The organism is Nocardioides ganghwensis, from assembly GCF_014779655.1.
Classification (GTDB): Bacteria; Actinomycetota; Actinomycetes; order Propionibacteriales; family Nocardioidaceae; genus Nocardioides; species Nocardioides ganghwensis.
This window is the reverse complement of record NZ_JACXYX010000006.1, coordinates 113578-226762: the sequence shown is the minus strand read 5'-3', so window position 1 is coordinate 226762 and position 113185 is coordinate 113578. Positions and strand designations below refer to the sequence as shown.

The following is a 113185-nucleotide window of genomic DNA, read 5'->3' as shown; positions in this document are numbered from 1 at the left end:
GGGTCCACCAGCGGGCCTCCTCGATCTCGGCGCCGTCGACGTCGATGTCCGTGGTGAGGGCCCGGCCGGTGAAGCCGAGCATCAGGCTCGACGGGAGCGGCCACGGCTGGCTGCCGAAGTAGCGGACCTCGCCGACGCGTACGCCGACCTCCTCGTCGACCTCGCGGCGCACGGCGTCCTCGAGGGTCTCCCCCGGCTCGCAGAACCCCGCGAGCGTGGACCAGCGGCCGACCGGCCACGCCGTGTTGCGACCCAGCAGGATCGCCTCGTCGTCGCCCTCGCCGTGGGTGATCGCCATGATCACCGCCGGGTCCGTGCGCGGGAACTGGGCACGGTCGCACTGGGTGCACCGCAGCTCGTGGCCGGCGGCGCGGCTGACGAGGGTGCCGCCGCAGCGCGGGCAGAAGCGGGTGGCGTGGTGCCACTCCGCCAGCCCGATGGCGTGCATCAGCAGCGGCGCCTGGTGCGGGGCGTGCTCCGCGAGCACCGACAGGACCGAGCGCAGCGGTACCCACTCCTCGGGGGCGCCCGCCGTATCCCGGGGGGCCACGATGACGGCGAGGTGCACGACGTCGTCCGCCTCGCCGAGCAGGACGAGCGTCCCGTCGGGCGCGCGGTCCGGGCCGACCCACTCGACGGCGCCGTCGACCGGCCGCAGCCGGTTGCCGGCCACCACCAGCACCCGGGTCGCCGGGTCGGCCATGCAGGCGGCCAGCCACGCGTCGTCGGTGCGCCGCAGGCCCATCCGGTTGTGGGCGTGGGCGGAGAGGGCGACGTGCGGGAGGGGGCGCTCGGTGCTCACGACCCGCAACGCTAGCCGGTAGCGTCGCCCCACGTGAGCACGCACATCGGCGCCCAGTCCGGCGACATCGCCCCCACCGTCCTGCTGCCCGGCGACCCGCTCCGGGCGAAGTGGATCGCGGAGAGCTTCCTCTCCGACGCCCGCTGCTACAGCGAGGTCCGCGGGATGTACGGCTTCACCGGCACCTGGAACGGACAGCCCGTCTCCGTGCAGGGCTCCGGCATGGGCCAGCCGTCGATGGCGATCTACGTCAACGAGCTCTTCACCGACTACGACGTGCAGTCGGTCGTGCGGGTCGGCTCGTGCGGCGCGGTCACCGAGGCGGTCGGTGTGCGCGACGTCATCATCGCCTCGGGCGCGTGCACGGACTCCTCGATGAACCGGATCACCTTCCACGGCATCGACTACGCGCCTGTCGCCGACTTCGGCCTCCTGCGCGGCGCAGTCGAGGCTGCCGAGGCGCGGGAGGGCGGCTCGCCGTTCCACGTCGGGCTGATCTTCTCGAGCGACTCGTTCTACCCCTCCCGCCCCGAGCTGCTGGGCGAGATGGTGAAGTACGGCGTGCTCGCCGTGGAGATGGAGGCGAGCGCGCTCTACACCCTCGCCGCGAAGCACGGCCGGCGAGCGCTCGCGATCTGCACGGTGTCCGACCACATCGTCACGGGCCAGGAGACGACCTCGCAGGAGCGCGAGCAGACCTTCGGCGAGATGGTCGAGATCGCGCTCGCTGCCGCGCTGGGCTGACCTGCCCGTGCTGGCGGGCGGTGCGTGACGCTGATTCTGAGCGCTCGGAAGATGTCTCACTCACCGCTCGCCCGCATGGCGCCGTACGACGCGCCCGCCGGGGGTGCGGGAGCCACCCTCGCGGCGTACGGAACGTGGCTGGGGCACCCCTCGGCGGGGCAGGACGAGGGCGGTCAGACCTCGGCGAGCAGCCGTTCGAGCTCGGCGCGGCCCGGGAGGTCGGGCGGCTCGACGGTGCGGCCGGTGCGGACGTAGTGGAACGCCGCGCGTACGTGCTCGAGGGGCGTGCCGGTGAGCTCGGACCAGGCGAGGCGGTAGAGGGCGAGCTGGAGCGGGTCGGCCGTCTCGTGGCGGCTGGTCTTCCAGTCGACCACGAGGAAGCCGTCGCCCACGGAGCCCGGCTCGGCGTAGACCGCGTCGATGCGGCCGCGGACGACCTGGCCGGCGAGCACCAGCGCGAAGGGGGCCTCGACCGCGTGGGGGGCACGGTCGCCGAAGGGGCCGTCCTCGAACCGCTTGACCACCTCGCCGAGGTCGGCCTCGTCGTCGATGCCCGCGTCGGCACGCCCCGGGAGCTCGTCGGGCTCGATCAGGGCCTGCTGGCCGAACCGGTGCTCGACCCAGGCGTGGAACGCGGTGCCGAAGCGGGCGGCCGGCGCGGGCGGCCTCGGCATGGGCCTGGCGAGCTCGGCGGCGAACCCGTCGGGGTCGTCGCGCAGCCGGGCCAGCGACGTGACGGACAGGCTGCTGGGCAGCGGGAGGTCGAGGGTGGTGGCGCGCTCGGCGCGGGCCTCGGCGAGGAGCTGGGCCAGGTCGTCGTCCCACTCGGCCACCCGGGCCGCCTCGACCACGTCGAGCCCGTCGTCGGGAGCGGTGGGGTCGACGGAGCGTACGAGGTCGGCCGCCGCCAGACGGCGGCGCGCCTCCTCGCCGGTTCCGGGCACCGGCCACGGGCGCGAGGTGTCGACGTCGTCGTTGGGGTTGGGCGACCTGGGCGGCGGCTTCTCGAGCCACCGCTCGACCGGGCGGCCCCAGTCGTCGAGCTGGTCGCGCACCACCTGCTGGTAGGCAGACGGTCCGAAGGGCGTGGAGCGCTGGCCCCAGACGTAGGAGGTCACGCTGAGGTGGTCCGCCGCCCGGGTGAAGGCGACGTAGCCGAGCCGGAGCTCCTCCTCGGCGTCGTGGGCCTTGGTCGCGGCGCGGTAGGCGTCGAGCGCCGCCTTGTCGTGACCGGCGAGCTGCGGCTGGTCGGCCCGGTCGCCGCGCAGCGGTGCGGGCAGCACCGCCGGCGAGGACGTCCACAGGGTGCGGGAGCGGTTGCTCGGGAACCGGGTCTCCCCCACGCCCACGCAGAAGACCGATGACCACTCGAGGCCCTTGGCGCGGTGGACGGTGAGCAGCTTGACCGAGTCGGCGGCGGTGGGGGTGGCCACGTCGAGGCCGTTGCCCTGGTCGTCCTCGGCGGTGAGGTAGGCCAGCAGCGCGGGGAGGGTGACGTCGCCGTCGACCGACTGGAACTCCGCGACCGCCTTCACGAAGAGGTCGAGGTTGTCGCGGCGTGCGGCCGCGGCCGGCGAGGTCGCCGAGGCGAGCTCGACGTCGACGCCGGTGGTGTCGATGATGCGACGCACCACGTCGAGGAGCGGGTCGCCCACGTGGGCGCGCAGGCGGCGCAGCTCGGCCGCGAGCAGGCCGAACCGGTCGAGCGCCTCGGGCGAGTAGGCCGCCTCACCCGGCGACTCGACTGCGTCGCTGAGCGCCGGCAGCTCGGAGGCGTCGATGCCGTCGGCGATCTGGAGGAGCTGCTCGGCGATCGACGCGGTCTCCTTGCGGCCGCGCACGCCCGCGATCTCCGCCGCGCGCTCGGCCAGCAGGCGCAGGTCGCGCGGGCCGATCGCCCACCGCGGACCGGTCAGCAGGGTCAGCATGGAGGAGTTGGCCGTCACGTCGTGCATCAGCGTCAGGGTCGCCACCACCTCGGCGACCTCGGGCAGCCGGATCAGTCCCGACAGGCCGACGATCTCGACGGGGACCCCGGCGGCGGTGAGCGCGTCGTAGACCTCCTCGGCCTGCGCGTTGTCGCGGCTCAGGACCCCGATCTCGGACCACGCGGTCCCGGCCTCGTGGACCCGCTGCACCTCGGTCGCCAGCCACGCCAGCTCGTCGGCCGAGCGCTCGAACACGTGGGCCTCCACGTGCCCGTCGGCCGCCCCGTCGGCGGCGCGCAGGCGGGCCACCTTGTCGCCGTAGGCGGCGAGCAGGGGCTCGGCGAGCCGGTTGGCGACGTCGAGGATGTGGCGGTCGGAGCGACGGTTGACCGTGAGCGGCAGCCGCCCCGGCTCGCCCTCGGCGGCCGGGAAGGTGTCGGCGAAGTTGAGGATGTTGGACACCGACGCCCCGCGCCAGCCGTAGATCGCCTGGTTGGGGTCGCCGACGGCCATCACCGGGTGGCCGAGCCCGTGGTCGGCGTCCGGGCCGGAGAAGAGTCGCGCGAGCATCGTGGCCTGCGCGACGGAGGTGTCCTGGTACTCGTCCAGGAGGACCACCTTGAAGCGCGCCCGCTCGAGCTCGCCGACCTCGGGCTGGTCCTCCACGAGCCGGGCCGCGAGCGCGATCTGGTCGCCGAAGTCCATCAGGCCCAGGTCGGCCTTGAGGCGCCGGTAGCCGGTGACGAGCTGCAGCAGCTCGGCGCGCCGGTCGATCGCGTTGATCGCCTTGGCCGGCGGCTCGAGGTAGGTCTTGCGGGCCTTGCCGGCCTGCTCCTCGGCGAGGGCCCGCTCGAAGCCACGACGGGCGTCCTCGTCCACGCGCCGCACGTCGTCGGCGTCGACGAGGTGCTCGCTCATCGCGCCTTCGAGGGCGAGGAGGTTCTGGATCGCGGTCGCCGGGTGGTCGGTGAGCAGCTCGATCTGGCCGGTGAACCGCTCGATGACCCGGGCGCCGAGCTGGTAGCGCGAGGCGTCGGAGACGACGCGGGTGTCGGGCTCGTGGCCGATCCGCAGGCCGTGGTCGGTGAGGAGGTTGGCGGCGTAGGCGTGGTAGGTGGCGACGGTGGGCTCGAGCACGTCCTCGCCCTCGGCGACGACCGAGCGGTCGAGCAGCCCGGCCGCGCCCAGCGCCGCGGTGACGCGCTGGCGGAGCTCGGCCGCGGCCTTGGTCGTGAAGGTCAGGCCCAGGACCTCCTCGGGCCGCACCTTGCCGGTGGCGACGAGCCACACGACGCGCTGCGCCATCAGGGTGGTCTTGCCGCTGCCGGCGCCGGCCACCACCACCGTGGGTCGCAGCGGGGAGGTGATCGCGGCCCACTGCTCGTCGCTGGCGGCGTGCGTGGCACCCATGAGGGCGCGCAGGTCCTCGGGGGTGTCGAGCCGGACCGGTCGGAACGGCTGGCCCGACTGCGCGTCCTGGGCAGACTGGACTGGCTGGACTGGCGGGATCACTGGACGGTCACGCTCCCTGCACCCTTGGCCGGGCAGATGGCCGTGAACGGGCAGTCCCGGCAGTGGGACCCCACCGTGGCGGGGAACGTCTCGGCCCGGACGAGGTCGGCGGCCCGCGCCAGCCCGGCACGGAGCGCGAGCCGCTCGGCCCCGTCGTCGGCGTGGGGCGGCTGGGCCTGGACCTTGGCGGTCGCGGAGTCGTCGTCGATGCCGAGCTGGACCAGCTCGGCACCTCCGGACGTGTACGACCGGTCGGCCGGGTCGTCGAGCGCGCCGGAGTCGACGGCGTACTGGTAGAGGGCGAGCTGGAGGTTGCCGGCGACCGCCGGTCCGGTGGGAGCGGTGCGGGCGCTCTTGAAGTCGACGACGACCACGCGGCCGGCGTCGTCGATCTCGAGGCGGTCGGCGAACCCGGTGAGCCGGACCGGTCGCCCGTCGACGTCGACGACGCTCTGGAAGCGCTGCTCGGCGCCGAGGAACTCCCGCGGGTTGTCGAGGTGCCATCGCACGAAGCGGGCCACGGCCTTGCGGATCCGGGCGAGCTCACGGTGCCGCGACCACGGCGTACGGAAGGCGAGCCGGTCCCACACGGCCTCGACCTCGCCCATGAGGGGCTCGACCTCGGCGGGCAGCTCGCCGAGCGCGACCCGCTCGGCGAGGGCGTGGAGGACCTGGCCGAGGTTGGCCGACTGGTGGACCGCAGAGACCCCGCCTGCCTCGCGCTCGAAGAACCACTGGGCGGGGCACACGAGGATCGACTCGAGCATGCTGGCCGAGATCGGCACGGGGCGGTCGGGATCGCGGATCGGCTGCACGGACCGGGTGGTGCTGCGGGTGCCCCACCAGCTGGAGGGGTCGGCCGCCGGGACCAGCGGACGGCCGTCGACCTCCTCGGCAGCGAGGGCCGCGAGCCGACGGGCCGCCGCCTCGCGCATGGCCGGCGACACCGCGGGGTCGGCCGCCGTGCGGCGCATCTCGGCGACCAGCCCGCCCAGCGACAACGGCCGCGGCGGCCGGCCGTCCTGGTGGTCGATGGTCACGCCGAGTTCCTCGAGGAAGCGTGAGGGCTGCTCGCCGTCGTCGTCGGGCGAGCGGACCGCGCTCACGACCAGGCGCCGTCGGGCGCGGGTGCAGGCGACGTAGAAGAGCCGACGCTCCTCCATCAGCAGCGCCCGGGTGGTCACGGGTGGGACGAGGTCGGGGTGCCCGGAGGCGTCCACCCCGATGCGGTCGGCGCCGAGCAGGGTGGTCCGGCGGCGCAGGTCGGGCCAGCCCTCCTGCTGCACGTGGGCGACGACCACCAGGTCCCACTCGAGCCCCTTGGAGCGGTGCGCGGTGAGGAGGCGTACCGCAGCGCCCCGCACCCCCTGCTCGGCGAGGGTGTCGGCGGGCAGCTGCTGGGCGACGACGCTGGCGAAGAAGGCGGCGACGCCGACGTGGTCGCGCTGGTCGACCGCGCGCGACGCGAGGTCGAAGAGCGCGACGATCGCGTCGAGGTCGCGGTGGGCGCGCCGCGCGCCCGCTCCCCCGCCGTCGACCTGGCGTCGCAGCCGCTGGGGCCACGACGTGCCGGACCACAGGTGCCAGAGCACGTCCTCGACACCGGCCCGCTCGGCCAGCATCCGCGCACCCTCGCCCAGCAGGGTGGCGAGTGCCGCGGCGCGCTCCACGTCGGGCCCGTCGAGACCCTCGAGGAAGCCCGGCTCGACGACGGCGAGGCGGAGCAGCTCGCGCGAGGTGCGCCGGTCGGACGCGTCCGCGGCGTCCTTCTCGCGCGCGCGGAGGCGGCGTACGAGGGCGCGCAGGTCGGACGCGTCGAGCCCGCCGAGCGGCGACAGCAGCAGCGACTCGACGCGGCCGGGGTCGAGGAAGTCGGGCGAGTCGGGGTCGTCGTTGTCGAGGTTGACCACCGCGCGGAGGCCGTCGAGGAGCGGCACGACGGCGGGGTCGCGGACCAGCGGGAGGTCGTCCGAGGCCACCTCGACCGGGACGCCCGCGGCGGCCAGCGCGCGGCGCAGCGGCGGGATGCTGGCGCGCCCGGAGCGCACCAGGACGGCCATCCGGTCCCAGGCGATGCCGTCCTCGAGGTGGGCGCGGCGCAGCAGGTCGGCCAGCCGCTCGGCCTCGGCGCGCTCGGTGTCGTAGGTGACGACCTCGACGCGACCCGCGCCCTGGGGGCCGGGGACCGCCTCGGGTGCGAGGAACGCCTCACGGGCGTCGGGGGCGATGCTGCCGGTGAGCGAGAGGCGGCTCGCCACCCGGCCGGCGGCCAGCAGGATCCGCGGGCCGAAGCGACGGGTGCGCTGGAGGACGACCACCGGAGCGGACGAGCCCGCGGTCGTGGGGAAGCTCGCCGGGAAGTCGAGGATGCCGCGCACGTCGGCACCGCGGAAGCCGTAGATCGACTGGTGGGGGTCGCCCACGACCGTCAGGTTGCGCCCGTCGCCCGCGAGCGCCCGGAGCAGGGCCACCTGGCCGGGGTCGGTGTCCTGGTACTCGTCCACGAAGACGTGGCTCCAGCGGGCCCGCAGCTCGTCGCGGTGGGTCTCCGCCTCGATGACGGCGCGACGGATCAGGTCGGAGTAGTCGGTGGCACCGAGGTTGTCGAGGACGGTGAGGTACTGCTCGAGGAAGAGGCCGGCGGCGACGAGCTCGGGCAGGTCGTGCTCGATGCCGAGCGCGCGCAGCCCGGCCGGGTCGAGGCCCTTCTCCCGGGCCCGCGCGAGCACGGCCTGCACCTCGCGGACGAAGCCGCGGGTGCCGGCAGCGCGGCGCAGCTGCTCGGGCCACACCACCGACTCGGGGTTGTCGCGGAGCAGCTCGCGCAGGACGACGTCGGCCTCGGGCGCCGACAGGAGCCGGATCGCCCCCTCGTAGAGCTCAGCGGGGGCGTACTTCCTCACCAGTGCGTAGGCGAAGGAGTGGAAGGTCGAGCACGACGCCGCCGACGTGGTGCGGGCGACCCGGGCCGTGACCCGGTCGCGCAGCTGCTCGGCGGCCTTGCGGGAGAAGGTGAGCGCCAGCACCGCGTCGGGCGAGGCACCGCGGCGCTCGATGCGGTCGACGATCGCCTCGACGAGGGTCGTGGTCTTGCCGGTCCCGGGACCGGCGAGCACGAGCAGCGGCCCGCCCTCGTGGTCGACGACGCGCTGCTGGTGCTCGTCGAGCTCGGGCACCACGACCTCTCGGTCGGGCTGCACCAGGCGGTAGCGGGTGGTCGGCGTGCTCACGGGGCCAACCCCATCACGCGGGACCGACAGTCGCCTGCCGGCCCCGCGCGGGAGCGTACGGGCGTGTCGTCAGCCGAGGTCGACGATCGCCGCGACCGGGCCGCCGCCCTCGGGGCCCTGGTGGGCCGCGGAGACCGACACGAAGACCGCGGGGTCGCCGGTGACGGCCGCGGTGACACCGCCGACGCAGGCCTTGATCTGGCGGTGCCAGTGCACGTCGGAGTCGTCGAGCATCGCGTTGCGCCGGCCCCGGACCATGCCGTCCTGGCTGGCCTCGCACTTGAGGAAGACGTTGACCAGCTTGCCGTCGAGGTCGCTGGTGCGCGGGCGCTCGGGCAGGTCGAGACCGGCGGAGCGGATGGCCTCCCAGATGCCGTCGGCGTCGAGGGCGTCCTTCATCACCGAGTGGCCGATGCGGTAGCGGCCGCCGACGCCCTTGGCGTTACCGACCACGACGATCTGGGCCTGGTCGAGCTCGACGCCGGACGAGCACGAGGCGACCGAGGAGAACAGGTCGCGGTTGTGCATGACGTCGGCATCGGTCGGCATGTCGATCTCGCCGAGCGCGACGGCGATGCCGAGGCCCGTGACGCCGTTGGAGAGGTCCATCGACTCGTGGGTGTGCTCGGTCCAGACCTTCTTGCCGCGCGACTTGGCGTCGCGGATGGTGTGGATGGTCAGCAGCGGGGTCTTGGTCTGCACGTAGTGCACGTCGGCGGGGTCGGTGATGCCGGCGCGCTCCATGGCGACCTTGACGCCCGCGGCGACCTTCTCGATCATCGCGGTGTAGCCGATCTCCTCGGGCAGGATCGCCTCGCTCATGGCGAAGCCGGCGGTGAGCCGCATCTCCTCGCGCGACGGGTCGTCCTCGGGGACGTCGGTGGTCGCGAAGATCGTGGCGTGCGGGCTGATCACGCCGTCGGTGCCGCCCGACCAGACGATCGGCACGCCCTTGACCTGCTCGGGGTCGGCGCCCTTGGCGACCAGCGCCTCGCGGAAGGCGCGGTCGGCGATGATGCGGGTGTAGTCGTTGACACCGCCGTTGCCCTCGGTCTTGCCGATGATCGCGAAGACCCGGTCGGCGGCGATGACGCCCTCGTCGATGAGCTTCGTGAGCTCCGAGGCGTCGGCCACGGAGTGGATGGGGACCTTGCGGACCTCAATGGCGCTGGGCATCTGGGTTCCTTTCGGTGGGGTGTCAGGTGGGTACGACGACGGTGCCCGCGTCCCCGGCGACGGCGGCGGTGATCTGGTCGAGGCTGGTGATGACGCCGCGCTTGCCGGTGGCCTCGACGAAGCGGCACACCGCGTCGACCTTGGGGCCCATCGAGCCGGAGGCGAAGTGGCCCTCGGCGGCGTACGCGCGGAGCTGGTCGACGGTGACGGTGCCGAGCGGCTCGGCGTCGGGCTCGCCCCAGCGGATCACGGCGTTCGGGACGTCGGTGGCGATGACCAGGACGTCGGCCTCGGTGGTCTGCGCGAGCAGGGCCGCGCCGAGGTCCTTGTCGATGACGGCCTCCACCCCGGCGAGGGAGCCGTCGGGGCGGCGTACGTGCGGGATGCCGCCGCCACCGTTGGCGACGACGACGAAGCCGGCCTCGATCAGGGCGAGCACCGCCGGGGCGTCGAGGATCTCGCGGGGCTCGGGCGACGCGACGACCCGGCGCCAGCCCTTCTCGCCGCGGTCCTCCCAGGTCTCGCCGTGGTCCATGAGCACCCGGGCCTCCGCCTCGGGGAGGTGGCGCCCGATCGGCTTGGTGGGGGTGGTGAAGCCCTCGTCGTCGGCGTCGACGAGCGTCCGGGTCACCAGGGCGGCGCAGCGCCGGTCGACCGACCGCGACGCCAGCTCCCGGTCGAGGGCGTCCAGCAGGACGAAGCCGAGCGTGGCCTGGGTCTGCGCTCCGCACCAGTCGAGCGGGACCGGGGGCACGACGGCTGCGGCGAGCTCGTTCTTGACGAGCAGGTTGCCCACCTGGGGACCGTTGCCGTGGGTGATGACGACGTCGTGGTCGTGCTCGAGCAGGCCCGCGACCGCGGCCATCGCCACGCCGGCCGCCTCGATCTGGTCCTCGGGGCGCGCGCGACCGTCGGCGTTCGTCATGGCGTTGCCGCCGAGTGCGAGCAGGACCCTCATGGCGCAAACCTAGTGTCGGCGCTCACACGCTCCCCACGGCAGATTCGGCCAACGACGTCGGCTATCGCTGGCAATAGTTGATACTGGCCCGGTGGGCGTGCGCAACTACCTCGTCGAGGGGGTCTCCTGCACCGGCAAGACCTCCGTGGCCACCGAGCTCGAGCGCCGCGGACACCAAGTCGTGCACGGGGACCGCGAGCTGGCGTACCAGGGCGATCCGGTGACCGGCGCACCGCTGCCCGGGGTGCGGCACGAGCACCATGTGTGGGACGTCGGCCGCGTCCGCGAGCTCGTCGCCGACCGGTCGGCACCCGTCACGTTCTTCTGCGGCGGGTCCCGGAACCATCCCCGGTTCGTGGACCTCTTCGACGAGGTGTTCGTGCTCGACGTGGACCGCCAGACCCTGCTGGACCGCCTCGACCACCGGCCGGCCGACGAGTGGGGCGCGCGCCCGGACGAGCGCGAGCTGGTGCTCCGCGTGCACCGCACCGGGGAGGACGTACCGGCGGGCACGCCGATCGACGCGACCCGCCCGCTCGGTGAGGTCGTCGACGAGATCGAGCGACGGGCCGTACGGGCGGGGCTGGCCGGGCCGTAGGCGCAGCCGCCGCACGTGCGGAGGTCTACGCGGTGGTGACCGTGACGGTCGTCGAGCAGCTCGACGCGTAGCTGTTGAGCACGCTCTTCTCCGCCGAGTCGGCCGAGAGGCCCCAGCGGATCTTCACCGCGACCCACTCCGCGACGTAGCGGCACTTGTCGTAGGTCGGCAGCCACGTGGCCGGGTCCTGGTCGCTCTTGGACTGGTTGACGTTGTCGGTGACGCCGACGAGGGTGCGGTAGTCCCCCAGGTCGTTGGCGTACGCCTCGCGCCGGGCGGCGGTCCAGCCGCTCGCGCCGGAGCCCCAGGCCTCGGCGAGCGGGACCATGTGGTCGATGTCGACGTCGGACGCCAGGGTCCACGACACGCGGTCGTAGTAGGAGAACCACCGGCCGGTCGACACCGTGCACTTGCCCGAGGTCGTGTAGGTGATCGGGGTGTCGGACTCCGCCTCGCTGATCAGGACCTCGGCGCGCGCGTTCTGGCAGTCGCCGTTGGCGTCGACCCAGTGGCGGAAGAGGGTGCGGTCGTAGCCGGCGTTGGCCTCCGCTGCGGTCGGGACGGCCGCGACCGCCTGGGCGAGCGTGCCGCTGAAGGTCGCCGCCTGTGCGGGTGCCGGGACGAGCAGCACGAGTGTGCCGACGATCGTGGCGAGCAGGGCGGTTGACCACCGCCGGGTGAGGGTGGGCGAGGTGGGGTGCATCCGAGAACGAGACATGGGGGGGTCTCCTGCGTGAGGCAGGCCCGATGCCTGCGTCTGCGCACTTCCTACTGTCGCGGCGACCCGTCGGTGCGACGACGCACCGGGAGGTTCCAGTCCTTTCCTTCGGGTTCCACCCCGTTGCAACGGCCGGCAACCCAGGCAATCACCGGGTAGCCGGTGGTTGCAGCCGAGGGGCTCAGCCCCGCCCCAGCAGCGCGTCGAGCACCCGCGTGCCCACCGGCAGCCCGTGGTCGTCGTAGTAGGCGAACATCGCAGACAGCCAGGCATGCGTCCCCGGGTCCGGCACCCGCCGCACCGGCACACCCGCCTCGTCGGCCAGCTCACGCACCGTCGCGACGCGGGTGGCGAGCTCGTACGTCGCTCCCTCGTGCCCGTCCTCGGTCAGCACGACCGCGGCGGCCCGGCCGAGGTCGGCGAGGTCGAGGAAGCCGAAGCGCGCGTCGGGCGAGTAGGGCAGGTCGGGCGGACCGGTGAGGTCGAGGTTCTGGAGGTACGCGCCGGGCTGGAGGATCGTCCACGCCAGGCCGCTGCGGCGGACCAGGTCCTCGCTGACGGCCTTGCCGACGTGGTGCGGCATGGCGGGCGCGTAGGGCGAGGCGACCGAGTGGTAGACCACGCGCCCGACGCCGGCGGCGGCGAGCGCCGCCAGCGTGGAGGCGACGTACGCCGGCTCGTCGGGGTGCAGGTTGGGCGCGATGACGTACGCCGCGTCGCAGCCGGCCACGGCCCCGGCGAGGTCCGGCCAGTCGGTCCGCCCGATCGGCCGGGCGTCGACGCCCCGGTCGGCGAGGGCGCCGTAGACCGCGCGGCCGGTCTTGCCGTGACCGCCGAGGACTGCGACGCGCCGCACCGATATGGGGCTCAGATCCGGTCCACCTCGGCGAACGCGGCACCGTCGGCGAGGGCTGCGTAGCCGGGGCCGCGGTCGAAGAACGCGTCGTCCTCGCGGCTCCACGCCGCCCGCCCCGCGCGCTCCGACTCGGTGGCCGCGGCGTCGAAGCCGAGGTCGCCGCCGTCACGCGACCCGGTCAGCACCACGCCGTAGTCGCGGAGCGCGGCCTCGGCCGAGACCTTGCCCCAGACGACGTCGCGCACGACGAGCTCGGGGTCGCGGGCCAGCGGGTCACCCCAGCCGCCGCCACCCGTCGTACGGATGCGCACGACCTGGCCGGCCCGGATCACCTCGGCGTCGGCGAGGGCGTCGACCTCGCGCTCGTCGGGGCCGCCCGGGTCGATGACGACCTGGAAGGGGGCACCCGCCTTGCCACCGCGTACGCCCCAGCAGGCCAGGATCGAGCGGTCGGCGATGGACATGAAGTGGGCGTCCTTGAGCATCCGGATCTGCTTCTCGTAGCCCAGGCCGCCGCGGAACTGCCCCGCGCCGCCGGAGTCCACCGCCAGGCCGAGGCGCTCGACGATGAACGGGAAGCGCGACTCGGTGAACTCGGTCGGCAGGTTGCGGGAGTCGGGCACCACGTGGATGGTGTCCTCGCCGTCCGCGTAGTAGCGACCGCCCGAGCCGCCGCCGAGCACCTCGCGCATGAGGTAGTCGTTGCCCTCGAGGTCCTTGCCGTAGACGCCCGTGTAGCGGATGGTCTCCTGGTCGGCCGGCATCTTGCCGTCGACGGCCTTGGCCACGACGCCGGCGAGCACGCCGAGCAGCCGCAGGATGACGAACGTGCGGGCGTTGGTCGGCCCGGGGTGGATCGGGGTGAGCAGCGTGCCCTTCTCGGGGAACCGCATCTCGATCAGCGGCACGATGCCCTCGTTGACGTCGAGCTCGGCCATCCGCTCCGGGGTGTCGGCGAGGTTGCGCAGGATCGGCGCGAGCCACTTCTTGAGGAAGTTGCCGCCGACGTAGTCGCCGCAGTGGTTGATCGGTCCCTTCGCCTGCGCGCTGGTGCCGGTGAAGTCGATGATCAGCCGCGGCCCGGCGGGCCGGCCGTTCTCCGGATCGGCGGGCGCGTCGCTGACCTTGGTGAGGGTGATCCGCTGGGTGTGCAGCTGCGGCTCGTCGACGCCGTCGTGCTCGGCGTAGTCCTCCCAGACGTAGGTGCCGTCGGGGATCTTGGACAGGATCTCGCGGCGGTAGGTCTCGGTCGTCGCGTCGAGGATCGCGTCGAACGACGTCTCGATCGCCTCGCGGCCGTAGCGCTCGAACAGCTCGCTGAGCCGGCGCGCGCCCATCAGGCAGGCCGAGCACTCGGCGTCGAGGTCGGCGGCGAGGCTGTCGGGCATCCGCGAGTTGCGGGTCATGATCCGCAGCGCCGCCTTGTTGGGCACGCCCGCGTCCCACAGCTTGATCGGCGGGACCGCGAGGCCCTCCTCGTAGACGCTGGTCGCACCGCTGGGCATCGAGCCGGGGCACGCGCCGCCGATGTCGTCGTGGTGGCCGAAGGCCTGCACGAACGCCACGACCTCGCCCTCGTGGAAGACCGGCACGGTGACGCACAGGTCGGGCAGGTGGCCGATGCCGCCCTCGGACTCGTAGACGTCGTTGTGGAAGAAGACGTCTCCCTCGCGCATCTCCTCCAGCGGGAAGTCGCGCACGATCGGGTGCACGAGCGCGCTGTAGGAGCGGCCGGTGAGCTTGCGCAGCTGGCGGTCGTGGATGCCGGCGCGGAAGTCGTGGGCGTCGCGGATCATCGGCGAGCGGCTCGTACGGCCGATGGCGGTCTCCACCTCCATCTCGACGCTGGCCAGGGTGCCCTGGACGATCTCGACGAGGATCGGGTCGACGCTCGAGCCCTCGGGCGTGAGGCGCCCGCCGTGCTCGTACGCCGTGGGCAGGCCGGCCGGGTTGACCGGCTTCGCGGTGACGTACGCCGGGTCCACTGCAGTGCTCATCGCGCTGTCTCCTGGTTGGTCGAGCCGGTCTTGCGGATCACGAGGTTGGCCCAGTCGTCGACCACGACCTCGAAGCCGGGGTGGACGGGGATGGTGGAGCCGAACTCCTCGACGATGGCGGGGCCGCTGAACGAGTCGCCGGCGCCGAGGTCGCCGCGCCAGATGACCGGGGTGTCGACGTAGCCCTGGTCGGCGTCGAAGCACACCGGGCGTCGCCCGCGCACCGCACGGTCCTCGACCGTGCCGTGGGCCTTGTCGAGCGTCGGGATCTCCGGGCGCGTGATCGGACCGATGCCGGTGACGCGGAGGTTGACCCACTCGACCTGCTGGTCGCGGTCGCCGCGGAAGTCGTAGCCGTAGAGCTGGCGGTGCTCGGCGTGGAAGGTGTCGGCGACCTGCGCGACGTACGCCTCGTCGACGACGCCCTCGGGAGCGGCCACGCGCACCTCGTAGGCCTGGCCGACGTAGCGCACGTCGATGGTGCGGTGGAACTGGTGCTGGTCCTCGGTGAAGCCCTCCTTGCCGAGCGCCTCCCGGGCGCGGTCGGTGAGGTGGTCGAGGATGCCCTGCACGGCCGCGTGGTCGAGGGCGGACTCCTTGGCGACGTGGGTCTGGACGTAGTCGTTCTTCACGTCGACGGTCAGCAGGCCGAAGGCGCTGACGTTGCCGGGGTTGGGCGGCACGACGACGCCGGCGAGGTCGAGGATGTCGACGAGCCGGCAGGCGAGCAGCGAGCCCGAGCCGCCGAAGGTCGTCAGCATGAAGTCGCGCACGTCGAGGCCGCGCTTGACGCTGACCTGGCGCAGCGCGTTGGCCTGGTTCCACGCGGAGATCTCGAGGATGCCGGTGGCGCAGCGCTCGAAGTCGACGCCGAGCTGCTCGGCGAGGTCGGCGATGCCGGCCCGGGCCGCCTCCACGTCGAGCGGGATCTCGCCGCCGAGCAGGTGGGGAGGGATCCGCCCGAGGGTGACGTGGGCGTCGGTGATCGTCGGCTGGGTGCCGCCCTTGGCGTAGCAGAGCGGGCCGGGGTCGGCACCGGCCGAGTGCGGGCCGACCTTGAGGGTGCCCTCGGGCGAGAGCCAGGCGATCGAGCCGCCGCCCGCGCCGACGGTGACGACGTCGATCATCGGGATCTTGCTGGGGTAGGCCCCGACCGTGCCCTCGGTGGTGAGGGTGGGCTCGCCGTCGAGGACGACGGAGACGTCGGTGGAGGTGCCGCCGCCGTCGCAGGTGAGGATCCTGGGGAAGCCGGCGACCTTGGCGATCAGGGCCGCACCGAGGGCGCCGGCGGCCGGGCCGGACAGCACCGTGGTGATCGGCTGGTGCACGACCTCGTCGGCCGACAGCACGCCGCCGTTGGACTTCATCACGTAGAACGGGATGCTGTTGCCGGTGAACCCGAGCAGCCGCTCGGAGATGTTGGTGACGTAGCGGCTGACGTTGGGCTTCACGGCCGCGTCGACCAGCGTGGTCATCGAGCGCTCGTACTCGCGGTACTCGCGCAGCACCTCGCTCGAGATGGAGACGACGGCGTCGGGGTGCTCGCGGCGCAGGACGTCGCGCAACCGCAGCTCGTGCTCGTCGTTGGCGTAGGCGTGGAGCAGGCAGACGCCGATGGTGGTGATGCCCTGGTCCCGGAACCAGCGGGCCGCGGCGACGGCCTGCTCCTCGTCGAAGGGCCGGATCTCGGCGCCGGTGAAGTCGAGGCGGCCCCCGACCGTACGGACCCGGTCGGCCGGGACGATGCGGTCCGGCTTGACCCAGAAGTAGGAGTTGCCGTAGCCGTCGGGCACCGACTGTCGGGCGATCTCGAGCATGAACTCGTAGCCCTCGGTCGTGATGAACCCGAGCGCCTCGACCTTGCCCTCGAGGAGCTTGTTGGTCGCCACCGTCGTGCCGTGCGAGACGGCGGTGATGTCGCTGCCCTCGGCGCCGACGATGCCGAGGATCTTCTCGATGCCGGCAATGAAGCCGTCGGCCGGGTTGCCCGGCGTGCTGGGCGTCTTGGTGGTGACCAGCTCGCCCGAGTCCTCGTCGAAGGCCACGACGTCGGTGAAGGTGCCGCCGGTGTCGATCCCGATCCTGATCCGCCGATTGCTCATGGGGGAGATTCAACCGAAGCGGCCGCGCCGGCGACCACGGCAGAGATTGCCGACCAATCAGCGATTCATCGGCAAGACATGCATCACTCGAGTCCGACGAAGGGGTCGCCGGCCGGATCGGTGAACGGGTCGGAGAACGGGTCCTCGTACATCTCCTGGGTCGGCGTCAGGCTCTGCTCCGCGCCCAGGATGCCGCCGAGGGCCCCGACCAGCGCGGCGACGAGGAGGATCGGGATGAGGGACACCGCCCCGGGCACGCGCGCTCGCTGCAGCTCGAACCACGTGCTGCACGTGTAGCGGTGCAGCAGGACCGCCTGGAGGACCGACAATGCCAGGGCAGCCGCCGTCCAGCCTGTCGGGGCGTCGACGAAAGCGACGAGCTCTGCGACGAGCGCGACGGCGACGAGCACGACGACCAGCCAGAACCGCACCCACCGGGCCCGCAGCACGCCGTGGGAGAAGAAGGTCACCAGGGCGACGCCGAAGAGCATCGACAACGGCCAGTCGTCCGGGGACTGCGCGCCACGTCGGGCCAGCTCCAGGACCTGACCGGCGACGAACGACCAGGCGAACGCCCACGCACTGGCGGGCACCGCGGTCGCGTGGTCCACGCCCCGCTCCGAGATCTCGGTCATCCGCGCATGCTGGCAGGTCTCGTCGCCCTCTCGCCCCACGGACACGCCCGGACAAGGGCGAAGGGCCCTCGGCGGTATGAGCGCCAAGGGCCCTTCTGGTTGAGGTAGGTCGCCGCAGCGACCAGATCCTCGGGTGACCGTTCGCGGTGAGGCTCACGGTCGATCGCTCCGTCCTTCGGAGTCCCGGTCACCGCATCACCCGGTGCCCGCGACGGTCCCCGGCGGACCGGTTCGCGTCGTGTGGACTCTCCATTTCGAAGCCATCCCGCCTCCCCTTGCGGGGCTGCGTAAGGACAGTTCTACGCCCTGCGAGACACCCTCCACAAGGGACCTTCGGCACTGGTTTCCGCGGGTTCTGCGCCGTCGGCGTGTCGTGCACAGGAGAGCGCCTCCCATCCCCAGCCGAACGGGTTTCTGCACAGGCCCGTCCACAGGTGTGTGCACAGGCGTCAGCCTGCGAGCAGCTCCTCCACCGCGGCCGCCACCTCGAGCAGCTGCCGGTCGGCGCCGTGGCGGGCGACGAGCTGGACGCCGACGGGGAGTCCGTCGGCCGTGCGCCCGGCCGGGACCGAGATCGCCGGACAGCCGGTGACGGTGATGAAGTAGGCCGAGCGCATCCACGCGAGGTAGTCGGGCATCTCCTGGCCGTTGATCGTCTCGGGGAACTCCTGCTCCACCGGGAACGGCGGCACCTGCGAGGTCGGCAGCAGCAGCACGTCGTGGTCGCCGAAGAAGAGGCGCATCGTCTCCGACAGCGACGTGCGCTGGGTGTACGCCCGGGCGACGTCGGCGCCCGTCAACGGCTCGCCGGCACGGATGTTGGCCTCGAGGGAGGGCTTGAAGGAGGTCGGGTGCTCGGCGAGCAGGCGGCCGAGCTTGGCCTGGAAGTGCCAGGCCCGCAGCGTGCGGAAGGTGTCGTCGGCCAGCGAGAGGTCGGGGTGCGCCTCGGTGACCGCGGCGCCGGCGTCGGACAGGCGCGCGGCGGTGGCGCGTACGACGCCCGCGACCTCGTGGTCGACGACGAGGGCGCCGCCGAGGTCCACCGACGTCGCGACCCGCAGCCCGGCGAGCGGGGCGGGGACCAGCGGGGGCGCGAACGAGGCGCCCGGGTCGCCGAGGGCCTGGGGCGCACGGGGATCGGGGCCGGCGATGACCGACAGCAGCAGCGCGAGGTCGCCCACGTTGCGGGCCATCGGACCGCCGACGGACGTGGACTCCCACTGGTTGTAGAGCGGCCACTCCGGCACCCGGCCCAACGACGGCCGCATCCCCACCACGCCGCAGAAGGACGCGGGGTTGCGCAGCGACCCGCCCATGTCGGACCCGTCGGCCAGGGGCACCATCCCGGAGGCCAGCGCGCACGCCGCTCCCCCGCTGGACCCGCCCGCCGATCGCGTCGGGTCGACCGGGTTGCGGGTGACGCCGAAGACGGTGTTGAAGGTGTGCGACCCCGCAGCGAACTCCGGCACGTTGGTCTTGCCGACGAACACCGCGCCGGCCGTGCGGACCCGCTCGACGAGGAGGTCGTCGTGGTCGGCCACCGCGTCGGCGAAGATCGGCGAGCCGTACGTCGTGCGCCAGCCCTTGAGGGCGTGGGTGTCCTTCACCGCGAACGGCAGGCCGTGCAGCGGGCCCACCTCCTCGCCCGAGGCGTACGCCTGGTCGGCGACGGCCGCCCACGCCCGCGCGCGCTCGGCGTCGAGGGAGACGATCGCGTTGAGCTCGGGGTTGCGCTCCTCGATGCGGTCGAGGTGCAGCTCGAGGAGCTCGGTCGCCGAGATCTCCCGGGCGCGGACCGCGGCCGCCTGCTCCCGGGCGGTGGAGTCGACGGTGACGTCGGTCATCGGCGGCGACCGAAGATCCCGCCGACGACCACGCCGAGGACCACGAGGCCCGCACCGACGGCCACGCCGGTGAGGAAGTCCTGCTGCGAGCCGAGCACCGGCGCCTTGGCGGGGGCCGTGAAGACCTGACCGGCGCCGACCGCGCCACCGACGGGCGCGGCGGCCGGAGCACCCGCAACCGCGGCCGCCTCGACGGGAGCGGCACCGCCACCGGCGATGGCCGCGTCGACGTTTCCGAAGAACTCCCCCGCCATCCGACGCGACACGCTGGTCAGCATCCGCTGGCCGACGCCGCCGATCATCCCGCCGACGACCGCGTCGGCGTCGTAGGAGATGCGCGTCGAGGAGCCCTCGGGGGCGAATCGCACGTTGACCGTGGCGCCGATGGTGCCGGGGGCGCCCGCGCCGTCGAGCTTCATGACCAGCGACTCGTGCTCGACGAGGTCGGTGAGCACGCAGGAGCCGGCGTACGTCCCCTTGATCGAGGCGACGCCCGCGGTCACCGTCATGGCGTACGCGTTCTCGCCGGTCGCCTCGAGGCGCTCGCAGCCGGGGATCGTGCGGACCAGGACGGCCGGGTCGAGCAGCGCGTCCCACGCCTGCTCGACGGGCGCGGCCAGCGTGTTCTCTCCGGTGAACTTCATGGGGTGCTCCTGGTGGTGGCTTCGGTGGTGTCGTCGGCGTGCGCGAGGCGCAGCTCGAAGAGCTCCGACGGCGAGATGGGCATCGCGGTGATCGGGAAGCCCTCGGCGTCCTCGATGGCGGCGGCGAACACCGCGGCCGACGGGATGACGCCGGCCTCGCCCGCGCCCTTGATGCCGAGCGGGTTGAGCGGCGACGGCGTCTCGAGGTGGTCGATGTCGATCGAGGTCGGGACCTCGGTGACGTAGGGCATGAGGAAGTCCATGAACGAGGCGTTGAGCAGCTGCCCGGACTCGTCGTAGGCCATCCGCTCGTAGAGCGCCCCGCCCACGCCCTGCGCGACGCCGCCGTGGATCTGGCCCTCGACGATCATCGGGTTGATCAGGTGGCCGCAGTCGTGGACCACGGCGTACTTGAGGATCCTGATCTCCGCGGTGTCGGGGTCGGTCTCGACGATCACGGCGTGCATGCCGTTGGCGAAGGTCGAGCGCGGCGGGGAGTAGAAGTCCTTGCCCTCCAGGCCCGGCTCGTCGTCCTCGGCGACCGGCGGCTTGCCGGGGTCGCCGACGGAGAACTGGGTGGCCGCCTTGGACGCCTCGTCGAAGGCGTAGCGAAGCGGGTTGGACAGCACCGCGACCGTGCCGAGGTCGATGCTGGCGTCGGTGCCCTTCACGCTCACGACGCCGTCGGCGATCTCGAGGTCCTCCTCGGAGGCCTCGAGCGCCTCGGCGGCGATGCGCAGCGCCTTCTCCTTGGCGCGCAACGCCGCGAGGTGGATGGCCGAGCCGCTCATCACGGCGGCACGGGAGGCGAAGGTGCCGACGGCGTACGGCATCTTGCGGGTGTCGCCGGTGGTGACCTCGACGTCCTCGAAGCGCACGCCCAGCGTGTCGGCGACGATCTGCGCGAAGGCTGTCTGGTGGCCCTGGCCCTGGGTGGTGAGGCCGGTGGCGACCTTGACCTTGCCGGAGGTCTCGATGTGGACGTGGGCGCCCTCGTAGGGGCCGACGCCCGTGCCCTCGACGTAGCAGGCCAGGCCGATCCCGACCCGACGTCCCTGGGCGGCCATCTCGGCGCGGAACTCCTCGAACTCGTCCCAGCCGACCAGCTCCTTGAGCTTGGCCAGCGACGCCGGGTAGTCGCCGGAGTCGTAGGTCAGCTCGCGCCCGTCCTGGAAGATCAGGCCGTGCTCGTAGGGGAACTCGTCGGGCTGGATGAAGTTGGTCGAGCGGACCTCGGTGCGGTCCTTGCCGAGGTAGGCCGCGATCGCGTCCATCGTCCGCTCCATCACGAAGCAGCCTTGCGGGCGGCCGGCACCGCGGTAGGGGGTGACGATGACGGTGTTGGTGTAGAGCGACTCGAAGACCACCCGGTAGTTCTGCGGCTTGTAGGGCCCGAGCAGCTGCGTCGAGGTGATGATCGGGACGATGAGCCCGTAGGGCGTGTAGGCGCCGTGGTCGTGCCAGAACTCGACGTTGAGCCCGAGCACCCGGCCCTCGTCGTCGAAGCCGACCTCCACGTGGTGCTGCTGGGCGCGCTCGTGGGCGGAGGAGATGAAGTGCTCGCGCCGGTCCTCGGTGTACTTCACCGGTCGACCGAGCGTCTTGGCCGCCAGCGGGACCAGCAGCTCCTCGGGCCACGGGTGCACCACCTTGACGCCGAACCCGCCGCCGACGTCGGGGGTGATCACGTCGACCCTGGCGAGGTCGAGGCCGAGCTTGGCGGCCACGCAGCCACGCACGCCGGTCGACGTCTGGGTCGACGACCACACGGTCAGGCGTGAGGTGTCGGGGTCCCACCGGGCCACCGTGCCGCGGCCCTCCATGGGCGTGCAGGCCGAGCGCTCGATGTCGAGCTCGAGGGTGAGGGTGTGCGGCGCCGCCGCGATGGCGGCACGGGCGTCGCCGTTCTCCTGCTCCATGCGGGCGCCGACGTTGTCGGGCACGTCGTCGTGGACCGTACGCTCCGCCGCGCGGGCGGCGTCGATGCCGACCACCGGCTCGAGGTACTCGTAGTCGACGCGGATGCGGGCCACGGCGTCCTCGGCGACGTAGCGGTCGACGGCGACCACGAAGGCGATCGCCTCGCCGACGTAGTTGACCTCCTCGCGCGCCAGGGCGTACTGGGTGCGGCCGTGCGTGAGCGTCGGGTGCGGGATGAGCAGCGGCAGCGGCTCGGCCATCGGACCGGTCAGGTCCTCCCAGGTCCACACCGCGACCACGCCGTCGAGGTCCAGCACGTCGGAGACGTCGATGTCGACGATGCGGGCGTGGGCGTGCGGCGAGCGCAGCACGGCCGCGTGCAGCAGCCGCGGGTCGTCGGTGAGGAGGTCGTCGACGTAGCGGCCCTGACCGCGCAGGAACCGCTGGTCCTCCACGCGCGGCACCTTGGTGCCGAAGAGCTTGGTGGTCACTCCTCCCCCTTCCCCAGCTCGGCCGCGCGCAGCACCGACTTCACGATGTTCTGGTAGCCGGTGCAGCGGCAGAGGTTGCCGGCGATCATCTCGCGGGCCTCGTCCTCGGTGGGGTCGGGGTTCTCGGCCAGGCCGGCGGTGATGGTGGTCAGGAAGCCAGGGGTGCAGAAGCCGCACTGGAGGCCGTGGCAGTCGGAGAACGCCTGCTGCACCGGGCTGAGCCGCCCCTGCGGCGTCCCGTCGTCCTCGGTGAGGCCCTCGACTGTGGTGATCTCGGCGTCGACGGCCGACACGGCGAGCATCAGGCACGAGCGCATCGGCTTGCCGTCGACGAGGATCGTGCAGGCACCGCACACGCCGTGCTCGCAGCCGACGTGGGTGCCGGTGAGGCCGCAGTCGTGGCGCAGCGCGTCGGACAGCAGCCGGCGCGCGGGCACCCGGACCTCGTGGACGGACCCGTTGACGTGCAGGCGGACGTCGTGGAGCTCTTCAGGACTGGTGGTCATGCGCTCTTCCCCTGTGCCGATCTCTGGCGGGCGTGGTGGACCGCGTCCGCCAGCACCCGTGGCGTCAGCACCTTGACCAGGTGGGCGCGGTAGGCGGAGGTGGCGTGGATGTCGTCGGCCGGCTCGAGCTCGGCGAGCGCCGCTCCGGCCGGGTCGCCTTCTGGGTCCTGGGCGGCACCGGTGACGTCGACGACCACGGGGACGTCGCTCACCGACACGAAGCCGACCCGGGCGCGGGTGACCTCTCCCCCCTCGGTCTCGACGTGCGCCGCGACCCCGACCAGGGCGTAGTCGCCGTGGCGCCGGGCGATCTCCTGGAACGCCACGCCCGCACCCGGCGCGAGGGCCGGGAAGAACGCCTCCACGGCGATCTCGTCGTGGGCCAGCGTCGACTCCAGCGGCCCCGCGAAGAGCTCGGCGGCGGGGATCGTACGGCGACCGCGCACCGAGGCGACGTCGACCGATCCCTCCAGCAGCCGCAGCACCATCGGCATCTCGGCCGCGGCGTCGGCGTGCACCAGGGAGCCGACGGTGGTCCCCCGGTTGCGGATGGTCGGGTGCGCGACGTGGCTCAGCGCCATGGCGAGGAGGGGCTGGCTCGCGGCCGCCTCGGCCGAGGCGAGCACCTCGGCGTGGCGGGCGAGGGCCCCGATCCGTACGCCGTCCCCGGCCCCGTCCCCGTCCCCGGTCACGGTGACGTGGCCGAGGTCGGGCAGGGCGTTGATGTCGACGAGCGTCGAAGGTGCGGCCAGTCGCATCGAGAGCAGCGGGACGAGCGACTGGCCGCCGGCCAGCACCTTCGCCCCCTGCTGCCCCGCGAGCGCCGCGAGGGCGTCCTCGAGGGTGGCCGGGCGCAGGTAGGCGAAGGGTGCGGGCTTCATCGGTTGTGCGTGCCTCCGGAGGCCGCGTCGTCGACGCCGCCGTCGTAGTCGGGGTGGCTGAGGTTGCGGGTGACGGTGCCGGCGCCGTCGCCGCCCCGACCCTTGACCATGTGGAAGAAGACGATGACCAGGATCGTGCCGAGGGCGATGCCGCCGAGCTCGAAGTCGTCGCCGAAGGTGAGCGTCACACCGCCGATGCCGGCGATGAGGCCGGCGGCGAGGCCGACCATGTTGACGGGGTTGCCGAAGTCGATGTTGTTCTCGACCCAGATCTTCGCGCCCACCAGTCCGATCATTCCGTAGAGCACGACCGTGATGCCGCCCAGGACGCCGCCCGGGGTCGCGTTGACGACCGCACCGAACTTCGGGCAGAGGCCGAGCAGGATGGCCACGAGTGCGGCGACGTAGTAGGCCGCCGAGGAGTAGACCCGCGTGGCACCCATGACGCCGATGTTCTCGGCGTACGTGGTGGTCGGCGAACCGCCGAACGCGCTGGCGAAGGCGGTCGCGATGCCGTCGGCGCCGATCGCGCGACCCATGTAGGGGTCGAGGTCCTCGCCGGTCATCTCCGCCACGGCCTTGACGTGTCCGGTGTTCTCCGCGACGAGCGCGATGACGCCGGGCAGGACGAGCAGGATGGCGGTCAGCGAGAACGACGGGCCGTGGACGACGGAGACGCCGTCGGCCAGGGTGCCGCTCGGGAGGCCGATCCAGTCGGCGGCCTGGACACCCGCCCAGGAGACGCGGTCGTGCTCGACCGCCTCACCGTTGCTCACCGGCGTCACAGAGGTGATGGGGCCGATGACGACGTCGGCGAGCCACGACAGCAGGTAGCCGAAGATCAGTGCCAGGAAGACCGCGATGCGCGACCAGAAGCCGGGCAGCGCGACCGCGGCGAACACCATGAACGCCGCCGTCAGCAGGGCGATCCACTGGTCCTGGGGCCAGTAGATGCCGGCCACGACCGGGGCGAGGTTGAAGCCGATGAGCATGACGACCGCGCCGGTCACCGCGGGCGGCAGGATCCGGTGGATGAGCTCGGCGCCGGCGAAGTGGATGAGCACGCCCACGGCCGCGAGCACGAGGCCGCCGACGAGGATCGCGCCGGTGACGTACGACGAGTCGTTGCCCTCGTCGAGCGCGCGGATCGCCGCGACCGAGGCCACGAACGAGGCGCTCGTGCCGAGATAGCTCGGCACGCGGTTCTGGACGATCAGCAGGAACAGGATCGTGCAGAAGCCCGAGAACATGATGGCGAGGTTGGCGTCGAGCCCCATCACCAGGGGGAACACGAAGGTGGCGCCGAACATGGCGACCACGTGCTGGGCACCGAGCCCGATCGTCTTGCCCCATGGCAGGCGCTGCATCGGCAGCACCGCTTGCCCCGGTGCGGGATCGACCACTTCCCACTTGAACATCGACATGTGCAGGCCTCCAGATCTCGCAAGGGGTGTGTACCCGAGAAGCCACAAACTAGTGCGGCCCATCTCACACCCTCACTGGCGACATCTGCCGAAGGAACGCCGCGACCGATGACAAGTTCTTCAGCGGGTCGACCGGGGGCTGTCACCACGCGGCCGGCGCTCGTACGCTCGCCGCCGTGGAGCTCCGCCGCGCGACCCGTGCCGACGCCCCGGCCCTGGCCGACATCGCCGCGGCGGCGTACGCCCCCTACCTCGCGCGCATGGGCGGCCTCCGGCCCGGGCCGATGGACACCGACTACGCCGCCGCGGTGACGGACACCGAGGCGTGGGTCGCCCTCCTCGACGGCGCAGTCGCGGGCTTCGCGCTCCTGGTCGAGGAGGACGAGAGCCTGCTCCTCGACAACGTCGCGGTCCTCCCTCCACACCACGGACGCGGGATCGGTCGCGCCCTGCTGGAGCTGGCCGAGACGCGCGCAGTCGAGCTGGGGCTCGACCGCGTCCGCCTCTTCACCCACGTGACGATGGTGGAGAACCAGGCGCTCTACGGGCGGATCGGCTACGTCGAGACTTCCCGGACCACCGAGCACGGCTTCACGAGGGTGTTCTACGAGAAGCGCCTCTGACCCCGGCCGGCTCCCTCGGTGGTCGAGGAGGTGGCGCAGCGACCGTCTAGGCGCGTCACCTCCAAGATGAGAGACCCCTCATGCTGGCCTCACGCCTGACTCACTCCCGCCATCGAGCATCGGTCCCACGACACCCCCCGACCAAGGAGCTCCCTTGACGACCATGCGCAGGACCACTGCAGCCCTCGGCGCCACCGCCCTCCTCACGAGCCTCGGCCTCGTCGCGGGACCCGCTCACGCCGACGGCCCCGAGAAGGACCGCGAGTTCCGCGTCGCCGGCGCCGAGGTCGACTTCTCGGTGAGCAAGGACGACGGCCGCTTCGAGGTCGAGGTCGACATCGACGACGCCGAGCCCGGCAGCCGGTGGCGGGTCGTCCTCTGGCACGACGGCAGGCGCTACCACAGCAAGGTGCACCGGGCCGACGGCGACGGAGACGTCGAGATCGAGAAGGGCCGTCGCAACACCCGGGGTGCGGACACCTTCAAGGTGCGGGTCAAGCTCGTCGGCGGCGCTGGCGCCACCCGCACGATCCGGATGCGCTGACCGCCGTCAGGGGGTCCCTGCAAGACTCGCGACGCAACCACGGATCACGGGGCCCGCGAGAGGTGGACGACTCGATGTCGGAGCAACGCGCCCGGAAGCGACCCCTGACCGCCCTCCAGGACTTCCTGCGCGACGAGGCGGCCGGAGGCATCGTCCTGGTGGTCTGCGCCCTCGTCGCAGTGGTGTGGGCCAACAGTCCGGTGTCCGACTCGTACGCCGACTTCTGGGGTCAGTACCTCACGATCGGCTGGGGGCCCGCGGCCATCACCGAGGACCTGCAGCACTGGGTCAACGACGGCCTGATGGCGGTGTTCTTCTTCGTCGTCGGCCTCGAGATCAAGCGTGAGCTGGCCATCGGCGAGCTGCACGACCCGCGGGCTGCGGCGCTCCCGGCCGCCGCAGCGGTCGGTGGTGTCGTCGTACCTGCACTGATCTTCGTGGCCCTCACCAGCGGTGCGGCTGGGGCGGGCTGGGGCATCCCGATGGCCACCGACATCGCCTTCGCCGTCGGCGTCCTGGCCCTCCTCGGGGACCGGGTGCCGGCCGGCGCCAAGCTGCTCCTGCTGTCGGTGGCGATCGTCGACGACATCATCGCCATCTCGGTGATCGCGCTGTTCTACACCGAGACGGTGTCGCTGGCCTGGCTGGCCGGCGCCGGCGCGGGACTCGGTCTGGTGGTCGTGCTCCGCCTTCTGGGCGTGACCGCCATCTGGCCGTACGTCGTGGTGGGTGTGGCGGTGTGGGCCGCCACCCTGGAGTCCGGGGTCCACGCCACGATCGCCGGAGTGGCCCTCGGCCTGCTGACCCCGGCAGGAGACGTCGGCGGCCGCAACGTGCTGGCCACGCTGGAGCACCGGTTGCACCCGTGGTCGGCGTTCGTCGTGGTGCCGCTCTTCGCACTGGCCAACGCCGGCGTGGGCTTCGGTGGAGGCGTGCTCGGCGAGGCCGCGGAGTCGGCCCTGCCCTGGGCGATAGCCCTGGGCCTGGTGGTCGGCAAGATCGTCGGCATCAGCGGCGCCGTGTGGATCGCCTTACGCACCGGGCTGGGTCGGCTGCCCCAGGGGGTGTCCTCCCTCCACGTGGTCGCGGTCGCTGCCGTGGCGGGCATCGGGTTCACCGTCTCCCTCTTCATCGCCGACCTCGCCTACGACGACGCCGCCCTGACCGAGACCGCGAAGATCGGCATCTTCGCCGGGTCGATGCTGGCCGCCCTCATCGGTTCGGCGTTGATGGTCCTCGCCGCGCGTCGCTCCGCCGCCGGCGCGGCCGAGGAGTCCGGGATCCCCGAGCCGGTCGACTAGCGCTTCGCTGGTCGAGGAGGTCGCGCAGCGACCTCACGAGACCCGTCCGTCGGGGCTTGGGGTCCTTCGACACATCCGCTCGTCCCTCGCGGACACTCAGGCACCCGTTCGAAAATAGTTCTCCACAGCCTCGTTCTCGCAGGTCGGAGTGTCGGTAGGCTCTGGGAGACTGGACCCATGTCCACCACCGCTCCGGCACCCGCCACCAGCACCCGGCTCTCGAGCCGTGTGGTGCTGGATCGTGCGGTCGCGGCGATGCGCGCGAAGCGGCGTGTCGAGGTCGAGGTGCTCGAGTCCGCGCTGGCGTGGGCCGAGGCCCATGTGGTGTCGGACGAGGAGGTCGCGGCGGGGTGGCGTTCGGAGACGATCCGTACTCCCGGGACTGCGGCGGCGTTGTTCGGGGAGCGTCCGCTCCCGATCGCCGGGGACGGGACCCCGTTGGTGGCGGAGTTCGCGGTGATCGAGCTCGCGGGCGTGTTGGAGCAGTCCCACGAGGCGACGCTGGCGCTGTTGGGTGACGTGCTGGACCTGGCCCACCGCCTGCCACGCCTGTGGACACTTGTCCGCTCGCTCGACGTTCCGGTGCGGCTGGCCCGGGAGGCGGCCCGGGTCTCGCGGGACCTCGACGTGGTCGCGGCCGGGCACGCGGACCGGTTGCTGGTGTGGCAGCCGCGTCGGCTCAACCCGCACCGGGTGGGGGTGCTGGTCCACGAGGCCCGGTTGTACGCCGACCCGGACCGCGCGATCGCCGACCACGACCACGCGCTCGCCGCCCGGCGCGTGGAGGTCCGCCACGAGCAGGGTGCGCCTGGGGTGAGCGAGGTGTTCATGAGTCTCGACACCGCCGATGCGGTCGCGTTCGACAACACGGTGTCGACGATGGCCACCACGATGAAGGCGCTGGGTCACCACGGCGACCTCGGCGTACGACGGGCTCACGCGGTCGGGCTGCTGGCCGACCCCCAGCAGGCGCTGGATCTGCTGGCTGCCGCGGATGTCGCGGACCCCGACCGGGAGGTCGACCCCGCCGCCGACGAGACGGTGTGCGTGGCCGAGGAGGCCACCTACGCGTCCGCGGACCCGTTCCGCCGCCCCACCACCCACCCGCGAAACGGCCAGACAGGCCGGACAGGCGGGTCGGGTGAGGTGCGGCTGGTGCTGCACCTCACCGACCGCGACCTCCTCACCGACCCGCACGGCGTCGACCCCCGCGGCGTCGCGCGCAGCGACGAGCTCGGCCCGATGCTGCTGGGACGGCTCCAGGCGTGGCTGCTCACCGCAGGCAAGGTGGTCATCCAGCCCGTCATCGACGCAGAGCAGATGCCTGCGGTCGACGCGCACGACCCGCCCGCCCGGATGGCCGCGGCGGTCCGGCTGCGCGACGGCACGTGCGTGTTCCCCGGCTGCACCCGCCCCTCCGAACGGGCCGACCTCGACCACATCACCGAGTACGTCCCCATCGACGACGGCGGACCGCCCGGCCAGACCCACCCGAACAACCTCGCGCCCTTGTGCCGGCGACACCACCGGGCCAAGACCTTCGGCGCCTTCACCTACCACCGACGACCCGACGGCGCCTACGAATGGACCCTCCCCACAGGCAGGCGGATCACCACCGACCCACCACGCCCACGACCCAGACCAGAACCGGGGTACAGACCCTGACCGCCCCGATGAGCCCGACCACCTCAGGTGATCGGGCCACCGGCACGCCGCGACCTCACCCCCGCCGGAGGATGTCGCGCAGCACCTGGGGGTAGTTGGTGATGATGCCGTCGACGTCCCACCTGATCGCCCGGCGCATGTCCTGGCCGGCGTTGACGGTCCACACGTGCGCCTCCATGCCCTGGGCGTGGATCCGGTCGACGGTGGCCTCGTCGATTGCGCCGAGCGCCGGGTTCACCTGCTCCGCCCACGTCGCGGCGTCGGCGACGGCGGCCTCCGTCGGCCGGCTGCCGAACAGCAGCCCGACGGTGACGTCGGGAGCGAGGTCCTTGTAGGCCCGCAGCCACGGGTGGTTGAAGGACTGCACGACCACCCGGTCGCGCTGCAGCGCGCGGTTGAACGCGGGGAGCGACCGCAGCTCCTTGTCGAGGTCGATCTCGATGCCGGGGTAGAGCTCGGGCGCCTTGGGCTCGAGCAGCATGCCCGCCCGGTCCCCGACCGCACCGACCCACTCGGCGAGCGTGGGCACCCGCTCCCCCGCGAACTCCGGGGCGAACCACGAGCCGGCGTCCAGCTGCTTGATCTCGGCGAGCGTGAAGTCGCGGACGTTCCACGGGGCGCGGTCCGGGAAGACCTGCTCGACGTCGGTCGTCCGGGCGAGGGTGACGTCGTGCATGATCACCAGCTCGCCGTCGAGGGTGCGCTGGATGTCGTTCTCGACGACGTCGGACTTCTGCGCGAGGGCGAGCCGTACCGCGGCGATCGTGTTCTCCGGGGCCGCGCCCGAGGAACCCCGGTGGGCGGTCACGTCGATCGCGGGCGCCGGGGCGGCCGAGGCGCCGGGCGCGGAGAGGGTGCCCACTGATCCGAGCAGGGCGAGGGCGAGGGCTGGTGCTGCGAGGAGTCGCGTCGTACGGCGCATCTGGTGTTCTCCCGAGGAGTGACGGGCCCCGCCTGGTCGGGGGGCGCTCCCGCCCACCGTGCGCGGCCGATGCCAACGCGCGGTGACGGGAGGCCCAACCGACAGTGTCGGACGGATGCCCGCTCAGGACAGGTCGACCACCACGACGGTGTGGTTGTCCGGCTCGCCGGCCGCGACGACGGCCGCGGCCACGGCGTCGGCGACGTCCTGGGGCCCGTCGTCCGTGAGGAGCAGCCGGGCGAGGTCGTCGACGTGGGCGTGCACGCCGTCGGTGGTGAGCACCAGCCGGTCTCCGGGTCGCAGGTCGACGGTGACGTCGTCGGCCACGGTCCCCGGCGTCAGGGCACGGTTGAGCAGGCTGCGGTGCTCGTGCGACCGGGCCTCGTCGGCGCTCAGCTGGCCCGCCTCGATCAGCGCCGCGACCACCGTGTGGTCGTGGGTGAGCTGCCGCAGCCCGCCGTCGCGCACCAGCCACACCCGCCCGTCGCCGAGGTGCGTGATGCGCGCGGTGTCGCCGTCGAGGACGACCGCGGTGAGGGTGGTGCCGGAGGACGGCGCGTCGGGCAGGCCGGCCGTGATGTCGGCGGCGACGTCCCCGACGGCGCCCTCGAGCCCACCTGTCCCGAACGCCGCCAGCGCCCGGGCGGCGAGGTCGTCGCGGTCGCCGTACCCGTCGGCGACGGCCACCAGCTCGGGCGTCGCGACGTACGCGTCCTGCTGCCGGTCGCGGCGCCCCTGGCGGTGGCTGGAGCCGAACGTCGCATGGAGGGTGTGGGTGGATGTGGTCATGGCGGGTGCCTCGTTCCTCAGGTGGTGGACGAGGGTGGTGACGATGTCGCGGCGGGTCGCGGTGTCGGCCTCGACCTGGACCCAGTACGCCGAGACGGCCTGCGCCGCCTCCGTCCGGGAGCCGTCCAGCACCTGCTCGATCCGGGCCAGCGGCATGCCCACCAGCCGGAGCGTCGCCACCAGGCGGGCACGCTCGAGCTGTGCGGGGGCGTACCGGCGGTAGCCCGAGTGCTCGTCGACCTCCATCGGGCGCAGCAGTCCGAGCTCGTCGTAGAGCCGCAACGCCTTCGGCGTCAGGCCCGCTGCCCGGGCGAAGTCGCCGATCGTCATCAGGTCACGGGTGCTGGTCATCGTCGCCATCCTCTCCGGTGGCTCTCACCGGTCCGACGACCGTGGGCCCTCCCGTGGGGACAAGGTCAAGCCACTCAGCCGACGATCTCCAGCGCCCGCAGCGCGACCGCCACGTCGAGGCGCAGGTGCGGGTCGGACGCGACCGGACCGAGGATCCTCTGGAGCTTGCCGACGCGGTAGCGCATCGTGTTGTAGTGGAAGAACTGGGCGCGTGCCGCCTCGGCCACGTTGAAGTTGGTGTCGAGCAGCACCTGGAGCGTCTCGCGCAGGTCGGCCGCCTCGGGCGTCCGCTCGGCGAGCGGGCCGAGCACGTCCGCGGCGAACGCGGTCAGCTCGGCGCCGTCGGGCACGAGGGCGAGCAGCCGGTGCAGGCCGAGCTGGTCGAAGCGGGTCACCGAGCCGCCGCCGTGGACCCGCCGTCCGATCTCGACGGCCCGCTGGGCCTGGCGGAACGCCTCGGGGAGGTCGCCGAGTCCGTGGGACACGCGGCTCACGCCGGCCGAGAACGCGATCCGCCCGCCGCCGCGGTCGCCCCGCACCGCCGCGATGATCCGGTCGACCGCGACGTGGGCGTCGGCAGCACCGGCCTCCGGGTCGACGGGGACGAGCGTGACCACCTCGCGGCTGAACGCCACCGAGGCGATGCTCGGGTCCACCGTCGCCGAGACCTGCCGCCACGCGTTGGCGAAGCGGTCCTGCCAGGCGCGCCTGTCCTCCGGGTCGGGACCGAGGGCGGCCATCGCGTCCGGGTCGAGCACCGCGACCACCACCATCACCGGCCGGTCGAGGTGCCAGCCGAAGGCCTGCGCGTGCTCGGCGACGTACTCCTCCTCGCCCGCGCGGCCGAGGAAGACGTCGCGGAGGAAGTCGCCGCGGTACTTGTTCTCCACGGCGGTGATCGCCTCGACGCGCGTGACGAGCAGCGCCGCGACGATGGCCGCGCGCTCCAGCGCGTGCACGTCGGAGGAGTGGATCTTCCCGTCCGGGCGCAGCGCCACGAGCCGCGCCAGGTCGACGCCCGCGGCCACCACCCGGCGTACGAGCGCCTCGCCCTCACCGACCGCGGTGCCGTCGGCGTCGATCCGCTCGACGCGCACCCTGCCGCTCGGGTCGAGGAGGTCGGCCGCGGCCAGCGACTCACGCTGGGCCTCGTCGAGGTGGGCCGCGCGCTCGCGCCCGTCGGTCGAGGTGAAGACCACGCCGCAGCCCATCGCCGCACCCACCGCCTCCGCGATCGCCGCCAGGTCCCCGCCCTCGAGGACGATGTGCGTCAGCGCGGTGTGCAGCGCGTCGGCCCGCTCGAGCGCGGCGACCGCCTCGGGGTCGCTTATCAAGTCTTGGCGCACATCAACCCCTTGCTCCGACAAGTTCTCACATTCGCGAGTCTCCCATGGCCCGCTAGCGTCTGGGGAGTGATGTCCGGACCACTTCCCGTTGCGGCACCACAGCGAGTCCGCGAGCGGCTCCTCGCCGCCGCCGACGGCGCCCGGCCGGTCCTCCACGCGAGCAGCACCGCGATCTACGTCGACCTCGACGGCTGGTGCCTCGGGATCGTCTCGGCCGGAGCCACCCTGGTGCCGTGCGCGCTCTGGTCGAGGCTGCCCGACCTCACGCAGGTCGCAGGCCGCCACCCGCGCGTCGAGGTGCGCGACGGCACCTTCGTCGTCGGTGGCCACGAGACGCGCATCGGACGGCTCGTGGATGTCACCGCCCCCGCGCCGCGTCCCGGCGGCCGGTCGCTCACACCGCACCCGGTGACCTCCGGGCTCGACCTGCCCGCGGACGGGCGCCTGACCACGACCCACCTCGACGGCCTGCTCGGCCGCGGCCCCGGCCTGACCCCGCTCGGCGACGACGTGCTGGCGGGCTGGCTCGCCACCCGCGCCGCCGCCGGCCGACCGGACCCCGTGCTGGTCCCGGCCGTACGTCGCCGGCTGGGCGTCACGACCCTGCTGTCCGCGACCCTGCTGGACTGCGCCCTGCGCGGCGAGGTGCTGCCCCAGCTCGCGGACTGGCTCGCCGGCCCCACGACGGCGACCACCGACGCGCTCGTGGCCGTCGGCGCCACCTCGGGAGCCGGCCTGCTCACCGGCGCGCAGCTCGCGCTGGCCTCGCTGACCGACCAGGACAACCCCCACGACCACTCCACCGACCGCCCCGGGAGGGCAGCATGAAGGACCACGTCGAGCTCCGCAGCGGCGCGTACGCCGACTCGGTGACCCTGCTCCAGGTGAGCCGGGCCGTCCAGGCCACGCCCGGCGTCGTCGCCGCGCAGGTCGCGATGGCCACCGGGCTCAACCTCGAGGTGCTCGAGTCGATGGGCTTCGACGTGCCCGCCTCCTCCCCCAACGACATGGTGGTGGCGCTGCGCCTCGACGACGACGCCGACGTCGCGCAGGCGCTGCAGGCCGTCGACGCCGCGCTCGCCCCCACGCGGCCGTCGGCCGGCGACACCACCGAGGCCCCGCCCCGGACCACCGGGAGCGCACTGCGGCGCACGGGCCCCGGCGCCCTCGCACTCGTGTCGGTGCCGGGAGTCAGCGCGACCGTCGAGGCGATGGACGCGCTCGAGTCCGGCCACGACGTCATGGTCTTCAGCGACAACGTGCCGCTCGCCGAGGAGGTGGCTCTCAAGACGTACGCCGCCTCGCGCGGTGCGCTGGTGATGGGCCCCGACTGCGGGACCGCGGTCATCGACGGCGTCGGCCTGGGCTTCGCGAACACCGTGCGTCCCGGCCGGATCGGCATCGTCGCCGCCTCCGGGACCGGGTGCCAGCAGCTGCTCGCGCTGCTCCACCACGCGGGCGAGGAGCTGGCCGCGCAGGGCACCGACGGGATCGGCGTACGCCACGCGCTCGGCGTCGGGGGCCGCGACCTGTCCGCGGCGGTCGGGGGCCTCGCGACCCGAGAGGCACTGCGCCGCCTCGACGCCGACCCGGAGGTGGACCTCGTCGTGGTCGTCTCCAAGCCTCCCGCCCCCGAGGTCGCCGAGGCCCTCGCGCGCGAGACCGACGCCCTCGGGACGCCGGTCGAGCTCGGCCTGCTCGGCCGCGGCCAGCGCGACCTCACCGCCGTCGCGGAGGCCGTGCTCGCGCGGCTCGGCCACGACGCACCCACCTGGCCGGTGCACGGGGCCGACGACGCGGCTGCTGCCACCGGACCGCTGCTGCGCGGCCTCTTCGTCGGCGGGACGCTCTGCGACGAGTCGATGCTGCTCGCGACCGAGGCGCTCGGCCCGGTCCGCAGCAACATCCCGCTCTCCGACGACCTCGCCCTCGACCCCGGGGAGCTGCTCGCCGACACCCACACGTTCGTCGACTTCGGCGACGACGCCCTCACCCAGGGCCGTGCCCACCCGATGATCGACCCGACGCTTCGCAACGAGCAGATCGCCCGCGCCGCCGCCGACCCCTCGACCGGGGTGATCCTCCTCGACCTCGTGCTCGGCCACGGCGCCGAGCCCGACCCGGCCTCCCTCCTGGCCCCGGCCATCGAGGCGGCACGCGCGGACCGGCCGATCCCGGTCGTCGTCAGCCTCGTCGGCACCGACCTCGACCCGCAGGGCCTCGCCGCGCAGCGCGACGCCCTCGTCGCCGCGGGCGCCGAGGTCCACCTCTCCAACGCGGGCGCCACGCGCCGCGCCCTCGACCTGCTGAACCGATCCGCTGGGAGCACCCGATGAGCCAGACCACCGCCCCCACCGTCGTCACCTGCGGCGCCGACATGTTCGCCGACGCCGTGGCCGGCCAGGCCGTCGACGTCGAGCGCGTCGACTGGCGCCCTCCGATGCCGGGCACCGAGGCCGACCTCGCCGCCGTCGCCACCGACGCGCGCCGCGTCGAGGCCAACCGCACGGCCGTCGAGGCGATGCTCGGCGTCACCGCCCACCTCGTCGACGTCGCCCCCGCGAGCGAGGTCCTCGGCCTCGAGAAGGGCCAGTTCCTCCACGCCGGTCCGCCGATCGAGTGGGAGCGGGCCTCCGGTCCCCTGCGCGGCGCCCTGATGGGCGGCGCCGCCCTGGAGGGCCTCGTCGACGACCCCGAGGACGCGGTCGCGCTCTTCGAGTCCGGCAGCACCGTCAGCCTCGAGCCGTGCCACCACCGCAGCGCCGTCGGCCCGATGGCGGGCGTGGTCACGCCGTCGATGTGGATGTGGGTCCTGGAGGACCGCGCGACCGGCCGCCGGACGTACTGCTCCCTCAACGAGGGCCTCGGCAAGGTGCTGCGCTACGGCGCCTACAACGACGAGGTGCTGACCCGGCTGCGCTGGATGGGCGACGTGCTCGGCCCGCTCCTGCAGGCGGCCGTACGCGGCACCTCCGAGGCCACCGACGTCACCGGCATCCTCACCCAGATGCTCCAGATGGGCGACGAGGCGCACAACCGCAACCGTGCCGGCACGCTGATGCTGCTGCGCGACCTCTCCCCCGCGATGGTCACCTCTGCCGAGGACGGCGGCTTCGCCGCCAAGGACGTCGCCGACGTGCTGCGCTTCGTCGGCGGCAACGACCACTTCTTCCTCAACCTCGCGATGCCCGCCTGCAAGCTCGCCCTCGACGCGGGACGCGACGTGCCCGGCTCGACGATGGTCGTGGCGATGGCGCGCAACGGCACCGACTTCGGCATCCAGGTCTCCGGCACGGGCGACGAGTGGTTCACCGGCCCGGCGCAGGTCGCCGAGGGCCTCTTCCTCGGCGACTTCGGCGCCGACGACGCCAACCCCGACATCGGCGACTCCGCGATCACCGAGACGGCCGGCATCGGCGGGTTCGCGATGGCGACGGCGCCGGCGATCGTCCGTCTCGTCGGCGGCTCGGTGCCCGACGCGCTCGCCACCACGCGCCGCATGCACGAGATCACCCTCGCGGAGAACCCGCGCTGGTCGGTGCCCGTGCTGGAGTTCCAGGGCACGCCCACGGGCATCGACGTGTCCAAGGTGTGCCGTACGGGGATCCTGCCGCAGATCAACACCGGCATGGCCGGCGCGGTCGCCGGCGTGGGCCAGGTCGGAGCCGGCCTGGTGACCCCGCCCGCGGAGATCTTCCCGAAGGCGCTGGCCGCGCTCGCGGCACGGGTCCCGCGCTGAGCGGTGCCCCGACGCCCGTCGTGTGAGGAACTGCTGCCCCGTGCCCGGGCGGGGTCAGGTCGTGGAGGCGGCGCGCTCGTTGTAGGTGCCGGCCTGCTCCTGGCCGGTCAGGCCGGCGATCGCCGTCATGATCCGGTCGGTGAGGTCGCGGCGGGCGCGGCCGGTGGGGACACCGTCGTACTCGCCGGCGACCGTGATCGGCTCGCCGAAGCGCACCGTCACGTCGACCCCCCGCAGCCGGGGCCGGTTCGAGCCGACGGGCTGGATGTCCTCGGTGCCCTGCAGCCCCACCGGCAGGACCGGGCAGCCGGCGGTCAGCGCGAGGTGCGCGACGCCGGTGCGGCCACGGTAGAGCCGGCCGTCGCGCGAGCGGGTGCCCTCGGGATAGATGCCGAACGCCTCCCCGCGCCGCAGCACCTCCAGCGCCGTGTCGAGGCTCGCGATCGCGGCCTTCGTGTCGTCGCGGTCGACGGGGAGCATGCCGAGCCCCTCGAACCACGCCCGCTGCGCAGCCCCCTTCACGCCCGTGCCGGTGAAGTAGTCGGACTTGGCGAGGAACACGACCTTGCGGGGCACGACGACGGGGATGACCACGCTGTCGAAGAACGACAGGTGGTTGCTCGCCACGATGACCGGGCCGGTCGTCGGCACGTGGTGGAGGCCCTCGACCGTCGGGCGCCACACAGCACGGACGAGCGGAGGGATGACGCCGTGCGCGACCGTGTAGAGCATGGGCGTCATTGTGCCCCGAGGCGCGGCGCCGAGAACGCGCGTGTCAGATCCACGGACCCGTTGGGTCGCAGCGGCGTGCCCTCCTCCAGGTAGGCCTGCCGCGCCTCCTCGTCGTGCGAGGGCGGCAGCGAGCCGTCCGCGCGGACCACCCGCCACCACGGCACGGCGGCGCCGTGGGTGGCCATCACGTTGCCGACCAGGCGCGGCCCGCCGCGGCCGAGCCGCTCGCCGACCACGTCGGCGATGGCACCGTACGTCGTCACCCGGCCCCGCGGGACCGACTCGGCACACCGCAGCACCAGCTCGGCGTACAGCTCGCGCTCCTCCTCGGTGGTCACCGTGCCTCCGACCGGGTCAGCCGCGCGGTCACCAGCAGGAGCGCGGACAGCAGGGCACCGGCGGCGAGCCAGGTCCCCGGCGGGGCCCACGCAGGGTCGAGGCCGCGCAGCGCCAGCCACGTGACGGGCACGGGCACGAGCGCCAGCAGTCCGCGCACGAGCCACAGGCGGGCCAGGCGGCGGTCGACGGCGAGCGTCGCGGGCCCGTACGCCGCGAGGACCGCGGCAAGGTGGGCCGCGAGGAGCAGCACCGCCACGACGGGCACCCGCCAGTCCAGCACGTCGTGGGAGGCCCACCACCCGCCGACGAGCACGAGCGGCACGACACCGACCGCGTGGTCGGGCGTACGCGCCCACACGGCCGCGCTCACCGGCACGCCGAGGAGCACGAACCAGTGCGGCACCTCCGGCAGCGCGAGCGCCAGCGCGAGGCACGGCAGTGCGAGGACCAGCGCCCGCAGGGCCAGGGCAGAGGGGGCGGCACCGGACGCAAGGGGGCGCATCAGGCACGCACCTTGGGCACCTGGGCGCGACGCGCGAGCAGGTGGAGCACCGTGTCGAGCGTGCCGGGACCGCGCCACGGCACCACCGGGGTGCCGAGACCGGCCAGCCGCCGGAGGCGGTCGTCGCGCTCGATGCGCTGCATCCGCGCGGCCAGGGAGGGCAGCGCGAGGCGGTCGGTCCCCGCGGACATCGCCTCGCCGAGGGTGTCGACCACGATCACCGAGGCGCCGCTGCGCTGGAGGCTCGCGGTGGCGGTGACCAGTGGGGTGAAGAGCATCGGGGACAGGACGTGGACGACGCTGCCGGCACCCGCCCCGAGGTCGAGCCGCTCGGGCGGCACGCTGCGGGCCTCGGTGCGCACGCGCGCGAGCGTGCCGTGCAGGCGGTGCAGGTGGCGCGGTCCAGCGCCCAGCGGGACGCGCGTGCCGTCGGCGGCGACGACGAGCAGGCCGACCCGGTCGCCCGTGCGGACGTGGTGCTCGGCCAACGCGGCGGCGGCGCGCACAGTGAGGTCGAGGGTGCTGGCGGCGCCGTCCACCCCGCCCGAGACCCCGATGTCGCGCAGCCCGTCGACCACGAGCCACACCCCGGCGTCCTGCTCGGCGCGGGTGGTGATGACGTGCAGCTCGCCGGTGCGCAGCGACACCGGCCAGGTGATCCGCTTGAGCCGGTCGCCGGTGGCGAAGGGCCGGATGCCCTCGAACTCGGTGCCGCCGCCCAGCCGGCGCGAGCGGTGCCGGCCGACCAGCCCGTCGGGTTGCGGCACCTCGGCGCGGCTGTCGTACGGCGCCGTCTGCGGCAGCACGCTGAGGCCGTGCCGGGGCAGGTCGAGCGGTCCCCAGCGCCATCCTGCCCACGCGCTCGTCAGCCCCACGCGCTCGGAGCCGAGGTCGCGGCGGCCCCACCGTCGTGGGCTGAAGCGGAGCGTCGGCAGCCCGTCGTCGACGAGTGCGCCCACGGCACCGTACGGCGGCGAGGTGGCGACGTGGGGGGCGACGCCGGCGACCCGGGTGACGTGCTCGACGCCGGCGAGGTCGTCGACGTCGAGCCGGGAGGTCGACCCCTGGCCCTCGTGCAGCCGGTGGTGGTCGAGGCGCGCCGTCACCCGGGGCGCGGTGCGCGGTCGGGCGGCCAGGCCCATCGCGGCCACGACGACGAACGGGGCGGCGAGCACCACCATCACCTCCTGGCCGAGCACGACCCCCGCCGTGACACCTCCGAGCGCGAGCAGGCACGCCCGCACGAGCGCGGGTGTCGGCTGCCAGGAGGTCACCGCGTCTCCAGGGTCCGCGGGGTCTCGACCGAGGCCAGCACGGAGTCGACGACCCGCGCGCCCGACGCCTGCGTCATCCAGAGGTCCGGCTTGATCGTGATGCGGTGCGCGAGCACGGCCCGGGCGACGACCTTGACGTCCTCGGGCACCACGAAGTCGCGGCCCCGGATCGCCGCCCAGGCGCGTGCGGTGAGCACGAGCCCGAGGCTGCCGCGCGGCGAGGCGCCGACCAGCACGTCGGAGTGCGCGCGGGTCGCCGCGACCAGCGACACGCAGTAGCGAGCCACCGACTCGTCCACGACGACGCGCTCCACGGCGGCCTGCACCGCAGCGAGCCCGGCGGCGTCGGTGACCTGGACGACGTCGACCTCCTCGCGCTGCCGGTCGAGTCGGCGGCGGAGCACGTCGTACTCCTCCCCCGCGGTCGGGTAGCCGAAGCCGACGCGCATGAGGAAGCGGTCGAGCTGCGCCTCCGGCAACGGGTACGTGCCCTCGTACTCGACGGGGTTGGCGGTGGCCAGGACGTGGAACGGGCTGGGCAGCTGGTGGGTCTGGCCCTCGACGGTGACCTGGCCCTCCTGCATCGCCTCGAGCAGCGCCGCCTGCGTCTTCGGCGGGGTGCGGTTGATCTCGTCGGCGAGCAGGAGCCCGGCGAAGACCGGGCCCGGCCGGAAGTCGAACTCTGCGCGCCGCTGGTCGTAGACGTACGCCCCGGTGAGGTCGGCCGGCAGCAGGTCGGGGGTGAACTGCGCCCGGGCGAACTCCAGGCCGAGCGCCCCGGCGAAGGACCGCGCGGCCAGGGTCTTGCCGAGCCCCGGGAAGTCCTCGAGGAGCACGTGCCCCTTGGCGAGGATGCCCGCCAGCACCAGCGCCAGCACCTCACGCTTGCCGACGACGGCACGGCCCACCTCGTCCAGCACGCGCTCGGCGAAGTCGGCCACCGCGACGGGGTGGGACGGGGCGCCGGAGGGGCGGGGGTCAGCGTCGGTCACGGGCTTCCTCGATTCGGGTCAGGATGCGGTCGATGTCGGCAGGGGTGAGGCGGTGCACGCCGGAGACCTCGTGCTGGACCTGCGCAGCGAGGTCCGGGTCGCGGCCGCGGGCGAGCTCGACGAGCCGGTGTCCCAGCGCGTCGGACGGGTGGTCGGCCTGCTGGTGGCTGGACAGCACGCGGAGGTCGGAGGTGGCCTCGTCGACGCGGTCCGACCTCGGCGGCATGCCCTGCTGCCAGTGCGCGACGGGGACGTCGACGATGTCCACGACGAGGTAGGTCATCGCGAGCACGACGACCGCCCAGACGGCGTACGGCAGGGGCTGGGGGTCGAAGTCGAGCCACACGGCCATCGCGTAGCCGATGCCGGCCAGGACGACTCCGCCCCCGACCCGGCCGCGCCAGCGCGCGAGGACGTCCCTCACGACCGCACCCCGAGGCTGCGCCGGACGGCGGCCAGTGCGCTGAACGCCTCCGACCGGTGCTGCTCGGTGATCTCGTGGTGGGAGAAGCGGGCCTCGCGGTAGAGCTCGGCGAGCCGGCTCACCGGGACGTCGTCGGCGTCCGCGAGGTCGAGGATGCGCAGGGCGTACTCGGACGACGTCTCCGCACCGCGCCGCGGCACGCCTGCCCGCTCGCCCTGGACCTCGAAGCGGTGCCAGGCCTCGACGATCGCGTTGCGGGGGTCGCCCTCACGGAGCAGCGCGTCCTGCTCGACGGCGTCCCGGGCGACCTGCTCGGCGACCCGGCCAGGCTCGTCGAGGACGGCGAACTCCACGTCCGGGCGCTCCTCGCGCCTGCCCCGGCGTGCCCTGAAGTGGCGCGCGACCTCGATCAGCAGCCACAGCACCAGCGCCGCGCCAGCGGCGAGCAGCAGCCCGAGGAACGTCCACACGAGCAGCTTGAGCCAGAACGGGGGCGGGTTATCCCGGACGATGTCCTCGGCCTCGTCGCGGACGTCGGCCGCGGGCGGGTCGCAGTAGCCGCTGTCCAGCGCGTAGTCGTCGGGGTACACCACCTCGGTGGTGCCGTCGGGGTTCGTCCGCACCGGCAGCGGCGTGCAGGACTCCGTCGCGCTGATCGTGGCCGGCCGCGGCCCGGGGCCGGTGAAGACCTGGTCGGGGCCGAGCAGCGTGGCCCACGCGACCAGCACCATGAACAGGCAGGTGGCGGCCACGGCGGTGACGGCACGCGCAGCCGGCGGCCAGTCCCCCAGAGCACGCATGGCGCGACCCTAGGTGAACGGGTCGCGCCATGCGAGGGGGGCGCGCCTGGTGGGGACAGGCGCCTGTGGGGGTCAGGTGGGAGTCACGACCTCAGAGGAGCGGGCTGAACGGCTCCGTGCCGGGCACCAGTCGCAGGCCGGCGATGCCGCTGGTGGACTGGGCGTAGGCGAGCTCGTGGGCCAGGTCGCCGACGCCGTTGGACCCGGCGAGCGGGGCGAGGGCGAGCGTGGACAGGGTGCCGAGCGCGTTGCCCTCGGCGTCGAGGAAGGCCGAGCCGGAGTCACCCGGGACGCCGGGCGTCACCGTGTAGACCGGGTGCGACCACCCGTCGCCCTCGGTGCCGAGGCTGGTGCCCTGCTTGGGCGACAGCGTCTCGATGCCGCCGCGGAGGCTGGAGTTGCCGTAGGAGTAGACCGTGTCACCGGCCGCGGTGCCGGTCGTGTTGAGGGCGACCGGTCCGCCCCAGAACGGGACCGACGGGTTGACCTCGGCGGCGTCGGCGGCGTCGACCTTCACCAGGGCGAAGTCGTTGTAGGCGCAGGCGTTCTCGTCGGTCTCGCCGCGCTGCTGCATCGCCAGCCAGGAGGAGTAGACGAGCGTGCCGCCGCCGACGCGGGTGCCCTCGGCGAGGAGCGAGCCGCCCTCGACGAAGTCGACCCTGGTCCCGAGCGGGAGCGAGCCGGCGTCGCAGCCGTTGGTGTCGGTGGCCTCACCGGTGCCGGCGCAGTGGGCGGCATAGCCGACGTACGTCGTGCCGGCGGTGTCGGTGAAGACGAAGTTGGCGGTGCACTGGGCACCGTCGGTGTACATCTGCACCCCGGGGTGGATCGTGGCCGTGTCGGCGGGAGCCCAGGCGGTCCGCACCTGCTTCTTCGGTGCGGCGGTCGCGGGGGCGCTGGTGGCGGCCGCGGCCACGAGGCCCGCGGCGGCGAGGGTCAGGAGCTTCGTGGGAGTACGCATGCCACCCTCAACGAGGCATGGCTCACACGGGTTACGCGCGGGTAGTCACTCCTGACCACCCGCGCGTCCCGCTGCGTGCAGGGTGCGTACGGGAGGGGCGTACGGGGATCAGTACGCCGGCTGGCTCGGGTCGATCTGGCTGACCCAGGCCACCACGCCGCCGCCGACGTGGACGGCGTCGGAGTAGCCGGCGCCCTTGACGATCGCGAGCACCTCGGCCGAGCGGACGCCCGACTTGCAGTGGAGCACGATCGGCTTGTCGCTGGGCAGGTCGCCGAGCGCGTTGCCGTTGAGGAACTCGCCCTTGGGGACGAGGCGGGCGCCCGGGATCTGGTTGATCTCGAACTCGTTGGGCTCGCGCACGTCGATGAGCTCGAAGTCGCGGGTCCCCTCCTCGCGCTCCTTGAGCATCGCCTCGAGCTGGGTGACCGAGATGGTGGAGCCGGCCGCCGCCTCGGCGGCCTCGTCGGACACGGCGCCGCAGAAGGCGTCGTAGTCGATGAGGCCGGTGACGGTGGCGTTCTCGCCGCACAGCGCACAGTTCGGGTCCTTGCGGACCTTGAGCTTGCGCCACTCGAGCTCGAGCGCGTCGTAGATGACGAGCTTGCCGATCGCGGGGTCGCCGATGCCGGTCAGCAGCTTGATCGCCTCGTTGACCTGGATCGAGCCGATGCTGGCGCAGAGCACGCCCAGCACGCCGCCCTCGGCGCAGCTGGGCACCATGCCCGGCGGCGGGGGCTCGGGGTAGAGGCAGCGGTAGCACGGCGCGTCGTCGGCCATCGTCGGCGCGAAGACCGAGGCCTGGCCGTCGAAGCGGTAGATCGAGCCCCACACGTAGGGGATGCCCAGGAAGTAGGCCGCGTCGTTGACCATGTAGCGGGTGGCGAAGTTGTCGGTGCCGTCGACGATGAGGTCGTAGCCCTCGAAGACCTGCATCACGTTGTCGTTGTCGAGGCGCTCGTCGTGCACCACGACCTCGACGTAGGGGTTGACCTCGGCGATCGACTCCTTGGCCGACACGGCCTTGGAGCGGCCGATGTCGGACATCCCGTGGATGATCTGGCGCTGGAGGTTGGACTCGTCGACCTCGTCGAACTCCGCGATGCCGATGGTGCCCACGCCGGCGGCGGCGAGGTAGAGCAGGGCGGGCGAGCCCAGTCCGCCGGCACCGATGACCAGCACCTTGGCGTTCTTCAGCCGCTTCTGCCCGCTCATGCCCACGTCGGGGATGATCAGGTGCCTGCTGTAGCGGCGCACCTCGTCCACGGTGAGCTCCGCAGCGGGCTCGACCAGTGCTTCGAACGACACGTCTTCTCCTTGACTCGGGTGTCGGTGCAACAGCACCGGCGTCCTCCATGTTCCCCGCGGCCTCCGGACACGCGGTGCCGCGTCCCGCGATACGGACGCGGGCTCAGGGCGTACGGGCGGCTAGGCTCGGCCCGACCGACTACTCAGGAGTACGACGTGACCGCAGGCAGCACCGACACCTCGTTCGATGGCGCCCAGCCGCGACCGCGCGGCGGGCGGATGCCGCGCCGCGAGCGCCGCGCGCAGCTGCTCGAGTCGGCCCTTGAGGTCTTCGTCGCCCAGGGGTACCACGCAGCCGCGATGGACGACATCGCCGATCGTGCCGGCGTCTCGAAGCCGGTGCTCTACCAGCACTTCCCCGGCAAGCTCGACCTCTACCTCGCGCTGCTCGACACCTCCTGCGACCTGATCATCGACAACTGCCGCGAGGCGCTCGCCTCGACCACGGACAACAAGGACCGCGTCACGGCGACGATGAAGGTCTTCTACAGCTACGTCGCGTCCGAGGAGGGTGCGTTCCGGCTGGTCTTCGAGTCCGACCTCACCAGCGAGCCCGACGTGCGCGAGCGGGTCGACCGGGTGACGACGGAGTGCGCCTCGATGATCGCCGACGTGATCCGCACCGACACCGGCCTGCCCGACGAGGCCTCGGAGCTCCTGGCCGTCTCGCTCGTGGGAATGGCGCAGGTCTCCGCGAGGTTCTGGCTGGCGGGCGGCGGAGAGATCAAGCAGGACGACGCCGCGGCCCTGATCGCGGGCCTCGCGTGGCGCGGCATCCGGGGCTACCCGATGACCGACGACCACTGACCCGGCATCATTCATCACGACGTACACCCCCTGAGCTGAGGAGCATCCACCGTGGAGGTCAAGATCGGCGTGCAGCACGCCCAGCGCGAGCTCGTGCTCGACACCGACAGCACGCCCGAGGACGTCGAGAAGCTGCTCGGCGAGGCGCTCGCCGACAACGGCGTGCTGCACCTCAAGGACACCAAGGGTCGCGCGGTGGTCGTGCCGGCCTCCAAGATCGCGTACGTCGAGCTGGGCTCCCCGAGCGCCAGCACCGTCGGCTTCCGCTGACCCGCGCGGGAGGACAGCCATGGGTCTGCTCTGGACCATCCTCGTCACCATCGCGGTCGGTCTGGTCATCGGATTCCTCGGCAAGGCGATCGCCCCCGGTGACCGCGACAACATCCCGCTGTGGCTGACCGTCGTGTGCGGCATCGTCGGCGCGTTCGTCGGCAGCTACGTCTACTACGGGCTGTTCGGCGTCGCCGACAACTACCCCAACGGCGACATGTACGACACGAGCCGCGGCCTCGACCTCTGGCGCCACGTCTGGCAGGTCGGCGTCGCCGCGGTGCTGGTCGTGGTCGCGGCGACCTTCACCGGTCGCCACACCCCGAGGGCCTGACGGACCTCAGGCCTCGAGACCGAGCTCGGCCATCCGGGCGGCGTGCAGCTCGGTGAGCCGGGCGAACATCCGCCCGAGCGCCGCCAGGTCGAGCCCGGGACGGTCGACGCCGCCGGCGAGCAGCGCCGTCAGCGAGTCGCGGTCGCCCGCGACCCGCTGGGCCTGCGTGAGGGCCTCCCCCATCAGCCGGCGGCCCCACAGCGCGAGCCGACCGCCGAGCCGGTGGTCCTCGGCGATCCCGGCGCGGACCCGCTCGACGATGAACGCCGTCTGCCCCGTGTCCTCCAGGGAGCTGATGATCACCTCGCGGGTCTCGGGGTCGAGGTAGGCCGCGATCTCGCGGTAGAAGTCCGCGGCGAGGCCGTCGCCGACGTAGGCCTTGATCAGCCCCTCGTAGTAGTCCGAGGGCGCCGTGTGCGCGTGGAAGCTGTCGAAGCTGTGCCGGAAGGCCTGCATCGCCTCGGCGGGGTCGGCGCCGAGCTGCTCGAGCCGCTCGACGAGCTTCTGGAGGTGGCCGAACTCCGCGGTGGCCATCGCACCGATGGCGATCTTGTCGCCGATGCCGGGCGCCATCTTGGCGTCCTCGACGAGACGCTCGAAGGCCGAGAGCTCCCCGTAGGCGATCGCCCCGAGGAGGTCGACGGCGGCTCGGCGGTAGTCCTCATCGGGCGATTCCGTCATGTTCGCAGCGTAGCGATAGCATCATGGTGACCGAGCCGCCGACTCATCCGGTGGCCGCCTGTATGTGCGCGGTCGGCACTTGTCCCCTCTGAGGGCGTGCGAGTGGGCTGACCGCATACGCGTGGGACAACCCGACTCATCAGAGAGCGACACCATTCGTGACCACCTTCCGTGAACTGGGCGTGCTGCCCGAGATCTGCGACGCGCTCGACCGCGCCGGCATCACCACCCCCTTCGCCATCCAGGAGATGACCCTCTCGGTCGCCCTGCTCGGCACCGACCTCATCGGCCAGGCCCGCACGGGCACCGGCAAGACGCTGGCGTTCGGCATCCCCGTGATGCAGCGGTCGATCGCGCCGAGCAACCCGGCGTACGCCGACCTCCCGCAGGGCAAGCCGCAGGCGCTCATCGTCGCCCCGACCCGCGAGCTCGCGCTCCAGGTCTCCAGCGACCTGAGCCTGGCCAGCAAGGACATGGGCCTGCGCGTCCTCACCGTCTACGGCGGCGTCGGCTACGAGCCGCAGCTCGAGGCCCTCGACGCCGGCGTCGACATCGTCGTCGGCACCCCCGGTCGCCTCATCGACCTGGCCAACCGCCGGGCCCTCGACCTCTCGCACGTGCACGCGCTCGTGCTCGACGAGGCCGACGAGATGCTCGACCTGGGCTTCCTGCCCGACGTCATCACCCTGCTGTCGAAGACGCCCGAGACGCGCCAGACGATGCTCTTCTCGGCCACCATGCCGTCCGCGATCGTCGCGCTGGCCCGCACCCACATGCGGCACCCGATGAACATCCGCGCCGAGTCGTCGTACGACACCACGATGGTGCCGGCGACCGCGCAGTTCATCTACCAGGCCCACGACCTCGACAAGCCCGAGATCATCGGCCGCATCCTCCAGGCCGAGGACGCCGACAAGATGATCGTGTTCACCCGCACCAAGCGTCAGGCCCAGCGCATCGCCGAGGACCTGCAGGAGCGCGGCTTCAGGGCCTCGCCGCTGCACGGTGACATGGCCCAGGTCGCGCGCGAGAAGGCGCTGGCCCGCTTCCGCGAGGACAAGATCCAGGTCCTCGTCTGCACCGACGTCGCCGCTCGCGGCATCGACGTGCGCGGCGTCTCCCACGTCATCAACTACACCTGCCCCGAGGACGACAAGACCTACGTCCACCGCATCGGCCGCACCGGCCGCGCGGGGGCCTCCGGCATCGCGATCACCTTCGTCGACTGGGCCGACCTGCACCGCTGGAAGATGATCAACAAGGCGCTCGACCTGCCGTTCGACTCCCCACAGGAGACGTACTCGACCTCCGAGCACCTCTTCCACGACCAGGGCATCCCGGCCGGCACCAAGGGCCGTGTCGTCGACCCCGCCCCGGTCGAGAAGAAGGAGCGCGCGCCGCGCGAGGGCTCGCGCGAGCGTCGCTCCTCCGACCGCTCGGGGTCGGGCCGGTCAGAATCCCGCTCCGACTCTCGCTCCGACTCTCGCTCCGACTCCGCGTCCGCCGAGAAGTCCGGTGACGCGCCGCGTCGCCGCAACCGCAACCGCCGGCGTACGCGCGGCGGTGCGTCGGTCGAGACGCCGAAGGGCTGACCTTCGTCACCTCCGCGCGCGAGCGGGCTTCTTCGCCACCTTCTTCTTGGGGCGGGAGGCCCGCTCGACGAGGTTCTGGGCGACCTCGCGGTAGGCCGTGGCGCCCTTGCTGCTGCGGCTGGTCGCGAGGATCGAGCGTCCGGCGGCCGGGGCCTCGGCGAACTTGATGGTCTTGGGGATCGGGGGCTCGACGACCTCGAGGTCGTAGGTCTCGCTGATCGTCTCCAGCACCGTGCGGGCGTGGTTGGTGCGGCCGTCGTAGAGCGTCGGCAGCACGCCCCACACCTCGAGGCCGCGGTTGGTGAAGCGGCGTACGTCGTGGACGGTGTCGAGCAGCTGGCCGACGCCGCGGTGCGACAGCGTCTCGCACTGCAGGGGAACCAGCACGCCGTCCGCGGCGGTCAGCGCGGCGACCGTCAGCACGCCCAACGACGGCGGGCAGTCGAGGAGCACCCAGTCGTACGGCCCCTCCTCGGTGTCACCGAGGTCCTCGGCGAGCTGCTCGAGCGCGCCCTTGATGACGTGCTCGCGGCCGGTGCGGGTCAGCAGGTCGGCCTCGGCGCGGGCCAGCTCGATCGTGGCCGGCAGCACGTCGACGCCGTCCTCGGTCTCGATGATGACCTCCGCTGCGTCGATGCCCTTGGTGAGGACGTGGTGCACGGAGATCTCGAGGTCCTCGGGGTCGATGCCGAGCGAGAACGTCAGGCAGGCCTGGGGGTCGAGGTCGACCAGCAGGACGCGGTGCCCGAGCTCGGCCAGCGCGGCACCGATCGAGGCGACGGACGTGGTCTTGGCGACCCCGCCCTTCTGATTGGCGACGGCCAGCGTGACGGGGGCCGCTCCCCGGCTCTTGGTGCTCATTGGGCCCCATTGTGCAGGACGGGGTCGCAACCACCGCGGGTGTCCTGAAATGCTGGTGACATGAGCACTGCACTGATCACCGGCGCGACCGCCGGCATCGGCCACGAGTACGCCGTCCAGCTCGCCGCCCGCGGCGACGACCTCGTCCTCGTCGCCCGCGACGCCGCCCGCCTCGAGCAGGTCGCCGAGGAGCTGCGGCGCGCCCACCAGGTCGAGGTCGAGGTGCTGGTCGCCGACCTGGCCGACCGCGACCAGCTCGCGACCGTCGAGGCGCGCCTGGCCGACCGGGAGCGGCCGGTGGACCTGCTGGTCAACAACGCCGGCTTCGGGCTCAAGCAGCGCTTCCTCGACAACTCCGCCGATGACGAGACCGCGATGCTCGAGGTCCTGGTCACCGCGGTGCTGCGGCTGAGCCACGCCGCCCTCGGCCCGATGGCCGAGCGCGGTCACGGCGGCATCATCAACGTCTCCAGCGTCGCCGCCTTCCTCCCCCGCGGCACCTACTCCGCCGCCAAGGCGTGGGTCAACAGCTTCAGCGAGTGGGCCCACATGGAGTACAGGTCGCGCGGCGTGCAGGTGATGGCACTCTGCCCGGGCTTCACCAAGACCGAGTTCCACGAGCGGATGCAGGTCAAGCGCGGCGACGGCTTCATGTGGCTCGACGTCGACTTCCTCGTGCGCACGTCCCTCGAGGACTTCGCGAAGGGCCGCGCCTACTCCATCCCCGGCATGCAGTACAAGGCCATCCGCGTGCTGACCACCGCGATCCCCAACCGGGTGCTGCGGCTGACCCAGTCGATGGGTCGCCGCTGAGGATGCGGTCAGTGACGACCGCTCCCCCGCTCCCGGCGTACGACGTCCGCCTCGCGGGCGTGGCCGAGGTGGCAGGCATCTGCGAGGTCTGCAGCGAGGGCTTCGCCGAGTCGTCGCGCGGGCTGCTGCCGCCGGCGACGATCGAGCAGCAGGCGGCGGCTTACTACGCCCCCGACCGTGTGCTCCGGGAGGTCCTGTCGGCCGGCGAGGACCCGCGCTGGCAGGGGTACGTCGTCGCAGTCACTGCTGCGGGCCGGGTCCTCGGCGCAGCGGGCGGAGGCGTCGCCCCGCACGGGCTCGGCCAGGTGTACGTGCTCTACCTCGATCCGGCGCTCCGCGGCCGGGGTGTCGGCACTGCCCTGCTGGACTTCGTCACCGCCCAGCAGCGGTCGGTGGACGCCTCGGAGCAGTGGGTGTCGGTGACAGACGGCAACCGGATGGGCATCCCGTTCTACCTCGCCCGCGGCTTCGTCGTGCGCGACCGGGTGCCGTTCACGACGACCGACGGTCGACCCACCGGCGCGCACTCGCTTCGGATGAGCCGTCCGGTCTGAGGGGCGTGTGTTCCGTGCAGCGGTGCTGGCTGGTCGCCGCCCTGCGGAACAGCTCGACGAGCAGGTTCGCGTACCCCACCGTGTCGTCGATGGCCCGGTGCGTGTGCTCCACGTGGCCGAACCACTGTGCGGGGAGCGTGTCGACGTCGACGGTCCCAGCCGACTCCCCCGTGACCGCCGCGGCATAGCTGCGGATGCACAGGCCCGGACCGATGAACACCCGGTCCTCCTCGTGGTGGCCCTGCCGGATGCCGTACGCCGTGAAGCGGCGAAGGTAGTAGTCGATCCAGATCCCGTCCAGCGCGAGCGGGAAAGCCGCGAACATCCGCGGCGACGGCAGGTCACGCAGCCACGCGACGTACCGCTCCATCACGGCCACCACGGGCTCGGGCGACGTGGTCGCTGCGCGCCACGCCTCCGGGTGGTCCGCGAACCACGCCAGGGTCCTGGCATCCGGTGCCGTGCCGGGCAGCGGTTCAAGCACCGCCTCGAAGCGCCCGTGCTCCGTGCCGTCGGCCGATATCGCCACCGAGGCGAAGGACCGCATCGAGTTGATGCCTGGCCACGGTCCGTCCAGCTCGACGTCCGTCACCACGTAGGTCCACGGGTCAGCGGGCTCGTCCGTCACGCCCGGCAGTATGTCGCGGGCAGCGGAGGCGCGGCCCTCGACCCGCTGTGGCGACGCGCCGCTGGCCCGATCACCGGTGGTGTCGGGCTGGCGGGGCGGTCAGGGTCTGTACCCCGGTTCTGGTCGGGGTCGTGGGCGTGGTGGGTCGGTGGTGATCCGTCGCCCTGAGGGGAGGGTCCACTCGTACGCGCCGTCGGGTCGTCGGTGGTAGGTGAAGGCGCCGAAGGTCTTGGCCCGGTGGTGCCGCCGACACAAGGGCGCGAGGTTGTTCGGGTGGGTCTGGCCGGGTGGCCCGCCCTCGGCGATCGGGACGTACTCGATGATGTGGTCGAGGTCGGCCCGGTCGGAGGGGCGGGTGCAGCCGGGGAACACGCACGTCTCATCCCTCAGCCGGACCGCCGCGGCCATCCGCGCGGGCGGGTCGTGCGCGTCCACCGCAGGCATCCGGTCTGCGTCGAGGACGGGCTGGATGACCACCTTGCCTGCGGTGAGCAGCCACGCCTGGAGCCGGCCCAGCAGCATCGGCCCGAGCTCGTCGCTGCGCGCGACACCGCGCGGATCGATGCCGTGCGAGTCAACCGATTGGTCGTGAGCGATGAGGTCGCGGTCAGTCACGTGCAGGACCAGCCGCACCTCACCCGACCCGCCTGTCCGGCCTGTCTGGCCTGTCTGGCCGTTTCGCGGGTGGGTGGTGGGGCGGCGGAACGGGTCCGCGGCGGCGTAGGTGGCCTCCTCGGCTACGCACACGCTCTCGTCACGGTCGGGGTCGACGTCACGGTCGGGGTCCGCGACATCCGCGGCAGCGAGAAGATCGAGCGCCTGCTGGGGGTCGGCCAGCAGCCCGACCGCATGAGCCCGTCGTACGCCGAGGTCGCCGTGGTGACCCAGCGCCTTCATCGTGGTGGCCATCGTCGACACGGTGTTGTCGAACGCGATCGCATCGGCGGTGTCGAGACTCATGAACACCTCGCTCACCCCGGGCGCACCCTGCTCGTGGTGCACCTCCACCCGGCGGGCGGCGAGGGCCTCGTCGTGGTCGGCGATCGCGCGGTCCGGGTCGGCGTACAACCGGGCCTCGTGGACCAGCACCCCGACGCGGTGCGGGTTGAGCCGACGCGGCTGCCAGGCCAGCAGGCGGTCCGCGTGTCCGGCCGCGACCAGGTCGAGGTCGCGTGACACCCGGGCCGCCTCCCGGGCCAGCCGCACCGGAACGTCGAGCGAGCGGACAAGTGTCCACAGGCGTGGCAGGCGGTGGGCCAGGTCGAGCACGTCACCCAACAAGGCGAGGGTGGCCTCGTGGGACTGCTCGAGCACCGCGGCCAGCTCGATGACCGCGAACTCCGCGACCAACGGGGTCCCGTCCCCGGCGATCGGGAGCGGACGCTCCCCGAACAACGCCGCCGCAGTCCCGGGCGTGTGGATCGTCTCCGAGCGCCACCCCGCCGCGACCTCCTCGTCGGTCACGACGTGCGCGTGCGCCCACGCCAGCGCCGACTCCAGGACCTCGACCTCGACACGACGCTTCGCACGCATCGCCGCCACCGCACGATCCAGCACCACACGGCTCGAGAGCCGGGTGCTGGTCGCGGGTGCCGGAGCGGTGGTGGACATGGGTCCAGTCTCCCAGAGACCACCGACACTCCGACCTGCGAGAACAGGACCGTGGAGGAGCATTTCCGAACAGGTCTACGAGCAGATCCCCGGGCGCCAGGGACGCCTCGGCCAGGGAGAAGCCAGTCCTATCCCCCGAGCGCCGCGATCCACGCCTCCAGCTCCCGCGGCCGCCGGAACAGCAGCACCTCCGGCCCGTCGGGCGATGCGGCCCAGGCGCGCATCCGGGCCCGCTTGCGGGCGAAGGACCGGAAGTGCCAGCGGATGATCGACCGCCTGCTGAGCATCGCCCGCCAGGTCTCGACGTTGCCGTTGCACCGTGGCTCCTTCGTGACCGCCCCCGACACCGTCCGCCGCACCAGCCGGGACAGCGACAGCCAGCGCGGGTAGTCGAGGCCGACGACCAGCTGCGTGCGCGGGAGCACGAAGTCCAGCCAGGCGCCGTACGAGGAGTCGAGCAGCCACCGCTCCCCCGCGACGACCTCGCCGATCAGCTCCCGCTGGACCGCAGGGTCGACGGACACCCAGCCCGGGAGCCACGTGAGCTCGTCGACGAGGGTGACGGGGTGGCCCGTACGGGCGCCGATCGCGAGGGCCGCCGTGCTCTTGCCGCTGCCGGTCACCCCATAGACGAGGACGCGGTCCGGGAGCGGTTTCGAGGCTTGCTGCGCTCGCACCTCAACCACCGACGGACCCCGCTCGCACCTCAACCGTCGAGACGACGTGACGCCAGCGACATCAGGCGCTCGTACTGCTCGGGCTCGGTCGTGTTCACCCCGAGGTCGTGGTCGACCTTGCCGAGGCCGTGGTGGTCGCTGCTGCCGGTGACGACGAGGTCGAGCTCGCGGGCGATCGCGCGCAGCTCGGCGCGGGCGGCGGGCGCGTGGTCCTGGTGGTCCACCTCGATCCCGGCGAGTCCGAGGTCCTTGAGTCCGGCGAGGGCCTCGGCGTCGAGGACCGACCGGCTGCCGCGACCCCACGGATGGGCTACGACGGTGACGCCGCCGGCGGCGGCCACGAGCGGGATCATGTCCTCGAGCGCGGACGCGTAGCGGTTGACGTAGCCCGCCTGCCCCGGGCTCAGCAGGGTCGCGAAGGCCTCCGTCCGGTCGGCGACGACACCGCTGCGCACGAGGGCGTCCGCCACGTGGGGGCGCCCGGCGGCGACCGACCCGCCCGACTCCCGGCGTACGTCCTCCTCGCTGATGTCGATGCCGTGCTCGCGCAGGGCCGCGACGATCGCCGGAGTCCGGGCGGTGCGTCCCTCGAGGATGCGGTCGAGCTCGTCGACCAGCGACGGGTGGGTCGGGTCGGGCAGGTAGCCGAGCAGGTGCACGCCCCGGTGGCGGAACCGCGTGCTGATCTCGAGCCCCGGCACGAGCGTGATCCCGACCTCGTCCGCGGCCTGCTGCGCCTCGGCCCAGCCCGACATCGCGTCGTGGTCGGTCAGCGCCACCACGTCGAGCCCGGCCGCGGCGGCCTCGCGCACCAGGTCGCCGGGAGTGTCGGTGCCGTCGCTGGCCGAGGAGTGGGTGTGGAGGTCGATGCGCACGTCAGCTGTTCCACCGGAGCAGGGCGGGGTGCTCGCGCTCGAAGCCGAGCACCGAGACGGTCGAGGTGTCGAGCCGGAAGAACCGACCCTCGGCGGCGGACTGCTCCAGCCAGCGCGCGGTGAGGACGCGCAGCGAGTGGCCGTGCGCGAAGACCAGGGCACGGCCGTGCTCGCGGGTGCGGGCGACGACGCGGTCGAGACGGGCGGAGACCTCGTCCGCGCTCTCGCCGCCCGGAGTGGGGTGGGTCCACACCGTCCAGCCCGGGACGCTCTCGCGGATCTCGGCGGTCGTCACGCCCTCGTAGTCGCCGTAGGCCCACTCGACGAGGTCCTCGTCGACCTCCGCTTCGGCGAAGCCGGCCAGCTCCGCCGTACGCCGCGCGCGCCGGCGCGGGCTGGTCAGGACCAGGTCGAACTCCACCTCGGCCAAGCGCGGGCCGAGCCCGCGCGCCGCGGCCTCGCCGACGTCGGTGAGGGGCAGGTCGGTGGTCGAGGTGTGCTTGCCGTCGCGACTCCACTCGGTCTCCCCGTGGCGGACGACCCAGAGCTCAGGACCCGAGGTGGAGGACATGCGGGGAGTCTGCCACGTGCCGGCGGACGGGCCGTCCGCCGGCACGTGCGGCTCAGACGCCGCCGCCGCCCGCCTTGCGGCGGTGCATCGGCTTGGCGACGTTCTTGTCGTTGACCTCCGAGCCGTGGGCCTTCTCGCGCGAGTCGGCCCGGTCGTCCGGGTGGTCGTGGCCCTTCTTGCGATCGAGGGCCTCCCGCATCTTCGCCTTGATGTCTGCGTTGGGGTCCTGATCAGCCATGAGGTCCTCCTGGATCGATGACGGTCGGAGGACCACCCTGCCAAACGCAGCAAGCCGGGTCGAGGGGATATCAGGGCCGGCGCAGGACGTCGACGCGGCCGCGCAGGCCACCCGTCATGAGGTGGACCTGCCACCGGCAGTCGCCCAGCATCACGTCGTACGCCGCGTCCCCGAACTCGGCGCGGTAGCGACCCGGCTCGCGCAGCAGCCGCGCCAGGCGGAGCAGCGCGCGACCGCCGGCGCCCTCGTGCTCCTGCGACCACTCGCCCCACTCCGAGGCGAGGTCGAGGGTGTCGACCACCTCGAGCCCGGAGGCGGCGATCGCGTCGTCCAGCACGCGCGCGTCGACCGAGGAGGGCGCCACGCCCATCACGTCGAAGAGGCGGTCCGCGTCCTCGTCGGCGAGCAGGTCGGTCGCCACCGCCTGGTAGGCCACGACGTGGCCGCCGCGGCGCAGCACCCGGGCGAACTCGGCGTACGCGTCGTCGGGGTGGTCGACGTGGACCATCGCCTCGCGGCACCACACCAGGTCGAGCGAGGAGTCGGGCACCGGCAGGCGCGTGGCGGTGCCGCGCTCGAAGGCGAGACGTGCGGCGATGGCCGGGGCGAGGTCGCGCCGCGCCGTCCGGGCCAGGTCGAGGTGGCGCTGGACCGGGTCGATGCCGAGCACCCGGAACCCGAAGTGCGTGGCGAGCCGGGCGGCGTACGCCCCCTCCCCGCACCCGACGTCGACGACCCGGCTGTCGGGGCGCAGGTCCAGCTCGCGCACCACCTGGAGCAGCACCGAGGGATCGCGCGGGGCGAGGCTCTCGTCGAGGCGCGCGGCGAAGGCGGCCTCCATGCGCGGGTAGGTGTCGTAGACGAAGTCGGGGTCCCAGGCCACGGAACGAGTCTGCCGCCACCCAGTAGGGTCACCGGCATGGCTCGCCGCGTGTTCCTCCACGTCGGCACGGCGAAGTCCGGCACCTCCTTCCTCCAGGACCTCTGGTGGCAGCACCGCGACGAGCTGCGCGAACGCGGCCTGCTGCTACCGGGCGGGAGGCGTCGCGACCACTTCGCCGCCGCGGCCGTCGTCAAGGGCATGACCGCCGTCGTCGAGACGCTCCGCGACCGCGAACGCGACGCGTGGCGACGGCTGGTCGAGGAGACCAGCGCGTGGTCCGGGGACGCGCTCGTCACCAACGAGCACTTCTCCGACTCCCCGCCCGACGCCGCGGCCGCTGCGCTGGCCGACCTGGCCGGCGCGGCCGAGGAGGTGCACGTCGTGGTGACCGCCCGCGACCTCGGCCGCGTGCTGCCCTCCGCGTGGCAGCAGCGGGTCAAGATGGGCGCCCGTCAGCCCTACCGCCGCTTCCTCGCCACGGTCCGGCGCGGGGAGGACGACCAGAAGTTCTGGCGCTACCAGGACGTGCCGGCGATCCTGGGCCTGTGGTCCGCCGGGCTCCCCGACGCACGCGTCCACCTCGTCGTCGTACCTCCCGCCGGGGCGCCGCGCGACGAGCTCTGGCTCCGCACCGCCTCGGTGCTCGGGCTCGACGTGACCGGCCTCGACACCGCCGCGCGACGGCCCAACGACTCCCTCGGCCTGGTCGAGGCCGAGCTGCTGCGCCGCATCAACGAGCGGGTGCCCCGTCCCCGGCGTACGCCTGCCCTGACCCGCCACGTGAAGGGGACCTTCGTGCCCGAGGCGCTGGCAGGCTCCGCCGAGCGGGAGTCCTTCGTCCTGCCCGCGCGGCACCACGCCTGGGTCCGCGAGCGCTCCGAGGCGGTCGTCGCCGACCTGCGCGCCCGCGCCTACGACGTGGTGGGCGACCCCGACGAGCTGCTGCCGGCCGACCCCCGCGCGGGGCGTACGCCCGACGACGCCACCGACGACGAGCTGCTCGCGGCGGCGCGGGTGGTGCTGTCGCGGCTGGGGCTCCCGGACGCCCCCACCCTCGACGGGGCGCTCGACGTCGTCGCGGCCGAGCTCCTGACCCACCGCTGACCAGGGCGGGGCTCAGCGCGGGACGAGCGCCCAGTAGTCGAGGTCGAGCAGCACGCCGTCGGCGTACTTCTGGTCCTCGCCGCGCAGCGTCATCGACTCGTCGCGCCCCTTCGTCGCGACCAGCCGGAGGCGCAGCGCGCCGACACCCGGGGCGTCGAGCTCGGTCGTGTCGAGGACCTCGGACCAGGCATGGACGGTGTCGCCGGCGAAGGCCGGGGCGACGTGGGCGCCGGCGTTGATCGCCGCGACGAGCTGGGCGTTGGCGAGGCCGTTGAAGGACAGCGCCCGGGCGAGCGAGATGACGTGCCCGCCGTAGACGAGCCGCCGGCCGTCGGGGCGGGCGTCGGTGTTGAAGTGCACCTTCGCGGTGTTCTGCCACAGGCGCGTGGCCATCATGTGCTCGGCGTCGGTGAGGGTCACGCCGTCGACGTGGTCGATCCGCTCCCCCACCTCGTAGTCGCCCAGCAGGTGCGGCGAGCCCGCCGCCACCACGTCGTAGGCCGAGAAGTCCAGGCCGCCGGGCACGACGAGGTCGGCGGCCTCGACGGCCGGCGCGAGGTCGGGCACCACGGTGTCCGGTGCCGGTGAGTCGGCCGAGCGCTTGTGCACCATCACCCAGCGCGCCCAGTCGATCGCGGTCTCGCCGCGCTGGTTGGTCGCCGTGGAGCGCACCCAGACGACGCCGGTCCGGCCGTTGGAGTTCTCCTTGAGGCCGATGACCTCCGAGCGGGTGCGCAGCGTGTCGCCCGGGACGACCGGCAGGTGGAAGCGGCACTCGGCGTAGCCGAGGTTCGCGACCGCGTTCAACGAGACGTCGGGGACGGTCTTGCCGAAGGCGATGTGGAAGCCGACCAGCTCCTCCACCGGGTGCGGCGCGAGGCCGACCGACGCGGCGAACTCCGCCGAGGACGGCACCGCGAAACGCGTGGGGTAGATCGCACCGTAGAGCGCCCGGTCCCCCTCGGTCACCGTGCGCGGGGTGGCGTGCTCGATGACCTGCCCGAGCGTGAAGTCCTCGAAGAAGTTGCCGGCGTTCGTCTTCATGCCCGACATCGTGCCGCAGCGCGGGCCGCCGGGGCGGCCGCGGTCACGTGGGATGCATCACCCGTCGTGGGGGAAGCTGCGGAGCACCTCGCCGGAGAGCGTGGTCTTGAGGTACCCGCTCTCGTCGAACCTGTTGCCGATGTAGATGTTGACGGTCGGCACCTCGCTCCAGTCGTTGACCAGCACGTGCGTGAGCCGACCACGCTCCACGCGCAGCGTCTTCCTCGCCGTGGCGATGTTGGCGAAGAGCCGACGCAGGTCGAGGGCACCGAGGTCGATCACCTCGCCGGGCCCGCGTACGGCGGCCGCCTCGGTGTCCTGGGTCCACTCGCCATCCCAGGTCCACCGCTCGAAGCGCGGGCGGGATCCGCGTACCGGGACCTGGACGCCGACGCGGGTCGGGTAGAACCCCACGTCGTAGACGTCGAGGGTGCCGAACTCGCGCTCGTACGCCCGGACGAACCGGCGCACCTCGGGGGCCGTCATGGCGAACGACTGCTGCTCCTCGACGACGTCCACCTCTGCCGGCACCGGCACTGCCTCGCCGGAGATGACGACGGCTGGCGACTCGTCGGACTCGCCGGTGACGGAGAAGAGCGCGAGCCCGACTGCGCCGAAGATCAGCAGCACGGCAACCGTGATCACGGCGAAGGCGCCGCCGACCACGAGCTTCGCGGCTCGCGGTGCGGCCGCGGAGGGAGTGTCGACCCGCGCCGCGACAGGCACGGGACGATCCTGGAGGTCGCGCGTCAACGCGTCGAGCTCGTCGAGCGTCTGCGCGGTCAGCGCCCGTGAGACGCGCAGCTCGCGATCCTGCTCCCCCAGCTGCCCGTCGACGTAGGCCGCCTCGATGATGTCGACGTAGCGCTCACGATCGGCGTCCTTGGCCCGGAATCCCCCCATGCGCGGGAGTCTAGGGCTCGCTCAGCCCTCCGACTGCTTGCTGAAGGCCGCGTCGAACGACTGTGCCGGCGGGTCGAAGTCCAGGGCCCGCAGCCGGGCGAGCGCCTCGGGTGCGCCGCGCAGCCGATCCATCCCGGCGTCCTCCCACTCGACCGAGATCGGGCCGTCGTAGCCGATCGCAGTCAGTGTGCGGAAGCAGTCCTCCCACGGGATGTCCCCGTGGCCGGTGGACACGAAGGTCCAGCCGCGCCGCGGGTCGTCCCAGGGCAGGTGCGAGGAGAGGATGCCGTTGCGGCCCCCGCCCATCCGCATCCGGGTGTCCTTGCAGTCCACGTGGTAGATCCGGTCGGCGAAGTCGGTGATGAACGCGACGGGGTCGATGCCCTGCCACAGCATGTGGCTGGGGTCCCAGTTGATGCCGAAGGCAGGCCGGTTGTCGACGGCGTCGAGGGCACGCCGGGTGGTCCAGTAGTCGTAGGCGATCTCGGAGGGGTGGACCTCGTGGGCGAAGCGCACGCCGCACTCGTCGAAGACGTCGAGGATCGGGTTCCAGCGGTCGGCGAAGTCCTGGTAGCCCGCCTCGATGCGCTCCGCCGGGACCGGCGGGAACATCGCGACGTACTGCCAGATCGAGGACCCGGTGAACCCCACCACGGTCTTCACGCCGAGCTTCTGCGCGAGCCGGGCGGTCAGCTTCATCTCCTCCGCCGCACGCTGGCGCACGCCCTCGGGGTCGCCGTCGCCCCACACGCGCTCGCGCACGATGGCCTGGTGGCGGAAGTCGATCGGGTCGTCGCAGATCGCCTGGCCGGTGAGGTGGTTGGAGATGGCGTGCAGCTGCAGGCCGTGCTCGTCCAGGATCGCGAGGCGCTCGGCGACGTAGTCGTCGTCCTCCCAGCGCCAGGCGTCGAGGTGCTCGCCTGAGACGGCGACCTCGAGGCCGTCGTACCCCCACTCGGCGGCGAGGCGCGCCACCTCGTCGAGCGGCAGGTCGACCCACTGGCCGGTGAAGAGGGTGAAGGGACGACCCATCAGATGTGCTCCGTTCCTGGTCCGAGTCCGGTGTCGACGCGCGCACAGCTCCCACCCTGCGCGGAGCTGGCCTCGATCGCGGCCAGCACCCGCTGCACGGCGAGCCCGTCCTCGAAGGACGGCGTCGGCTCTTCGCCCGCGGCGAGCGCGGTGAGGAAGTCGGCGGCCTGGTTGGTGAACGTGGCGTCCCACCCCAGCACGTGTCCGGGCGGCCACCAGCCGTCGATGTAGGGATCGCCGGGCTCGGTGACGAGCTGGCGGGCGAAGCTGTCGCCGCCGTCGAGGCAGACGTCGAGGTGGTTGAGCGACTCGAGGTCGAAGCGCAGGGCCCCGGCGCTGCCGTAGACCTCGATGCCGAGGGCGTTCTTGCGCGCCGTCGCCATGCGGGTCACCTCGAGGCTGACCACCGCGCCACCGTCCGTACGCAGCGTGCTCCACGCGGCGTCGTCGACTGTCACGTCCTCGGGGCCGGAGGCGCCCGTGCGCTGCGGCACGAAGGTGTGGGTGATCGCGTTGACCTCGGTGACCTCCTGGCCGAGCAGGAAGCGCACCTGGTCCACGGCGTGCGAGCCCAGGTCCCCCAGCGCGCCCGACCCGGCGAGCTCGCGCCGCAGCCGCCAGGTCATCGGCGCGTCCTCGTCGGCGAGCCAGTCCTGGAGGTAGGAGATGCGGACCTGGCGCACCTCGCCGATGCGGCCCTCGGCCACGTGCCGGCGCGCCAGCGCCAGCGCGGGCACGCGCCGGTAGTTGAAGCCGACCATCGAGTGCACGCCGCGCTCGCGGGCGGCTCGGGCGGTGGCGACCATCTTCTCGGCCTCGGCCATGGTGTTGGCGAGGGGCTTCTCGGCGATCACGTGCTTGCCCGCCTCCAGCGCGGCGATCGCGACCTCGGCGTGCAGGTGCCCGGGGACGCAGACGTCGACGATGTCGATGTCGTCGCGCTCGATCACCTCGTGCCAGTCGGTCGCGGTCTCGGCCCAGCCGTACTGCGCGGCCGCGGCACCGACTGCGGCCGCGTCACGGCCGACCAGGACCTGCTGGCGTACGCCGGGTGCGCCGGGGCGGAGCGCGGCGACGTTGCGCCATGCGTGGGAGTGCGCCTTGCCCATGAAGGCGTAGCCGATGACGGCGACTCCCGGGGACCCGGCGGCGCCCGAGGCGCTGGGTGTGCTGGTCACGTGCTTCTCCTGACGTGGTGGCAGTCGCTCAGGCGAGCGACCGGAGGAAGGACAAGCCGTCTCGGGCGAGCTCGTCCTGGGTGGGTGCCAGCGGCCGCCAGATGGAGGCGGCCGTGGCGATGGAGGCGTTGTCGGCGGTGAAGCTCTCGATGACCAGGGGACCGTCGTAGCCGACCTCGTCGAGCGCGCCCACGAAGGCGGGCCAGTCGGTCTGGTCCCCGCCCGGCGCGCCACGGTCGCTGCCGCAGACCTGGACGTGCGCCAGGTGCGGCCCGGCAGCGCGGATCGCGTCGGCGCTGGAGCGCTCCTCGATGTTGAGGTGGTAGCTGTCCAGGGCCAGGCCGAGTCCCTCGCCGAGGAGTGGCTCGAGCGCGGTGAGGGCCTGGTCGACGGTGTTGATGAGGGACGTCTCGTAGCGGTTCAGCGGCTCGACACCCAGGCGTACGCCCTGCGCGAGCGCGTGGTCGACGACCGGCGCGAGGTGGGTGCGGAGGTCGCCGTACGCCGCGTTCCGCTGGTCGGCGTCCATCCGCCACACACGACCGGTGGCGGCGTAGAAGGGTCCGCACACCGAGCGTGCCCCGATGCCGGCGGCGAAGTCGACGCAGGCACGGAGGTAGTCCTGCGTGGCGGCCACGCAGGACGTGTCCACGAGGTCCCGGCCCGGCGCCATCGCCCCGACGACGCAGGGGGTCAGTCCGGTCTCGGCGAGCACCTCGGCCACGACGGCGACGTCGAGGTCACCGGCGTTCTCGAGGGGGAGCTCGACGGCGTCGAAGCCCATGCCCGCGACCCGGCGCAGCAGGTCGGCCACTCCCGCATCGGTGAGCGGGGAGGTCCAGACCCACGTGTTCACGCCGATCTCTCGCATGCCGGTCGGTCCTTCTCGCTAGGGGTCTTCCCACAAGGGTGGCTGAGGGTCGGTGGGCCGGGCGCGGAGCCCGGCCCACCGATGGGTCGATCAGTGCCGGATCAGGGGATCTGGCGCTCCTGCCAGACCTCGGGGTAGCCGGGCAGGTCCTCTCCGCCGAACTTGGCGTAGTGGCCGTCGGGCATGCCGTCGTTGGCCTCGAGGTAGTCACCGCGCTCGTCCTCGGTGATCGGGACCTGCGGCAGGACCCACTCCTTCGGGACCTCCTCGCCGGCCCAGATCTTCTCCAGCGCGAGGAGCGGCGTGCGCCACTGGAAGTTGGAGTAGACGGGCGCGAGGCCGGTCAGGCCGGTCTCCTCCCACTTGCGCAGGAAGCTCATCTCGTCCTCACCGGTCATGACCGGCAGGTCGGCCCCGAAGTCCTCGAAGGCCTCGATGGCCGCGACGGCACCGTCGCCGGCGTCCATCCAGACGCCCTGGACCTCACCCTTGTTGAGCTCGTCGGTGATGAAGGTCTTGATCTCGGTCGGGTCGGCACCGGTGAAGAAGTCCACCGCCTCGATGCCGTTCTCCTCGAAGAGCTTCTCGGCCGCGGCCCAGCGCTGCTCGAGCACGTCGACGCCCGGCAGGATGCGCAGCGCGACGACCTTGTCACCCTCCTCGAGGTTGTCGATGAGGAACTCGGCGGTGTCGATGCCCCACGCGAAGCCACCGATCGGGTGGATGAAGGTGGTGGCGCAGTCGGTCTCCACGCCGCGGTCGAAGACCACGACGGGCTTGCCGGTCTCGCACGCGCGCTCGACCGCGTCGGTCATGGCGGCGGTGGAGTTGGGCGAGATGATGAAGGCGTCGCAGTTGCCCTCGGAGATGAAGTAGTCGATGTCGGCGATCTGGGTGTTGTCGTCGTCGCCGGCGTCACGGGTCTCCATCTCGGAGATGACGCCCTTCTCCTGCAGGGCCTCGAGCTGCTGGTTCATGGTGATCCAGCCGGTCTGGCGCCACGGGTTGGAGATCGAGGCGTTGGCGAAGCACGCCTTGCCCGCCTTGTTGGACTTGTACTCGGCGGTGTCGGTCATCTCACCGTCGATGTACTGCAGCCACGGGGTCGCGGAGTCGCCCTCGAAGGTCGCCGAGCGCTGCTCGTACTGCTCGTCGTAGACGGCCTGGTCGAACCATTCCTGCTCGTCGGCCGGGCTCTCCTCGGAGGCGTCCGGGGACTCCGAGGTCTCCGAGCTCTCGTCGGTCCCCGAGGTGGAGTCCGTCGGGTCCTCGGTGCTGCAGGACGTGGCGAACACCCCGAGCAGCAGGGCCGAGGCCACGGCCATCGGCGCGCGGTGGATCTTTCGGCGCATCAGATTTCTCCTGTTTCAGTGCCCGGGCGGGCAGTGGTGGGTGATGGTGCGGGTGCAGCAGGTGGTGCGGGTGGTGAGGCCCGAGAAGGTCGCCGGCCGAGGGACCAGGCGCGGCCGGCAGCGGCCACGGCGAGGATGATGATCACGCCCTGGACCGTCGGCCTCCAGGTGGATTCGACCTCCTGGAAGTTGAGGAACGAGAAGAGCAGCTCGAGCGCGAAGGCACCGGCCGCGGCGGAGAGGAGCCAGCCGCGTCCGCCGCCGAGGACCACGCCGCCCAGCACGACGGCGGTGATCGCCTGGAACTCGTAGCCGGCCCCGACCGAGGGGTGCACGCCGGCGTAGCCGACCAGCAGGATGCCGGCAACCGTGGCCGAGAGGGACGAGAGCATGAAGGCGCGGGTCTTGACCCACCACACGTGCGCGCCGGCAAGCGCGGCGGCGTCGGGGTTGTCGCCGGTGGCGATGATCGTCCGGCCGAACGGCGAGCGCATCAGCCACACGCCGGCGACCATGATCGCCACGAGGATGATCACGGGGTAGGGCAGCACCTCGACGACCGGCACGTCCTGGATCCCGCCCCGGCCGATCTCGCGGAAGGTGTCGACGGGGTTGCCGGTGGCAGCGCCGCCGGTCAGGAACCGGACGAGCCCGCCGAGCGCCAGCATGGTGCCGAGGGTGACGATGAAGCTCGGCACCCGCAGCAGCGTCGTGCCGAGGCCGTTGACCAGGCCGACCAGGGCGCCGATGACGAGCATCAGCACGATGGCGGGCAGCACGCGTCCCTCGTCGTCGCCGATGTAGTTGCCGGCGATGACCACCTGGGTGGCGATCACCGCACCCATGGAGAGGTCGAACTCGCCGGAGACGATCACGTAGTACTGGCCCATGGCCGCGATCGCGATCGGCGCGGTGCGACCGATGAAGCGGATCAGCTGCGGCGGCTCGCCGAAGGACGGGTTGGCCGAGACGACGGCGACGAAGAGGATCGCGGCGAGGATGAAGACCGCGCCGCCGGGGGTCACTGCAGCGCGCAGCACCCGCTGGACCGTCGAGCCCTCGGTGAGCGGGAGCGTGCGACCCGCACCGCTGGCGGAGCTGCTGGCGGAGCTGCTGACCGGGGTCGTGGCGCTCATGCCCGCTCCCCCTTCGTGGACGGGCCCGCCGAGGACGGGACGGGGAGGACGGGTCTGGAGGCACCGAAGCGCGGTGGGCGGCGTACGACGCTGCGGCGGGCGTAGACGGCGACCGCCAGCACGATCACCAGGCCGCGGACGAAGTCCTTGAGGAACGGGTTGACCTGCATCACGCCCATGACGTTGTCGAGGACCGCGAAGATCGCGACGCCGCCGATGGTGCCGACGACGCTGCCCTTGCCGCCGGCGAGCAGGGTGCCGCCGAGGACGACGGCCGCGATGGAGAGCAGGTCGTAGCGACCCTGCGACCCGATCGTCGGGGAGCCGACACCGGTGCGGGAGAGCAGGAGCAGCGCGGCGAGGCCGGCGAGCACCGAGCAGAGCACGTGGGCGGCGACCACCGGGAGTGCGGTCCGCACGCCGGACATCCGCGCGACGGCCTGGTTGCCGCCGATGGCGTAGACGTGGTGGCCCAGCCGCGTGTAGCGGAGCAGGAGCGTCACCAGGACCGCGCAGACCAGGAGGATGATGAACGCGGTGGGGATCCACCCCGCGATGCCGCTGCGGCCCAGCAGCCTCAGGTCGGGGGCGGCAGCGCCGTGGCTGCCCTGGTAGTTGGTGCCGAGGTAGCCGCTCACGACCAGGCCGATGCCGAGGCTGGCGATGAAGCCGTGCACGTGCAGCAGGCTGACCAGCAGCCCCATCACGAGGCCGATCACCGCGCACAGCGCCAGGGTGTTGACGACCGCCGCTGGGATGTTGCTGTCGAGGCCCTTCATGCCGCCGGCCGCGATCACGGTCGCCAGGCTGACGACGTAGGGCACCGACAGGTCGAGGCTGCCGACCAGGATCACCAGGGTCTGACCGATGGCGATCAGGCCGAGCACGCTCATCGCGGTCAGGACGGCCCACACGTTGCCCTGGCTGAAGAAGTTGCGGCCCTCGACCCCGGTCAGCACGGCCGAGGTGGCGACGACGGCGACCAGCACGAGGTAGATCAGGGCGGTCGAGTCGAGGCGCCGGCGCTCTGCCTTCGGGCGCGCGGCGCGCCGGCGGCGTACGGACTCCTGCGGCTCCGCGGCCGGCTCGGGGGTCCCGGCGGTGGGGTCGGTGGTCGCTCTCGTGCCGTTCATGCCGCTTCCCCTTCCGTGGCGGCTCCGGTCGCCATGGCCAGCACGGCCTCCTCGCTCGATCCCGCCGGCAGCTCGCCGGCGAGGGTGCCGTCACGCATCACGAGGATCCGGTCGGACATGCCGATGACCTCGGGGAGCTCGCTGGAGACCATCAGGACCGCGACTCCCTGCCGGGTCAGCTCGCGCATCAGCTCGTAGACGCGGTGCTTGGCGCCGACGTCGATGCCGCGAGTGGGCTCGTCCATCAGCACGACGAGCGGGTCGATGCTCAGCCACCGGGCGAGCACGACCTTCTGCTGGTTGCCGCCGGAGAGGAACTGCACCTCCTGGCCCAGGCTGGCGGCCGCGACGTCGAGCCCGGACAGCACGCCCGGCATCTCGCGGCGCGCCGCGCCCGTGCGCCGGGGGAAGACCGAGCGGACGACCCCGAGGGCGTTGTCGAGGATCGACTGGTTGAGGGCCAGGCCCTTGGCCTTGCGGTCCTCGGTGATGAAGGCGAGACGGGCGCGTACGCCTTGGCGTGGGCTGGTGACCTTCAGTGGGGAGCCGTCGAGGGTGATCCCGCCGCGCGCGACGGGGTGGACGCCGAAGACCGTCTCCAGCAGCTCGGTGCGGCCGGAGCCCTGGAGCCCGGCGATGCCGACGATCTCGCCGGCGCGCACGTCGAGGGTGATGTCGTCGACGTAGCCGTTGCCGACCCCCGACAGCGCGAGCCGCACGTCGCCGACCTCGACGTCGGCCGGCTTCTCGGGGAAGTACGTCGTGAGCGGGCGCCCCACCATGAGGCGTACGAGCTCGGCCTCGGAGAGCTCCCCGGCCGGGCGGGTCGCGACGTGCTGGCCGTCCTTGAGGATGGTGATCGTCTGGCAGAGGTCGAAGATCTCCTTGAGCCGGTGCGAGACGTAGACGATCGCGACGCCGCGGTCGGTGAGCCGCTGGATGATCGAGTAGAGCAGCTCGACCTCGTGGTCGGCGAGGGCCGCGGTCGGCTCGTCCATCTGGATCACCTTGGCGTCGAAGCTGACCGCCTTGGCGATCTCGACGATCTGCTGCTCGGCGACCGAGAGGCTGCGCACGAGCATGCCGGCCTTGAGGCCGGCGACGCCGAGTCCGGAGAGCAGCTCGTCGGTGTCGCGGCGCATCTTCGCGGTGTCGACCGGCCCGACCCGGCCGAAGCGGCGCGGCTCGCGGCCGAGCCAGATGTTCTCGGCGATCGTGCGCTCGAGGAGGAGGTTGAACTCCTGGAAGACGGTGGACACGCCGGCGCGCTGCGCCTGGACCGGGTGGCTGAAGGAGGCCTGCTCACCGCCGACGACGATCGTGCCGCTGTCGGGGGTGTGGACACCCGCCAGCATCTTCATCAGCGTCGACTTGCCGGCACCGTTCTCGCCGACGAGCCCGTGGACCTCGCCCGCCCGCAGGGTCAGGTCGAGTCCGTCCAGCACGGTGTTGCCGAAGAAGCTCTTGGTCATGCCGGTCGCGACGAGTGCGTTCTCGGCGGCCGTCTCGGTGGAGCGCTCGGTGGAGTGGTTCGGGGGCACGGCGTCACTGTGGCATGTGTCACGGGCTTTTGTCGAGTGCCTCTCAAAAGTCTTAGGTCTAGCGTGCAAAGTCGTGCATGTGCTTGACTCCGCCCGTGCGAACCGGCGAGCTTTTCGATCTCCTCCGTGACGGAAGGCCCTGGACCCGCGCCCAGCTGGCCGAAGCGACGGGCCTGGCCCGCTCCACGATCACCGCCAGGATCGACACCCTGATGCGGCTGGGGCTGGTCGCACCGTTCGGCGGGGCCCGCTCGACCGGCGGCCGTCCGCCGGCCCTCTTCGCGCTCAACCCGACCGCCAAGCTCGTCGTCGGCGTCGACATCGGGGCCACCCACGCGAGTGCCGCGCTGACCGACCTCAACGGATCGATCCTCGGCGAGACCGACGCGCGTATCGCCGTGGCCGACGGCCCCGAGGCCGTCCTGTCGTGGGTGGTCGACTCCGTGCGGGACCTGGTGGCCGCGAGCGAGCGGCCGATCGAGGACCTCGCCGCCATCGGCATCGGCCTGCCCGGCCCGGTGGAGCACTCCACCGGACGACCCATCAACCCGCCGATCATGCCCGGCTGGGACCGCTTCGACGTCCCGGCCTACCTGCAGGAGCAGTACCCGGTCCCGGTGCTGGTGGACAACGACGTCAACATCATGGCCCTCGGCGAGCGCCGCCGGCACCTGCGCGACGTCGACGACCTCGTGCTGATCAAGGTCGCCACCGGCATCGGTGCGGGCATCGTGTCCGGCGGCGTCCTGCAGCGCGGCGCCCAGGGCACCGCGGGCGACCTCGGGCACGTACGGGTCCCGGGGGCCGACGACATCCTGTGCCGCTGCGGCAACACCGGCTGCCTCGAGGCCGTCGCCGCCGGACCGGCGCTGGCGGCCGCCGTGCGCGCCCAGGGCGAGAGCGCCGAGACCGGCGGCGACGTGGTCGAGCTGGTGCGCGCGGGCAGCCAGCCGGCGATGGCGGTCGTACGCCAGGCCGGGCGCGACATCGGCGAGGTCGTCGCCACGATGGTCAACCTCATCAACCCGTCGGTCGTGGTGATCGGCGGCCAGGTGGCGGGCGCTGGCGAGCACCTGCTCGCGGGGATCCGCGAGTCGGTCTACCAGCGCTCCCTGCCGCTGGCCACCGAGCACCTGCGCATCGTCACCTCACGTGCCGGCGGCGAGGCGGCGGTGCTCGGTGCCTCGGCCCTCGCGATCGAGCACGTCCTGTCCCCCGAGGTCGTGGAGGCCGCAAGCGAGGCGCTGGCAGCCGCCGACGCCGCCGCGGAGGCGCAGTGACGACTACCGCAGCTTGTAGTCCTTGAGCAGGCTGCGGCCGATGATCATCTTCTGGATGTCGGAGGTGCCCTCACCGATGAGCATGAACTTGACCTCGCGCATCAGCCGCTCGATCTCGTACTCCTTGGAGTAGCCGTAGCCGCCGTGGATGCGGAACGAGTCCTCGACGACCTCGTTGGCGTACTCGCTCGCGACCATCTTGGCCATGCCGGCCTCGACGTCCATGCGCTGCCCGGTGTCCTTGAGGCGCGCGGCCTTGACCATCATCGTGTGCGCGACCTCGACCTTGGTCGCCATCTCCGCGAGCCGGAACAGCACCGCCTGGTGCTCCGCGATCGCCTTGCCGAAGGTCTTGCGCTGCTGGGCGTAGGCGATGCCGAGCTCGAACCCGCGCCACGCCAGGCCGCACGCGCGCGCCGCGACGTTGACCCGGCCGACCTCGACGCCGTCCATCATCTGGAAGAAGCCCTTGCCGGGCTCCCCGCCCAGGATCTGCTCGGCGGCGATCTCGTGGCCCTCGAGGATGAGCTCGGTCGTCTCGACGCCCTTGTAGCCCATCTTCTCGATCTTGCCCGGCACCGTGACGCCCTGGGCGGTCTCGCCGAACCCGGCCTCCTTCTCCACGAGGAAGGTCGTCATGTTCTTGTAGACCGACTCGGCGCCCTCGTCGGTCTTGGTCAGCACCGCGACCAGGGTGGAGGTGGCGCCGTTGGTCAGCCACATCTTCTGCCCGGTGATCGAGTAGGACCCGTCCTCGGCCCTGGTCGCCTTGGTCGACACCGCGGACACGTCGGAGCCCAGCCCCGGCTCGGACATCGAGAACGCGCCGCGGACCTCGCCGGTCGCCATCCGCGGGAGGTACTTCTGCTTCTGCTCCTCCGTGCCGTGCTGGATCAGCATGTAGGCCACGATGAAGTGGGTGTTGATCACGCCCGAGACGCTCATCCACCCGCGGGCGATCTCCTCGACCACCAGCGCGTACGTCAGCAGCGACTCCCCCAGCCCGCCGAACTCCTCGGGGATCGTCAGACCGAACACCCCGAGCTCCTTGAGCCCCTCGATGATCTCGGTCGGGTACTCGTCGGCGTGCTCGAGCTCCTGCGCCACGGGGATGATCTGCTCGTCCACGAACTGGCGCACGGCCTTGAGGATCTCGGTCTGGTCCTCGGAGAGGCCGTCGGTCTGGCAGAGGCGGGGCATGCGGTGGCTCCTGTGCGCTCGCGGCTGGATCGCTCGGAGTCTAGTTATCGGACGTTCACCTGGGCAGGGGCGTCGTCCGAGACTGTTGTCACACGCGCGCGTCTCGCACCCGCGGTCGGCGTCGGCTGCGTGAGAGAGTGGAGTGCATGCGACTCACCCGTGCGATCGGACCAGCCCTCGGTGCCTCTCTCGTCCTGCTCGCCGCAGCGTGCGGGAACGACGCCGACACCCCCGACACCGGGGTCGACCCGTCCGGGGGGACGAGCTCGGAGTCGCCCTCGGAGAGCCCCTCGGAGACCCCGACGGCGACGCCTGTGGCGCCGATCGACTTCGGCGACGAGCCTGCCGTCAAGGAGTCGTACGAGCGCGCCGCGCTGCGCGCCACCAGCGACAACCTGATCACGATGGTGCCCAGCGTCCTGCCCGACGGCTGGACGACCGTCGGCGGCGGCTACCAGCCCGACCCCCAGTGGTGGCACATGGAGTTCACCGCACCGACCGGCGACGTCGTCCTCGACCAGATGCCCGGCACCGCCGACGAGGCCTTGGGGAAGATGTCCGGTCTCACCCCCGTCGACGACGTCGACCTCACCGACTGGGGCACCGGCCCGTGGTCCGCGTGGGACCACGACGGCGCGACCGTGCTGGCCTACGACCTCAAGGGGAGCACGGTCGTGCTCCAGGGTCCCGACCTCGAGACCGTGCGCGGCCTCGCCGAGTCCCTCCTGCCGGCCGACGACGCCGGCGAGCAGGAGGGCTGAGCGCCACCGCTCAGTCGTTCTCCCAGGTGGGGCCGGCCCCGCGGAGGCCGTCGGGCTCGACCGTGACGACCGGGTCGGTGCCGACGCGACGGCCGTTGACCATCTTCCACTCCGAGTAGGTCGTGGTGTAGGCGTCGCGGCTGTAGGGCTTGCGCCACATCAGGTTGAAGTTCTTCATGTAGTCGCCGACCACGCCGCGGCCGTGCATCGCGAAGAGGATCTCGTCCTGCGGGGTGCCGAGGCTGGACCAGTTGGTGGAGCCGGTCCACACCATGCGGCTGTCGACGCCCTTGTACATGCCGCGCAGCACGAAGTACTTGTGGTGCGTGTAGCGCTCGATGTTCTCGGGCATGTTGTCGATCTCGGGGTCGCCGGTCGGGACGTCGTCCTTGAGGTTGAACCCGGTCGAGCGCAGCGGCACGCGGCCGCGGGCCGTGGGCGCGCCGATGCGCTGCTTGGTGTGGAAGCCCATCAGCCCGTAGTTGACGCGCAGGTTGCAGCCCGCCGCATAGAGCTCGCGCAGCTTGTCGGCGATGTAGTCGCCGCGCCTGCCGCGCATCGTGTGCATCGACAGGGCGAGCTGGGTGCGCCGCTGCACGCCGGCCGCGTCGGTGTAGGCGCACGAGATGTTGTTGAGGATGTCGAGCACTGCGTCGTCGGTCGGCGTCGTGTACTTGGGGAAGACGATGGTGTGGTACTTCTGCATGTCGCCGTTGGGGCAGTCGCGACCGTTCTCGCAGAAGTTGTAGGTGGCACGTCGCTTGTCCCAGTCGGGCTTCATGTCCCGGAAGAGCGTCTGGAACTCGTTGTAGAGGGTCTTCTTGCCCACCGTGGTCCAGAGGTCGTTCCACTGCCAGCGCACGGCGTTGAGGGTCATGTTGTAGGAGCCCAGCATGACCACGTTGCGGTTCCGGCCGGTGCGGCTGAACAGGTAGAACTTGCTGTGCAGGTTGTTGTACTCGTTCTCGTCGGCACGGCAGCCCGAGACGCAGCGACGCAGGAAGCTGGACTTCTTGACCTTGTTGCCGAGCACGCGCTGGATCCGCACCTGGGCGTTGGGCACCAGGTGGTCGTTGAGCAGGACCTGCACCTTCACGCCGCGACGCTTGGCGCGGATCAGCTCGTCGGCGAAGACCTGCCGGTCGAGGGAGTAGGCGGAGATGGTGATCTTCTCGCCCTTGGGCGTGTTGCGGATCGCCCGCAGGACGTGGCGCTCGATGACGAAGCGGTCCTTGGGGACCATCGGGTTGTTGAACTTCGGCCCGACGGGGACCTTCCACCTCTTGTTGGGCTTGCCCGGCCTGCGCGCGGACAGCGCCGTCGCGGGTTCCGCCGACGTGGTCGCGACCGTGCCGGTGGCGGGCGCAGCACCCGCGACGGTGGCGGCAGAAGCCGGCGCGGCCAGCGAGACGGCCAGCCCGAGGGCGGCGAGAAGGGCAATGGACTTGGAACGCACAACAACTCCTACGTGGCACCCGGCGGTGCCCGGATCAGAGATTCCCCCGACGGCGTGGCGGCACATCACCTGTGCTCGCGCGGACGTCGGCCACGATATCAGCGACGAGTCGGGCAGCCGATTCGAGAAGCTCCTCGTGGGTGACCGTGTCGGGCACGCGCCCGGCGCCCCGTACGGCCTCCTCCCCCGCCAGGCGGGAGAGGTCCCCGAGGACGTGGAACCCGCGCTCGGTGATCAGGTCGGCGGCCGCCCGGTCGAGCTCGGCGAAGCGGGCGCGGTACTGCTCCGGCATCCCGCCGCGCTCGCGGGGCTGGCGGGCCAGCAGGTCCTCGGCGAGGTAGCCGCGGATCCACACCCCCCGCTCCTGCGCCGAGTAGCGCGGCAGGTGCTGGTTGACCAGGCGCAGGGTCTCGATCTGCACGATCCCCAGCGCCGGGTTCACGGCGTCCTCGGGAGCGGCGTACGCGTCGGGGTCGAGGCCGAGCACCTCGGCGAAGTGGCGCCAGTGCAGGTCCCTCGCCTCGCCGGCACCCGGCATCACGAGCACGTGCACCCGCTCGCTGGGGAGGTCGGGGGTCCACCGCTCGAGGACGCCCGCGAGGTCCCAGGTGCGCATGCTGAACTCCGGCCCGCCGGCGGACGCGCCGGCCATGACCGCGTCGAGGTCCACCGTGCCGCCGTTCTTGACCGACTCCTGCCAGCCGGCGGAGACCACGCTGGCGGCGTCGCGGGCGGTGACGACGAGGTGCACCTCGGCGTCGGGGAAGCCGGCGATCGCGCGTGCGGCCTGCTCGGCGGAGGCCCCGCAGAGGAACTCGTGGGTGATCAGCACGTCCCCCGACTGCGCCGACCCCTCGTCGACGAGCCGCTGCCATGCCCCCGGCGCGTCCGGGTGCCGCTTGGCGAGACGGGGCCGCTCCTGGAGGTCCAGCGCGGCCCAGAGGTGCTCGCGGTGGCCGAACCCCGGCAGGAACACCCCGGCCTTGCGCAGCCGGTCGCGGTTGCTCCACACGACCTGCTGGAGGTAGGTCGTCCCGGTCTTGGGCAGACCGATGTGGAGGAACACCCGGCGCGGTCCGCCGGTGTGCCGTGAGCCTGGGCTCAAGAGAAGTCCCCGCGGTACTTCCCGAGCAGCTCCTCCAGCCTCTCCTCGTCCCGCGCCGCGACCGGCAGCAGCAGCTCGGTCACCACGTCGGTGAGCTCGGCCAGGCGGACGTTGAGGGCGCGGTTCTCCTGGACGGCCGCCTCGAGCGCGGCGACCCGCTTCTCGAGGTCGCCGCCTGCGGCGCCGTGCCGGTTCGCCCACCGGTTGCCGAGTCCGAACATGTCTGCTCCCACCTCACGCGTTCCAGTCGATGATCATGCGGCACACCTGCGAGCTCCCCGGGTCGGAGGAGACCCGCGTGCGGACGTCCTCGAGCACCCGGCCGCCGGACTCCGCCACCTCGGCGAGGACGACCGCGGGGTCGAGGGGCTTGCGGGCGCCCGTGCGGCGAGCGTAGCCGTCGCGGCCCTTCTCGCTGAGGAACTGCAGGTGCAGGGCGCCGGTCGTCCCCGCCAGCACCATCCGCGAGGAGCGGAGCAGGTTCATCCGGCCGCGGTGGCCGAGCCGCTCGACGACGTGGACGCAGCCCACGGCGCGCGGCCCGGGCATCCGGGCGATCCACGCCGGGACGGCGAGGACGTGGCGCAGCTCGAGGAGGTTGAAGAGCTGGAAGGTCACGCGCGGGTCGTCGGCCCGGCGCTGCGCCTCGGCCTCGTAGGCGAAGGGCTGGAAGTCCAGCCCGACCGCGGAGACGCCCCGGTCGGCGAACCAGGCGACGTCGGCGCCGCGACCGCACCCGATGTCGACGTAGGTCGCGAGGTCCGGGTGGCGCTCGGCGACCTGCCTGGCCACGGCGGACACCGTGGGCTCCTGGTGCGCGGTGCGCTTGTGGTAGCCGTGCCAGCCCGCGCGACCCGTACGCATCCCGCGGAACCAGCCGTTGAAGAGCTCGATCGTGCTCGCGGGGGTGGTGAACTTGTAGGCCGGGTCGGGCACGCGCCAGTGGGGGCCGTAGGTCGCGGTGAGGAACTTGTCGGCGTTGGCCGGCACCGGGAACTCACGGCCCTCGAGCGACGCGGTGCCGAGGGGGTAGATCCAGTCGCGCTCGAACGGGACGGCGATCTCGCCCATGAGGTAGAGGGTGCCGTCGCGCATGAAGCCGCCGAACACGTCGAGGCCACGGTCGAGGCCGTCGCTCTCCTCGACGTGGACCTTGAGCGCGATGGCGGAGTAGCGGGTGACGCGGTAGCCCATGTCGGTGAGCGCGCGCTGGATGCGGAAGGACTCGCGGATGACGTCGACCGGGTGGTCGTAGGTGCTGACGTAGCCGAGGTCGGCGTCGCTGTCGTGGCCGATCAGGCCGCCGTCGCGGATCGCGCCCAGCGCGGTGCCGTAGGCGAGGAAGGCGTCGAGGCCGACCTGGCGCAGCGCTCCGAGCACCTCGTCGATGGCGTCGAGCAGGGGCTCGACCTGGGCGGCGTCGCGCGTGTCGAAGGTCTCCACGAGCTTGAGCGACTTGTCGAGGGCCAGGGGGCGGCCGGCGGCGTTGACGACGTCGATGCGGTCGGGTCGCTCGCCGAACTGCACGGTGCGCGAGAACAGCACGGTGTCGGTGCCCGGGTCGGTCAGCGTCACCTCGGTGACCCCGTCGAGGAAGGGGCGCAGCGGCTTGGGCCAGCGCAGGCGTACGCCGTCGTCGCCCTGCTCGCCGTCGCGCAGCAGCCAGAACGACCAGATGCGCCGGCCGTCGAAGGCGACGTCGACCAGACGCTCGCGGCTGGCCCCGACCAGGAGGCCGGTGGCGTCGATCTCGAGGACGTCCAGCGCGCCGGGACGCCGCAACTGGCTCAGGGACCTCACGCGGCGGAGTATAACGAGAGGCTCGGGCCCGGCCCCGGCGGCTACTCGTCCCCGGTCAGGGTGGCGGTGGAGTGGACCATCGCGTGGTCGGAGGCCACACCGGTGTCCATGACGGCGTAGTCGGCGAAGGCGACACCGGTCGAGCCGAAGATCCAGTCGACCTGCATCTGCGGCGGCGGTGCGCAGCCGCCCGCGGAGCTCCCGCCCGCGGCGGCGCTGAAGACCCCGCCCGCGGTGAACCGGCAGAAGATCTCCTCGCGCTCGTTGTAGTCGCCGGTGGCGATGACCGGGTGGCCCGTCGACTGGTGGAGCTCGGTCAGGTAGGAGACCTCGATGCTGGCCGCCTCGGCCCGCCAGCGGGAGTTGTTGCCGAGGCTGGGGGTGTCGGCGGGGTTGTGGAAGTTGGCGAACCAGGCCTTGCGCCCGGTGCTGATCGACTCCAGCAGCACGACCGGCATCGCGATGCGGTTGCCGCCGGCGTACGGGATGGACAGGCTGCGCCCCTCGACCAGGCGCCACACGCTCGAGCGCCAGGCGATGTTGAACCGGACCGACTTGTTGCCCAGCGACATCCCCGGGTAGAGCGAGTACTCGCCGGCACGGGAGGAGAACATGGCGAACTGGCTCTGCTCGAACTCCTGGAAGCCGACCACGTCGATGCCGTTGGCACGCAGGTCCGCGATCGTCATGTCCATGCGCGGGCCGGCGTCGGGGAACCCCGGCTTGTTGCCACCCGGGCCGGTGTGCGAGTCGCCGAGCACGTTGTAGGTCGCCACCCGGAACTCGAAGGGCTGGGTACGCCGGGCGAGCTGCTGGGAGACGCGGGCGGCGAGCTTGCGCTGCGCGGCGCGGAAGCGGCGTACGGACTCCTCGAGCTCGTCGGGCTCGGGGTGCTCGGGCTCCGCGCCGTCGCTGGACGAGCCCCGGGAGCCGCCGCGGGAGCCGCCGCCCTCCCCCACGTCCGGGTCGGCACCGCCGGCCGTCGCAGCCGCCTCCGCCTGCCGCGCCTCGCCCGCACGGTCGCTCGCGGTGTCCTTGACGGCGGTGTCGGAGAAGAACGACGCCCACACGACGGCAGCGATCACGACCAGCACCAGCGCAGGCGCCCACAGCTCCACGCGCGGCCGGCGCGGGCCGCTCGTGGTCGAGGGGTGCTTGTGCTTCACGGCCACCTTCTGCGGGAGGTGAGCCGAAGGCCGCGGGCGGACGGCTCCACAGGCCCGTGGCGGGGCATGGGCGGCTCGAGAGGGGGCCAGCCTAACCGGGCGCCCGCACCCCGCACCAACCGATCGGTCAGGTCGCGACGATCAGGAGCCCGGCACCAGGAGCGGGTCGAAGACCTGGAAGCGCTGCTCGGGGTCCATGGTCGACCCGGGCACCGGCGGCAGGCCCAGCGTGCGCGTCACCAGGTTGGTGAGGTCGCCCACGCGGATCGGCTGGGCACCGGAGTAGCCCATCTGCTGCTTGCCGGGCGAGGAGAACGCCGGGTTGAGCGTGTAGAGGTCGCTGTCGGCCGGGACGCCGGGCCCCGTCACCCACATCGGCACGCGGTAGCTCTGCGCCCAGGTGCGCGAGGACCCCTTGGTCTTCTGCGCACCGCCGGTGCCGGTGACCACGAGGAGCGTACGGCCCGCCATCTCCGGCTGCTTGGAGATGCTGCGCCGGATCGCGGCGACGCGCTGGAAGGCCTTGCGGACCGCCTTCTGGTAGGCCGGGCCGCGGAAGCCGCCGTCGAGACCCTCGTCGAGGACGCCGGACAGCTCGATCACGCTGAGGCGGGCGGGCCGCTTGGCGATCTTGTCGCGCCACAGGCCGACCGCGGTGGAGTCGTCCTTCTTGATCTTGAACGAGTCGATCTTCGCGGTGCCGTCGTCGATCCCGTAGGGGTCCTTGCCGCCGGTCTTGCGGTTGTAGCTGCGCAGGACGAGCTGGGTCGCCTGGCGGCTGGAGACGAACATCGTGCGGTTGGACAGGTTGTGGGCGAGGTCGAAGATGCTGGAGACGTACTGCCCCGCCGAGCTGTGCACGGTGCCGGGCAGCGACTTCTCGGAGCCCACGCCGTGACCGCCGCGCTTGGGGAAGACCCGCCGGCCGCTCAGCAGCGAGAACAGGTTCGCGTCCGCCTCGGTGCTCTCGGTGACCGTCCGGGCGTTGGTCGTCGACGCACCGTTGGCGCGCATCCGGGCCGCCTCACCGGGCGCGCTCGAGCCGCGCACGACGGTCGAGGTCAGGCCCGGGACCGCGACGACCACCGCGTGGTCGACGCCGACCGGCGCCGAGGCCGGGATGACGACGTTGGCGTAGTAGAGCGGGTGGTCGCTGGTCTTGGAGACGAAGTCGTTCCACACGCGGGTGTAGCTGTTGAAGTACACGTCCTTGGTGCCCATGATCCAGTCGATCGCACCGCCGGCCGGGGGCTGGCAGGTGGAGCCGTCGACGTAGCCGCCGCTCGCGGACCACATGTCGGCGCCGGGGGCGACGACGCAGTAGTAGTCGCTGCCGCGCTCGTTCTTGTCGCCGAGGGAGATGAAGGGCACCCCGGGGTAGGCCGCGCGCAGCTCGTTGGCGAGCGCCACCTCCATGGCGAAGCCGGCGTCGCGCCACTGCTGGGCCGGGCCGCGGGTGTCGGCCGGGTTGTGGGTGTTGAAGAACCACACCCGACGGCCCGTGCCGTTGTTCTGCAGCAGGACGGCCGGCATCCGGCTCGGCACGCCGTCGAAGTAGGGGATCGGGATGGTGCGGGCCTCGACGAGCGTCCACACCGCGGTGCTCCACCCGATCGAGTTGACCGACGGACCGGCCGGGTTGTTGAGGCCCGGGTAGGTCTGCCACGACGTGCCCATCAGCTGCTGGAAGCGGGTGGCCTGCGGCGGCTGGAACTCCTGGAAGCCGACCACGTCGGGACCCTTGTCCTTCAGCAGCGTCACGACCCGGTCCATGCGTACGACGCCCGAGTCCCAGCCCTTGCGGTTGCCGCCGGGCGCGGTGTGGTCGGCGCCGAGGACGTTGAAGTTCGCCACCCGGAACGACGTGGCCGGGGTCGTCTGGGTCGTGTCGGCAGCCCTGGCCGCGACCGGAGCGGCAGCCGGGGCGGCCTCGGCGGCGCCTCCGGACGCGTCGGGCGCGGCCGGGGCGAGGACGAGTGCCGCGGCGAGCGTCACGCCGACGGCGCACACGCGGCGCAGCCCGCTCGTGGAGGGGCGGGACGGGCGCGGAGGGGCGGTGGTGCCGGACATGCGGGCCTCACAGTCGTCGGGGAAGTGGCGGCGTCGAGGTGACTCGACCGCGCCCCCCAACGCGTCGTGGACGCATCGGCACGGACCCGGTCGATGTGACAGAAGTGACTCGTGCGACGACAGAGTACACCAGACGTCCGGCCGCAGACGCGGTTCGGACGTGCTCCTGGAGGCTACCGGCACGCTAACGTTGCGGCCGTGAGCACCACGCCGACCCGCGTCTTCGTGGCCCGGCTCGTCGGGCTGCCGATCTTCGACCCCCAGGGCGACCAGGTGGCCAAGGTGCGCGACCTGGTCGTCGCGATCCGCACCGAGACGAGCCAGCCGCGCGTGCTCGGCATGGTCGCCGAGGTCTTCGGACGCCGCCGGATCTTCGTGCCGATGACCCGGATCACCAACATCGACAGCGGCCAGGTGCACACCACCGGCCTGCTCAACATGCGCCGGTTCGTGCAACGCTCGACCGAGACGCTGGTGATGGGCCAGATGCTCGACCGCACGGTGACCATCAAGGACTCCGCCAAGGAGGGCGGCGTCACCGGCGTGGTCTACGACGTGGCGATGGAGCAGGCCCGCAACCGCGACTGGGTGCTGTCCCGGGTGGCGATCCAGGAGCCGAGCAAGGGCTTCCGGCGACGCGGCCAGACCCACGTCGTGGAGTGGCGCGACGTCACCGGCCTGACCCGGCCCGAGCCGATGCAGGGAGCCACCCACCTCATCGCCGCGCTCAACGACATGCGCCCCGCCGACGCGGCCAACATGATCCACGACCTCCCCCCGGAGCGGCGTACGGCCGTCGTCGCCGCCCTCGACGACGAGCGCCTCGCCGACGTGCTGGAGGAGCTGCCCGACGAGGACCAGGTCGAGATCCTCGAGCACCTCGACTCCGAGCGCGCCGCCGACGTGCTGGAGGAGATGTCCGCGGACGACGCAGCCGACCTCATCGCCGACCTGAACCCAGAGACGGCCGCCACGCTGCTGGGCCTCATGGAGCCCGACGAGGCCGAGGACGTCCGGCGGCTGATGTCCTACGACGACAACACGGCGGGCGCCATGATGACGCCCGAGCCGGTCATCCTCTCCCCCGACGCCACGATCGCCGATGCGCTGGCCCACGTGCGCAACCCGGAGCTCACCCCGTCCCTCGCGGCGCTGGTCTACGTGTGCCGCCAGCCGCTGGAGACCCCCACCGGCCGCCTGCTGGGCGCCGCCCACATCCAGCGGCTGCTGCGCGAGCCTCCGTCGACCCTGGTCGCGGCCGCGCTCGACGAGTCGATGGACCCGCTGCGGCCCGACGCCTCGATGGACGAGGTCGCCGCACACCTGGCCACCTACAACCTGGTCGCAGCGCCGGTGGTCGACGACGAGGGCCGGCTCATCGGCGCGGTCACCGTCGACGACCTGCTCGACCACATGCTGCCCGAGGGCTGGCGCGACCGTGCCCCGCGGCCCGGTCCCATCACCGGGGGTGCGCGATGAGCGACAACCGCCGCAGCCGGCTGGACACGCCGCGCGACACCCGCCGCTCGCTCGTGCGGCGACCGGCCTACGACGCCGACGCGTTCGGCTCCTTCGCCGAGCAGTTCGCCCGGTTCATGGGCACGGCCCGGTTCCTCATGTGGATGACGCTCTTCGTCATCGCCTGGATGACCTGGAACACGCTCGCGCCGGGCGACCTGCGCTTCGACGAGTTCCCCTTCATCTTCCTGACGCTCATGCTCAGCCTCCAGGCGTCGTACGCCGCGCCGCTGATCCTGCTCGCCCAGAACCGCCAGGAGCAGCGCGACAAGGTCATCGCCGAGCAGGACCGGCAGGCCAACGCGCGCGCCCACGCCGACATGGAGTTCCTGGCCCGCGAGGTCGCGTCGCTGCGGATGGCGGTCGGCGAGGTCGCCACCCGCGACTTCCTCCGCTCCGAGCTGCGCGGCCTGATGGGCGACATCGAGGACCTGTCCCGCCGCGGACCGGAGGACGAGCCGGGAGACGTGACCTCGCGGGGTGGCTCGTAGACTTCTCCATCATGAGCACCCCCACGCAGCAGCAGGTCATGGACGCCCTGGCGACCGTCGACGACCCGGAGATCAAGCGCCCGATCACGGAGCTGGGGATGGTGGACTCGGTCGAGGTCGCCGAGGACGGCTCGGTCGCGGTCCACGTGCTGCTCACGGTGGCCGGGTGCCCGCTCAAGGACACCATCAACCGTGACGTCACCGCGGCCGTCACCAAGGTCCCGGGCGTCGCCTCGGTCGACCTCACCCTCGGCGTGATGACGGCCGAGCAGCGCGCCGGCCTCAAGGAGATCCTCAGCGACGGCCGTGCCCAGCGCGAGATCCCCTTCGCCCAGCCCGGCTCGCTGACCAAAGTCTACGCGATCGCCAGCGGCAAGGGTGGCGTGGGCAAGTCGTCGGTGACCGTCAACCTCGCCCTCGCGCTCGCCGGGCAGGGCCTCAAGGTCGGCATCGTCGACGCCGACATCTACGGCCACTCGGTGCCCGCGATGCTCGGCGTGGCCGACACCCGCCCCACCCAGGTCGACGACCTCATCATGCCGGTGCCGACGCCGAGCGGCGTCTCGGTGATCTCGATCGGGATGCTCAAGCCGCGGCGCGACCAGGTCGTGGCCTGGCGCGGCCCGATGCTCGACCGGGCGCTCGTCCAGATGCTCGCCGACGTCTACTGGGGTGACCTCGACGCGCTCCTGCTCGACCTCCCCCCTGGCACGGGCGACGTCGCGATCTCGCTGGGCCAGCACCTGCCGAGCGCCGAGGTCATCGTCGTCACCACCCCGCAGGAGGCCGCGGCCGAGGTGGCCGAGCGGGCCGGCACGATGGCCTCGATGATGCACCAGCGCGTCGTCGGCGTCGTGGAGAACATGAGCTACCTCCCGTGCCCGCACTGCCCCGCCGAGGACGACCACCGGCTCGAGATCTTCGGCACCGGCGGCGGCGAGCGCGTGGCGCGCACCCTGTCCGAGCGGTTCGGCTACGACGTGCCCGTGCTGGCGCAGATCCCCCTCGACATCTCCCTGCGCGAGGGCGGCGACGTCGGCAAGCCGATCGTCGAGGCCGACCCGGCCGCCCCGGCGGCCCGCGAGCTCACCCGGATCGCGGAGTCCCTGTCGGGACGGGGCCGAGGCCTGGCCGGCATGCAGCTCGGCCTCACCCCCTCCAGCAGGTTCTGACCGCGGCTCGCGGCGAGGCAGTAGGTTCTGAGGCATGTTCGACGTCGGGCTCCTCGAGCTGGCCGTGATCGCCCTGGTCGCTGTCGTCGTGCTCGGCCCCGACAGGCTCCCCGACCTCGCCCGCCAGGCCGCCCAGCTGCTCCACCGTGCCCGCGGCCTGGCCCACAACGCGCGTGACGAGCTGCGCAGCGAGCTCGGCCCGGAGTACTCCGACCTGCAGCTCCGCGACCTCGACCCCCGCACGATCGTGCGCAAGCACATCACCGAGGCGATGGCCGAGGTCGACCGCGAGCAGGCCAAGGCCGCGCGGAAGGCCACACTGCCCGAGGGCCAGGTCCCGCCCTACGACGTCGAGGCCACCTGACCCTCCCCGGTCCGCCCGTCCCGCGCACGCGCGGCGGACCCGGCCCGAGCTAGTCCTCGCGACTCTGCACCGCGACCAGGCCGGCGTACGGCACCAGCAGCGCGCTGCCTGCGGGGTCCCGCGCCTCGAGGAAGTCGGCGCCGACGCGGTGGACGTACGCCTCGTGGCGCGCGCCGTCGGCCAGGTGCAGGAGGCACCGGGCCCCCGCGTCGGCCAGGCGCCGTAGCGCGGCACGCAGGCCGAGGCGGTCGATCGGCGACCACGCCACCTCGGGCACCGAGCGCTCGCTGGCGCCGCGCACCGCGGCCACCGCACGGAGTGGGACGATCCACTCCTGCCGCGTGCCGCTGAGCAGGCACCACTCCTCCCCCACCCTGACCAGCCGTCCCTCCACGCGACCGACGTGCGGGAGGTCGAGCGCCACGTCGTGCCCGCGGGAGGCCATCAGGCGGCTGGCGAGAGTGACGGCGCCGTACTCGGTGCGTGCCCGGTCGGCGAGCTCGGCCTCCCGGTCGGCCTCCCAGGCAGCGGCGGCCTGGCCCTCGAGGTCGTCGAACAGGGCGAACAGGTCGTGCTCCCAGGACATGTCGCGAGCCTAGTCGCGATCGACTGCGTCGCTCGCGACGTGGCGAGCGAGGTCGAGTGGCCGCGCGGCCGAGGAGCGAGTGTCCCTCCCGCCTGTGGAGAGACCTTTGACACCACCATCAAACCTCCGTTGAATGATGCAAACACACGCAAACGAAAGGATGCGGATGTCTCGGGGGAAGAGAACATCGGTCGTTCGACCGGTGACGGTCTGGCTGGCCGTGACGGTCGCCGCGCTGGCGGCAGGGCGTACGGTGCCCGCCGCCTGGCGAACCGCCGGCGCCGACGCACCGGCGGGTGACCCGGTCACAGACGCGCTGGTCGCCGGCTGCGCGACCGTCCTGGCCGTGGCCCTGGGGTGGCTGTGGCTGGTCACCTCGGCCACCGTGGTGCAGGTCCTGGCGGGAGCGACCCCGACCGGTGCCGGAACGACCCGTCGGCTGGTGATGCTGGCCTGCGGTGCGGCGGTCGTCGCGGGGACTGCGGTCCCCGCACATGCCGACGGCGGACGAGGCGACGCCGAGCACCTCGTCGGGCTGTCCCTCCCGGAGCGGGCCGTCGCCCCCGTCACCCGCTCCCCCGAGCCGCGCGCCCGGACGGCGACGGTGTCGCTCCGGGACGTCGGGAGCGGGGAGCGCTACGTCGTGCGCCCCGGCGACTCGCTCTGGTCGATCGCGCAGGCCCACCCCGCCGACGGCGACGACGTCGAGCTCCGCTGGCGAGCGATCTGGGCCGCCAACCGCGACGTGGTCGGCGCAGATCCCGACCTGATCCACCCCGGGCAGGCGCTGCGCCTCCCCGGCACCCACCCGCGCACGCGCACCGACGAGGACGGAGCACGATGATGAGCACACCCGACACCGCCGAGTCCGACGTCGTCCTCCTGCGACCGCGAGCCCCGCTGGCCAGCGTCCAGGGGTCGCTCGCGCTCGACCTGACACCTCGCACGGCTCCCCCGCGACCGCGCCTGCGCAGCGCGCGCGCCAGCGACCTGGTCGCCCTGGAGGTCGCCGCCCGCGAGCACGTCGACGCCTTCGTCGGCCGGTTCCTGCAGGCGGTCGTCGAGATCGGCGCCGGGGACCGGCCGGTCAGCCAGGTGCTCCGGCACGCCGTCCCCGAGGTCTACGAGGAGCTCACGGTCCGGGCACGCACGGTGGCGGGCGCCAGCGGCTCGTCACCGGGCCAGGTGCGCGGCCCCAACCCGACCCGGCCGGTCGTGGTGGGCGTACGCACCGCCCTGATCCGCAGCGACGCGGTCGAGGCGAGCGCGCACGTGCGCTACGGCAGGCGCTCGCGGGCGGTCGCCGCCCGCTTCGAGATCGTGCGCGAGCGCTGGCAGTGCGTCGCCCTGCAGATCGGCTGAGCCGGCTGAACCGGCTGAGGATCAGCCACCCAGGGTGGCGCGCCCGGTGGCACCGCCCGGAGCACCGTGGCAGCGCTTGAACTTCTGGCCGGAGCCGCAGGGGCACAGCGAGTTGCGACCGACGCCGGCGAACGGGTCGTCCTCGGCCGCCGGAGCGGCGTGCACCTCGGCCTCGCCATCCTCCGAGGGCGCGCTGTAGGACAGGTTCTGCGGCCGGTTGGGGCGGTCGAGGCCCTTGGCCCTGATCGTCGGAGCGTGGGCCTGCGCCTGGGCGAAGTCGATCTGCGGGGTCGCGGCGGACACCTGGGGCGCGGCGGCGGCCATGACCTCCTCGGCCTGGTCGCCCTCGTCGACCTCCTCCTCGACCTCGACCTGGAGGTTGAACAGGAAGCCGACCGACTCCTCCTTGATGCCGTCCATCATCGCGGCGAACATGTCGAAGCCCTCGCGCTGGTACTCGACGAGCGGGTCGCGCTGGGAGTAGGCGCGGAGGTAGATGCCCTCGCGGAGGTAGTCCATCTCGTAGAGGTGCTCGCGCCACTTGCGGTCGAGCACCGACAGCACGACGCGACGCTCGAGCTCGCGCTGGACCTCCTCGCCCATCTCGTCCTCGCGGCGGTCGTACGCCTCCTGGACGTCGCGCTGCAGGTCCTCGATGAGCTTCTCGCGGGTGAGGCCCTCGATGCCGCCGGCCTCCTTGACGACGCCCTCCTTGGTGAGGCCGACCGGGTAGAGCTGGTTGAGCGCGGTGAACAGGCCGTCGAGGTCCCAGTCCTCGGCGTAGCCCTCGGTCGCACCGCGGACGTAGCCCGCGACCACGTCGTCGAGGAAGCCCCGGATCTGCTCGCCGAGGTCGGCGCCCTCGAGCACACGGCGGCGCTCGGCGTAGATCACCTCGCGCTGGCGGCTCATCACGTCGTCGTACTTGAGGACGTTCTTGCGCGACTCGAAGTTCTGCGACTCGATGTTGGCCTGGGCGCCGGCGATGGCGTTGCTGACCCGCTTGGCGTCGATCGGCACGTCGTCGGGCACCTTGAGGACCGTCAGGATGCGGTCGACCCACTCCGACTTGAACAGGCGCATCATCTCGTCCTGCAGCGACAGGTAGAACCGGGACTCACCCGGGTCGCCCTGACGGCCCGAACGACCGCGCAGCTGGTTGTCGATGCGGCGCGACTCGTGGCGCTCGGTGCCGACGACGTAGAGGCCGCCGAGCTCGCGGACCTCGTCGTGCTCGGCCGCGACCTGCGCCTTGATGCGCTCGACCATCGCCGGCCAGGCGGCGTCGTACTCCTCCGGCGCCTCGACCGGGTCGAGGCCCTGCTTGCGCAGCTCCTGGTCGGCGAGGAAGTCGACAGATCCGCCGAGCATGATGTCGGTGCCTCGACCGGCCATGTTGGTGGCGACGGTGACCGCGCCCTTGTGGCCCGCGAGGGCGACGACCTTGGCCTCGTCGGCGTGCTGCTTGGCGTTGAGGACGGTGTGCGGGATGCCGCGCTTCTTGAGCAGGTTGGAGAGGTACTCGGACTTCTCCACCGACACGGTGCCGATGAGGATCGGCTGGCCCTTCTCGTGGCGCTCGGCGATGTCGTCGGCGACCGCCTCGTACTTCGCCTCCTCGGTGCGGTAGACGAGGTCGACGTTGTCGACGCGCTGCATCGGCCGGTTGGTCGGGATCGGGACCACGCCGAGCTTGTAGATCTTGTCGAACTCGGAGGCCTCGGTCATGGCCGTGCCGGTCATGCCGGAGAGCTTGTCGTAGAGGCGGAAGTAGTTCTGGAGGGTGATCGTGGCGAGGGTCTGGTACTCCTCGCGGACGGTCACGCCCTCCTTCGCCTCGATCGCCTGGTGCAGGCCGTCGTTGTAGCGACGCCCGGCGAGGATGCGACCGGTGTGCTCGTCGACGATGAGCACCTCGCCGTCCATGACGACGTACTCCTTGTCCTTGCGGAACAGCTCCTTGGCCTTGATGGAGTTGTTGAGGAAGGAGATCAGCGGGGTGTTGACCGAGTCGTAGAGGTTCTCGATGCCGAGGTGGTCCTCGACCTTGGTGATGCCCGGCTCGAGCACCGAGATCGTGCGCTTCTTCTCGTCGACCTCGTAGTCGGTCTCCCTGACCAGGGTCCGCGTGATCTTGGCGAACTCGGCGTACCACTTGACCTCGTCCTGGGTCGGTCCGCTGATGATGAGCGGGGTCCGGGCCTCGTCGATGAGGATCGAGTCGACCTCGTCGACGATGGCGAAGTTGTGGCCGCGCTGCACGCACTCGGCGACGGAGTCGGCCATGTTGTCGCGCAGGTAGTCGAAGCCGAGCTCGTTGTTGGTGCCGTAGGTGATGTCGCAGGCGTACGCCTCGCGCCGCTCCGCCGGGCGCATCGACGGCAGGATCACGCCGGTGGTCAGGCCGAGGAAGTGGTGCACGCGGCCCATCTGCTCGGACTGGAACTTGGCGAGGTAGTCGTTGACGGTGACGACGTGGACGCCCTTGCCCTCGAGGGCGTTGAGGTAGGACGGCAGCACCGCGACGAGGGTCTTGCCCTCACCGGTCTTCATCTCGGCGATGTTGCCGAGGTGCAGCGCGGCGGCGCCCATGATCTGCACGTCGAAGGGGCGCATGCCCAGGACCCGCTTGGAGGCCTCGCGGACCGTGGCGAACGCCTCCGGCATGAGGTCGTCGAGGGTCTCCCCGTTGGCGAGCCGCTGGCGGAACTCGTCGGTCATCCCGCGGAGCTCGTCGTCGGTCATCTTGACGAAGTCGTCCTCGATGGCGTTGACGGCCTTGGAGACGGCTTCGAGCTCACGGATGATCTTGCCCTCGCCGATGCGGAGGAGCTTGTCGATGATGGCAGGCACGATCCGTAACTCTACCCAGCGGTCCCAGCAGGCGGGGATTCGGCGGTGACGGCTGGTGCAACCGGTGTCCAAGCGGGTTGCAAGGGGGGCGACGCACGGTGGTCCACGAGCCGCCCGGACCCGCCGGGCGCCGCGCGCACCAGGAGCACACCGTGAGCACGACCGCCGGACCACTGACCGACACCCGCGTCATGAACACCCTCCACACCTTCTTCCGCCGCGAGCACCGCCTGGCCGGCGGGCTCCTGCGCGGCGTGGCCGACGGCGACACCACCCGGTCCCGGGTCGTCGGCGACCACCTCGACTTCCTCTCGCGAGCCCTGCACCACCACCACACCGTCGAGGACCGGGTGCTGTGGCCGCTGCTGCTCGAGAGGGTGCCCGAGGAGCTCGCTCCGATCGTCCACCTGATGGAGTCGCAGCACGAGCGCGTCGACGGCCTCATCGAGGAGATCAGCAGCCTCCTCCCGGGCTGGACGGACACCGCCGACGCAGCCACCGGCGCGCGCCTGGCCGACCTGTTCGACACGCTCTACGTCCACCTCGTCGAGCACCTCGACGCCGAGGAGCAGCGACTCCTCCCCCTCGCCGCCCGCTGCCTGACGCAGGCCGAGTGGGACCACATGGGAGAGGTGGCCCGGCGCGAGGCCCCGCGCAAGGGCGGCCTGCTGGCGCTCGGCATGTTCCAGCACGACGGCGACCCGGAGGTGTTCGCCACGATGATCGGCGACGCGCCCGGCCCCGTCCGCTGGCTGCTGCCGAAGCTGACGCGCCGGGCGTTCCGCCGCCACGCGCTGGCGGTGCACGGCACCACCACGCCCTGAGCCGGCGTCGTCAGAGCCGGGCGAGCTCGGCCTCCGTCCGCGCCACCCAGACCGGCAGACCGAGCTCGTGGTGGACCCGGCGTGCCTCGCGCAGGTGCGTCCGGGCGGCGTCGGTGTCGCCCAGCACGGCAGCCAGCCGACCCAGCGTCAGGCGCATGCTGCCGTGGAACCCGACCGGGACCGCGATCGCCAGCCGGTCGGCGTACGGCGCCAGTGCGTCGTGGAGGTCCCGCGCCGCCTCGCGGTCGCCCAGGAGTGCCCACACCTCGGCGCGCAGGGGGGTCAGGTAGAGCCACAGGTAGTCCCGGACCAGCTCGGGCTGCTCGCGCCAGCTCCCGAGCAGCGTGCGGAGCTCGTCGAGACGACCGGCGCGAGCCAGGGCGAGCGCGTGCCCCTCGCGCAGGGCAGGGTGGAACCCCCGGAGCCCCCGCAACATCGGCTCCAGCTCGGCCAGGCGGCCCTGCCGGTCACGCAGCTGCACGAGCTGGCACAGCCCGATGCCGTTGCCGGACTCGGCGATCGTCGCCTGCAACGCCTCACCGTCCTGGATCATCCGTGCGGCGTCGTCGTAGCGCCCGTCGAGCTGGGCCCGGAGCGCGAGGCACCAGCCGGTGACCATCAGGTTGGAGGGGAGGTGGTGCTGCTCGGCGATCTCGTGGGCGCGCACGACGTCGGAGCGGGCATCGGCGAGCCGGCCCAGCTCGGCGCGGTCCTGGGCCCGGGTGGACAGCGCGACGGCGTGGTCGAGGGGTTGGCCCACCCTGGCGGCGAGCTCGACGATCTCGTCGGACAGCGGCATCCGGTGGTGGAGGAGCTCGGGGCGCAGCAGCGCCCGCTGTGCCAGTCGCAGCACGGTGAGCTCGCGCTGACCCCGGTGGCCGGAGCGCCGCACCGCCGCGATCGCCTCGTCGGCCAGCCTGGTCGACTCCTCGACCGCGCCCGGCTTGTGGAGGTGCTCGGCGGCGAGCGCGGCCGTGAGGTGCGCCCGGGTCAGCACGTCCTCGTCGGGCAGGAGGTCGCGGACCGTGCGCCACAGCGCGATCGCGTCGTCGTCGTACTCCGGGGCGACGCGCCAGCCCCAGACCACGCCCTCGGTGACGGAGAGCAGGGCGTCCGCCGCTGCCCGGGCATCGCCCCGCTCGAGGGCGGAGCGGGCGGCCTGCTCCACGGGTGGCCAGGAATGGACCGCGCGGGAGGTACGGACCAGGGCGCGCGCGTGGGCGACGAGGACGTCCTCGCGCTCGATCGGTTCGGCCGTCGGGTCCATCGCCTGCAGCTCGGTGGCCAGCGTGGTCAGGCGGAGCGCCTCGTCGTACGCCGACGCCTTCACGCTCTCGGCAGCCGCACGCCGGGCGAGGACCCAGCCGGACCGCGCGTGCGCGGGCCCGGCGAGCCGGTAGTGCTCGGCGAGGTCGGCCGCGACCTCGCCCACCCGGCCCGCCCACACCTGCTCGAGGGCGGCGGCGACCTGCGCGTGGAGCCGGGCGCGCACCGGCGCCGGCAGCGCCTCGTCGAGGGCGTCGCGCACGAGGGCGTGGGTGAACCGGTAGCGACCAGGGCCCTCCTCGTCGACCAGCCCGAGCACCTGGGCACCCTCGATCGCCTCGGCCACGCTCGCGGCGTCGCCGGTGAGGAGGTCGAGCACGGCGACGTCGAAGCTCCGACCTGCCACTGCCGCCGCGCCGAGCACGTCGACCGCGCTCGCCGGCAGCTGGCGCGAGCGCTGGCGTACGACGTCGCGGACCCCACCAGGCACGGCGCGCCACGCGGGCGCGTGGGGGTCGCCGAGCGCCCCCTCGCTGACCAGGAAGCGGACCAGCTCGGTCAGGTAGAACGGGTTGCCGTCGGTGCGGCTGCGGAGCAGGGCCGCGACGTCGTCGGTCACCGTCCGGCCCGAGCGGCGGCTCGCCCAGGCAGCCACGGCGTCGACCCCCAGGCCACCGAGGTCGACCCGCACCGGATCGAGACGGGCCAGCACGCCGAGTGCCTCGGCCAGCGCCTCGCCGACGTCGGCGGGGGCGACCCGTGACGTGACGACGAGCACCGCGGGCACGTCCCCGAGACCGCCGGCGACCCGGCGCAGCAGGCGCAGGCTCTCCGCCTCGGCCCAGTGGAGGTCGTCCAGCACGAGCAGCACGGGCGTGGCACGACGCAGCGCGTCCAGCACCCCGTCGGCCTGGCGGAAGCTGACCGACGCCGCGTCGCCGCCTCCGTCCGCGGGACCGAGCACCTCGCCCACGGACTCCGGACCCAGCGCCTGCGCGAGCGCACGCGACCAGGCGTGCAGCGGCGGCGACCCCTCGGCGTCCCACCGACCGCGCCCGACGCGGAACCCGCGCTCCTCAGCGAGGTCGGCCACCGCCTCGGCCAGCCGCGTCTTGCCGATCCCCGGCTCGCCGCTGACGACGACGACGCGACCCCGACCGGCAGCTGCGCTCGTCAGGGCCGGGACCACGGCGGCCACGGCGTCGTCGCGGCCGAGCAGGGGGTCGTCGTCGGCGCCGGCGGGTGCCGCGTCCACGACCGGTGACGGGAGGGTCGGCGCCCGCGGGGCGGCGAGGAGCGCCACGTCGAGCGCAGGGTCCTGACGCAGCACCTGCTCCTCGAGCCGGCGCAGCTCGGGGCCCGGGTCGACGCCGAGCTCGTCGGCGAGGTGCTCGCGCGCACGACGCAGCGTGGCGAGCGCGTCGCCCTGGCGCTGCGAGCGGTAGAGCGCGAGTGCGAGGAGCCACCAGAGCCGCTCCTGCAGCGGGTTCGACCCGACCAGGCGCTCGAGCTCGGGAACGGCCACGTCGTGCTCACCGCGTCCCAGGCGCAGCTCCCACAGCCGGGCCAGTGCTCCGCCACGCAGCTCCTCCAGCCGCGTCGCCTCCGCACGCAGCGACGGTGTGTCCAGACCGGCGTACGCATCCCCTCGCCACAGCCCGAGTGCGTCGGTCAGCAGGACCTCCGCGCGCTCGGCGTCCGCCTCGCGCGCCTCTCGCAGCAACGTGGTGAAGCGACGCGCGTCGACGCTCTGCTCGTCGACGGCCAGGGAGTAGCCGGCTGCGTGCGTCCGTAGCCGGGCGGCGGGTGCCCCGGGCGCACGGTCGGGCTCGAGCGAGCGGCGCAGGCGAGCGACGTAGGACTGCAGGGACGCCTCGACACGGGCGGGCGGCTCCTCCCCCCAGATCTGGTCGATGAGCAGCTCGACGTGGACCGGCCGACCGGCGGCAGCCACCAGGAGTGCCAGCAGGGCGCGTGGCTTGGGCCCGCCGAGGTCGGCGAGCCTCCCCGCGAGCTCCACCTCGACGTCGCCGAGCACCCGGACCTGCACGCGGCCACCCTAGGCGTCGCGGCAGGTCCGGGTCCTCCGGAATATGGGGTACGCCTAGCCCGCCAGAGCGGGCTCCCGGACCGCGGAGGTGCGGTGCTGGGGCGCGCCGACCAACCCTGTGGCCAGCGAGAAGAGCGCCAGCGACATGCCGGCCACGGCGAAGACCGGGCTGAGCTCTGCCTGCGGGAGGAGCAGCGTGAGCGGTACTGAGAACGCATGGGCGAGTCCGGCCACGATGCCGACCGCGGCGATGGCCCGCCGCCAGCCGGTCCAGGCGCGCCCGAAGGCGTGGGCGAGCAACACGATCGCCCACCCGGTCACGGGGTAGAGCACGGTCGCCAGTCCGATGTGGGTCATCGCGACGGGCGCTGCGTGGCCGTGCGCGAGCTCGTCGGAGTCGACCACCGCAGCGAGGTGGAAGACGGTCTCGACGACGTAGACCGAGACGATCACGGCGACGATCGTGAGGGTGCGCTGCACCGTGGCGGGCCAGGCACGCGAGCGGACGGCGGCCCACAGGCCGAGCGCCAGCAACGCGGTGCTGGCCGCCACGAGCGCGTGGCCCGGCACCCAACGTTCGTCGGCGGTCATGGTGGCGAGCTCCTGGCGGAGCGTGTCGGAGCCGTCGGCGCCGGGGTGCATGCGGCCGCCGGCCGCGAGCAGGACGCCGGAGGCGACGAGCAGCAGGCGCCAGCCGTGGGTGTGGAGCAGTGACATCTGATGAACCTTTCGAGTCGGTGGTCGCACCACCGTCGCGGCCATCGCTTGCAGGACGCTTGACGCCGACTGGCACCGCCCCGTCAGAGCGAGGCCGACGCGGCCGCCAGCGCGGGCGCGAGGTCGCCGCGGTGGCCCACCACCACGTCGTCCAGGCCGAGCCAGCCGGCGAGCCGGCGCAGCTCGGCGGCCAGCTCGTCTGCCGTCTCCGGCGGAGCGGCCGCCTCGGCGAAGGCCCCCGGGACCAGCAGCCGTCGCGTGGCGCGGTCGGCCTTGAGGTCGACGCGCGCGACGAGCCGGTCGCCCAGCAGGAAGGGCAGCACGTAGTAGCCGTGGAGCCGCTTCTCCGGGGGGACGTAGATCTCGATGCGGTAGAAGAAGTCGAACAGCGCCTCGGCGCGGGCCCGCTCCCACACCACGGGGTCGAAGGGACTGAGCAGTGTGCGTGCCGACACCCGTCGCGGCAGCCGGGCGTCGCGGTGGAGGTAGGCCTGGCGCTTCCAGCCCCGCACGGTGACCGGGACGAGCTCACCGGCCTCGACCAGCTCCTCGACGGCGACCTTCGCGCTCGCGGCGCCAGGAGCGGGCTGGAGGCGGAGCCGGTAGTAGTCGGCGAGGCAGGCGAGGCTCGCGACGCCGTGCGAGCGGGCCGCCCGGCGTACGAGCTCGGTCACCGCCTCCTGGGCCGTGGGCGTCGGCGCGTCGAGGACCGCCGCCGGCAGCACCCGCTCGGGGAGGTCGTAGACGACCTCGAACTGGTTGTTGCGCCCGGCGATCGCGACGTCGCCGACGAGATAGAGGTAGTCGAGGACCTTGCGGGCCTCCGACCAGTTCCAGCCCCAGTTCTCCCGGGAGCGGGGTCCGGTGCTGAGGTCCTCCTCGAGGTCGCGGGCCGTGACCGGCCCGCGGTCGCGGACGGCATCGCGCACCCGCGGCTCGAGCGTCGGGTCGGCGGTGAAGCCCCACTTGCCGCGCTCGGCGCGGTAGTGCTCCATCCGGTGCCGCATCAGGGGCCAGAGCTCGACGGGCATGAGCGCCTGCACGTGGGCCCAGTACTCGACGAGGGTGCGCTCGCGTCGTGGGGTCGACGTCGTCGCGCGGCGCAGGAGGTCCACGTCGTAGGGGCCCATCCGCGAGTAGAGCGGCATGTAGTGGGCGCGCTGGAGGACGTTGACGGAGTCGACCTGGAGCACACCGGTCCGCGCGACCGTGCGGTCGAGGGTCTTCAGCGAGGGCGTCGCGTGTGCGCGGTCGGTGAAGCCCTGGGCGGCCAGCGCGATGCGGCGGGCCTGGAGCTGGGTGAGCTGGTCCACCCGCGGAACTCAACCAGAGCGGACCGACAGGGTCAGGGCAGGTCTGTGTCTCGATACGCCGGTCGCAGGCTCGTTCCTCGGTCGTCCCTAGGGCAGGTCGAGCAGCTTCTCGCGCATGGCGTACATGACGGCCTCCATGCGGGAGTGCAGCTGGAGCTTCTCCAGGATGTTGCGGACGTGGTTCTTGACCGTGTTCTCGGAGATGAAGAGCTCCTTGGCGACCTCGCGGTTGTTGAGCCCCTTGGCCACCAGCCGGAGCACCTCGAGCTCGCGCTCGGTCAGCCGTAGCGCCGGGCCCTGCTCGCGCTCGGGCTTGGACATCTGCTTGAACTCGTCGATGAGCTTGACCGCCATCGACGGGCTGATCAGGGACTGGCCCTCGTTGACCACCCGGATCGCCTGGGCGACCTCCTCGATCGAGGAGTCCTTGAGGAGGTAGCCGGCGGCGCCGTTCTTGACCGACTCGTAGAGGTCGGCCTCCTCGTCGGAGACGGTGAGCATGATGATCTTGGTGGCCGGGACGGCCTCCTTGATGGCGCGGCAGGCCTCGACTCCCGTGCGGCGCGGCATCCGGACGTCGAGCAGGATGACGTCGGGCGCGGTCGTGGTCGCGAGCTCCGTGGCGGTGATCCCGTCGGCCGCCTCGCCGACCACCTCGATGTCGGTGTCGCCGCTGAGCAGCATGATCAGCCCTCGACGGAACAGCTCCTGGTCGTCGACCACCAGGACGCGGACTGGTTCGCTGCTGTGTGCCTCGGTCACGCGCGCATCATTACATGCGCGCGCGACCGAGGCGTGGAGGGCACTCAGCCGACGTCGAGCGAGATCACGCCGTAGTCGTAGCCGCGGCGGCGGTAGACCACCGCCGGCCGCTCGCTCTCCTTGTCGACGAAGAGGTAGAAGTCGTGCCCGACCAGCTCCATCTCGTAGAGCGCCTGGTCGAGCGTCATGGGGGTGGCGTGGTGGGACTTCTCGCGCACGACCAGCGGTCCGTCACCCGTGACGGTGATCGGGCCGACCTTGTGCTCGATGACGTCGGTCTCCTCCTCGTCCTCGACGCCCACCACGCCGGTGCCGGCGAGCGCCTCGCCGACCGAGACGGGCGTGTGCCGCCCGCGGTGCACGCGACGCCGGTCGGCGGCGCGGCGCATCTGGGCCTGCATCTTGTCGAGGGCGAGGTCGAGCGCGCCCATCTTGTCCTCGGCCGCCGCCTCGGCCCGGATCACCGGGCCCTTGGAGAACGCGGTCAGCTCCACCTTGGTGGACCGGTCGTGCTGGCGGGGATTCTTCTCGAGCTCCACCTCCACCTGGACGCGCATGATGCGGTGATCGTGCTTCTCCAGACGGGTGAGCTTCTCGGACACGTGCTCGCGGAACCGGTCGGACACCTCGCAGTGCCGTCCCGTGACCACAACCTCCATGTGAACCTCCTCAACTAGCGAACGGTCCGCACCCCTCCATATCGCCGCGGCGGCACACCCGCCGGGGCAGGGTGGGATGGAGCCCGCCCGGCCGACCTGGTCTTCGACCCCACAACCGCCTGCTGAAGCGTTCGCAACTTCTCCGTCACTACTGGCCTTCTCCCGGCATCCGACACATCTGGTGTCGGCGACGGGGCAGGACTTACTTCTAAGCCGCACCGTGATCGTCCGGCGGGCACGGCGCTGCTGGGCAGCGGCGCGACCGTGGACTTACGTGGACCGTTTCGCCTGCGACTGGCATCGGCTTGCCGCGGGTCGGACCTGACGAGGCACCTGACGGTGCTGCGCGCAGCCCTCTCCGTGACGCAACCACGGACCCGGGCGGACTCCATGACAAGACGCTAGCCCCTCCGGGCCCCCGGGCCAACTGTGGGGTCACCCCTCGGTCCCCGTCCCTGTCCGGCACGCCTGCGGGTGGCCGCGACGGCCGCGATCGCGACAGGCGGCAGGCCCACGGCCTCGAGCGCGCGCTGGGCCTCGCGGGCCGTGGAACCGGTGGTGACCACGTCGTCGCAGACCACGACGTACGCCGCTCGCCGCCGTCGGCCCGCCCGTGCCAGGGCGGCGGAAGGACAGTGCATCGAGCCGGCCATGTTGGTCGCCCGGTCCCCCGCGTCGAGCCCGGCCTGGTCGGCCGCGCCGCGCGAGGCCAGGATCGGCGCGAGCACGACGGAACGCTCCCGGCGCAGGCCGCGGGCGGCCGTACGCACGAGCGCGGCGGTGGCCTCGTAGCCGCGGCGGCGCCCCGCACCCGGACGCGACGGCACGGGCACCAGCAGCAGCGGAACGTCCGGCTCGAGGTCCGACACCGCGCCGCGCACGGCGTCGGCCAGGAGGGCGCCCAGCACGCGGCGGTGCCCCCACTGCCCGCGGTCCTTGTGGCCCACCACGAGCGCGCGCACCGCGCCCTCGTACGACTCCGCCACCCACGGCGTCACCAACCCCGCGGGCACGGGCGAGGGCCACGCGACCCGCGGGGTGCGCGACAGCCCGCCCCGGCACGCCGGGCACAGCATCCGGCCGGGCAGGTCGCAGCCCACGCACCGGCTGCCGAGGAACAGGTCCAGGGCCTCGTCGAGCACGCGCCCATGCCAGCAGGAGGGGACGTACGGGCGCAACGGCCGGCGCGGAGCCTGTGGATCAGCCCACGTAGGTGAGGGAGGTGAGGCCCGGCGGCAGGTCGGGCACCAGCCGCTCGGGTCGGGTCAGGCTGACGACCGTGCGGCCGGCGAGTGCGTAGACCTCACCGTCCGCGGGCGTCGAGACGAGCGTACGGACGCGGCCGCGCAGGCTCGTCGTTCCGCTCGTGGAGATCCCGCCGGGGGCACCGTCGACCGAGATCGTGCGCACCTGGGAGAAGTCCTCGTTGATGTCGCTGAGCACCGACACGGTCGTCGGCGACCGCCAGGCGACGTCGCGGATGCGCACGGTGTCCTCGGTGGGGAGCGGGAGCGTGCGCGGCGGGGTGAATCCCAGGACGGTCCCGGCCGCGTCGTGGCGCACCCGGACCGACACGACCCGGTCGGCCTTCGCCCCCCGGACCACGGCCACCAGGCGGCTGCCGTCGCGGGAGACGATCAGCTCGGTGACGCGCCGACCGGTGAGGCCGGGGACCACCAGCTCGGCGGCCTCGCCGTCGGTGACCTGCACGACCCGTGCCCGTCCGGCGCCCCGGTCGAGCACCCAGATCCGGTCGCGGTGGTCCCAGTGCGGGGCCGCGAGGTCGACGGCTCCGACCACCGGCGTGGTCACCTCGCCCGTCGGCGCCTCCGTGGCGGTGAGGAGCAGGTCGGTGCCGGTGGCGGAGACCGCGGCGACCCTCGTGCCCGGGAGGTTGACCCCGATGGAGCGCAGGCCGTAGCCGGGCTCGCCGAACGGCCCGCTGGTGGGGCCGAGGTCCCCCACGCGCCCGGTCACCAGGCGGTCCTCCTGGAGCGCGAAGAGGTCGGCGCTCGCGCGGTCGCCGTTGGGGTCGTAGGCCGCCCCGAAGCTGAGGTTGACCGGTGCCAGCCCACCCGGTCCGGTGAACGTACGGTCGCCCACGCTGAGCTCGACGGCGCTGATCCGCGGCTCCTGGCCGAGGGTCCACACGAGCTGCGTGAGCATTCGCTCGGCCGTCTCGTCGTCCACCGCATCAGGGTCGCCGGACAGGGCCACCCGGGCGATGCCCGACTCGATGGGCACCGAGAGACCGGGCGTGGTCCCGGGCGGGAAGTAGCTGCGGACGACGTCGAGCGACTCCTCTCCCGGCGGCGTCAGCAGGCCGCGCACCAGCGACGAGGCGTACCCCTCGCCACGCGGCACGAAGACCGGCTCGGGGACGAGCACCTGCGAGGTGGGGTCGAAGTAGTAGAGCGCTGCCCGCTCGTACCAGTCGGCGAACCACGAGTCCGGGACGATCAGGGCATCGGGGAGCTCGTCGATGCGCCACTCACCGTCCTCCTGCACCAGCCGGAGCGACAGCTGGGCGCCGGCGTCCGTGCGCTGCCACGCGCCCCGGGCGTCGTAGGTGTTGACGTCGCTCAGCGGCACCCGCACGAAGATGCCGGTCGAGGCGTCGCCGAGCTCGCCGTAGGTGAGGACCTGCTGCTCGGGCGTCCACGACTCGGCCGCCTCGCGGGACAGGAACTGGCGGGCGACGGTCGTGCTGACCGGGGTGGCCTTCATCGCCTCGAAGAAGCCGTCCACGATGTCGGCGGCGGGCTCGCCCTCCTGCGGGGGCCGTGGGTCGAAGGAGATGCCGGGGACGTCCTCGGCGTCGGCGGTGACCTCGGACTCGACGACCGGCCCCGACGTCGGCATCCGGACGCAGCCGGCGAGCAGGGCCGCGGCGAGCAGCAGGCCGGCGGAGCGGGCGGCCGCGCGTCTCATGCCGTCTCCCTGGCGTCGGTGGGCACCAGCGGCAGCGGCGAGTGCCGCAGCTGGGTGCCGAGGAGGCGCGGCAGCGTGAGCCGGAACTGGGCGCCCTCCCCGGGGCGCCCCCACGCCTGGAGCCAGCCGCCGTGCAGGTGGGTGTCCTCCAGCGAGATGGAGAGGCCGAGGCCGGTGCCGCCGCTGGTGCGCGCGCGGGCGGGGTCCGCGCGCCAGAACCGGTTGAACACCATGGCCGACTCCCCCGGCCCGAGCCCCACGCCGTGGTCGCGCACCGCGATGGCGGCCGACTGCCGGTCGGCGCCGACGTACACCTCGACGTCCTCGCTCTCGGCGTGGTCGATGGCGTTGGTGACGAGGTTGCGCACGATGCGCTCGACACGGCGTACGTCTGCCTCCGCCACGCAGGGGTACCCGGGGTCGTGCAGGACGACGCGCGTGTCGCGCTGGGCGGCGAGCACCGACGTCATGTCGACGACGCGGCGGGCGACGTCGACGAGGTCGACGTCCTCGGTCTCGAGCACCGCGGCCCCGGCGTCGAAGCGGCTGATCTCCAGCAGGTCGGCCAGCAGCGTCTCGAAGCGGTCGAGCTCCTTCTGGAGCAGCTCGGCCGCCCGGCCGGTCACCGGGTCGAGGAACGGCCGGGCGTCGTGGATGACGTCGCTGGCCATCCGGACGGTCGTGATCGGGGTGCGCAGCTCGTGGGACACGTCGGAGACGAAGCGGCGCTGCAGGCGGCTGAGCTCCTCGAGCTGGCGGATCTGCTTCTGCAGGTTGGAGGCCATCTGGTTGAACGACGTGGCGAGCCTGGCGAGGTCGTCCTCGCCGGTGACGCGCAGGCGCTCCTGGAGCTGTCCGGCGGCGAGGCGCTCGGCGACCCGGCGGGCCATCCGGATCGGCGTGACCACCTGGCGGGTGACCAGCCAGGTGAGGCCCGCGATGAGCAGCAGCAGGGGCACCCCGGCGATGAGCATCGCGCGGGAGACGAGCGCGAGCGTCTCCTGCTGCTCGGCGAGCGGGTAGAGGTAGTAGAGCGTGTAGGTCTTGTCGTCGGCGGGGAGCCGGACCTGGCTGCCCACCACGATGCCGGGCCCCTCGGGCAGGCCCTCGATGTCGCGCGTCGTACGGATGTCGGTGTAGGTCCACGCCGTCGCGGACAGCGAGTCGAAGTGGTCCTCGAGCGTCGCCGGGACGCTGGAGAGGTCGAGGCCCTCGGTGAACTTGGCGCCGCCGTCGGCGAGGCGGAGGTCCTCGCCCACCGGCGGGGACAGCACGACCGCGAAGCCGCGCGTGGCGCCGCGCGCCTGGATCGGCTCCACCAGGGCCTGCTGCTGCGCGGACTCGTCGAGGTCGAGGCGGGAGGCCGCCGCGAGGTCCGTACGCGCGGCCTCGGTCTCCCCCTCGGCCTCCTGCACGACGGCGGCGACCCGGTTGTCGAGGAGGCCGTCGCGGGTCTGCTGGATGAGGAACCAGCCGACGATGCCGACGACCGCGGCGGAGAGCAGCACGGTGCTGACCACGACGCGCGCCTGCACGGAGCGCCGCCAGAAGGCGGGCCCGCGCCGCAGCGCCGGTGGGAGCCGGTCGCGGATGCTCACCCGGGAACTCCTACGACTTGCCGGCCTTGTAGCCCACGCCGCGCACGGTCACCACGACCTCGGGGTTCTCCGGGTCGTGCTCGACCTTGGAGCGCAGGCGCTGGACGTGCACGTTGACCAGGCGGGTGTCGGCGCTGTGGCGGTAGCCCCAGACCTGCTCGAGCAGCACCTCGCGGGTGAAGACCTGCCAGGGCTTGCGGGCCAGGCAGACGAGCAGGTCGAACTCGAGCGGGGTCAGGTTGATCGGTGCGCCGTCGCGGGTCACCGAGTGGCCGGCGACGTCGATGGAGACGTCGCCGATGGTGAGCCCCTCGTCGGGCGTGACGTCGTTGCGGCGTACGCGGGCGCGGACCCGGGCGATGAGCTCCTTGGGCTTGAAGGGCTTGACGATGTAGTCGTCGGCCCCGGACTCGAGGCCGACGACGACGTCGACGGTGTCGCCCTTGGCGGTCAGCATCACGATCGGGACGCCGGACTCGGCGCGGATCTCCTTGCAGACGTCGATGCCGTCCTTGCCCGGGAGCATCAGGTCGAGCAGGACCAGGTCGGGCCGGTAGTCGCGGAACGCGTCGAGGGCCACGTCACCGCGACCGACGATGCGGCTGTCGAACCCCTCCTGGCGCAGGACGATGGAGAGCATCTCCGCGAGGGAGGCGTCGTCGTCGACGACGAGCACGCTGCCGCGAGCGGGCTCGGCAAGGTCGGTCATGGCGCCAGTCTAGGGCTGGCGCCATGACCGGGTGGCGCTACGCGGGATCCGCCGCGTCGCGCGCTCAGTAGCGGTAGTGGTCGGACTTGTACGGGCCCTCCACCGGGACGCCGAGGTAGGCGGCCTGCTGCTTGGTGAGCTCGGTCAGCTCGACACCGAGGGCGTCGAGGTGCAGCCGCGCGACCTCCTCGTCGAGGTGCTTGGGCAGCACGTGCACGCCGAGCTCGTAGTCGTCGGACTTGGAGAAGAGCTCGATCTGGGCCAGCACCTGGTTGGTGAAGGAGTTGGACATCACGAACGACGGGTGGCCGGTGGCGTTGCCCAGGTTGAGCAGGCGGCCCTCGGACAGCACGATGATCTTCTTGCCGGGCTTGCCGTCCTCGGCCGGGAAGATCCACTGGTGGACCTGCGGCTTGATCTCGTCCTTGACGATGCCGGGGATCTTCGCGAGACCGGCCATGTTGATCTCGTTGTCGAAGTGGCCGATGTTCCCGACGATCGCCTGGTGCTTCATCTTGTGGAAGTGCTCGACCGTGATGATGTCGAAGTTGCCGGTCGTGGTGATGAAGATGTCGGCGGTCTCGACGACCGACTCGAGGCGCTTGACCTCGAAGCCGTCCATCGCTGCCTGCAGCGCGCAGATGGGGTCGATCTCGGTGACGATGACGCGCGCACCCTGCCCGCGCAGCGACTCCGCGGAGCCCTTGCCGACGTCGCCGTAGCCGCACACGACCGCGACCTTGCCGCCGATCATGACGTCGGTGGCGCGGTTGATGCCGTCGATCAGGGAGTGGCGACAGCCGTACTTGTTGTCGAACTTGGACTTGGTGACCGAGTCGTTGACGTTGATCGCCGGGAAGAGGAGGGTGCCCTCCTTGAAGCGCTCGTAGAGGCGCAGCACACCGGTCGTGGTCTCCTCGGAGACTCCCTTGACGAGGGGCGCGCGCTTGGTCCAGCGCTGCGGGTCGGCCTCGAGCGAGCGGGCCAGGACGCGCAGCACCTCCTTGAACTCCTCGTTGTCGGTGGAGTCCTGCGACGGGACGGCGCCCGCCTTCTCGTACTCGACACCGAGGTGCAGCAGCATCGTGATGTCGCCGCCGTCGTCGAGCAGCATGTTGGGGCCGCCCACCTCGCCGTCCTCGGCGGGGAAGTCGAAGACCTTCTCGGCCTCGTCCCAGTACTCGGCGAGGGTCTCGCCCTTCCAGGCGAAGACCGGGACACCGCGCGGGTCCTCGGGCGTGCCGCCCTTCGACGGGGGGCCGACGACGACCGCGGCCGCGGCGTGGTCCTGGGTGGAGAAGATGTTGCAGGTGGCCCAGCGGATGTCCGCGCCGAGGGCCGCGAGGGTCTCGATCAGCACGGCGGTCTGGATCGTCATGTGCAGCGAGCCGGCGATCCGCGCCCCCTTGAGGGGCTGGTCCTTGCCGTAGCGCTCGCGCATGGCCATCAGGCCGGGCATCTCGTGCTCGGCGAGCTCGATCTCCTTGCGGCCGTACGCGGCAAGGGTGAGGTCAGCGACCTTGTGGTCCATCAGTTGTCTCCTGGCGTCGAGGAGGGCGTCTGCGCCGCACATCTGTGCATCGTCGGGATCTCCCGCGCGGACCAGAAAAGGGTAGGACCGCCCTCAACGATTCGGAGAATCCTCGGCGGAGTCGCCGGAGGCCGCCTGGCTTTGCCCGTCGCCGTGCTCCTCGTCGTGACCGGAGCCGTGGCCCGAGCCGTGGCCGCCGCCGATCCCGAAGGCGTGCAGCACGGCCAGCACGAGCCCGCCGACGACGAGGCCGACGAGGCCGGAGACCACGGTGTTCAGCACCCAGCCCAGCAGGGCGCCGAGCGTCCCGCCGACGGCCTCGTGGACGGCGTCCTCCCAGTGGTGGACCAGGTCGTACGGCGCGTGCAGGGCGTCACCGACCGCGGTGCCCTCGAGCAGGCCGTCCTGCCCGCCGATCTCGTAGAGGCTGACCAGGAGGATGTGGCCGCCGACCCACAGCATCGCCAGCGTGCCGATGAGGGAGATCGCGGTAAGCAGGCGCGGCATCGCGGAGACGAGGGCGAGACCGATGCGCTGCGAGCCCTTGGAGGGCTTCTCCGCGAGGTGGAGGCCGACGTCGTCCATCTTCACGATGAGCGCGACCACGCCGTAGACGAGGACCGTGATCAGCACGGCGACGGCGGCCAGGACGATCGCCCGCATCCAGATGCTGGCGTCGGGGTCGGAGCTGACGACCTCCTTGAGCGCGATGACCATGATCTCGGCGCTGAGGATGAAGTCGGTGCGGATGGCGCCGGCGACGGTCTTCGCCTCGTGCTCGGGGCTCAGCTCCCCCGTGCTGGTGAGCTCGGCCTCCGCCTCCTCGACCACCGGCTCGTGGTGGCTGACCTTCTCCCACACCTTGTGGGCGCCCTCGTAGGCGAGGAAGCCGCCACCGAAGATGAGGATCACCGGCAGCAGCCACGGCAGGAACTGCCCGAGCAGCACGGCCGCGGGGAGGATGAAGAGCATCTTGTTGCGCAGCGAACCGATGGCGATCTTCTTGATGATCGGCAGCTCGCGCGCGGCGGGGGATCCGTGGAGGTACTGCGGGGTGACGGCGGTGTCGTCGACCACCACGCCCGCGGCCTTCATGCTGGCACGCCCGGCGGCGGCGCCGACGTCGTCCACGCTGGCTGCGGCGATGCGCGCGAGTGCGGCGACGTCGTCGAGGAGGGCGAACAGTCCGCCGGCCATGGTCGGTCCTTCGGGTCGTGGGTCGGGTCGGGCTGCAGCCTATCGGCGCGCCGTACGCGCTTCGCTCCCCCCGGAAGGCGGTCAGCCGTCGGGACGCCGGTCCTCCGCCGCCACCGGTGGCTCCGTGACGAGCTCGTAGCCGAGGAGCTCGGCGTACGGCGGGAACGAGCCGCGCAGCACCTCCCCCGTCGACTGCCACCCGTGCTTCCCCAGAACCGTCGCCCTCGCGCGTTCGCGGCGTAGACGTGGAGGGCAGGTCGTACGACGCCGCGTGCGCGCAGGCGCTCGACGAGCGCGTCGTGGGCAGCCGTGGCCAGCCCGCTCCCCCACGTGTCCAGGGCGGCGCCGAAGTGCAGCACCTCAGCGCCCTGCAGAGCCGCGAACCCCGCGACCCTCCCCACCTCCTCGACCACGAAGCACTCGACGTCGGGGGCCGCCACCTCGTCCCGCCAGCGCGCCGCGATCTCCTCGTGAGGGAACGGGTAGCGGTCCTGGGGGAAGACCTCCGACAGACCCGCGACCGCCGCAGGCTCCTGGACGGCGACCACCGCGGGCACGTCCTCCTCGCGCATGGGGCGGAGCACACTGCGGCGACCGGGCATGGCCGGAGGTTAGACGCCGGGACCACCCTCGGTGGTCGAGGTGCGAGCGCACCTCGGTGGTCGAGGTGCGAGCGCAGCGAGCCTCGAAACCATCCGAACCCGCCCTCCGCCCGTTGAGCAGGTCGCGCAGCGACCGTGTCGAAACCAGTCCGAGAAACCCTGGCCAGCAACCGTCCACAGCCATCGCCACTGTCGGACCCGACGACTACAATCGATCACATGATCGACGGAATGGCAGCCGAGGCGCGAGAGGTCGCAGACGACCTCTCCGCCTCCGAGCTGCTTCGCTCGATCAAGGCCTCCCGCGACCTCGAGCACGCCGAGGCTGCCCGCCAGCTCGCTCTCGCCGCCCGCTGGGCGGACCTGCACCCGCCGGAGTCGATCCACGACGCCGCCTCGTTCACCGTCCCGGGGTGTGAGCACGAGGAGCCCATCGCCGGCGAAGGGACTCCCTTGGTGGCGGAGTTCTGTGTCGCCGAGCTCGGCACCGTGCTCGGCATCTCCCCGACGGCGGCGAAGAAGCTCATCGGCCACGCCCTCGAGCTGCGCCACCGCCTTCCCCGGTTGTGGGAGCAGGTCCGCGCCGGCCGGGTGCCGGCGTGGCGGGCCCGCGCCGTCGCGGAGACCACCATCCACTCGACTCCTTCCCTCACGGCCGAGGCGGCGGGGTTCGTCGACTCCCAGGTCGCCGCCGTGGCCGGGCGGATCGGGCAGGCGCAGCTCGACCGGCTCCTCGCCGAGACCATCAAGCGCTACGACCTCGCCACCGCCGACCCCACGAAGGACCCCGAGGACGGGTGGCAGCACGTCGACCCGCGTCACGTCACCGTGGACACCGACGACGTGCACTACGCCGGCACCCTGCACCTCGAGGCCGACCTCGACCTCGCCGACGCCCTCGACCTCGACCGCGCCGTGGCCCACCACGCAGCAGTCCAAAAGGCCCTCGGATCCCAGCTGCCGCTCAACGCGCGACGCGCCAAGGCGCTCGGGGACCTCGCCCGCACGCAGACCGCGCTCGACCTCCACGCCCAGGACGACTCAGCCCAGAACGGCAGTGGATTCGAGGCTCGCGGAGCTCATCCTCAGGAGCCGAGGGACGAGGCGCCTCGAACGGCTCGCACCTCAACCACCGACGAGGCCAGCACCTCCCCCACCAAAGACGACAAGCCGGACCTGCCGGCGGCGCGTGAGGTCGTCATCCACGCCCACTTCGACGCATCCATGGTCGGCGTACAGACCGTGTTCGGCCCCACCGGGCGCATGGAGAACGGGCAGCGACTCGTCCTCCTCGACCAGATCAAGTCGTGGTGCGCCGACTCCCGCACCAAGGTGACGATCAAGCCCGTCATCGACCTCAACACCCAGCTCACCGCCCAGGGCCACGCCATCCCCGACCGGATCCGCGAGCAAGTCATCCTCCGCGACCGCACCTGCGTCTTCCCCTGGTGCACCAGACCGGCGCGCGGCTGCGACATCGACCACATCACGCCGTACGACCATCGCGCCGAGCCCGAGGGCAAACCCCAACCCGGACCCACACGCAGCGACAACCTCGCCTGCCTGTGCAGGTTCCACCACCGGCTGAAGACGCATTCGGCCTGGCGCTACGAGATGACCGCGCCCGGAGTGTTCGAGTGGACCTCCCCCCACGGCCACCACTACCGCCGCGACCACACCGGCACCACCGCCCTCGACCCACCCGACCCACCCGAACCGCCGGGCATCCCGCGACCACGCCGACGATGACCCCGCCCCACACCCCGCCGACACCCTGACGGCGGGGCCGTAGGCGCGTCCGGACCGGTCCGACCAGCGCCCGCCCCGCTCGAGCGCGTACGGTCCGTGCCCTCCTTCGTGAAGTCGGTGACGTTCGACTGCCGGGACCCGCTGACGGTCGCCGCGTTCTGGGCGGGCGCACTCGGCTCGGACGTCGACGAGGACAGCACTCCGGACCGCGCCTGGGTCGAGCCCGCCGGGTGGGGTGGACCGAGCCTCTGGTTCCAGCGGGTGCCCGAGCCGAAGATCGCCAAGAACAGGCAGCACTTCGACCTCCGGGCCTCAGGAGACCTCGATGACGACTCCGACCGACTGCTGCGCCTCGAGGCAACCGTGGTCGCCCGCCGCGACGACCTCGTCGTGATGGCCGACCCGGAGGGCAACGAGTTCTGCCTCGAGACCTGACTGTCGGTCCCCCGCCCCACACTGACCCCATGGACGCCGCCACCCTGCTCGCCCGCCTCGCCACGGTCATCGACGCCCACGACTGGGCGGGGCTGCCGGACCTCCTCCACCGCGACTTCACGTGCCGGCTCGTGCACACCGGCGAGGTCTTCGACCGTGACGGATGGGTCCGGCTCAACGCCGACTACCCGGGCTTCCAGCGCATGCACGTCGAGGGCCTCGTCGCCGACGGCGACCACGGAGCGCTCCGGGCACGGGTCATCGGCACGAGCGAGACCGGCGCCGAGCTCGAGTTCGCCGTCGCGAGCTTCGCCACTGTCCGCGACGGCCTGCTGGCCGAGCTGGTCGAGGTGTGGGCAGACGTCGGGCAGGACGCCCCCGCCGGGACCCGTCCGCAACTAACCTGACCCGGTGCTGCCCGAGCCCACCGAGCGCCTGCGCTTCCGCCCGATGGTGATGGCCGACCTCGACGACGTGACCGCCCTGCTGTCGGCACCGGATCCCGTACGCCTCGACCGCCCGGCCCGCACCCGCGACGACGCGGTGCGCTGGATCGAGTGGCAAGGGCGCAACTACGCCGAGCACGGGTTCGGGCTCTGGGTCGTCGAGACCCACGCGGGCAACTTCGTCGGCGACTGCGGCCTGACGGTGCAGGACGTCGAGGGCACGCCCCACGTCGAGGTCGGCTACCACGTCCTGCCCGCGATGCGCCGCCGCGGCCACGCCTCCGAAGCGGCTCGAGCCGTCCGCGACCGGGCGGCGGCGGAGGGCGTCGAGCACCTCGTCGCCCTGATCCGCCCCGACAACACGCCCTCGCAGGGCGTCGCCCGACGGTTGGGAATGGTCCTCGAACGCACGGCCCACGTGCACGACGGCGACGCGCTCGTGTTCGGGATGCGGCTCCAGCCGCTCAGTCCTCGACGAGCCCGATCCGGAGGTACTCCGCGGCGTACGTGCCGGTGAGCAGCAGGGAGGCGTAGCGCGCGACCTCGTCGTCCGCGTCGGTCTCGAGCGTCTCCACCCGTACGCCGTGGCGCGCCGCCGCAGCCTTCAGCTCCCCGGCCTGCTCGCGCACGACGGGGTCGTCGGAGCGGTCGTCGAGGATGAGCAGCAGGGGGCGGAGGTCGCCGGCCTCGTCGGCGAACGGGTCCGCGAAGACGTCGTGCGGCTTGGTCGCCTCGATCACGGGCAGCAGGTGCTCGGCGTCGCCGGCGATGGCGGAGCGCCCGCTCGTGCGACGCAGCGACTCGGCCAGGCGACGCGCGGCGCGGGCGGCCAGGACCGAGCCGCCCCAGACGAGCGGGTTGGTGTCGGCCATCGCGATGGCGAGCATCTTGGCCGGGTTGACCGCGAGGTCGCGGTGCGGCGAGCAGTTGGTGGCGACCTCGTCGAGGGACAGGGCCACCGACTCGGCGTCCGCGCGCGGGCCGAGGTGCACGTGGGCGAGGTAGTCGAGCATCACCACGGCCGTGGCGAGCTGGTCGCCGGTGACGGTCGGCAGCACGGTCACGTGCCGTCCGGCGGCGTGCTCGCCGACCAGCGACCGCTCGGGGCACGCGACGACGACCTGCGCGCCGCGGCGTACGGCCTCAGCGACCGCGGAGGCGGACCCGTGGTCGTTGCCCTCGGGCGCGAGCATCACGACCAGGTCCAGCGATCCCGCCCAGCCCGGCAGGCCCGGGTTGGGCCAGGCGACGAACGGCACCGGGCACCACGGCTCGAGCACCGCACGCAGCAGCCGCGAGTCCGGCCCGGCGGCGATCACGGCGCGCGGACGCTCACCGTCACGGGCCTCGGCGATCAGCTCGGCGGTCGCGGTGGCGGCCTCGTGGGCCTCGCGCCGCACCCGCGCGCCGCTCTCGGCGAGCGTGCGGAGCCGGAGGTCGACCGTCTCCAGCACCCCGGGGTCGTCCAGTCGGGCCTCGTCGAACCACGTCGCCACGCCAGTGCCTCAGCTCTCAGTCGGGCTTGCGGGCCTCGTCGACGAGCAGCACGGGGATGTCGTCGCGGACGGGATAGGCGTTGCCGCACCCCTGGCACACGAGCTCCTCGGCGCCGTCGGTCGTCTCCGGCGACAGCACGCCGTGGCAGGCCGGGCAGACGATGATGCTCAGCAGCTGCTGGTCGATGTTCACGCCGATGATCCTAGGGGGTGGACGAGGGGTTCAGTCAGTGGGCGTGAGCACCCGGAGGTGGCCGCGCTTGGCGCCGCGGGTGGAGTCGTCGGCGGAGTGCAGGGGCACCGGGGTCGGCGCCGGGCGGGCCGCCTCGCGCACGGCGTCGGCCAGCGCGAGCAGGTCGTCGCTGCTCGGACCCTGCGCCTTCGGGTCCGGGGCCAGCCGGAGCACCTCCCAGCCGCGGGGCGCGGACAGCCGCTCGCTGTGCGTCTCGCACAGGTCGTAGGCGTGCGGCTCGGCGTACGTCGCCAGCGGGCCGAGGACGGCGGTCTGGTCGGCGTAGACGTAGGTCAGCGTGTTGACCGCAGGACGGCCACACGCCGTCCGCGAACAACGACGGGCAAGGCTCACGCCGCCGACGCTACCCGGCGCACGCACGCGCGGCGATTAGGCTCGCGGCGTGGACGACGTGAGGCCGAGGACGCGTGACCGGCGCGGCCGGGGCATGCGCGGTCCGGGCGTGGTGCCGGTGGATCCCCGCACCCCCGTCCTGCGGACCGCGCGGCAGCGGTTCGACCAGCTGGTGCTCGACGTCGTGACGCCGCTCGACGAGAAGTGGCAGCGCCACCTCGGCCTGGTCGAGTACGCCGTCGAGGACACGCCGATGCTGCCCGACGACTGGGGCGACGAGACCGTGCCCCTGTCGTCGCTGGTGCGCGGCAAGGGTCAGGAGCCGACCCGGCTGGTGATCTTCCGCCGCCCGATCGAGCACCGCTCCACCACCCGCGACGAGCTCGAGGCGCTGGTCCACACGGTGGTCGTCGAGCAGCTCGCCGAGCTGCTCAACCTCACGCCCGGGCAGGTCGACGAGAGGTACGGCGACGAGCCGTGACCGGGCCGACGGGGACCGCTAGCGCTGCGCCGGTCGTACGTCGGGCACCTGGCTGGTCGTCTCCAGCTGCGACAGCGGGAGGACGGACAGTCCGCGGTCGGTGACCTCGAGGGCGGCGACCACACCCGTCCGCTCGACGCCGACCACCGCGAGCACCGCGTCGTCGGGCAGCCGCAGCCGGGACGCGGTCGCGGGGTCGACCTCGACACGCCGCTCGCGCACGACCGGGTTGCCGTCGGCGTCCCAGGCCCGCAGCGTCACCACACCGGGAGCGTCGGCGCCGACGAGGACGAGCCGCTTGGAACCGTCCGGCAGGGCCACCGCCGCCTCCCCGGTGACGGTGGACCCGGCCACCGACAGCGCGAGGTCGGTGGCGGTGCGCGTGCGCAGGGAGGCGGTCACCGGACCGGTCGACTCCAGCCGCAGCGCCTGTACGCCCTGCAGCGCCGGTCCGCGCAGCACGCCGCTGAGGTCGACCTCGCGGACCGACCCGGGCGCGACGGTGACCTCCTCGACCCCGGCCGGGGCGAACTCGCTCTCCTCGCTCGCCAGCTTGAGCGCCACCCGGACCTCGCTGTCGCCCGGGTTGGCGACGGTGAGCACGCGGTCGGCGGCAGACGTGCCGAGGCCGGCGACGTAGGACGTGGTGGCCGGCGCTGCCTGGGCCGGCAGCCACTCGCGCACCGGGGCGTCGCGGCCCACGGGATCGACCACGTCGACCACGGTGGAGGCCAGCCGGCCACGGGTGACGGTGACCCGTACGGCGAGGGCGTCCCGGTTGGGGACGACGGTGGCCAGGTCGAAGGACGTGGAGCGCCCGCCGGGCACCCGCACTCCTCGCAGGGCGGGGACGTCGACGACGCCGCTGCCGTCCCACACGGTGACGTCGGCGACGGCCGGACCCTTGTCGGGGTTGACGAGCGTGAGCGTCGAGGCGTGCTCGGCCGAGGCGCCGACCCCGGTGAACCACCGCTCGGGCGCCGGGCTGTCGCACCCGAGCGCGGACCCGGCGCCGGAGCGGGACACCACCAGGCCGGGCGCGGTCTCCCCGCTGGCGCCGACCACGACGTACTGGCGCTCGGTGCGCGCGGCGACGCCGTCGACCAGCGTCTCGGCGTCCTCCTCGCGACCCACCCGCAGCGCGATCTCGCCGGAGGCGAGGGAGCTGCTGCCGAAGCGGACCTCGTCCGCGCCCGGCAGCCGGGGCGGGCACACCGCGGTGGCCCGGTCGAGCGGCGCGTCGGCGGGCGCGCGGGTGGTCGGCGCCTCCTCGGCCGGGCGGACCACGGCGAGGGCGGCCACCGTCAGCAGTGGGATCACGACGGCGAGGATCGTGAGGGGCGAGGGACGGCCGCGGGTCGTCTCGGCGACCCGCCGACGACCACCCCCCGTGCTGGGATCCGGCTCAGTCATCGCGTCCTCCGTCCCGACGCTGCCGCACCGTGGGCGCGGCCAGCACGAGGGCGACCGCGACGGCCAGGCCCTGCAGGACCAGGAGCGCCGAGCGCCACCACGAGCCGGGACCATCCACGGCCGACGGGTCGAGCGGGCGGTCGACCCGCCACGCCCGGGTGCTGCGGTCCTCGGCACTGGCCTGCTCGAGGCCGGAGGTCGCGTCGAGGAGCGAGGAGATCCGGCCGTCGGCGGGCGAGCCGAGCACGACGTACTCGACACCGCGCGCGCCCAGCGCCGCCACGACGGCCGGCGTGGGCGAGGACACCAGGGCGCGCACCTCGTCGGTGAGCTCGGCGTCCTCCTCGGCGAGGGTGAGGATCTCGTCCTCCCCCACGGTCGTGCCGTCGTCGCGGCGGATGCGGTAGGTGATGCCGTCGTCGACGGAGCCGCCGAGCACCAGCACCCCGTGCTCCTGGCCGAGCAGCGAGCTCTGCTGCATGTAGACCGGGACGGTCTGGTCCACGTCGCGCGTCATCGCGTCGTCCGGGGTGGTGAGCCACCAGCCGAGGCCGCCGACCGGCACCGCCGCGGCGACCACGGCGAGCGCGGTCGCCACGCCCCGCTGCCACCACGGGTGGTGGTCGGCGAGGCGGCGGAGGTAGGCGTCGGCGCCCAGCACGACCGCCACGACCGCGGTGCCCTGCAGGATCACCACGAACAGGCCCAGGCTGGGACGGGTGGTCACTGAGGGCAGGTCGAGGGTCAGGTGCGACAGCACGCCCGAGACGACCGCGGCGGCCAGGGCGACCAGCCAGCAGATCACGACGGACACGCGCGTACGTCGCGGGAGGAGCGCTGCGAGGGCGAGCAGGCCGAGCACCAGCCCGAGCCACCACGGCGCACCGAGGTCGTTGAGCCGGCCGGTCACCAGGCCCCCGAAGGTGACCTCGTCGACGGTGAGCCGACCGGCCTCCAGCAGCAGCCCGGCCGCGGAGCCGGTGGTGAGCAGCGGCAGCAGCCAGGGGGCGAGGAGCAGCGGGGTCGCGGCGACCGCGACGACCGGCGGTCCCCAGCTGTCGCGCTCGCGCAGCAACCGGGGCGCGATGACGGCCGCGGCGCCGAGCACGACGGCGGTGGCCAGCAGGGCGAAGAGCCAGAAGCCCGGCACGAAGGCCGCGCCGAGGGCGAGCAGCAGGGCCGTACGCCAGGCGGCGCGCCAACGCCGGTCACGGTCGGGGTCGACGAAGCCCAGCGCGGCGTGGGCGGCCCACGGCAGGAGCGCGGCCACCGCGACCGTGCCGAACCGTCCCTCCGCCCAAGCGCCCGAGGTCACGGGGACCAGGGCGTAGGTGAGGGCACCCCACACCAGGAGCCAGCGCGGCAGGCCGAGCGGGTCCACCAGCCGGCCGACGACCTTGAGCAACCGCCAGGCGCCCCACGCGGCCACGGGCACCGCGAGCAGCATGAGCCCGGACACCACGGCACCGGTGTTGCCGAGCAGGAACGTCGCGGCGAGCGCGAAGGGCAGGACGTAGGCGGGCGCCGGCACGTCGGTGCCGCTGCCCAGCGGGTGCCAGGTGGCGAGGTGCAGCCGCCACCAGTCGCCCGCGGCCTCGGGCACCGGCGACAGCGCGCCGCCGGTGATCGCCCCGAACGCCTCGCGCCCGGCGAGCAGCGCCAGCACGCCGAAGAGCGCGATCACGACGGCGACGGGGTTGGTGAAGAAGCGGGCCACGATGCCGGTGTCGGTGAGGTAGGCCTCCTCGTCGTCGTCCTCCGACGAGGTGCCAGGGCCGCGGCGCTGCTGGCGCGCCGCCGCCGGAACCGCGTCGGCCTCCTGGGCGAGCCGGCGTCGCTCCGCGACGTCGGCGGCCTGGCTGGTCGCCGCGGAGGCGAGGTCGGTGACGAAGTCGAGGCCGTGGCGGTAGGGCAGCCACGCGGGCGCCAGCAGGCGGCGTACGGAGTCCTGCCGCGGCGGCTCGTCCCCGCGGCGCCGGGCCCGCTCGCGCCGGGCGGCGAGCACCTGGCGCGGCCGGCCGTGCACCGAGAGGGCGGCGGCGAGCTCGTCGAGGGCCTCGCCCACCGAACGCACCGCGAGGAAGCCGACCACGCGCAGCAGCGATCCGAGGAAGAGCCGGACGTACTGCCACGCGAACCCGCGCGCGGACACGTTGGCCAGCGACGTGAACAGGGCGGCGCGCCGCTCCTGGTAGTGCGTGTGCCGCCCGGTCAGGGGCGTACGCCGGATGCCACGGTGGGCCGCCTCGGCGTGGAAGACGACGGCCTGCGGCACCACCAGCGTGCGGTGCCCGGCCAGCGCGGCGCGCCAGCCGAAGTCGATGTCGTTGCCGAAGATCGGCAGCTCCTCGTCGAGACCGCCGAGCGACTCCAGCACGCGGCGCCGCACGAGCATGCCGGCGGTGTTGACGGCCAGCACCTCGCGGACGGCGTCGTGCTGGCCCTGGTCGTACTCGCCGCGCTCCAGACCGGTCTCGCGGTGCCCGGTGCCGGTGATGGTCAGGCCGACCTCCAGCAGACGCCGCAGCGAGGGCCACTCGCGCAGCTTGGGCCCGAGGATCGCGGTGCCGGGGTGGTCCTCGGCGGCGGCGAGCAGCTCGGCGAGGGCCGTGGGATCGGGGTTGCTGTCGTCGTGGAGCAACCAGATCCACTCGTCGTCGTCGGCCTCACCCGTCGGGGTGGACGCGAGCTCGAGGCCGTGGCGGACGGCCGCCGGATAGCTCGTCGACCCCGGCACGACGGCCAGCTCGAGACGGTCGCCCAGAGGGCCACCGAGCGCGTCGCGGATCATCTCGACGCTGTCGTCGCGGCTCGTGGTGTCGACGGCCACGACGCGGTCCACCGGGAGGGTCTGCCCGATCAGACCAGTCAGAACAGCTGGGAGCCATCGCGCCCCGTCGTGACTGACGAGAAGCGCTGTGACGGTCACCGGAGCACCCTAGCGAGGCACTCCGCGCTCCACGAAACCGCCGGTTTGGTGCTGGAGGACTGGTGGAATCCTCAGACGGCGCGCTTCTTCAGCTTGCGGCGCTCCCGCTCCGAGAGACCGCCCCAGATGCCGAAGCGCTCGTCGTTCATCAACGCGTACTCGAGGCAGTCGTCGCGGACCTCGCACGTCAGGCAGACCTTCTTGGCCTCCCTGGTGGAGCCGCCCTTCTCGGGGAAGAACGCCTCCGGGTCCGTCTGCGCGCACAGGGCGCGGTCCTGCCAACCGAACTCCTCGCCCTCAGGCTCGAGGAGAAACAGTTCTGCTCTCATGGCTGACGCCCTTTCGACCCTGGTTTTTCAGAACTGAACGACTCGCGTTCAACCTAACGACACTGTGGGAATTACATGCCTGTCGTACCCACGAAGTCAAGCCCGGATCTGATATGGCCGTTCCGCTTCCGGCAGGCTGTTCCTATGCCATCATCGACGCTCGTGCTCCGCCGTATCACCGTCCTCTCCGGAGGGGTGGGCGGGGCCCGCTTCATCCAGGGCCTCCTCCACGGCCTGCGCACCGGCGTGGTGCCGGGCGCGTCCGCCGCCACCGAGGTCACCGTGGTGGCCAACACCGCCGACGACTGGTGGATCCACGGGTTGAAGGTCTGCCCCGACCTCGACACGGTCATGTACACCCTCGGTGACGGCATCGACGTCGAGCGGGGGTGGGGGCGCCGCGACGAGACGTGGAGCGCGAAGACCGAGCTCGAGGCGTACGGCGTGGAGCCGACGTGGTTCGGGCTGGGCGACCGCGACATCGCCACCCACCTCGTGCGCACCCAGATGCTCGAGGCCGGCTTCACCCTCTCGCAGGTCACCGAGGCGCTGTGCCGCCGGTGGCAGCCCGGCGTACGGCTGCTCCCGATGACCGACGACCGGGTCGAGACCCACGTCGCGATCGCCGACGCCGACAGCCCGAGCGGGCGCCGGGTGGTGCACTTCCAGGAGTACTGGGTGCGGCTGCGGGCATCGGTGCCCGCGGAGGCCGTGGTCGTCGTCGGGCAGGACGCCGCCGTCCCCGCCCCGGGCGTGCTGGACGCGATCACCGACGCCGACCTCGTGGTGCTGCCGCCGTCGAACCCCGTCGTGTCCGTCGGCACCATCCTCGGCGTGCCGGGCGTCCGGGACGCCGTGCGGTCCACGCCGGCGCCCGTCGTCGGCCTCTCCCCCATCGTCGGCGGCTCCCACGTCCACGGCATGGCCGCGCAGATGCTGACCAGCATCGGCGTCGAGGTCGGCGCCGGCGCGGTCGGGGCCCACTACGGCGCCCGCTCCTCCGGAGGGGTGCTCGACGCCTGGCTCGTCGACGAGCGCGACGCCGAGCAGGTGCCGGCGCTGGAGGCGGCCGGCCTGCGCGCCGCGGCCGTCCCGCTGATGATGGACGGCCCCGACGCCACCGCGGCGATGGCCGCGGCGGCGGTCTCCCTCGCAGCGGGCGACACCGCATGACCCGGCTCGAGGTGTGGGCTCCGGACGGGTTCCCCGAGGTGGCCGCGGGCGACGACCTCGCCATCCTGGTGCTCGCCGCGCTCGGCGGCGGGACCGACCTCGTCGACGGCGACGTGGTGTGCGTGACCAGCAAGGTGGTCAGCAAGGCAGAGGGCCGCACCCGGGTCGGCGACCGCGAGGCCGCGATCGACGAGGAGACCGAGCGCCTCGTCGCGCGCCGCGGCGCGACCCGCATCGTGCGCAACCGGCTCGGGCTCATCATGGCCGCCGCCGGCGTCGACGCCTCCAACGTCGCACCCGGGTCGGTCGTGCTGCTCCCCCTCGACCCCGACGCCTCGGCGCGGGCCCTGCGCCGCGAGGTCCACGCCCGCACCGGCACCAACGTGGCCGTGGTCGTCACCGACACGTCCGGACGCGCCTGGCGCGAGGGCCAGACCGACATCGCGGTCGGCGCCGCCGGCCTGCTGGTGGCCGAGGACTTCGCGGGCCGCACCGACCCGCACGGCAACCCCCTCGTCGTGACCCTCCCCGCCGTCGC

Annotated in this window: 103 protein-coding genes and 2 pseudogenes (2 of these 105 running past the window's edge); 32 read left to right on the top strand and 73 right to left on the bottom strand. The window is 72.7% G+C overall.

The window, feature by feature from the left end; genetic code table 11:
* Positions 1-802, bottom strand: partial view of an NAD(+) diphosphatase gene (gene nudC, locus IEZ24_RS09535; protein ID WP_242498575.1) — the 5' portion only. The gene continues 122 nt to the left of window position 1, outside the view; only the first 802 of its 924 coding nucleotides appear in the window; it begins with the start codon at positions 800-802; its stop codon lies off the left edge, out of view.
* A gap of 33 nt (positions 803-835) precedes the next feature.
* Here nudC and deoD point away from each other — a divergent pair, with 33 nt between their 5' ends.
* Entirely contained in the window at positions 836-1546 is a 711-nt protein-coding gene (deoD, locus tag IEZ24_RS09530; RefSeq protein ID WP_129456421.1) for a purine-nucleoside phosphorylase, read from the top strand.
* A 173-nt stretch (positions 1547-1719) separates the two neighbouring features.
* On the opposite strand, the gene IEZ24_RS09525 is transcribed toward deoD, so the two are convergent.
* The 4 genes from IEZ24_RS09525 to IEZ24_RS09510 all read right to left on the bottom strand — a co-directional run bounded on the left by IEZ24_RS09525 (position 1720) and on the right by IEZ24_RS09510 (position 10350).
* Positions 1720-4986: a UvrD-helicase domain-containing protein gene (locus IEZ24_RS09525; protein ID WP_242498574.1), complete on the bottom strand. Its 3267-nt coding sequence runs from the start codon at positions 4984-4986 to the stop codon at positions 1720-1722.
* Positions 4983-8216, bottom strand: a complete 3234-nt coding sequence (locus IEZ24_RS09520; protein ID WP_242498573.1) for an ATP-dependent helicase — start codon at positions 8214-8216, stop codon at positions 4983-4985. The genes IEZ24_RS09525 and IEZ24_RS09520 overlap by 4 nt, the downstream gene beginning before the upstream one ends.
* A 69-nt stretch (positions 8217-8285) precedes the next feature.
* Positions 8286-9392, bottom strand: a complete 1107-nt coding sequence (bar, locus tag IEZ24_RS09515; RefSeq protein WP_129456420.1) for a barbiturase — start codon at positions 9390-9392, stop codon at positions 8286-8288.
* A 22-nt stretch (positions 9393-9414) separates the two neighbouring features.
* Positions 9415-10350 (bottom strand): carbamate kinase, encoded by a 936-nt coding sequence (locus tag IEZ24_RS09510; protein ID WP_129456419.1) that lies wholly within the window; start codon positions 10348-10350, stop codon positions 9415-9417.
* Between the two features lie 91 nt (positions 10351-10441).
* On the opposite strand from IEZ24_RS09510, the gene IEZ24_RS09505 reads away from it, so the two are divergent.
* A complete protein-coding gene (locus IEZ24_RS09505) occupies positions 10442-10948 on the top strand; it encodes an AAA family ATPase (protein ID WP_129456418.1) in 507 nt (168 codons plus the stop codon).
* Positions 10949-10973: 25 nt separating this feature from the next.
* On the opposite strand, the gene IEZ24_RS09500 is transcribed toward IEZ24_RS09505, so the two are convergent.
* From IEZ24_RS09500 to IEZ24_RS09450, 11 genes are all read right to left on the bottom strand, one after another.
* Positions 10974-11666: an HNH endonuclease family protein gene (locus tag IEZ24_RS09500; RefSeq protein WP_224745074.1), complete on the bottom strand. Its 693-nt coding sequence runs from the start codon at positions 11664-11666 to the stop codon at positions 10974-10976.
* 181 nt (positions 11667-11847) lie between these two features.
* The gene (locus tag IEZ24_RS09495) at positions 11848-12522 is read right to left on the bottom strand and encodes an SDR family oxidoreductase (RefSeq protein ID WP_207206901.1); all 675 of its coding nucleotides are present in this window, start codon (positions 12520-12522) and stop codon (positions 11848-11850) included.
* Between the two features lie 11 nt (positions 12523-12533).
* Positions 12534-14519, bottom strand: a complete 1986-nt coding sequence (locus IEZ24_RS09490) for a hydantoinase B/oxoprolinase family protein (protein ID WP_129456417.1) — start codon at positions 14517-14519, stop codon at positions 12534-12536.
* Positions 14516-16621: a hydantoinase/oxoprolinase family protein gene (locus tag IEZ24_RS09485; RefSeq protein ID WP_129456416.1), complete on the bottom strand. Its 2106-nt coding sequence runs from the start codon at positions 16619-16621 to the stop codon at positions 14516-14518. The genes IEZ24_RS09490 and IEZ24_RS09485 overlap by 4 nt, the downstream gene beginning before the upstream one ends.
* 83 nt (positions 16622-16704) lie before the next feature.
* Positions 16705-17256: a hypothetical protein gene (locus IEZ24_RS09480; protein WP_129456415.1), complete on the bottom strand. Its 552-nt coding sequence runs from the start codon at positions 17254-17256 to the stop codon at positions 16705-16707.
* A 449-nt stretch (positions 17257-17705) separates the two neighbouring features.
* Positions 17706-19100 carry an amidase gene (locus tag IEZ24_RS09475; RefSeq protein WP_129456414.1) on the bottom strand — a complete coding sequence of 465 codons (1395 nt, stop codon included), beginning with the start codon at positions 19098-19100 and terminating at the stop codon, positions 17706-17708.
* Positions 19097-19744 (bottom strand): SRPBCC family protein, encoded by a 648-nt coding sequence (locus tag IEZ24_RS09470; RefSeq protein WP_129456413.1) that lies wholly within the window; start codon positions 19742-19744, stop codon positions 19097-19099. Before IEZ24_RS09470 ends, IEZ24_RS09475 begins: the two co-directional genes overlap by 4 nt.
* Entirely contained in the window at positions 19741-22155 is a 2415-nt protein-coding gene (gene cutA, locus IEZ24_RS09465) for an aerobic carbon-monoxide dehydrogenase large subunit (protein WP_129456412.1), read from the bottom strand. Before cutA ends, IEZ24_RS09470 begins: the two co-directional genes overlap by 4 nt.
* Positions 22152-22661 carry a (2Fe-2S)-binding protein gene (locus tag IEZ24_RS09460; protein ID WP_129456411.1) on the bottom strand — a complete coding sequence of 170 codons (510 nt, stop codon included), beginning with the start codon at positions 22659-22661 and terminating at the stop codon, positions 22152-22154. The genes cutA and IEZ24_RS09460 overlap by 4 nt, the downstream gene beginning before the upstream one ends.
* Positions 22658-23542 carry an FAD binding domain-containing protein gene (locus IEZ24_RS09455; RefSeq protein WP_129456410.1) on the bottom strand — a complete coding sequence of 295 codons (885 nt, stop codon included), beginning with the start codon at positions 23540-23542 and terminating at the stop codon, positions 22658-22660. The genes IEZ24_RS09460 and IEZ24_RS09455 overlap by 4 nt, the downstream gene beginning before the upstream one ends.
* The gene (locus IEZ24_RS09450; RefSeq protein ID WP_224745073.1) at positions 23539-24909 is read right to left on the bottom strand and encodes a uracil-xanthine permease family protein; all 1371 of its coding nucleotides are present in this window, start codon (positions 24907-24909) and stop codon (positions 23539-23541) included. The genes IEZ24_RS09455 and IEZ24_RS09450 overlap by 4 nt, the downstream gene beginning before the upstream one ends.
* A gap of 233 nt (positions 24910-25142) precedes the next feature.
* Here IEZ24_RS09450 and IEZ24_RS09445 point away from each other — a divergent pair, with 233 nt between their 5' ends.
* The 4 genes from IEZ24_RS09445 (at position 25143) to IEZ24_RS09430 (ending at position 29099) form a co-directional block, all read left to right on the top strand.
* A complete protein-coding gene (locus tag IEZ24_RS09445; RefSeq protein WP_207206899.1) occupies positions 25143-25589 on the top strand; it encodes a GNAT family N-acetyltransferase in 447 nt (148 codons plus the stop codon).
* A gap of 163 nt (positions 25590-25752) precedes the next feature.
* A complete protein-coding gene (locus tag IEZ24_RS09440; protein ID WP_129456408.1) occupies positions 25753-26133 on the top strand; it encodes a hypothetical protein in 381 nt (126 codons plus the stop codon).
* Between the two features lie 74 nt (positions 26134-26207).
* The gene (gene nhaA / locus IEZ24_RS09435; protein ID WP_129456407.1) at positions 26208-27434 is read left to right on the top strand and encodes a Na+/H+ antiporter NhaA; all 1227 of its coding nucleotides are present in this window, start codon (positions 26208-26210) and stop codon (positions 27432-27434) included.
* A gap of 177 nt (positions 27435-27611) precedes the next feature.
* Positions 27612-29099, top strand: coding sequence for an HNH endonuclease signature motif containing protein (locus IEZ24_RS09430; RefSeq protein WP_191192840.1), 1488 nt, complete (start codon positions 27612-27614; stop codon positions 29097-29099).
* A 55-nt stretch (positions 29100-29154) separates the two neighbouring features.
* On the opposite strand, the gene IEZ24_RS09425 is transcribed toward IEZ24_RS09430, so the two are convergent.
* The 3 genes from IEZ24_RS09425 to IEZ24_RS09415 all read right to left on the bottom strand — a co-directional run bounded on the left by IEZ24_RS09425 (position 29155) and on the right by IEZ24_RS09415 (position 32495).
* On the bottom strand, positions 29155-30021 hold the full coding sequence (locus tag IEZ24_RS09425; RefSeq protein WP_129456405.1) for a glycerophosphodiester phosphodiesterase: 867 nt from the start codon (positions 30019-30021) through the stop codon (positions 29155-29157).
* A gap of 123 nt (positions 30022-30144) precedes the next feature.
* The gene (locus IEZ24_RS09420) at positions 30145-31161 is read right to left on the bottom strand and encodes a MerR family transcriptional regulator (protein WP_207206898.1); all 1017 of its coding nucleotides are present in this window, start codon (positions 31159-31161) and stop codon (positions 30145-30147) included.
* A gap of 74 nt (positions 31162-31235) precedes the next feature.
* Positions 31236-32495 carry a PucR family transcriptional regulator gene (locus tag IEZ24_RS09415; RefSeq protein WP_129456404.1) on the bottom strand — a complete coding sequence of 420 codons (1260 nt, stop codon included), beginning with the start codon at positions 32493-32495 and terminating at the stop codon, positions 31236-31238.
* 81 nt (positions 32496-32576) lie between these two features.
* Here IEZ24_RS09415 and IEZ24_RS09410 point away from each other — a divergent pair, with 81 nt between their 5' ends.
* The 3 genes from IEZ24_RS09410 to IEZ24_RS09400 are packed head-to-tail and all read left to right on the top strand — an operon-like array spanning position 32577 to position 36246.
* Positions 32577-33335, top strand: coding sequence for an oxamate carbamoyltransferase subunit AllH family protein (locus IEZ24_RS09410; RefSeq protein ID WP_129456403.1), 759 nt, complete (start codon positions 32577-32579; stop codon positions 33333-33335).
* Positions 33332-34843: an FdrA family protein gene (locus IEZ24_RS09405; RefSeq protein WP_129456402.1), complete on the top strand. Its 1512-nt coding sequence runs from the start codon at positions 33332-33334 to the stop codon at positions 34841-34843. The genes IEZ24_RS09410 and IEZ24_RS09405 overlap by 4 nt, the downstream gene beginning before the upstream one ends.
* Positions 34840-36246, top strand: a complete 1407-nt coding sequence (locus IEZ24_RS09400; protein WP_129456401.1) for a YlbE family protein — start codon at positions 34840-34842, stop codon at positions 36244-36246. The genes IEZ24_RS09405 and IEZ24_RS09400 overlap by 4 nt, the downstream gene beginning before the upstream one ends.
* Positions 36247-36300: 54 nt before the next feature.
* On the opposite strand, the gene IEZ24_RS09395 is transcribed toward IEZ24_RS09400, so the two are convergent.
* The 9 genes from IEZ24_RS09395 to moeZ all read right to left on the bottom strand — a co-directional run bounded on the left by IEZ24_RS09395 (position 36301) and on the right by moeZ (position 43578).
* On the bottom strand, positions 36301-36978 hold the full coding sequence (locus IEZ24_RS09395; protein WP_129456400.1) for a lysophospholipid acyltransferase family protein: 678 nt from the start codon (positions 36976-36978) through the stop codon (positions 36301-36303).
* A 5-nt stretch (positions 36979-36983) separates the two neighbouring features.
* Positions 36984-37316 carry an MGMT family protein gene (locus tag IEZ24_RS09390; RefSeq protein WP_207206897.1) on the bottom strand — a complete coding sequence of 111 codons (333 nt, stop codon included), beginning with the start codon at positions 37314-37316 and terminating at the stop codon, positions 36984-36986.
* Complete coding sequence (locus tag IEZ24_RS09385; RefSeq protein ID WP_129456399.1) at positions 37313-37819, bottom strand: hypothetical protein; 507 nt, start codon at positions 37817-37819, stop codon at positions 37313-37315. The genes IEZ24_RS09390 and IEZ24_RS09385 overlap by 4 nt, the downstream gene beginning before the upstream one ends.
* Positions 37819-39093, bottom strand: a complete 1275-nt coding sequence (locus IEZ24_RS09380; RefSeq protein ID WP_129456398.1) for a DUF58 domain-containing protein — start codon at positions 39091-39093, stop codon at positions 37819-37821. The genes IEZ24_RS09385 and IEZ24_RS09380 overlap by 1 nt, the downstream gene beginning before the upstream one ends.
* Positions 39090-40085, bottom strand: coding sequence for an AAA family ATPase (locus tag IEZ24_RS09375; protein ID WP_242498572.1), 996 nt, complete (start codon positions 40083-40085; stop codon positions 39090-39092). The genes IEZ24_RS09380 and IEZ24_RS09375 overlap by 4 nt, the downstream gene beginning before the upstream one ends.
* Positions 40072-40509: a hypothetical protein gene (locus IEZ24_RS09370; RefSeq protein WP_129456397.1), complete on the bottom strand. Its 438-nt coding sequence runs from the start codon at positions 40507-40509 to the stop codon at positions 40072-40074. Before IEZ24_RS09370 ends, IEZ24_RS09375 begins: the two co-directional genes overlap by 14 nt.
* On the bottom strand, positions 40506-41309 hold the full coding sequence (locus IEZ24_RS09365) for a DUF4129 domain-containing protein (protein WP_129456396.1): 804 nt from the start codon (positions 41307-41309) through the stop codon (positions 40506-40508). The genes IEZ24_RS09370 and IEZ24_RS09365 overlap by 4 nt, the downstream gene beginning before the upstream one ends.
* A gap of 91 nt (positions 41310-41400) precedes the next feature.
* The gene (locus IEZ24_RS09360; RefSeq protein WP_129456395.1) at positions 41401-42270 is read right to left on the bottom strand and encodes a hypothetical protein; all 870 of its coding nucleotides are present in this window, start codon (positions 42268-42270) and stop codon (positions 41401-41403) included.
* Positions 42271-42378: 108 nt separating this feature from the next.
* Positions 42379-43578: an adenylyltransferase/sulfurtransferase MoeZ gene (gene moeZ / locus IEZ24_RS09355; protein WP_129456394.1), complete on the bottom strand. Its 1200-nt coding sequence runs from the start codon at positions 43576-43578 to the stop codon at positions 42379-42381.
* A 219-nt stretch (positions 43579-43797) separates the two neighbouring features.
* Here moeZ and IEZ24_RS09350 point away from each other — a divergent pair, with 219 nt between their 5' ends.
* From IEZ24_RS09350 to IEZ24_RS09340, 3 genes are read left to right on the top strand one after another with little or no spacing between them, the layout of a single operon-like run.
* Complete coding sequence (locus IEZ24_RS09350) at positions 43798-44385, top strand: TetR/AcrR family transcriptional regulator (protein WP_129456451.1); 588 nt, start codon at positions 43798-43800, stop codon at positions 44383-44385.
* 51 nt (positions 44386-44436) lie between these two features.
* Positions 44437-44655, top strand: a complete 219-nt coding sequence (locus tag IEZ24_RS09345; protein WP_129456393.1) for a DUF3107 domain-containing protein — start codon at positions 44437-44439, stop codon at positions 44653-44655.
* A 19-nt stretch (positions 44656-44674) separates the two neighbouring features.
* The gene (locus tag IEZ24_RS09340; protein WP_129456392.1) at positions 44675-44989 is read left to right on the top strand and encodes a GlsB/YeaQ/YmgE family stress response membrane protein; all 315 of its coding nucleotides are present in this window, start codon (positions 44675-44677) and stop codon (positions 44987-44989) included.
* A 6-nt stretch (positions 44990-44995) separates the two neighbouring features.
* On the opposite strand, the gene IEZ24_RS09335 is transcribed toward IEZ24_RS09340, so the two are convergent.
* Entirely contained in the window at positions 44996-45670 is a 675-nt protein-coding gene (locus IEZ24_RS09335) for a ferritin-like fold-containing protein (protein ID WP_129456391.1), read from the bottom strand.
* 248 nt (positions 45671-45918) lie between these two features.
* Here IEZ24_RS09335 and IEZ24_RS09330 point away from each other — a divergent pair.
* A pseudogene (locus IEZ24_RS09330) lies at positions 45919-47238 on the top strand (DEAD/DEAH box helicase); the annotation flags it as partial.
* Positions 47239-47268: 30 nt separating this feature from the next.
* On the opposite strand, the gene IEZ24_RS09325 reads toward IEZ24_RS09330, so the two are convergent.
* Positions 47269-48123, bottom strand: a complete 855-nt coding sequence (locus IEZ24_RS09325) for a ParA family protein (RefSeq protein WP_129456390.1) — start codon at positions 48121-48123, stop codon at positions 47269-47271.
* Positions 48124-48183: 60 nt separating this feature from the next.
* Between IEZ24_RS09325 and IEZ24_RS09320 the strand changes: the two genes are divergently transcribed.
* Together IEZ24_RS09320 and IEZ24_RS09315 are read left to right on the top strand one after the other, a co-directional pair.
* Positions 48184-48936 (top strand): SDR family NAD(P)-dependent oxidoreductase, encoded by a 753-nt coding sequence (locus IEZ24_RS09320; protein ID WP_129456389.1) that lies wholly within the window; start codon positions 48184-48186, stop codon positions 48934-48936.
* Between the two features lie 11 nt (positions 48937-48947).
* Positions 48948-49490, top strand: coding sequence for a GNAT family N-acetyltransferase (locus IEZ24_RS09315; RefSeq protein ID WP_165356169.1), 543 nt, complete (start codon positions 48948-48950; stop codon positions 49488-49490).
* Here the strand turns inward: IEZ24_RS09315 and IEZ24_RS09310 are convergent.
* The 7 genes from IEZ24_RS09310 to IEZ24_RS09280 all read right to left on the bottom strand — a co-directional run bounded on the left by IEZ24_RS09310 (position 49429) and on the right by IEZ24_RS09280 (position 54973).
* Positions 49429-50118 carry a hypothetical protein gene (locus tag IEZ24_RS09310; RefSeq protein WP_191192839.1) on the bottom strand — a complete coding sequence of 230 codons (690 nt, stop codon included), beginning with the start codon at positions 50116-50118 and terminating at the stop codon, positions 49429-49431. The two genes, IEZ24_RS09315 and IEZ24_RS09310, sit on opposite strands and share 62 nt — an antisense overlap.
* Positions 50119-50217: 99 nt before the next feature.
* Positions 50218-51729 (bottom strand): HNH endonuclease signature motif containing protein, encoded by a 1512-nt coding sequence (locus IEZ24_RS09305; RefSeq protein ID WP_191192838.1) that lies wholly within the window; start codon positions 51727-51729, stop codon positions 50218-50220.
* Positions 51730-51857: 128 nt separating this feature from the next.
* On the bottom strand, positions 51858-52406 hold the full coding sequence (locus IEZ24_RS09300; RefSeq protein ID WP_129455509.1) for a P-loop NTPase family protein: 549 nt from the start codon (positions 52404-52406) through the stop codon (positions 51858-51860).
* A gap of 29 nt (positions 52407-52435) precedes the next feature.
* Positions 52436-53281 carry a PHP domain-containing protein gene (locus IEZ24_RS09295; protein WP_129455508.1) on the bottom strand — a complete coding sequence of 282 codons (846 nt, stop codon included), beginning with the start codon at positions 53279-53281 and terminating at the stop codon, positions 52436-52438.
* A 1-nt stretch (position 53282) separates the two neighbouring features.
* Entirely contained in the window at positions 53283-53852 is a 570-nt protein-coding gene (locus tag IEZ24_RS09290; RefSeq protein ID WP_129455507.1) for a histidine phosphatase family protein, read from the bottom strand.
* 52 nt (positions 53853-53904) lie between these two features.
* Positions 53905-54090: a DUF5302 domain-containing protein gene (locus IEZ24_RS09285; protein WP_129455506.1), complete on the bottom strand. Its 186-nt coding sequence runs from the start codon at positions 54088-54090 to the stop codon at positions 53905-53907.
* Positions 54091-54160: 70 nt separating this feature from the next.
* A complete protein-coding gene (locus IEZ24_RS09280; RefSeq protein WP_129455505.1) occupies positions 54161-54973 on the bottom strand; it encodes a class I SAM-dependent methyltransferase in 813 nt (270 codons plus the stop codon).
* A gap of 36 nt (positions 54974-55009) precedes the next feature.
* On the opposite strand from IEZ24_RS09280, the gene IEZ24_RS09275 reads away from it, so the two are divergent.
* Positions 55010-56077, top strand: coding sequence for a hypothetical protein (locus IEZ24_RS09275; protein WP_129455504.1), 1068 nt, complete (start codon positions 55010-55012; stop codon positions 56075-56077).
* Between the two features lie 12 nt (positions 56078-56089).
* Here the strand turns inward: IEZ24_RS09275 and IEZ24_RS09270 are convergent, their stop codons facing one another.
* The 9 genes from IEZ24_RS09270 to IEZ24_RS09230 all read right to left on the bottom strand — a co-directional run bounded on the left by IEZ24_RS09270 (position 56090) and on the right by IEZ24_RS09230 (position 66267).
* Positions 56090-57121 (bottom strand): MaoC family dehydratase, encoded by a 1032-nt coding sequence (locus tag IEZ24_RS09270; protein WP_224745072.1) that lies wholly within the window; start codon positions 57119-57121, stop codon positions 56090-56092.
* Positions 57122-57178: 57 nt separating this feature from the next.
* Positions 57179-58024, bottom strand: coding sequence for a DUF1707 SHOCT-like domain-containing protein (locus tag IEZ24_RS09265; protein WP_129455502.1), 846 nt, complete (start codon positions 58022-58024; stop codon positions 57179-57181).
* Between the two features lie 21 nt (positions 58025-58045).
* Positions 58046-59056, bottom strand: coding sequence for a sugar phosphate isomerase/epimerase family protein (locus IEZ24_RS09260; protein WP_129455501.1), 1011 nt, complete (start codon positions 59054-59056; stop codon positions 58046-58048).
* Entirely contained in the window at positions 59056-60234 is a 1179-nt protein-coding gene (locus IEZ24_RS09255) for a Gfo/Idh/MocA family protein (protein ID WP_129455500.1), read from the bottom strand. Before IEZ24_RS09255 ends, IEZ24_RS09260 begins: the two co-directional genes overlap by 1 nt.
* 28 nt (positions 60235-60262) lie before the next feature.
* Positions 60263-61105 (bottom strand): sugar phosphate isomerase/epimerase family protein, encoded by an 843-nt coding sequence (locus IEZ24_RS09250; protein ID WP_129455499.1) that lies wholly within the window; start codon positions 61103-61105, stop codon positions 60263-60265.
* A gap of 101 nt (positions 61106-61206) precedes the next feature.
* Positions 61207-62457 (bottom strand): substrate-binding domain-containing protein, encoded by a 1251-nt coding sequence (locus IEZ24_RS09245; RefSeq protein WP_129455498.1) that lies wholly within the window; start codon positions 62455-62457, stop codon positions 61207-61209.
* A complete protein-coding gene (locus tag IEZ24_RS09240; protein ID WP_129455497.1) occupies positions 62457-63593 on the bottom strand; it encodes an ABC transporter permease in 1137 nt (378 codons plus the stop codon). The genes IEZ24_RS09245 and IEZ24_RS09240 overlap by 1 nt, the downstream gene beginning before the upstream one ends.
* Positions 63590-64726: an ABC transporter permease gene (locus IEZ24_RS09235; protein WP_129455496.1), complete on the bottom strand. Its 1137-nt coding sequence runs from the start codon at positions 64724-64726 to the stop codon at positions 63590-63592. The genes IEZ24_RS09240 and IEZ24_RS09235 overlap by 4 nt, the downstream gene beginning before the upstream one ends.
* A complete protein-coding gene (locus IEZ24_RS09230; RefSeq protein WP_207206834.1) occupies positions 64723-66267 on the bottom strand; it encodes a sugar ABC transporter ATP-binding protein in 1545 nt (514 codons plus the stop codon). The genes IEZ24_RS09235 and IEZ24_RS09230 overlap by 4 nt, the downstream gene beginning before the upstream one ends.
* 95 nt (positions 66268-66362) lie before the next feature.
* Here IEZ24_RS09230 and IEZ24_RS09225 point away from each other — a divergent pair, with 95 nt between their 5' ends.
* Positions 66363-67547, top strand: a complete 1185-nt coding sequence (locus tag IEZ24_RS09225) for an ROK family transcriptional regulator (protein ID WP_242498508.1) — start codon at positions 66363-66365, stop codon at positions 67545-67547.
* Positions 67548-67550: 3 nt separating this feature from the next.
* On the opposite strand, the gene IEZ24_RS09220 is transcribed toward IEZ24_RS09225, so the two are convergent.
* Positions 67551-68747, bottom strand: a complete 1197-nt coding sequence (locus tag IEZ24_RS09220; protein ID WP_129455494.1) for an acyl-CoA dehydrogenase family protein — start codon at positions 68745-68747, stop codon at positions 67551-67553.
* A 146-nt stretch (positions 68748-68893) separates the two neighbouring features.
* Between IEZ24_RS09220 and IEZ24_RS09215 the strand changes: the two genes are divergently transcribed.
* Entirely contained in the window at positions 68894-69508 is a 615-nt protein-coding gene (locus IEZ24_RS09215) for a hypothetical protein (RefSeq protein WP_129455493.1), read from the top strand.
* Positions 69509-69518: 10 nt separating this feature from the next.
* Here IEZ24_RS09215 and IEZ24_RS09210 read toward each other — a convergent pair whose 3' ends face one another.
* From IEZ24_RS09210 to IEZ24_RS09185, 6 genes are all read right to left on the bottom strand, one after another.
* A complete protein-coding gene (locus tag IEZ24_RS09210) occupies positions 69519-70964 on the bottom strand; it encodes a phospholipase D-like domain-containing protein (RefSeq protein ID WP_165356094.1) in 1446 nt (481 codons plus the stop codon).
* A 34-nt stretch (positions 70965-70998) separates the two neighbouring features.
* Positions 70999-72030, bottom strand: a complete 1032-nt coding sequence (locus tag IEZ24_RS09205; RefSeq protein ID WP_129455491.1) for a hypothetical protein — start codon at positions 72028-72030, stop codon at positions 70999-71001.
* Positions 72031-72065: 35 nt separating this feature from the next.
* Positions 72066-72290, bottom strand: a complete 225-nt coding sequence (locus tag IEZ24_RS09200; protein WP_129455490.1) for a DUF6752 domain-containing protein — start codon at positions 72288-72290, stop codon at positions 72066-72068.
* Positions 72291-72303: 13 nt separating this feature from the next.
* The gene (locus IEZ24_RS09195; RefSeq protein WP_129455489.1) at positions 72304-73869 is read right to left on the bottom strand and encodes a methyltransferase domain-containing protein; all 1566 of its coding nucleotides are present in this window, start codon (positions 73867-73869) and stop codon (positions 72304-72306) included.
* 41 nt (positions 73870-73910) lie between these two features.
* A complete protein-coding gene (locus tag IEZ24_RS09190; RefSeq protein ID WP_129455488.1) occupies positions 73911-75035 on the bottom strand; it encodes an endonuclease/exonuclease/phosphatase family protein in 1125 nt (374 codons plus the stop codon).
* Between the two features lie 141 nt (positions 75036-75176).
* Positions 75177-77105, bottom strand: a complete 1929-nt coding sequence (locus IEZ24_RS09185; RefSeq protein ID WP_129455487.1) for an endonuclease/exonuclease/phosphatase family protein — start codon at positions 77103-77105, stop codon at positions 75177-75179.
* 198 nt (positions 77106-77303) lie between these two features.
* Here IEZ24_RS09185 and IEZ24_RS09180 point away from each other — a divergent pair, with 198 nt between their 5' ends.
* The 4 genes from IEZ24_RS09180 to IEZ24_RS09165 are packed head-to-tail and all read left to right on the top strand — an operon-like array spanning position 77304 to position 80650.
* The gene (locus IEZ24_RS09180) at positions 77304-78584 is read left to right on the top strand and encodes a magnesium transporter MgtE N-terminal domain-containing protein (RefSeq protein ID WP_129455486.1); all 1281 of its coding nucleotides are present in this window, start codon (positions 77304-77306) and stop codon (positions 78582-78584) included.
* A complete protein-coding gene (locus tag IEZ24_RS09175; protein ID WP_129455485.1) occupies positions 78581-79114 on the top strand; it encodes a DUF1003 domain-containing protein in 534 nt (177 codons plus the stop codon). Before IEZ24_RS09180 ends, IEZ24_RS09175 begins: the two co-directional genes overlap by 4 nt.
* Positions 79115-79125: 11 nt before the next feature.
* Positions 79126-80286, top strand: a complete 1161-nt coding sequence (locus tag IEZ24_RS09170) for an Mrp/NBP35 family ATP-binding protein (protein ID WP_129455484.1) — start codon at positions 79126-79128, stop codon at positions 80284-80286.
* A 34-nt stretch (positions 80287-80320) separates the two neighbouring features.
* Complete coding sequence (locus IEZ24_RS09165) at positions 80321-80650, top strand: sec-independent translocase (protein WP_129455483.1); 330 nt, start codon at positions 80321-80323, stop codon at positions 80648-80650.
* 49 nt (positions 80651-80699) lie between these two features.
* Here IEZ24_RS09165 and IEZ24_RS09160 read toward each other — a convergent pair whose 3' ends face one another.
* A complete protein-coding gene (locus IEZ24_RS09160) occupies positions 80700-81236 on the bottom strand; it encodes a hypothetical protein (protein ID WP_129455482.1) in 537 nt (178 codons plus the stop codon).
* 202 nt (positions 81237-81438) lie between these two features.
* Between IEZ24_RS09160 and IEZ24_RS22315 the strand changes: the two genes are divergently transcribed.
* Positions 81439-82080: a LysM peptidoglycan-binding domain-containing protein gene (locus IEZ24_RS22315; RefSeq protein ID WP_275938085.1), complete on the top strand. Its 642-nt coding sequence runs from the start codon at positions 81439-81441 to the stop codon at positions 82078-82080.
* On the top strand, positions 82080-82598 hold the full coding sequence (locus IEZ24_RS09150) for an Rv3235 family protein (protein WP_129455480.1): 519 nt from the start codon (positions 82080-82082) through the stop codon (positions 82596-82598). The genes IEZ24_RS22315 and IEZ24_RS09150 overlap by 1 nt, the downstream gene beginning before the upstream one ends.
* A gap of 21 nt (positions 82599-82619) precedes the next feature.
* On the opposite strand, the gene secA is transcribed toward IEZ24_RS09150, so the two are convergent.
* Positions 82620-85451, bottom strand: a complete 2832-nt coding sequence (secA, locus tag IEZ24_RS09145) for a preprotein translocase subunit SecA (protein ID WP_129455479.1) — start codon at positions 85449-85451, stop codon at positions 82620-82622.
* A 152-nt stretch (positions 85452-85603) separates the two neighbouring features.
* Here secA and IEZ24_RS09140 point away from each other — a divergent pair, with 152 nt between their 5' ends.
* A complete protein-coding gene (locus tag IEZ24_RS09140) occupies positions 85604-86275 on the top strand; it encodes a hemerythrin domain-containing protein (RefSeq protein ID WP_129455478.1) in 672 nt (223 codons plus the stop codon).
* 10 nt (positions 86276-86285) lie between these two features.
* Here IEZ24_RS09140 and IEZ24_RS09135 read toward each other — a convergent pair whose 3' ends face one another.
* The 12 genes and pseudogenes from IEZ24_RS09135 to IEZ24_RS22530 all read right to left on the bottom strand — a co-directional run.
* The gene (locus IEZ24_RS09135) at positions 86286-89591 is read right to left on the bottom strand and encodes an ATP-binding protein (protein WP_129455477.1); all 3306 of its coding nucleotides are present in this window, start codon (positions 89589-89591) and stop codon (positions 86286-86288) included.
* A 54-nt stretch (positions 89592-89645) separates the two neighbouring features.
* Positions 89646-90308, bottom strand: a complete 663-nt coding sequence (locus IEZ24_RS09130; RefSeq protein ID WP_129455476.1) for a hypothetical protein — start codon at positions 90306-90308, stop codon at positions 89646-89648.
* An 83-nt stretch (positions 90309-90391) separates the two neighbouring features.
* Positions 90392-91621, bottom strand: a complete 1230-nt coding sequence (locus IEZ24_RS09125) for a winged helix-turn-helix domain-containing protein (protein ID WP_129455475.1) — start codon at positions 91619-91621, stop codon at positions 90392-90394.
* 87 nt (positions 91622-91708) lie between these two features.
* Positions 91709-92383, bottom strand: a complete 675-nt coding sequence (locus IEZ24_RS09120) for a response regulator (protein ID WP_242498507.1) — start codon at positions 92381-92383, stop codon at positions 91709-91711.
* A gap of 44 nt (positions 92384-92427) precedes the next feature.
* Complete coding sequence (gene hpf / locus IEZ24_RS09115) at positions 92428-93042, bottom strand: ribosome hibernation-promoting factor, HPF/YfiA family (RefSeq protein ID WP_129455474.1); 615 nt, start codon at positions 93040-93042, stop codon at positions 92428-92430.
* Between the two features lie 401 nt (positions 93043-93443).
* Positions 93444-94184, bottom strand: a complete 741-nt coding sequence (locus tag IEZ24_RS09110) for a ComF family protein (RefSeq protein ID WP_242498506.1) — start codon at positions 94182-94184, stop codon at positions 93444-93446.
* 58 nt (positions 94185-94242) lie between these two features.
* Positions 94243-95973 (bottom strand): LpqB family beta-propeller domain-containing protein, encoded by a 1731-nt coding sequence (locus IEZ24_RS09105; RefSeq protein ID WP_129455473.1) that lies wholly within the window; start codon positions 95971-95973, stop codon positions 94243-94245.
* Complete coding sequence (gene mtrB, locus IEZ24_RS09100; protein ID WP_242498505.1) at positions 95970-97571, bottom strand: MtrAB system histidine kinase MtrB; 1602 nt, start codon at positions 97569-97571, stop codon at positions 95970-95972. The genes IEZ24_RS09105 and mtrB overlap by 4 nt, the downstream gene beginning before the upstream one ends.
* 10 nt (positions 97572-97581) lie before the next feature.
* A complete protein-coding gene (mtrA, locus tag IEZ24_RS09095) occupies positions 97582-98280 on the bottom strand; it encodes an MtrAB system response regulator MtrA (protein WP_129455472.1) in 699 nt (232 codons plus the stop codon).
* Between the two features lie 64 nt (positions 98281-98344).
* Positions 98345-99811, bottom strand: coding sequence for an adenosylhomocysteinase (gene ahcY, locus IEZ24_RS09090; protein WP_129455471.1), 1467 nt, complete (start codon positions 99809-99811; stop codon positions 98345-98347).
* Between the two features lie 93 nt (positions 99812-99904).
* Positions 99905-101008, bottom strand: coding sequence for a DUF808 domain-containing protein (locus IEZ24_RS09085; RefSeq protein ID WP_129455470.1), 1104 nt, complete (start codon positions 101006-101008; stop codon positions 99905-99907).
* Between the two features lie 221 nt (positions 101009-101229).
* Positions 101230-101610, bottom strand: a pseudogene (locus IEZ24_RS22530) (N-acetyltransferase family protein); the annotation flags it as partial.
* A 219-nt stretch (positions 101611-101829) separates the two neighbouring features.
* On the opposite strand from IEZ24_RS22530, the gene IEZ24_RS09075 reads away from it, so the two are divergent.
* From IEZ24_RS09075 to IEZ24_RS09060, 4 genes are all read left to right on the top strand, one after another.
* Positions 101830-103359 carry an HNH endonuclease signature motif containing protein gene (locus tag IEZ24_RS09075; protein WP_129455469.1) on the top strand — a complete coding sequence of 510 codons (1530 nt, stop codon included), beginning with the start codon at positions 101830-101832 and terminating at the stop codon, positions 103357-103359.
* A 96-nt stretch (positions 103360-103455) separates the two neighbouring features.
* Positions 103456-103794, top strand: a complete 339-nt coding sequence (locus IEZ24_RS09070) for a VOC family protein (protein WP_129455468.1) — start codon at positions 103456-103458, stop codon at positions 103792-103794.
* Between the two features lie 29 nt (positions 103795-103823).
* Positions 103824-104201 carry a nuclear transport factor 2 family protein gene (locus IEZ24_RS09065; RefSeq protein ID WP_129455467.1) on the top strand — a complete coding sequence of 126 codons (378 nt, stop codon included), beginning with the start codon at positions 103824-103826 and terminating at the stop codon, positions 104199-104201.
* A gap of 4 nt (positions 104202-104205) precedes the next feature.
* Positions 104206-104757, top strand: a complete 552-nt coding sequence (locus IEZ24_RS09060) for a GNAT family N-acetyltransferase (protein ID WP_242498504.1) — start codon at positions 104206-104208, stop codon at positions 104755-104757.
* On the opposite strand, the gene IEZ24_RS09055 is transcribed toward IEZ24_RS09060, so the two are convergent.
* Genes IEZ24_RS09055 through IEZ24_RS09045 form a run of 3 tightly spaced genes read right to left on the bottom strand, consistent with a single transcriptional unit; the run spans position 104705 to position 106322 of the window.
* Complete coding sequence (locus IEZ24_RS09055; protein ID WP_129455466.1) at positions 104705-105736, bottom strand: SIS domain-containing protein; 1032 nt, start codon at positions 105734-105736, stop codon at positions 104705-104707. The two genes, IEZ24_RS09060 and IEZ24_RS09055, sit on opposite strands and share 53 nt — an antisense overlap.
* A 16-nt stretch (positions 105737-105752) precedes the next feature.
* A complete protein-coding gene (locus IEZ24_RS09050; protein ID WP_129455465.1) occupies positions 105753-105929 on the bottom strand; it encodes a Trm112 family protein in 177 nt (58 codons plus the stop codon).
* Between the two features lie 30 nt (positions 105930-105959).
* Entirely contained in the window at positions 105960-106322 is a 363-nt protein-coding gene (locus IEZ24_RS09045) for a DUF3499 domain-containing protein (protein WP_129455464.1), read from the bottom strand.
* 49 nt (positions 106323-106371) lie between these two features.
* Between IEZ24_RS09045 and IEZ24_RS09040 the strand changes: the two genes are divergently transcribed.
* On the top strand, positions 106372-106803 hold the full coding sequence (locus IEZ24_RS09040) for a metallopeptidase family protein (protein WP_242498503.1): 432 nt from the start codon (positions 106372-106374) through the stop codon (positions 106801-106803).
* Between the two features lie 18 nt (positions 106804-106821).
* Here IEZ24_RS09040 and IEZ24_RS09035 read toward each other — a convergent pair whose 3' ends face one another.
* From IEZ24_RS09035 to IEZ24_RS09025, 3 genes are all read right to left on the bottom strand, one after another.
* Entirely contained in the window at positions 106822-108123 is a 1302-nt protein-coding gene (locus tag IEZ24_RS09035) for a DUF5719 family protein (protein WP_129455463.1), read from the bottom strand.
* Positions 108124-108208: 85 nt separating this feature from the next.
* A complete protein-coding gene (locus IEZ24_RS09030; protein ID WP_129455462.1) occupies positions 108209-111145 on the bottom strand; it encodes a glycosyltransferase family 2 protein in 2937 nt (978 codons plus the stop codon).
* Positions 111146-111216: 71 nt separating this feature from the next.
* Complete coding sequence (locus tag IEZ24_RS09025; RefSeq protein ID WP_056605988.1) at positions 111217-111474, bottom strand: WhiB family transcriptional regulator; 258 nt, start codon at positions 111472-111474, stop codon at positions 111217-111219.
* Positions 111475-111618: 144 nt separating this feature from the next.
* On the opposite strand from IEZ24_RS09025, the gene cofD reads away from it, so the two are divergent.
* A complete protein-coding gene (gene cofD / locus IEZ24_RS09020; protein ID WP_129455461.1) occupies positions 111619-112647 on the top strand; it encodes a 2-phospho-L-lactate transferase in 1029 nt (342 codons plus the stop codon).
* Positions 112644-113185, top strand: partial view of a coenzyme F420-0:L-glutamate ligase gene (gene cofE, locus IEZ24_RS09015; protein WP_129455460.1) — the 5' portion only. The gene runs 361 nt beyond the window's last position; the window shows 542 of its 903 coding nt (coding positions 1-542); its start codon is at positions 112644-112646; its stop codon lies off the right edge, out of view. Before cofD ends, cofE begins: the two co-directional genes overlap by 4 nt.

What these genes read in the sequence shown, in the direction of transcription:
- bar (WP_129456420.1), bottom strand. Translation starts at nt 9,392, where the DNA reads ATGCCCAGCGCCATTGAGGTCCGCAAGGTCCCCATCCACTCCGTGGCC.
- IEZ24_RS09510 (WP_129456419.1), bottom strand. Translation starts at nt 10,350, where the DNA reads ATGAGGGTCCTGCTCGCACTCGGCGGCAACGCCATGACGAACGCCGAC.
- IEZ24_RS09500 (WP_224745074.1), bottom strand. Translation starts at nt 11,666, where the DNA reads ATGTCTCGTTCTCGGATGCACCCCACCTCGCCCACCCTCACCCGGCGG.
- IEZ24_RS09490 (WP_129456417.1), bottom strand. Translation starts at nt 14,519, where the DNA reads ATGAGCACTGCAGTGGACCCGGCGTACGTCACCGCGAAGCCGGTCAAC.
- IEZ24_RS09485 (WP_129456416.1), bottom strand. Translation starts at nt 16,621, where the DNA reads ATGAGCAATCGGCGGATCAGGATCGGGATCGACACCGGCGGCACCTTC.
- IEZ24_RS09480 (WP_129456415.1), bottom strand. Translation starts at nt 17,256, where the DNA reads ATGACCGAGATCTCGGAGCGGGGCGTGGACCACGCGACCGCGGTGCCC.
- IEZ24_RS09475 (WP_129456414.1), bottom strand. Translation starts at nt 19,100, where the DNA reads ATGACCGACGTCACCGTCGACTCCACCGCCCGGGAGCAGGCGGCCGCG.
- IEZ24_RS09470 (WP_129456413.1), bottom strand. Translation starts at nt 19,744, where the DNA reads ATGAAGTTCACCGGAGAGAACACGCTGGCCGCGCCCGTCGAGCAGGCG.
- IEZ24_RS09460 (WP_129456411.1), bottom strand. Translation starts at nt 22,661, where the DNA reads ATGACCACCAGTCCTGAAGAGCTCCACGACGTCCGCCTGCACGTCAAC.
- IEZ24_RS09455 (WP_129456410.1), bottom strand. Translation starts at nt 23,542, where the DNA reads ATGAAGCCCGCACCCTTCGCCTACCTGCGCCCGGCCACCCTCGAGGAC.
- IEZ24_RS09450 (WP_224745073.1), bottom strand. Translation starts at nt 24,909, where the DNA reads ATGCAGCGCCTGCCATGGGGCAAGACGATCGGGCTCGGTGCCCAGCAC.
- IEZ24_RS09440 (WP_129456408.1), top strand. Translation starts at nt 25,753, where the DNA reads ATGCGCAGGACCACTGCAGCCCTCGGCGCCACCGCCCTCCTCACGAGC.
- nhaA (WP_129456407.1), top strand. Translation starts at nt 26,208, where the DNA reads ATGTCGGAGCAACGCGCCCGGAAGCGACCCCTGACCGCCCTCCAGGAC.
- IEZ24_RS09430 (WP_191192840.1), top strand. Translation starts at nt 27,612, where the DNA reads ATGTCCACCACCGCTCCGGCACCCGCCACCAGCACCCGGCTCTCGAGC.
- IEZ24_RS09425 (WP_129456405.1), bottom strand. Translation starts at nt 30,021, where the DNA reads ATGCGCCGTACGACGCGACTCCTCGCAGCACCAGCCCTCGCCCTCGCC.
- IEZ24_RS09420 (WP_207206898.1), bottom strand. Translation starts at nt 31,161, where the DNA reads ATGACCAGCACCCGTGACCTGATGACGATCGGCGACTTCGCCCGGGCA.
- IEZ24_RS09410 (WP_129456403.1), top strand. Translation starts at nt 32,577, where the DNA reads ATGTCCGGACCACTTCCCGTTGCGGCACCACAGCGAGTCCGCGAGCGG.
- IEZ24_RS09405 (WP_129456402.1), top strand. Translation starts at nt 33,332, where the DNA reads ATGAAGGACCACGTCGAGCTCCGCAGCGGCGCGTACGCCGACTCGGTG.
- IEZ24_RS09400 (WP_129456401.1), top strand. Translation starts at nt 34,840, where the DNA reads ATGAGCCAGACCACCGCCCCCACCGTCGTCACCTGCGGCGCCGACATG.
- IEZ24_RS09395 (WP_129456400.1), bottom strand. Translation starts at nt 36,978, where the DNA reads ATGCTCTACACGGTCGCGCACGGCGTCATCCCTCCGCTCGTCCGTGCT.
- IEZ24_RS09385 (WP_129456399.1), bottom strand. Translation starts at nt 37,819, where the DNA reads ATGCGCCCCCTTGCGTCCGGTGCCGCCCCCTCTGCCCTGGCCCTGCGG.
- IEZ24_RS09365 (WP_129456396.1), bottom strand. Translation starts at nt 41,309, where the DNA reads ATGCGTGCTCTGGGGGACTGGCCGCCGGCTGCGCGTGCCGTCACCGCC.
- IEZ24_RS09360 (WP_129456395.1), bottom strand. Translation starts at nt 42,270, where the DNA reads ATGCGTACTCCCACGAAGCTCCTGACCCTCGCCGCCGCGGGCCTCGTG.
- IEZ24_RS09350 (WP_129456451.1), top strand. Translation starts at nt 43,798, where the DNA reads ATGCCGCGCCGCGAGCGCCGCGCGCAGCTGCTCGAGTCGGCCCTTGAG.
- IEZ24_RS09340 (WP_129456392.1), top strand. Translation starts at nt 44,675, where the DNA reads ATGGGTCTGCTCTGGACCATCCTCGTCACCATCGCGGTCGGTCTGGTC.
- IEZ24_RS09335 (WP_129456391.1), bottom strand. Translation starts at nt 45,670, where the DNA reads ATGACGGAATCGCCCGATGAGGACTACCGCCGAGCCGCCGTCGACCTC.
- IEZ24_RS09325 (WP_129456390.1), bottom strand. Translation starts at nt 48,123, where the DNA reads ATGAGCACCAAGAGCCGGGGAGCGGCCCCCGTCACGCTGGCCGTCGCC.
- IEZ24_RS09320 (WP_129456389.1), top strand. Translation starts at nt 48,184, where the DNA reads ATGAGCACTGCACTGATCACCGGCGCGACCGCCGGCATCGGCCACGAG.
- IEZ24_RS09305 (WP_191192838.1), bottom strand. Translation starts at nt 51,729, where the DNA reads ATGTCCACCACCGCTCCGGCACCCGCGACCAGCACCCGGCTCTCGAGC.
- IEZ24_RS09290 (WP_129455507.1), bottom strand. Translation starts at nt 53,852, where the DNA reads ATGTCCTCCACCTCGGGTCCTGAGCTCTGGGTCGTCCGCCACGGGGAG.
- IEZ24_RS09285 (WP_129455506.1), bottom strand. Translation starts at nt 54,090, where the DNA reads ATGGCTGATCAGGACCCCAACGCAGACATCAAGGCGAAGATGCGGGAG.
- IEZ24_RS09275 (WP_129455504.1), top strand. Translation starts at nt 55,010, where the DNA reads ATGGCTCGCCGCGTGTTCCTCCACGTCGGCACGGCGAAGTCCGGCACC.
- IEZ24_RS09270 (WP_224745072.1), bottom strand. Translation starts at nt 57,121, where the DNA reads ATGAAGACGAACGCCGGCAACTTCTTCGAGGACTTCACGCTCGGGCAG.
- IEZ24_RS09265 (WP_129455502.1), bottom strand. Translation starts at nt 58,024, where the DNA reads ATGGGGGGATTCCGGGCCAAGGACGCCGATCGTGAGCGCTACGTCGAC.
- IEZ24_RS09260 (WP_129455501.1), bottom strand. Translation starts at nt 59,056, where the DNA reads ATGGGTCGTCCCTTCACCCTCTTCACCGGCCAGTGGGTCGACCTGCCG.
- IEZ24_RS09250 (WP_129455499.1), bottom strand. Translation starts at nt 61,105, where the DNA reads ATGCGAGAGATCGGCGTGAACACGTGGGTCTGGACCTCCCCGCTCACC.
- IEZ24_RS09245 (WP_129455498.1), bottom strand. Translation starts at nt 62,457, where the DNA reads ATGCGCCGAAAGATCCACCGCGCGCCGATGGCCGTGGCCTCGGCCCTG.
- IEZ24_RS09240 (WP_129455497.1), bottom strand. Translation starts at nt 63,593, where the DNA reads ATGAGCGCCACGACCCCGGTCAGCAGCTCCGCCAGCAGCTCCGCCAGC.
- IEZ24_RS09235 (WP_129455496.1), bottom strand. Translation starts at nt 64,726, where the DNA reads ATGAACGGCACGAGAGCGACCACCGACCCCACCGCCGGGACCCCCGAG.
- IEZ24_RS09220 (WP_129455494.1), bottom strand. Translation starts at nt 68,747, where the DNA reads ATGCCCCGCCTCTGCCAGACCGACGGCCTCTCCGAGGACCAGACCGAG.
- IEZ24_RS09215 (WP_129455493.1), top strand. Translation starts at nt 68,894, where the DNA reads ATGCGACTCACCCGTGCGATCGGACCAGCCCTCGGTGCCTCTCTCGTC.
- IEZ24_RS09200 (WP_129455490.1), bottom strand. Translation starts at nt 72,290, where the DNA reads ATGTTCGGACTCGGCAACCGGTGGGCGAACCGGCACGGCGCCGCAGGC.
- IEZ24_RS09185 (WP_129455487.1), bottom strand. Translation starts at nt 77,105, where the DNA reads ATGTCCGGCACCACCGCCCCTCCGCGCCCGTCCCGCCCCTCCACGAGC.
- IEZ24_RS09175 (WP_129455485.1), top strand. Translation starts at nt 78,581, where the DNA reads ATGAGCGACAACCGCCGCAGCCGGCTGGACACGCCGCGCGACACCCGC.
- IEZ24_RS09170 (WP_129455484.1), top strand. Translation starts at nt 79,126, where the DNA reads ATGAGCACCCCCACGCAGCAGCAGGTCATGGACGCCCTGGCGACCGTC.
- IEZ24_RS09165 (WP_129455483.1), top strand. Translation starts at nt 80,321, where the DNA reads ATGTTCGACGTCGGGCTCCTCGAGCTGGCCGTGATCGCCCTGGTCGCT.
- IEZ24_RS09160 (WP_129455482.1), bottom strand. Translation starts at nt 81,236, where the DNA reads ATGTCCTGGGAGCACGACCTGTTCGCCCTGTTCGACGACCTCGAGGGC.
- IEZ24_RS09150 (WP_129455480.1), top strand. Translation starts at nt 82,080, where the DNA reads ATGAGCACACCCGACACCGCCGAGTCCGACGTCGTCCTCCTGCGACCG.
- IEZ24_RS09130 (WP_129455476.1), bottom strand. Translation starts at nt 90,308, where the DNA reads ATGTCACTGCTCCACACCCACGGCTGGCGCCTGCTGCTCGTCGCCTCC.
- hpf (WP_129455474.1), bottom strand. Translation starts at nt 93,042, where the DNA reads ATGGAGGTTGTGGTCACGGGACGGCACTGCGAGGTGTCCGACCGGTTC.
- IEZ24_RS09105 (WP_129455473.1), bottom strand. Translation starts at nt 95,973, where the DNA reads ATGAGACGCGCGGCCGCCCGCTCCGCCGGCCTGCTGCTCGCCGCGGCC.
- mtrA (WP_129455472.1), bottom strand. Translation starts at nt 98,280, where the DNA reads ATGACCGACCTTGCCGAGCCCGCTCGCGGCAGCGTGCTCGTCGTCGAC.
- ahcY (WP_129455471.1), bottom strand. Translation starts at nt 99,811, where the DNA reads ATGGACCACAAGGTCGCTGACCTCACCCTTGCCGCGTACGGCCGCAAG.
- IEZ24_RS09085 (WP_129455470.1), bottom strand. Translation starts at nt 101,008, where the DNA reads ATGGCCGGCGGACTGTTCGCCCTCCTCGACGACGTCGCCGCACTCGCG.
- IEZ24_RS09075 (WP_129455469.1), top strand. Translation starts at nt 101,830, where the DNA reads ATGATCGACGGAATGGCAGCCGAGGCGCGAGAGGTCGCAGACGACCTC.
- IEZ24_RS09065 (WP_129455467.1), top strand. Translation starts at nt 103,824, where the DNA reads ATGGACGCCGCCACCCTGCTCGCCCGCCTCGCCACGGTCATCGACGCC.
- IEZ24_RS09025 (WP_056605988.1), bottom strand. Translation starts at nt 111,474, where the DNA reads ATGAGAGCAGAACTGTTTCTCCTCGAGCCTGAGGGCGAGGAGTTCGGT.
- cofD (WP_129455461.1), top strand. Translation starts at nt 111,619, where the DNA reads ATGCCATCATCGACGCTCGTGCTCCGCCGTATCACCGTCCTCTCCGGA.